Annotated in this window: 99 protein-coding genes, 5 pseudogenes and 2 riboswitches; of the genes and pseudogenes, 50 read left to right on the top strand and 54 right to left on the bottom strand. The window is 60.1% G+C overall.

The window, feature by feature from the left end; genetic code table 11:
• Window positions 1-240 precede the first annotated feature (240 nt).
• On the top strand, window positions 241-879 hold the full coding sequence (gene crp / locus GWQ22_RS01960; RefSeq protein WP_042035044.1) for a cAMP-activated global transcriptional regulator CRP: 639 nt from the start codon (window positions 241-243) through the stop codon (window positions 877-879).
• 122 nt (window positions 880-1,001) lie between these two features.
• On the top strand, window positions 1,002-1,802 hold the full coding sequence (locus tag GWQ22_RS01955; RefSeq protein WP_042035045.1) for a putative RNA methyltransferase: 801 nt from the start codon (window positions 1,002-1,004) through the stop codon (window positions 1,800-1,802).
• 61 nt (window positions 1,803-1,863) lie between these two features.
• Here GWQ22_RS01955 and GWQ22_RS01950 read toward each other — a convergent pair whose 3' ends face one another.
• The 3 genes from GWQ22_RS01950 to GWQ22_RS01940 all read right to left on the bottom strand — a co-directional run bounded on the left by GWQ22_RS01950 (window position 1,864) and on the right by GWQ22_RS01940 (window position 10,341).
• Window positions 1,864-3,780 (bottom strand): glycoside hydrolase family 19 protein, encoded by a 1,917-nt coding sequence (locus GWQ22_RS01950; protein WP_275929318.1) that lies wholly within the window; start codon window positions 3,778-3,780, stop codon window positions 1,864-1,866.
• Between the two features lie 75 nt (window positions 3,781-3,855).
• A complete protein-coding gene (locus tag GWQ22_RS01945) occupies window positions 3,856-6,468 on the bottom strand; it encodes a glycosyl hydrolase family 18 protein (RefSeq protein WP_275929317.1) in 2,613 nt (870 codons plus the stop codon).
• 111 nt (window positions 6,469-6,579) lie between these two features.
• Window positions 6,580-6,667, bottom strand: a riboswitch (cyclic di-GMP riboswitch).
• 173 nt (window positions 6,668-6,840) lie between these two features.
• The gene (locus tag GWQ22_RS01940) at window positions 6,841-10,341 is read right to left on the bottom strand and encodes a PAS domain-containing hybrid sensor histidine kinase/response regulator (protein ID WP_275929316.1); all 3,501 of its coding nucleotides are present in this window, start codon (window positions 10,339-10,341) and stop codon (window positions 6,841-6,843) included.
• A 222-nt stretch (window positions 10,342-10,563) separates the two neighbouring features.
• Between GWQ22_RS01940 and GWQ22_RS01935 the strand changes: the two genes are divergently transcribed.
• Window positions 10,564-11,184: a DUF2975 domain-containing protein gene (locus tag GWQ22_RS01935; RefSeq protein ID WP_275929315.1), complete on the top strand. Its 621-nt coding sequence runs from the start codon at window positions 10,564-10,566 to the stop codon at window positions 11,182-11,184.
• Between the two features lie 7 nt (window positions 11,185-11,191).
• A complete protein-coding gene (locus tag GWQ22_RS01930) occupies window positions 11,192-11,401 on the top strand; it encodes a helix-turn-helix transcriptional regulator (protein ID WP_042035054.1) in 210 nt (69 codons plus the stop codon).
• 137 nt (window positions 11,402-11,538) lie between these two features.
• Here the strand turns inward: GWQ22_RS01930 and GWQ22_RS01925 are convergent, their stop codons facing one another.
• Window positions 11,539-12,684, bottom strand: coding sequence for a 3-phenylpropionate MFS transporter (locus GWQ22_RS01925; protein ID WP_275929314.1), 1,146 nt, complete (start codon window positions 12,682-12,684; stop codon window positions 11,539-11,541).
• Between the two features lie 271 nt (window positions 12,685-12,955).
• A complete protein-coding gene (locus GWQ22_RS01920; protein WP_275929313.1) occupies window positions 12,956-15,049 on the bottom strand; it encodes a TonB-dependent hemoglobin/transferrin/lactoferrin family receptor in 2,094 nt (697 codons plus the stop codon).
• Window positions 15,050-15,237: 188 nt separating this feature from the next.
• Here GWQ22_RS01920 and GWQ22_RS01915 point away from each other — a divergent pair, with 188 nt between their 5' ends.
• The 3 genes from GWQ22_RS01915 to GWQ22_RS01905 are packed head-to-tail and all read left to right on the top strand — an operon-like array spanning window position 15,238 to window position 17,237.
• On the top strand, window positions 15,238-16,221 hold the full coding sequence (locus GWQ22_RS01915) for a ChaN family lipoprotein (protein WP_275929312.1): 984 nt from the start codon (window positions 15,238-15,240) through the stop codon (window positions 16,219-16,221).
• A 20-nt stretch (window positions 16,222-16,241) separates the two neighbouring features.
• Entirely contained in the window at window positions 16,242-16,793 is a 552-nt protein-coding gene (locus GWQ22_RS01910) for a cysteine hydrolase family protein (protein ID WP_042035063.1), read from the top strand.
• A gap of 39 nt (window positions 16,794-16,832) precedes the next feature.
• On the top strand, window positions 16,833-17,237 hold the full coding sequence (locus tag GWQ22_RS01905) for a hypothetical protein (RefSeq protein WP_108535761.1): 405 nt from the start codon (window positions 16,833-16,835) through the stop codon (window positions 17,235-17,237).
• 75 nt (window positions 17,238-17,312) lie between these two features.
• Here GWQ22_RS01905 and hutZ read toward each other — a convergent pair whose 3' ends face one another.
• Together hutZ and hutX are read right to left on the bottom strand one after the other, a co-directional pair.
• Window positions 17,313-17,870 carry a heme utilization protein HutZ gene (hutZ, locus tag GWQ22_RS01900; RefSeq protein ID WP_108535762.1) on the bottom strand — a complete coding sequence of 186 codons (558 nt, stop codon included), beginning with the start codon at window positions 17,868-17,870 and terminating at the stop codon, window positions 17,313-17,315.
• Entirely contained in the window at window positions 17,867-18,379 is a 513-nt protein-coding gene (gene hutX, locus GWQ22_RS01895; RefSeq protein ID WP_275929311.1) for a heme utilization cystosolic carrier protein HutX, read from the bottom strand. The genes hutZ and hutX overlap by 4 nt, the downstream gene beginning before the upstream one ends.
• A 168-nt stretch (window positions 18,380-18,547) precedes the next feature.
• Between hutX and GWQ22_RS01890 the strand changes: the two genes are divergently transcribed.
• Genes GWQ22_RS01890 through GWQ22_RS01880 form a run of 3 tightly spaced genes read left to right on the top strand, consistent with a single transcriptional unit; the run spans window position 18,548 to window position 21,217 of the window.
• Window positions 18,548-19,387, top strand: coding sequence for an ABC transporter substrate-binding protein (locus GWQ22_RS01890; RefSeq protein WP_275929310.1), 840 nt, complete (start codon window positions 18,548-18,550; stop codon window positions 19,385-19,387).
• Window positions 19,384-20,415 (top strand): iron ABC transporter permease, encoded by a 1,032-nt coding sequence (locus GWQ22_RS01885; RefSeq protein WP_275929309.1) that lies wholly within the window; start codon window positions 19,384-19,386, stop codon window positions 20,413-20,415. The genes GWQ22_RS01890 and GWQ22_RS01885 overlap by 4 nt, the downstream gene beginning before the upstream one ends.
• A gap of 13 nt (window positions 20,416-20,428) precedes the next feature.
• A complete protein-coding gene (locus tag GWQ22_RS01880; RefSeq protein WP_275929308.1) occupies window positions 20,429-21,217 on the top strand; it encodes a heme ABC transporter ATP-binding protein in 789 nt (262 codons plus the stop codon).
• A gap of 158 nt (window positions 21,218-21,375) precedes the next feature.
• On the opposite strand, the gene GWQ22_RS01875 is transcribed toward GWQ22_RS01880, so the two are convergent.
• On the bottom strand, window positions 21,376-22,002 hold the full coding sequence (locus GWQ22_RS01875; RefSeq protein WP_275929307.1) for a YitT family protein: 627 nt from the start codon (window positions 22,000-22,002) through the stop codon (window positions 21,376-21,378).
• Between the two features lie 331 nt (window positions 22,003-22,333).
• Between GWQ22_RS01875 and GWQ22_RS01870 the strand changes: the two genes are divergently transcribed.
• Entirely contained in the window at window positions 22,334-23,347 is a 1,014-nt protein-coding gene (locus GWQ22_RS01870; protein WP_275929306.1) for an NAD-dependent epimerase, read from the top strand.
• Between the two features lie 574 nt (window positions 23,348-23,921).
• Entirely contained in the window at window positions 23,922-24,770 is an 849-nt protein-coding gene (locus GWQ22_RS01865) for a lytic transglycosylase domain-containing protein (RefSeq protein ID WP_275929305.1), read from the top strand.
• 59 nt (window positions 24,771-24,829) lie between these two features.
• Here GWQ22_RS01865 and GWQ22_RS01860 read toward each other — a convergent pair.
• A pseudogene (locus GWQ22_RS01860) lies at window positions 24,830-24,978 on the bottom strand (YgjV family protein); the annotation flags it as partial.
• Between the two features lie 358 nt (window positions 24,979-25,336).
• Here GWQ22_RS01860 and ettA point away from each other — a divergent pair.
• The 3 genes from ettA to GWQ22_RS01845 all read left to right on the top strand — a co-directional run bounded on the left by ettA (window position 25,337) and on the right by GWQ22_RS01845 (window position 29,049).
• A complete protein-coding gene (ettA, locus tag GWQ22_RS01855; protein ID WP_275929304.1) occupies window positions 25,337-27,004 on the top strand; it encodes an energy-dependent translational throttle protein EttA in 1,668 nt (555 codons plus the stop codon).
• 92 nt (window positions 27,005-27,096) lie between these two features.
• A complete protein-coding gene (locus GWQ22_RS01850; RefSeq protein ID WP_042035080.1) occupies window positions 27,097-27,432 on the top strand; it encodes a hypothetical protein in 336 nt (111 codons plus the stop codon).
• Window positions 27,433-27,705: 273 nt separating this feature from the next.
• Complete coding sequence (locus GWQ22_RS01845) at window positions 27,706-29,049, top strand: NCS2 family permease (protein WP_275929303.1); 1,344 nt, start codon at window positions 27,706-27,708, stop codon at window positions 29,047-29,049.
• Between the two features lie 68 nt (window positions 29,050-29,117).
• Here GWQ22_RS01845 and djlA read toward each other — a convergent pair whose 3' ends face one another.
• The 3 genes from djlA to GWQ22_RS01830 are packed head-to-tail and all read right to left on the bottom strand — an operon-like array spanning window position 29,118 to window position 31,649.
• The gene (gene djlA / locus GWQ22_RS01840) at window positions 29,118-29,954 is read right to left on the bottom strand and encodes a co-chaperone DjlA (protein WP_275929302.1); all 837 of its coding nucleotides are present in this window, start codon (window positions 29,952-29,954) and stop codon (window positions 29,118-29,120) included.
• Window positions 29,955-29,973: 19 nt separating this feature from the next.
• On the bottom strand, window positions 29,974-30,642 hold the full coding sequence (gene murU, locus GWQ22_RS01835) for an N-acetylmuramate alpha-1-phosphate uridylyltransferase MurU (RefSeq protein WP_275929301.1): 669 nt from the start codon (window positions 30,640-30,642) through the stop codon (window positions 29,974-29,976).
• Window positions 30,639-31,649: a phosphotransferase gene (locus tag GWQ22_RS01830; protein WP_275929300.1), complete on the bottom strand. Its 1,011-nt coding sequence runs from the start codon at window positions 31,647-31,649 to the stop codon at window positions 30,639-30,641. The genes murU and GWQ22_RS01830 overlap by 4 nt, the downstream gene beginning before the upstream one ends.
• 174 nt (window positions 31,650-31,823) lie before the next feature.
• Between GWQ22_RS01830 and lptD the strand changes: the two genes are divergently transcribed.
• From lptD to GWQ22_RS01800, 6 genes are read left to right on the top strand one after another with little or no spacing between them, the layout of a single operon-like run.
• Window positions 31,824-34,283, top strand: coding sequence for an LPS assembly protein LptD (gene lptD, locus GWQ22_RS01825; protein ID WP_275929299.1), 2,460 nt, complete (start codon window positions 31,824-31,826; stop codon window positions 34,281-34,283).
• 29 nt (window positions 34,284-34,312) lie between these two features.
• Window positions 34,313-35,611, top strand: coding sequence for a peptidylprolyl isomerase SurA (surA, locus tag GWQ22_RS01820; protein WP_212514805.1), 1,299 nt, complete (start codon window positions 34,313-34,315; stop codon window positions 35,609-35,611).
• Complete coding sequence (gene pdxA, locus GWQ22_RS01815; protein WP_042035090.1) at window positions 35,611-36,606, top strand: 4-hydroxythreonine-4-phosphate dehydrogenase PdxA; 996 nt, start codon at window positions 35,611-35,613, stop codon at window positions 36,604-36,606. The genes surA and pdxA overlap by 1 nt, the downstream gene beginning before the upstream one ends.
• The gene (gene rsmA, locus GWQ22_RS01810; RefSeq protein WP_042018489.1) at window positions 36,596-37,423 is read left to right on the top strand and encodes a 16S rRNA (adenine(1518)-N(6)/adenine(1519)-N(6))-dimethyltransferase RsmA; all 828 of its coding nucleotides are present in this window, start codon (window positions 36,596-36,598) and stop codon (window positions 37,421-37,423) included. Before pdxA ends, rsmA begins: the two co-directional genes overlap by 11 nt.
• 4 nt (window positions 37,424-37,427) lie before the next feature.
• Window positions 37,428-37,790: a Co2+/Mg2+ efflux protein ApaG gene (apaG, locus tag GWQ22_RS01805; protein ID WP_275929298.1), complete on the top strand. Its 363-nt coding sequence runs from the start codon at window positions 37,428-37,430 to the stop codon at window positions 37,788-37,790.
• A gap of 6 nt (window positions 37,791-37,796) precedes the next feature.
• The gene (locus tag GWQ22_RS01800; protein WP_042035092.1) at window positions 37,797-38,618 is read left to right on the top strand and encodes a symmetrical bis(5'-nucleosyl)-tetraphosphatase; all 822 of its coding nucleotides are present in this window, start codon (window positions 37,797-37,799) and stop codon (window positions 38,616-38,618) included.
• A 126-nt stretch (window positions 38,619-38,744) separates the two neighbouring features.
• On the opposite strand, the gene GWQ22_RS01795 is transcribed toward GWQ22_RS01800, so the two are convergent.
• From GWQ22_RS01795 to GWQ22_RS01785, 3 genes are all read right to left on the bottom strand, one after another.
• Complete coding sequence (locus GWQ22_RS01795; RefSeq protein WP_275929328.1) at window positions 38,745-39,245, bottom strand: 2TM domain-containing protein; 501 nt, start codon at window positions 39,243-39,245, stop codon at window positions 38,745-38,747.
• A 123-nt stretch (window positions 39,246-39,368) separates the two neighbouring features.
• A complete protein-coding gene (locus GWQ22_RS01790; protein ID WP_275929297.1) occupies window positions 39,369-39,815 on the bottom strand; it encodes a VOC family protein in 447 nt (148 codons plus the stop codon).
• A 3-nt stretch (window positions 39,816-39,818) separates the two neighbouring features.
• Window positions 39,819-40,808 carry an MsnO8 family LLM class oxidoreductase gene (locus GWQ22_RS01785; RefSeq protein WP_275929296.1) on the bottom strand — a complete coding sequence of 330 codons (990 nt, stop codon included), beginning with the start codon at window positions 40,806-40,808 and terminating at the stop codon, window positions 39,819-39,821.
• A gap of 293 nt (window positions 40,809-41,101) precedes the next feature.
• Here GWQ22_RS01785 and GWQ22_RS01780 point away from each other — a divergent pair, with 293 nt between their 5' ends.
• The gene (locus GWQ22_RS01780; protein ID WP_275929327.1) at window positions 41,102-44,074 is read left to right on the top strand and encodes an HD domain-containing phosphohydrolase; all 2,973 of its coding nucleotides are present in this window, start codon (window positions 41,102-41,104) and stop codon (window positions 44,072-44,074) included.
• 133 nt (window positions 44,075-44,207) lie between these two features.
• Window positions 44,208-44,552: a hypothetical protein gene (locus GWQ22_RS01775; RefSeq protein WP_042035112.1), complete on the top strand. Its 345-nt coding sequence runs from the start codon at window positions 44,208-44,210 to the stop codon at window positions 44,550-44,552.
• Between the two features lie 59 nt (window positions 44,553-44,611).
• Here the strand turns inward: GWQ22_RS01775 and GWQ22_RS01770 are convergent, their stop codons facing one another.
• The 5 genes from GWQ22_RS01770 to rplU form a co-directional block, all read right to left on the bottom strand.
• Complete coding sequence (locus GWQ22_RS01770; protein ID WP_275929295.1) at window positions 44,612-46,306, bottom strand: AMP-binding protein; 1,695 nt, start codon at window positions 46,304-46,306, stop codon at window positions 44,612-44,614.
• Between the two features lie 173 nt (window positions 46,307-46,479).
• Window positions 46,480-47,850: a YjiH family protein gene (locus tag GWQ22_RS01765; RefSeq protein WP_108537089.1), complete on the bottom strand. Its 1,371-nt coding sequence runs from the start codon at window positions 47,848-47,850 to the stop codon at window positions 46,480-46,482.
• A 400-nt stretch (window positions 47,851-48,250) separates the two neighbouring features.
• Window positions 48,251-49,453, bottom strand: coding sequence for an Obg family GTPase CgtA (gene cgtA / locus GWQ22_RS01760; RefSeq protein WP_275929294.1), 1,203 nt, complete (start codon window positions 49,451-49,453; stop codon window positions 48,251-48,253).
• A 192-nt stretch (window positions 49,454-49,645) separates the two neighbouring features.
• Window positions 49,646-49,903 (bottom strand): 50S ribosomal protein L27, encoded by a 258-nt coding sequence (rpmA, locus tag GWQ22_RS01755; RefSeq protein ID WP_005311678.1) that lies wholly within the window; start codon window positions 49,901-49,903, stop codon window positions 49,646-49,648.
• A gap of 17 nt (window positions 49,904-49,920) precedes the next feature.
• The gene (rplU, locus tag GWQ22_RS01750) at window positions 49,921-50,232 is read right to left on the bottom strand and encodes a 50S ribosomal protein L21 (protein WP_005304210.1); all 312 of its coding nucleotides are present in this window, start codon (window positions 50,230-50,232) and stop codon (window positions 49,921-49,923) included.
• A 242-nt stretch (window positions 50,233-50,474) separates the two neighbouring features.
• Between rplU and ispB the strand changes: the two genes are divergently transcribed.
• Window positions 50,475-51,446: an octaprenyl diphosphate synthase gene (gene ispB, locus GWQ22_RS01745; RefSeq protein WP_042035121.1), complete on the top strand. Its 972-nt coding sequence runs from the start codon at window positions 50,475-50,477 to the stop codon at window positions 51,444-51,446.
• Window positions 51,447-51,535: 89 nt separating this feature from the next.
• Here the strand turns inward: ispB and GWQ22_RS01740 are convergent, their stop codons facing one another.
• The 10 genes from GWQ22_RS01740 to GWQ22_RS01695 form a co-directional block, all read right to left on the bottom strand.
• Window positions 51,536-51,724, bottom strand: a complete 189-nt coding sequence (locus GWQ22_RS01740) for a DUF2065 family protein (RefSeq protein ID WP_042035122.1) — start codon at window positions 51,722-51,724, stop codon at window positions 51,536-51,538.
• Between the two features lie 100 nt (window positions 51,725-51,824).
• Complete coding sequence (hflC, locus tag GWQ22_RS01735; RefSeq protein ID WP_042035123.1) at window positions 51,825-52,709, bottom strand: protease modulator HflC; 885 nt, start codon at window positions 52,707-52,709, stop codon at window positions 51,825-51,827.
• 3 nt (window positions 52,710-52,712) lie between these two features.
• The gene (hflK, locus tag GWQ22_RS01730) at window positions 52,713-53,861 is read right to left on the bottom strand and encodes an FtsH protease activity modulator HflK (protein WP_042035138.1); all 1,149 of its coding nucleotides are present in this window, start codon (window positions 53,859-53,861) and stop codon (window positions 52,713-52,715) included.
• Between the two features lie 92 nt (window positions 53,862-53,953).
• Window positions 53,954-55,240: a ribosome rescue GTPase HflX gene (hflX, locus tag GWQ22_RS01725; RefSeq protein ID WP_275929293.1), complete on the bottom strand. Its 1,287-nt coding sequence runs from the start codon at window positions 55,238-55,240 to the stop codon at window positions 53,954-53,956.
• Between the two features lie 63 nt (window positions 55,241-55,303).
• Window positions 55,304-55,567: an RNA chaperone Hfq gene (gene hfq, locus GWQ22_RS01720; protein WP_005311664.1), complete on the bottom strand. Its 264-nt coding sequence runs from the start codon at window positions 55,565-55,567 to the stop codon at window positions 55,304-55,306.
• A gap of 71 nt (window positions 55,568-55,638) precedes the next feature.
• Window positions 55,639-56,556 carry a tRNA (adenosine(37)-N6)-dimethylallyltransferase MiaA gene (gene miaA / locus GWQ22_RS01715; protein WP_275929326.1) on the bottom strand — a complete coding sequence of 306 codons (918 nt, stop codon included), beginning with the start codon at window positions 56,554-56,556 and terminating at the stop codon, window positions 55,639-55,641.
• Between the two features lie 98 nt (window positions 56,557-56,654).
• Window positions 56,655-58,538 (bottom strand): DNA mismatch repair endonuclease MutL, encoded by a 1,884-nt coding sequence (gene mutL, locus GWQ22_RS01710; protein WP_275929292.1) that lies wholly within the window; start codon window positions 58,536-58,538, stop codon window positions 56,655-56,657.
• Between the two features lie 138 nt (window positions 58,539-58,676).
• Entirely contained in the window at window positions 58,677-60,218 is a 1,542-nt protein-coding gene (locus GWQ22_RS01705) for an N-acetylmuramoyl-L-alanine amidase (RefSeq protein ID WP_275929291.1), read from the bottom strand.
• Window positions 60,209-60,682 (bottom strand): tRNA (adenosine(37)-N6)-threonylcarbamoyltransferase complex ATPase subunit type 1 TsaE, encoded by a 474-nt coding sequence (tsaE, locus tag GWQ22_RS01700; RefSeq protein WP_108536047.1) that lies wholly within the window; start codon window positions 60,680-60,682, stop codon window positions 60,209-60,211. Before tsaE ends, GWQ22_RS01705 begins: the two co-directional genes overlap by 10 nt.
• 8 nt (window positions 60,683-60,690) lie before the next feature.
• Complete coding sequence (locus tag GWQ22_RS01695) at window positions 60,691-62,202, bottom strand: NAD(P)H-hydrate dehydratase (RefSeq protein ID WP_275929290.1); 1,512 nt, start codon at window positions 62,200-62,202, stop codon at window positions 60,691-60,693.
• 113 nt (window positions 62,203-62,315) lie between these two features.
• Here GWQ22_RS01695 and queG point away from each other — a divergent pair, with 113 nt between their 5' ends.
• From queG to GWQ22_RS01655, 8 genes and pseudogenes are all read left to right on the top strand, one after another.
• Window positions 62,316-63,470 carry a tRNA epoxyqueuosine(34) reductase QueG gene (gene queG / locus GWQ22_RS01690; RefSeq protein WP_042035130.1) on the top strand — a complete coding sequence of 385 codons (1,155 nt, stop codon included), beginning with the start codon at window positions 62,316-62,318 and terminating at the stop codon, window positions 63,468-63,470.
• An 83-nt stretch (window positions 63,471-63,553) separates the two neighbouring features.
• Window positions 63,554-64,303: a polyphosphate--glucose phosphotransferase gene (locus tag GWQ22_RS01685; protein ID WP_275929289.1), complete on the top strand. Its 750-nt coding sequence runs from the start codon at window positions 63,554-63,556 to the stop codon at window positions 64,301-64,303.
• 633 nt (window positions 64,304-64,936) lie between these two features.
• Window positions 64,937-65,980 carry a methionine ABC transporter ATP-binding protein MetN gene (gene metN / locus GWQ22_RS01680; RefSeq protein ID WP_275929288.1) on the top strand — a complete coding sequence of 348 codons (1,044 nt, stop codon included), beginning with the start codon at window positions 64,937-64,939 and terminating at the stop codon, window positions 65,978-65,980.
• Between the two features lie 76 nt (window positions 65,981-66,056).
• Window positions 66,057-66,710, top strand: coding sequence for a methionine ABC transporter permease (locus GWQ22_RS01675; protein WP_042035134.1), 654 nt, complete (start codon window positions 66,057-66,059; stop codon window positions 66,708-66,710).
• Between the two features lie 26 nt (window positions 66,711-66,736).
• Window positions 66,737-67,537, top strand: a complete 801-nt coding sequence (metQ, locus tag GWQ22_RS01670; protein ID WP_275929287.1) for a methionine ABC transporter substrate-binding lipoprotein MetQ — start codon at window positions 66,737-66,739, stop codon at window positions 67,535-67,537.
• Window positions 67,538-67,632: 95 nt separating this feature from the next.
• Window positions 67,633-68,133, top strand: coding sequence for a transcription/translation regulatory transformer protein RfaH (gene rfaH, locus GWQ22_RS01665; protein ID WP_275929286.1), 501 nt, complete (start codon window positions 67,633-67,635; stop codon window positions 68,131-68,133).
• Window positions 68,134-68,164: 31 nt separating this feature from the next.
• Window positions 68,165-68,242: pseudogene (locus tag GWQ22_RS01660) on the top strand (transcription/translation regulatory transformer protein RfaH); the annotation flags it as partial.
• Window positions 68,243-68,382: 140 nt separating this feature from the next.
• Window positions 68,383-68,460: pseudogene (locus tag GWQ22_RS01655) on the top strand (transcription/translation regulatory transformer protein RfaH); the annotation flags it as partial.
• 357 nt (window positions 68,461-68,817) lie between these two features.
• On the opposite strand, the gene GWQ22_RS01650 reads toward GWQ22_RS01655, so the two are convergent.
• From GWQ22_RS01650 to arcB, 5 genes are all read right to left on the bottom strand, one after another.
• A complete protein-coding gene (locus tag GWQ22_RS01650; RefSeq protein WP_181364716.1) occupies window positions 68,818-70,029 on the bottom strand; it encodes an EAL domain-containing response regulator in 1,212 nt (403 codons plus the stop codon).
• A complete protein-coding gene (locus tag GWQ22_RS01645; protein ID WP_275929285.1) occupies window positions 70,010-74,302 on the bottom strand; it encodes a transporter substrate-binding domain-containing protein in 4,293 nt (1,430 codons plus the stop codon). Before GWQ22_RS01645 ends, GWQ22_RS01650 begins: the two co-directional genes overlap by 20 nt.
• Before the next feature lie 362 nt (window positions 74,303-74,664).
• Window positions 74,665-74,868: a hypothetical protein gene (locus GWQ22_RS01640; RefSeq protein WP_042039391.1), complete on the bottom strand. Its 204-nt coding sequence runs from the start codon at window positions 74,866-74,868 to the stop codon at window positions 74,665-74,667.
• Window positions 74,869-75,236: 368 nt separating this feature from the next.
• Window positions 75,237-76,592, bottom strand: a complete 1,356-nt coding sequence (gene dgt / locus GWQ22_RS01635) for a dGTPase (RefSeq protein ID WP_275929284.1) — start codon at window positions 76,590-76,592, stop codon at window positions 75,237-75,239.
• A gap of 41 nt (window positions 76,593-76,633) precedes the next feature.
• Window positions 76,634-78,946, bottom strand: a complete 2,313-nt coding sequence (gene arcB, locus GWQ22_RS01630) for an aerobic respiration two-component sensor histidine kinase ArcB (protein ID WP_275929283.1) — start codon at window positions 78,944-78,946, stop codon at window positions 76,634-76,636.
• Between the two features lie 162 nt (window positions 78,947-79,108).
• On the opposite strand from arcB, the gene GWQ22_RS01625 reads away from it, so the two are divergent.
• The gene (locus tag GWQ22_RS01625) at window positions 79,109-79,348 is read left to right on the top strand and encodes a hypothetical protein (protein WP_275929282.1); all 240 of its coding nucleotides are present in this window, start codon (window positions 79,109-79,111) and stop codon (window positions 79,346-79,348) included.
• Window positions 79,349-79,414: 66 nt separating this feature from the next.
• Here the strand turns inward: GWQ22_RS01625 and GWQ22_RS01620 are convergent, their stop codons facing one another.
• The 4 genes from GWQ22_RS01620 to GWQ22_RS01605 form a co-directional block, all read right to left on the bottom strand.
• On the bottom strand, window positions 79,415-80,113 hold the full coding sequence (locus tag GWQ22_RS01620) for a DUF3334 family protein (RefSeq protein ID WP_275929281.1): 699 nt from the start codon (window positions 80,111-80,113) through the stop codon (window positions 79,415-79,417).
• Between the two features lie 98 nt (window positions 80,114-80,211).
• The gene (locus tag GWQ22_RS01615; protein WP_275929280.1) at window positions 80,212-80,649 is read right to left on the bottom strand and encodes an HIT domain-containing protein; all 438 of its coding nucleotides are present in this window, start codon (window positions 80,647-80,649) and stop codon (window positions 80,212-80,214) included.
• Window positions 80,650-80,720: 71 nt separating this feature from the next.
• Window positions 80,721-81,362 carry a DUF2057 domain-containing protein gene (locus tag GWQ22_RS01610; protein ID WP_275929279.1) on the bottom strand — a complete coding sequence of 214 codons (642 nt, stop codon included), beginning with the start codon at window positions 81,360-81,362 and terminating at the stop codon, window positions 80,721-80,723.
• A 71-nt stretch (window positions 81,363-81,433) separates the two neighbouring features.
• Window positions 81,434-82,333, bottom strand: a complete 900-nt coding sequence (locus tag GWQ22_RS01605; RefSeq protein WP_275929278.1) for a LysR family transcriptional regulator — start codon at window positions 82,331-82,333, stop codon at window positions 81,434-81,436.
• Window positions 82,334-82,430: 97 nt separating this feature from the next.
• Between GWQ22_RS01605 and GWQ22_RS01600 the strand changes: the two genes are divergently transcribed.
• Complete coding sequence (locus tag GWQ22_RS01600; RefSeq protein ID WP_042039382.1) at window positions 82,431-83,033, top strand: short chain dehydrogenase; 603 nt, start codon at window positions 82,431-82,433, stop codon at window positions 83,031-83,033.
• Between the two features lie 128 nt (window positions 83,034-83,161).
• Here GWQ22_RS01600 and GWQ22_RS01595 read toward each other — a convergent pair whose 3' ends face one another.
• The 3 genes from GWQ22_RS01595 to dapA all read right to left on the bottom strand — a co-directional run bounded on the left by GWQ22_RS01595 (window position 83,162) and on the right by dapA (window position 86,413).
• Window positions 83,162-84,265: a phosphoribosylaminoimidazolesuccinocarboxamide synthase gene (locus GWQ22_RS01595; protein ID WP_275929277.1), complete on the bottom strand. Its 1,104-nt coding sequence runs from the start codon at window positions 84,263-84,265 to the stop codon at window positions 83,162-83,164.
• Between the two features lie 143 nt (window positions 84,266-84,408).
• Window positions 84,409-85,533, bottom strand: coding sequence for an outer membrane protein assembly factor BamC (gene bamC, locus GWQ22_RS01590; protein ID WP_275929276.1), 1,125 nt, complete (start codon window positions 85,531-85,533; stop codon window positions 84,409-84,411).
• Entirely contained in the window at window positions 85,526-86,413 is an 888-nt protein-coding gene (dapA, locus tag GWQ22_RS01585; RefSeq protein ID WP_275929275.1) for a 4-hydroxy-tetrahydrodipicolinate synthase, read from the bottom strand. The genes bamC and dapA overlap by 8 nt, the downstream gene beginning before the upstream one ends.
• 287 nt (window positions 86,414-86,700) lie before the next feature.
• Between dapA and GWQ22_RS01580 the strand changes: the two genes are divergently transcribed.
• The 4 genes from GWQ22_RS01580 to GWQ22_RS01565 all read left to right on the top strand — a co-directional run bounded on the left by GWQ22_RS01580 (window position 86,701) and on the right by GWQ22_RS01565 (window position 89,704).
• Window positions 86,701-87,234: an ACT domain-containing protein gene (locus GWQ22_RS01580; RefSeq protein ID WP_042039377.1), complete on the top strand. Its 534-nt coding sequence runs from the start codon at window positions 86,701-86,703 to the stop codon at window positions 87,232-87,234.
• Window positions 87,235-87,257: 23 nt separating this feature from the next.
• Entirely contained in the window at window positions 87,258-87,722 is a 465-nt protein-coding gene (bcp, locus tag GWQ22_RS01575; protein ID WP_042039376.1) for a thioredoxin-dependent thiol peroxidase, read from the top strand.
• A 101-nt stretch (window positions 87,723-87,823) separates the two neighbouring features.
• Window positions 87,824-88,786, top strand: coding sequence for an IS1595 family transposase (locus tag GWQ22_RS01570; RefSeq protein ID WP_275929274.1), 963 nt, complete (start codon window positions 87,824-87,826; stop codon window positions 88,784-88,786).
• A 417-nt stretch (window positions 88,787-89,203) separates the two neighbouring features.
• Window positions 89,204-89,704 carry a YfbU family protein gene (locus tag GWQ22_RS01565; protein ID WP_275929273.1) on the top strand — a complete coding sequence of 167 codons (501 nt, stop codon included), beginning with the start codon at window positions 89,204-89,206 and terminating at the stop codon, window positions 89,702-89,704.
• A gap of 60 nt (window positions 89,705-89,764) precedes the next feature.
• On the opposite strand, the gene yfbV is transcribed toward GWQ22_RS01565, so the two are convergent.
• Window positions 89,765-90,205, bottom strand: coding sequence for a terminus macrodomain insulation protein YfbV (gene yfbV, locus GWQ22_RS01560; protein WP_108537486.1), 441 nt, complete (start codon window positions 90,203-90,205; stop codon window positions 89,765-89,767).
• 302 nt (window positions 90,206-90,507) lie between these two features.
• Between yfbV and GWQ22_RS01555 the strand changes: the two genes are divergently transcribed.
• Both GWQ22_RS01555 and pta read left to right on the top strand, forming a co-directional pair.
• A complete protein-coding gene (locus GWQ22_RS01555; RefSeq protein ID WP_212513679.1) occupies window positions 90,508-91,710 on the top strand; it encodes an acetate kinase in 1,203 nt (400 codons plus the stop codon).
• A gap of 70 nt (window positions 91,711-91,780) precedes the next feature.
• Entirely contained in the window at window positions 91,781-93,934 is a 2,154-nt protein-coding gene (gene pta / locus GWQ22_RS01550) for a phosphate acetyltransferase (RefSeq protein WP_275929272.1), read from the top strand.
• A gap of 522 nt (window positions 93,935-94,456) precedes the next feature.
• On the opposite strand, the gene ilvN is transcribed toward pta, so the two are convergent.
• The 6 genes from ilvN to GWQ22_RS01520 all read right to left on the bottom strand — a co-directional run bounded on the left by ilvN (window position 94,457) and on the right by GWQ22_RS01520 (window position 99,698).
• The gene (gene ilvN, locus GWQ22_RS01545) at window positions 94,457-94,951 is read right to left on the bottom strand and encodes an acetolactate synthase small subunit (RefSeq protein WP_042039370.1); all 495 of its coding nucleotides are present in this window, start codon (window positions 94,949-94,951) and stop codon (window positions 94,457-94,459) included.
• 91 nt (window positions 94,952-95,042) lie between these two features.
• On the bottom strand, window positions 95,043-96,761 hold the full coding sequence (locus GWQ22_RS01540; protein ID WP_042039369.1) for an acetolactate synthase 3 large subunit: 1,719 nt from the start codon (window positions 96,759-96,761) through the stop codon (window positions 95,043-95,045).
• A gap of 388 nt (window positions 96,762-97,149) precedes the next feature.
• The gene (locus GWQ22_RS01535; RefSeq protein WP_108537489.1) at window positions 97,150-97,302 is read right to left on the bottom strand and encodes a hypothetical protein; all 153 of its coding nucleotides are present in this window, start codon (window positions 97,300-97,302) and stop codon (window positions 97,150-97,152) included.
• Window positions 97,303-97,338: 36 nt separating this feature from the next.
• On the bottom strand, window positions 97,339-98,448 hold the full coding sequence (locus GWQ22_RS01530; protein WP_275929271.1) for an MJ1255/VC2487 family glycosyltransferase: 1,110 nt from the start codon (window positions 98,446-98,448) through the stop codon (window positions 97,339-97,341).
• Complete coding sequence (locus GWQ22_RS01525) at window positions 98,445-98,948, bottom strand: phosphatase PAP2 family protein (protein WP_275929270.1); 504 nt, start codon at window positions 98,946-98,948, stop codon at window positions 98,445-98,447. Before GWQ22_RS01525 ends, GWQ22_RS01530 begins: the two co-directional genes overlap by 4 nt.
• Before the next feature lie 126 nt (window positions 98,949-99,074).
• Window positions 99,075-99,698 carry a TetR/AcrR family transcriptional regulator gene (locus tag GWQ22_RS01520; RefSeq protein WP_042039364.1) on the bottom strand — a complete coding sequence of 208 codons (624 nt, stop codon included), beginning with the start codon at window positions 99,696-99,698 and terminating at the stop codon, window positions 99,075-99,077.
• Window positions 99,699-100,108: 410 nt separating this feature from the next.
• Between GWQ22_RS01520 and leuA the strand changes: the two genes are divergently transcribed.
• The 5 genes from leuA to GWQ22_RS01495 all read left to right on the top strand — a co-directional run bounded on the left by leuA (window position 100,109) and on the right by GWQ22_RS01495 (window position 105,862).
• On the top strand, window positions 100,109-101,683 hold the full coding sequence (leuA, locus tag GWQ22_RS01515) for a 2-isopropylmalate synthase (RefSeq protein ID WP_212513676.1): 1,575 nt from the start codon (window positions 100,109-100,111) through the stop codon (window positions 101,681-101,683).
• A 2-nt stretch (window positions 101,684-101,685) separates the two neighbouring features.
• Window positions 101,686-102,771, top strand: a complete 1,086-nt coding sequence (gene leuB, locus GWQ22_RS01510; protein WP_275929325.1) for a 3-isopropylmalate dehydrogenase — start codon at window positions 101,686-101,688, stop codon at window positions 102,769-102,771.
• 33 nt (window positions 102,772-102,804) lie between these two features.
• On the top strand, window positions 102,805-104,202 hold the full coding sequence (gene leuC / locus GWQ22_RS01505; RefSeq protein WP_212513675.1) for a 3-isopropylmalate dehydratase large subunit: 1,398 nt from the start codon (window positions 102,805-102,807) through the stop codon (window positions 104,200-104,202).
• Window positions 104,203-104,214: 12 nt separating this feature from the next.
• The gene (gene leuD / locus GWQ22_RS01500; RefSeq protein WP_042039359.1) at window positions 104,215-104,814 is read left to right on the top strand and encodes a 3-isopropylmalate dehydratase small subunit; all 600 of its coding nucleotides are present in this window, start codon (window positions 104,215-104,217) and stop codon (window positions 104,812-104,814) included.
• Between the two features lie 118 nt (window positions 104,815-104,932).
• A complete protein-coding gene (locus GWQ22_RS01495; protein ID WP_212513709.1) occupies window positions 104,933-105,862 on the top strand; it encodes a transglutaminase domain-containing protein in 930 nt (309 codons plus the stop codon).
• A 59-nt stretch (window positions 105,863-105,921) separates the two neighbouring features.
• Here the strand turns inward: GWQ22_RS01495 and GWQ22_RS01490 are convergent, their stop codons facing one another.
• The gene (locus tag GWQ22_RS01490) at window positions 105,922-106,212 is read right to left on the bottom strand and encodes a PilZ domain-containing protein (protein WP_042039357.1); all 291 of its coding nucleotides are present in this window, start codon (window positions 106,210-106,212) and stop codon (window positions 105,922-105,924) included.
• A gap of 92 nt (window positions 106,213-106,304) precedes the next feature.
• Window positions 106,305-106,395: riboswitch (TPP riboswitch) on the top strand.
• Window positions 106,396-106,449: 54 nt separating this feature from the next.
• Between GWQ22_RS01490 and thiB the strand changes: the two genes are divergently transcribed.
• The 5 genes and pseudogenes from thiB to GWQ22_RS01465 all read left to right on the top strand — a co-directional run.
• Window positions 106,450-107,430, top strand: coding sequence for a thiamine ABC transporter substrate binding subunit (gene thiB, locus GWQ22_RS01485; RefSeq protein ID WP_275929324.1), 981 nt, complete (start codon window positions 106,450-106,452; stop codon window positions 107,428-107,430).
• The gene (gene thiP, locus GWQ22_RS01480; RefSeq protein WP_275929269.1) at window positions 107,427-109,046 is read left to right on the top strand and encodes a thiamine/thiamine pyrophosphate ABC transporter permease; all 1,620 of its coding nucleotides are present in this window, start codon (window positions 107,427-107,429) and stop codon (window positions 109,044-109,046) included. The genes thiB and thiP overlap by 4 nt, the downstream gene beginning before the upstream one ends.
• Window positions 109,033-109,734 carry a thiamine ABC transporter ATP-binding protein gene (gene thiQ / locus GWQ22_RS01475; protein ID WP_275929268.1) on the top strand — a complete coding sequence of 234 codons (702 nt, stop codon included), beginning with the start codon at window positions 109,033-109,035 and terminating at the stop codon, window positions 109,732-109,734. Before thiP ends, thiQ begins: the two co-directional genes overlap by 14 nt.
• Window positions 109,735-109,760: 26 nt before the next feature.
• Window positions 109,761-109,895: pseudogene (locus GWQ22_RS01470) on the top strand (thiamine ABC transporter ATP-binding protein); the annotation flags it as partial.
• A gap of 26 nt (window positions 109,896-109,921) precedes the next feature.
• Window positions 109,922-110,050: pseudogene (locus GWQ22_RS01465) on the top strand (thiamine ABC transporter ATP-binding protein); the annotation flags it as partial.
• Between the two features lie 83 nt (window positions 110,051-110,133).
• On the opposite strand, the gene GWQ22_RS01460 reads toward GWQ22_RS01465, so the two are convergent.
• From GWQ22_RS01460 to GWQ22_RS01445, 4 genes are all read right to left on the bottom strand, one after another.
• Window positions 110,134-111,504, bottom strand: a complete 1,371-nt coding sequence (locus GWQ22_RS01460; RefSeq protein ID WP_108537500.1) for a PhoH family protein — start codon at window positions 111,502-111,504, stop codon at window positions 110,134-110,136.
• 210 nt (window positions 111,505-111,714) lie between these two features.
• Window positions 111,715-112,398 (bottom strand): NrdJb, encoded by a 684-nt coding sequence (locus GWQ22_RS01455; protein WP_108537501.1) that lies wholly within the window; start codon window positions 112,396-112,398, stop codon window positions 111,715-111,717.
• Window positions 112,399-112,408: 10 nt separating this feature from the next.
• On the bottom strand, window positions 112,409-114,556 hold the full coding sequence (locus tag GWQ22_RS01450; RefSeq protein WP_275929267.1) for an adenosylcobalamin-dependent ribonucleoside-diphosphate reductase: 2,148 nt from the start codon (window positions 114,554-114,556) through the stop codon (window positions 112,409-112,411).
• A gap of 247 nt (window positions 114,557-114,803) precedes the next feature.
• Window positions 114,804-115,343: transposase (locus tag GWQ22_RS01445; protein ID WP_275929266.1), on the bottom strand; the 540-nt coding region annotated here is incomplete at its 5' end.

Raw genomic sequence — 115,343 nt, 5'->3', positions numbered from 1 at the left:
ATGTCCGCTATTTTCGCGAACTTGCAGGCTAACTAGATCAAAATCAACATCTGATGCCGCCATCTTCCCTAAAATGGGCGAGATAGCGCAATGGGCAACAAGGGGATCTGGCAAAAGCCCTCAAATCCTTGTCAGCACAGACAAAGGCTCTTATCCTACTGCGACTAATACAAGGAATGGCAAGGTTGGCAGCTTGCCCGGACGCACGAGTCCATAAAAAGACACTACAGAGGAATTCTCATGGTCATTGGCAAACCGCAAAGCGATCCCACCCTGGAATGGTTCTTGTCGCACTGCCACATTCATAAGTATCCCGCCAAGAGCACCCTGATCCATGCGGGTGAGAAAGCGGAAACCCTCTACTACATCGTCAAGGGCACTGTGGCCGTCTTGATCAAGGACGATGAAGGCAAGGAGATGATCCTCTCCTATCTAAACCAGGGCGACTTCCTGGGCGAGATGGGCATGTTCGAGGAGAGCGAGACTCCGGAGCGTTCCGCCTGGGTGCGCGCCAAGGGCTCCTGTGAAGTAGCCGAGATCTCCTACAAGAAGTTCCGTCAGCTGATCCAGGTCAATCCGGAAATCCTGATGCGTCTCTCCGCTCAGATGGCGACTCGACTGCAGCACACCAGTCAGAAAGTCGGCAACCTGGCCTTCCTGGACGTCACCGGCCGGATCGCCCAGACCCTGCTCAATCTGGCCAAACAGCCGGACGCCATGACCCACCCGGATGGCATGCAGATCAAGATCACCCGTCAGGAGATAGGCCAGATCGTCGGCTGCTCTCGTGAAACCGTTGGCCGGATCCTCAAGATGCTCGAAGAGCAGGAGCTGATCTCCGCCCACGGCAAGACAATAGTGGTGTTTGGTACCCGCTGACAGGGTTCCCTGACGGCTCAGCACAGGGCCGTTGGATAAAAAAGGCTGCCACGGCAGCCTTTTCTGATCGTCTCCCCTATAATCCTGCACGCCCTTCCCCGGCCTCAACCAAGCGAGTGTGTATGCATCTTCAATGTCCCCTTTGCCGCAGCCCCCTGCATCTTCACGAAGCATCCCGCGGGGTCTATTGCGACAACAAGCACCATTTCGATCCGGCTCCGGAAGGCTATCTGGATCTCATTCCCGGCAAGAAGAATCCCAAGGACAGTGACAGCCGCGCCCTGATGCGCGCCAAGCGCAACTTCCTGGAACAGGGTCACCAGGCGCCGCTGGTGGATGCCATGGCGGCCCTGCTCGCCCCGCTCGGCCCCCGCGAGCTGATCCACCTGGGTTGCGGCGAAGGCTACTACTGCCGCGCCCTGGCCGAACGCCTGCCCGAGTGGCAATTTGGCGGATTCGATCTGGCCAAGAACGCCATCTTCGCCGCCAACAAGGTACAACCGCAGGGCCAGTTCGTCATCGCCGATCCGGCGCGCGCCCCGCTGCAACCGGGCACGGCCCAGGTACTGCTGGTCAACGATCTCAAGATCAAGACAGAGCAGCTGGTCAGCTGGCTGGCACCGGGTGGTTACCTGCTTTACCTGCAACCGGGCCCACGCCACCAGTGGCAGCTGAGGGTCAGCCTCAACCCGGTGAGCATGGAGCACCCGCTGAGCTGGCCCACTCTCGGTGGCCTCACCCCTCTGGGCCAGGAGCGTTGCCAATTCGCCATGACCATGGATCACTCCCTGCGCAGCTTCATCCTGGAAACCAGCCGCCTCGGCTGGCGCGCCAGCGGTGAACAGCGCCACGCCTTTACCCAGCAGGGACCGGACGAGCTCGAACAGGATCTGCTGCTGAGCCTGTGGCAAAAGCCGCTCTGATGGCGCGTCCTCCCATGAAAAAAGGCCCTGACGGGCCTTTTTTATTGAACGAATACAGTCGTCACAGCTTGATCCAGGCATCCCCCCAGGCCGTGCCCTTGCCCGGCTCATAGGCCCAGGCCGCGCCCGCACACCAGCCGCTGTAGGGGTGAGGCTTGCACTGGAAGTTGCCCCCCAGATTGCTCACCTTGTCCCCCGCCTTGTAGACCGTACCTGCTTTGTAAGGAGGGCTGCCATCCGGCGGCGTAGTGCCGCCACTGCCCTTGATCAGGATCTCATGGGTCACACTGCGACTGAGCCCCTTCTCGTCGGTTACCTTGAGCACGAAACCGTAGCGGGTATCGCTGACCGGCGTAGCTGGCAGGGTGGTACTCAGGGTGGGCTGGGTCAGATCCGACGCAGTGGCGCCAGCGGGCAGGGTCCAGGCGTAGTCGAGCGGCTTGCCTTCCGGATCGCTCGACCCCTGGCCGGACAGCAGCACGGTCGCACCGCCCAACGCCTCGCTCGGGCCGCTGATGTTGGCTACCGGCGGCAGGTTGCTGCCACCGCCGTTGTCCTCGATCACCACCTCGGGGAAGAAGTGCTGCACGCACTGGCTGTAGTCCCGCGCCTTGAAGGCGCTGAAACGGGTCTGGTAACCCACCAGCTTGCAGGCATAGCTCTTGCCGCCATTGGGGTTGCCCGGCACATAGCTCCAGTCATTCTCCCAATAGATAGGCAAGGCGCCCGCACCTGCCTCGTCAAAGTACTTCATGTTCTTGCAACCAAGCACCTCGTCTGCCGGCACTGGCACTCCCAGATACTGGGCCTGGGCCTGATAGTAGGTGATGCGGTTCTGGGACTGGGCATGCTCGGCCGCGCCGCCGCACTCCACCCCGCCGTTGATGATCTGGGTCGTGACCCCGAAGCCCGGCACCAGCCCGTTCTGCCGGTCGTGGGCATTGGGCTGCCAGGTGCCGTCGATCACGTGCAGCATGGAGGGCTTGGGCGGCTGTGGATAGACGAAGAAGAAGACGGCGCTGGCGAGGTTAAGCCAGGTGTCCGCCACTCTCTCCGGGTTATCCAGCAGGGTGCGCACTGTGCCGAACATGGCCTCGGAGAAGGGGCCGTAGTTGTAGTTGTACGACAGCTGCTTGGCGCCACGGCCGAAATAGCTCTTGAACTCGCCGTTCTCGAACTTGCCGCACGGCCACTGCTGGCCTTGCCACACATCCGGCCGGCACTCGGCGTTGTAGCCGCCGCGCATCTGCTCGGTCCAACCCATCTCCCGCACCCAGACCAGCCCCTGGCGCCACTCGGGCTCGGGTCGCCAGCTCTCGTGCCCGCCGGTTTCCTGGGCGAAGTGGGCAAACATGGTGGCCAGCGACTTGCGGCAGATGGCCTCGGCATTGCGTCCGTCGCTGTAGTCGCCGCAAAAAGCCGGGAACTTGGCCACCGCCTGCAGGAAGCCGCGGTAGGTGTATTCCGGGGCCCGCAGCGGGAACAGGAAGTTAAACTGCGACTCGCTGATCACCCCCTCGACCCGCTTGACGTTGGCGGGGTTGAGCGGCAGGCCGGGGGCCACCGCCTCGACCACGGCATTGTCACGGGTTGCGATGGAGGCCTTGACTGCCGCCATGGCCGGGAAGTCGGTGAGAGCCTGCTCCCTGGCATCCAGCTCATTCTGGCTCAGGTAGACGGGGGCGCCTTCGGTCGCACCGCTCCCCCCCTCCACTGGCGGTGTGATGCCCCCGCCGCCATCGGACGGGGTCGCCTCGCCATCACCCAGCAGGGCCCACGGAGAGTCCCATTCATTGGCGACCTGCAGCGCCGGGCTCTGGCCCGGATTGGCATACCACTTGGCTTCGTAGATCTTGCCGTTGAAACTGACCTGGCTGCCGCCACTGTAACCCTGATTGATGTTGTAGGCGTCAGCCGCCCAGAGGTGTCCGCTCAGCATCAGGCTGGCAAACAGAAGTGTCGTGCGATTTCTGTTCATTATTGTTGTTCTCCGGTTTTCTTCGAAAAGGGACGGGGCCAGACCAGCCCCGCCATCATGTCTGGGGCTGCCCCCTTACGGGCAGCTGGCGACTCCGATATCAAGCCAGACGCCGGACTTGCCAGGCTCATTGCCCTGATTCCACCATTTGGCCTGCCAGCGGCGACCACCGTGATTGACCAGATCGCCGCCGTTATAGGCCGCTGCGATATCCCAGCCCAGCTCGACCTTGCTCTCGAGCTGCCACTGATCGGCCCCAGGGGTGGGCTCATTGCCTCGGCTCCAATACTTGGCGCGCCATACCAGCTGGTTGTGGCTCACCTTCTCGCCACCGCTGTAGGAGGTCGTGGCCTTCCAGGCAGGCCAGTTGGCGGCATCGGGATCGGTGGCATTGCAGTCGCCGCCACCGCTGCCCGGGGTCACGGTGAGGCGGGTCTTGGCCTGGGCATCCAGCGCGCCGTCGGTCACGGTGACCGTGAGGTCATAACCGGCCTCCACGGTCACGTTGGGGCCTGTCACCACCAGGGTCTTGCTGTTCTGACCGCTGGTGGTCAACCCGGCCGGGACGATCCACTGATAGCTCAGGGTGTCGCCGTTGGGATCGCTGGCGTTGGCGGTGATGGTCACCTGCTTGCCAGCCTCTACCGAGACCTTGTCCTGCACCGTCACCACAGGCGGCAGGTTGGGTTGCGGCGCCTTGTTGGTCACTACCAGCTGATCCTTGGCACTGAGGTTGTGATCGTCGGTCACCGTCAGTTCGAACACCAGATTCACGTCCTGGCTGACCGCGTCGACGCTCACCTTGGCCTTGGCCTGGTTGGCATCGCTCAGGGTCGCCTTGGGACCGGAGATCTGGGTCCAGTTGTAGTTCAGCACGGCCCCTTCCGGATCGCGGGAAGCAGAACCATCCAGCACCAGCTCGGCCGGGCCCGTCACGGCGATATCATTGCCTGCACTGGCCACCGGCGGCTTGTTGACCGGCGGTGTTGTGCCTTCCCCGTTGCCCAGCCCCTCGTGCATGGCATTGAGAATGTCGCCATTGTCGGCATCGATTTCCCAAGCGAACATGCCGCCAAGCTGGTTGGCCAGCACATATTGCCCCTTGGCCTTGACTGAACGCTCGTCATCGAAGGTGATGAGCTCGCCGGTGGAGGCCTTGAACACATAGGGCGCCTCGGCTACCTCGTCGTAGCTGTACTGCCAGTCCCCGGCCATCTTGCCCTTGGCGATGCCGCGATAATCGATGACCCCCTTCTCCCAGATCCCTTCCGCCTCGCTGCCCGCAATCGGGCCGGTGGCGGTGCCGGTGAAGGGGTTGTTGCCCTGATAGCCGCTGACACCGGTCCAGCCACGGCCATACATGGCCGCGCCTACCACGACTTTGCCCGGATCCACCCCCTGGGCCAGCAGCGCCTTCACCCCCTTGTCGGTGGTGTACTTGGTGTTGGGATCCCAGCTCGCCTCATAGAGCGCGGTCTGGTGGCCCAGCCCTGTGTTGGTCCAGGCACCGTTGAAGTCGTAGCTCATCAGGAAGAGATGATTCATGTATTGCTGGGCGGCGCGATAGTCCACCTTGGCAATCTTGTCACCGCCGGCGCTGATGGCGGAGGTGAGCTCGTAGGTGCGGCCCGTCTCTGCGCTCAGCTCATCGAGCATGGCGCGCAGCTCCTTCATCAGCAGCACATAAGTCTCGCCATCAGAGGCGCTGCCCAGTTTGGGGTTGGCCCCCAGCCCCCCCGGGAACTCCCAGTCGATATCCACCCCGTCGAAGAATTTCCAGGTCTGCAAATACTCCTTCACCGAAGCGACGAAGGTGTCGCGTTTGGTCTTGTCACCGAAGAAGAAGAAGGGGTCGGAGAGGGTCCACCCGCCGATGGAGGGGAGAATTTTCAGGTCAGGATAGGCCTTCTTGAGCGCCATCAGGTTGCCGAAGTTGCCCTTGTAGGGCTCATCATAGGCGGTGAGATTGCCCTGTCCCATCTGGATAGCGGCCCAGGGATCGTGGATGGAGACCTTGAAATCCTCGCGCCCGGCACAGGAGCGTTGCAGCGCCTCGAAACTGCCCGCGATCTCTTTCAGGCTGTCGTTGATGCCATTGCCGCCGCAGATGGGAGTAAAGCCGTAGAGTATGTGAGTCAGGTTCTGGGCCGGAACCTTGTCCACGGTGAACTTGCGACCATAGACACCCCACTCCACGTAGTAGGCCCCCACCACCTTGCCGGACTTGTTGGCGTAAGGCTTGTTGTTCTCCTGCAGCGGAGCCTTGAGCGGCACCAGGTGGCTGCCGTCGGTGTCCGCCACCAGGATCGCTTTTTTGTCGGAGAGAGTGCAACCGTCGGCGTTACAGAGCGCCACCTGCATCTGGTAGCGGCCCCCCTTGGTCACCTTGAAATTGGCGGTGCCGGCGGCGGATGCGGCACCGGACCACACCTCCTTGCCATCGAGTAACACCTTGGCCGTCTGGCCAACGTCACCGGACCAGAGGTTCCAGCTCACGCTGACCTGGGCGCCATCCTTGTGGACAGTCACCAGCTTGTTGTAGGAGGTGGCGGCTTGATCCACTTCGACGATGGCGAACTTGGTTTCGCCCCAGCCTATGGTGGGTTTGCCGGGTGCGGCTGCGAACGCGGAGGAGGCACACAAGCCCCCGACCAACAATGCCAGTAATGAGGGTTTTGGACTTAACATAGTTGAATATCCTTATTTCGTTCTTGGAATAAACAACGAAAAAGGCAACGCCAACCTGACAGGTCACGTAGACAACATCGCACCATGGCTTGGCCCATGGGCGAAACAACCTGTGGTGGCCCCGCTATCTTAGGTACTGCTGACCCTTAGACCGGAAGCTTTGCGTCCCGAACTTTCGTCCGGTTTGCCTTTGGCACAACTTGATTTGCGACAAAAAATAATCGCCAGTTGACTATAAGAAGTTAAATAAGGAAGGGCAAACCAATGACCGGTTATTAATAGACCACATTTGATCGATAAAGAGCCTCAAAAGAGAAGAAACAGCGCCTCATTGAGCAAAAAAGCACCGGCCTTACCCCCTCAAGGTCGTGATTAAAAATAAGACGAATTACTTGTTTCGTGATCATTATCAAGTTTGGCCGGCCGCAATATGCTGTTCATCAGCGCCCGCAACTTGAGCGGTTTGACCGGTTTACTGATGTAGCCGTAACCGTGTTCACGGATCTGTGCCTGCAACCCGCTCTTGCGATCCGCGCTGATGATGATGCCGCCGATGTCGTTGCCATGGGCGAGCCGCAGCATGTGCAACGCCTGCAAGCCTGTCTTGCCGTCATCCAGGTGGTAATCGGACAACACCAGCTGCGGCAGGAAGCCACCGGCGATGAGATCCTCAGCCTGAACCAGGCTCTGGGCGCAGACCACCTCGCAGCCCCAGCGCCCCAGCAGGGAGTGCATGGCGATGAGGATATCGCTCTCGTTGTCGATACAGAGCACCCGGCCCCCCTCCAGCTGGCTGTCCCGCAGGGCGGGGGCCGCCACCTGCGTCGTTGCGACAGGACGGGTCGCCAGGTTGAGGGTGATGGCAAACACGGAGCCCCTACCCGGCCAGCTGCGCAGGGTCAGGTTGTGGCCCAGCACCAGGGCGATACCGCGGGCGATGGCGAGCCCCAGCCCCAATCCCTGCTCCTTGGCGGTGCGGGAGTGATCGAGACGGGAGAACTCGTCGAAAATGGCCTCCTGCTTGTCGGCCGGAATGCCGGGGCCGTTATCCCACACCTCGATGCGCACCTTGTCCCCCATCCGGCGGCAACCGAGCAACACACGGCCGCCCGGGTTGTAGCGAAACGCATTGGTGAGGAAGTTTTGCAGCACCCGGCGCAGCAGGCGCACATCGCTGTACACGGCCAGCTTGCTCTCCACCACCGAGAACTGTATGCCCCCCGCCTGGGCCAGCACCCCGAACTCCGCCTTGAGGTTGGCAAGCACGTCGTGCAAGGCGAAATCCAGCTTCCTGGCCTTGAACTTGCCTGCTTCGAGGCGCGAGATATCGAGCAGATCCGTGATGAGATCCTCGGTCGCCCCCAGCGCATCGTCGATGTGACGGGCGATGCGGGCCGTCTCATCCCGGGGCGGCAACATCTCCAGCAAGGAAGAGGTGAACAGCCTGGCGGCGTTGAGCGGCTGGGTCAGATCGTGGCTCACCGCCGCCAGGAAGCGGCTTTTGGAGTGGTTGGCCCGCTCCACCTGCTGGTTCACCAGCAGCAGCTGACGGTTGAGTTCGGAGAGCTCGTGAGTGCGTTCAGCCACGCGCGCCTCCAGGTGTTCGTTGGCTTCGCGCAGCACCCGCTCGGCGTCGCGAAACGGAGTAATGTCGGTAAAGGTCATGACGAAACCGCCAGCTGGCATGGGGTTGCCCTGCATCTCGATCACCCGGCCATCGGGTCGCTCCCGCGCCGAGATGTGGGGGCTGCCACGCAGCATGAAGGCGACCCGCCGTGCCACATGGGCCTCGATATCTCCCGGGCCGCACAGCCCCTGCTCGGCGTTGTAACGGATTATCTCCTCGATGGAACGCCCTGCCTGAATAAGCCCCGGCGGATAGTGAAACAGATCTATGTAGCGCCGGTTCCAGGCCACCAGCTTGAGCTCTCTGTCCACGACCGAGATCCCCTGCCCCATGTGTTCTATGGCCCCCTGCAGCAGGCCTCGGTTGAAGCGAAACACATCTGAGGCCTCGTCCACTATGGTGGCTATCTCCTCCAGCTGCATGTTACGCCCCTGCAGGGCAGAGGCCAGCACCAGCCGGGCGGACGAGGTGCCGAACACCCCCGCCAGCAGCCGCTCCGTGTGAGCAATGAGTTCGGCCGACGCCTGCATCTGGGGCGCCAGTGTGCCGCCCCGCTCGCCGGCGAAGCGACCGAAGGCCCGCTTGACCCGGCTCGAGCCGACGAAGCGGGCCGCCAGCATCTCCAGCTCCTTGACCGAGACCCGCGCCTGATAGAGGGCCGTGGTATCGCGGCTCGGCTTGCCGACGAAGTTGGCCGCCTGCAACCGCTCACTCACCGCCGCCCGCGACAACAGGGAGCCCATCACATAGCCGAGCAGGTTGAGCAAGAGGCTCAGAAAGATGCACCAGGCCCCCAGGCTCAGATCGCGGAAGGCAGGCCAGTCCGGCGGCGCCAACAGGGCTTCCAGCGGCGAGCCGGCCAGCAGGCCGCTCTCCGCCAGCAGGGTCGCAAACCAGAGGCTGACCCCGAGGGCGAGGCCAAGATAGACCCCCTTGCGATTGCCGTGCCGCCAGTAAAGGCCAAGCAGCAGGGCCGGTGCGAACTGGGCCACGGCGCCGAACGACAGATAGCCGATGCGCGACAGGCTGGTGAGATCCCCAAGCCAGAGGTAGAGCCCCCAGGCCGCCAGCAGGATCAGCAGGATGGCACCCCGGCGCACCTGCAGCAGCAGGCGCACCAGCCGCTCGTCCCGCCCCTGCTGCCAGAAGCGGCGCAGCAGCACAGGCAGCACCAGATCGTTGCTGACCATGATGGCCAGGGCTATGGTAGAGACGATCACCATACCGGTGGCCGCCGAGGTGCCGCCGAGAAACGCCAGCATCGCCATGCCGTCGAAACCGAGTGACATAGGCAGGCTTATCACATAGGTATCCGAGGCCATGTCGGCCCCCACCCACTGTTTTCCCGCCAGTGCCAGCGGCCAGACGAAGAGCCCCATCACGAACAGATAGAGCGGGAACAGCCAGCGCGCCCAATGCAGATCCTGGCCTTGGTTGTTCTCCACCACAGTCACATGGAACTGGCGCGGCAGGCAGATGACGGCGCACATGGCGACCAGGGTGTAGATGGTGAGCTCCAGCAAACCACCCGGCGTCACCGCCACCACGGCATCGAGAAAGTCGCTGGCCACCAGGGTGCGGGCCTGGCTCGGCTTGCTCAGGATCAGCCATAGCGCGAAGCCCCCCACAGTCACGAAGGCAAGCAACTTGACGACAGATTCGAAGGCGATGGCCACCACCATGCCTCTGTGGTGCTCGGTGGCATCCAGGTTGCGGGTGCCAAACAGTATGCTGAACAGCGCCAGCAACAGGGCCACGCCGAGGGCCAGTCCGGCAGTATTGCCAGTGGGGCCGGCAGACACTGAGTTGGCCATCAAGAGATCCAGCCCGGCCACTATGGCCTTCAGTTGCAAGACCAGATACGGGAGTATGCCCATGATGGCGATCAGCGCTATGACCATGGCGAGACGCTGGGACTTGCCATAGCGGGCGGCGATGAAGTCGGCGATGGAGGTGATGTGCTCACGCTTGGCCACCAGGATAAGGCGGGCCAGCAGTCGCCAGCCAAACAGGAACACCAGCATGGGGCCCAAGTAGATGGGCACCGGCGACCAGGGAGATTCGCTGGCCTGACCGACGGTACCGAAGAAGGTCCAGGAGGTGCAGTAGACGGCCAGCGACAGGCTGTAGAGCAGGGGTTGCCCCTTGAGGCGACGGCGCTTGCTCTTGTCAGCCACATAGGCGATCAGAAATAGCAGCCCCAGATAAGCGAGTGACAACCCGATCAGCAGCCATCCCTGGTGCATCGATAACCCCTTGTCCATGTTGAATATTTAAGCGCGGCAGCTGCCAGTCTAGAGAGGTGCCCGAAAAATGTCATCTCCTTCTTGCCAGTCAACCCTTATCGTTTTTCAATAAAAAACCCTTGACGAAATATCGAATAACGATAAACACTGGCGTCAGGTTATCGATAAACAGCAAGCAAATGCCGTATTGTGCGGCCCATGGCGTCTATCACGAGGTATAGGATGAAATACAACAAGCTCGAACGCATGAGCAGCCTGATCGAATGGATCCTGCTGTTCGCCCTGCTGGCCACCCCGATCATGACGGTGCTGGGTACTTGGTCCCATCTGCTTGGCGGCAGCGACTACCTGCAGGATCAGCTGATCAATGCGCTGGCTATGGAAGGTGACAAGGTGCTCAATGGCGTGCCACTGACCATGGGGGAGGCTACCGCCACCCAACAGGCTGCACCCGCCACATCGGTTAGCGACTATCCGCTTGGGCTTGGCACTCGCCTGCTGGCCACCCTGGTCATGCTGCTGCCGGATCTGGTGTTCATGCTGATGCTGTGGCAGTTGCGTCAGCTGTTTCGTAGCTACCGCCATGGCCTGTTGTTCACCTTCGAGCAGATCCGCCGTTACCGGCAGATAGGCCTGCTCCTGTGCACTGCATTCATGGTCGATCTGATCCACACCTCCTTGCTGGATGCAGCCCTTACCATAAGCGGCCCCAAAGTACTCGGCACAATCTCTCTCAGTACATCCGATTTCCGGGCACTGCTGGCGGGATTTATCGTACTGGCGCTGGCGCTGGTGATGAACGAAGCCAAGCAACTGGCCGATGAACAACAACTGACAGTGTGAGGATCCCATGCCCATCATAATCCGGCTCGACGCCCTGCTGGCCGAGCGCAAAATGACAGCCCGTGAGCTGGCCCAGCGGGTCGACATCACAGAGGCCAACCTCTCCATTCTCAAAAACGGTCATGCCAAGGCGGTCCGCTTCTCCACCCTGGAAGCCATCTGCCGCGAGCTGGGCTGCCAGCCGGGCGACCTGCTGGGCTATGAGCAAGCGCGCTAACCCGCAGGAACCCCGTCATGACCCTTGATCCCGTCATCCAGAGTCTGTTGCTGCTCCCCTTGTGGGGAGCGGCCGCCGAAGGCGCCCCGGGCCCAAGCGACCAGCTCATGGCCAGACCCGCCCCCTGCTGGTTCGCGTCACCCCGGAAGGGACGCAGCCTCGTCAGGGTGCAACCGCAGGAAGAAGACAGGCACCACCACCAGCACCATGATGAAGAAGATGCCGCCGCCCAGCGGCTCGAACAGCAGGCCGCACAGCATCATCAGGGCGGCGACCGTCATCCCGAGGCCCAGCGCGGCGTAGAGCGCCTGGGTAGGGATCAGCTGCTCGGCCGGCAGCTGGCGGGTCATGAAGCGCACGGCGCCGAGATGGCTGACGCAGAAGGTGACCGAGTGGAGCAGCTGGCCCGCCACCAGCACCAGGATCTCGGTGGAGGCGCCGAGCAGGATCCAGCGCACCACGCAGCCCAGCGCCCCCACCAGAAACAGGGTCTGGGCGCCAAACCGGTTGAGAAAGCGCTTGTCGGCGGCGAACATGCCGATCTCCGCCACCACCCCCAGCGCCCACAAATAGCCTATGGTGGTACCGCTGTAACCCGCCGCCTTCCAGTGCATGGCGCTGAAACCGTAGTACGCGGCATGACTGCCCTGTAGCAGGGCCGAGATCAGCAGGAAGCGGCGCACCGGGGGGGACTTCAGGGTATCGAGCAGGGTGGCTTTCGCCCGCTCCCCCTGGATGTCCCGGGGCGCCGGATGCAGCGGCAGCCAGCTGAGCAACAACATCAGCACCAGCCCTGCCACCATGGTATGCAGCACCCAGTCGCTGCCAAAATTCCCCACCAGGGCCCCCACCAGGGTCGACGCCACTATGAAGGCCAAGGAGCCGAACAGCCGCACCTTGCCGTAGTCGAGGTGCACCTGCACCACCATGCGGGTGGCGAGAGCCTCCCCCACCGGCATCAGAGTCGGATAGATGAAGTTCGCCACCAGGGTCAGCCCCACCAGCCACCAGAGGCCGTGACTGAGATAAAAGCCGAGAAAGGCCAGCAGGCTCAGCAGGCAGAGCAGGCGGGTAACGGGCAGCAGGTGCCCGGCCCCCTTGATTTGCCCCATCACCAACAGGTTGCCGGCAAAGCGGATCGCCATCCCGGCGCCCAGCAGCAGACCTATCATCTCGGCGCTCACTCCTATGCCCTCCAGCCAGAGCGACCAGAACGGCAGGTAGGCGCCATAGACGAAGTAAAAGGCGCCAAAGAACAGGGCTAACCAGGAGAAGGCGGGCATAGATCCTCGACAACGAAAAGAAGGGGCACAAATGATAACCGATTTTAGGACCATGATCCTGCGAGCCAAGCGCAAGCCGAAATGCAAAACAACAATAAAATTGAACGATTACCGTAAGGATGGTGTCTATTGAGTAACACCACTTCCTGGTTAGTGTTGCAATCCTTCCACCCGCTTCTGGCGGGTTTCTTTTTGGCGGCAACAAGCCGCTTTCCGCCCATGGAAAAGGGGCCTGACGGCCCCTTGGTCAATGTCCTGCTGTACTGCGGTATCAGAATATGTATTTGACCCGTGCGCTCAGGTTGCGGCCCGGCTCAGTCTGGTTGCTGTTGTTGGTCGTGGCACTCAGCCCCGTGATGCTCTCGTAGCTGACGTACTCCTTGTCAAACAGGTTGAAGACACCCACGTTGAGCTGCAGATCCTGCATCGGCTTGAACTGGGCATAAAGATCCACCACGCCCCAACCTGCGCTCTTGATGTTGTCGTTCCCCCTGGCATCCTTGCCCACCTTGTCCATGTCGTCGGCAAAGCGCAGCGCCGTGTTGATGTTCCAGTTGGGCTGTTCCAGCCGCACACCCAGGCTGCCGTTGAGCGGGCTCAGGCTATTGATGTAGTTGCCGTTGCCATCCTTGCCTTCGATGTAGCCCAGGTTGCCCCAGACGTTGACCAGATCATTTAGCCAGTAATCCGCCTTGGCCTCGCCCCCTTTGGTGGTCGCTTTGTCCAGGTTCTGGTACTGATACACCTTAGTGCGACCCTCGGTGCCGATCTGGGCCAGCTCTATGAAGTCATCGAACTTGTTATAGAAGGTCGCCACTTCGTAGCTAAAGCCACCGGCACTGCCGCGTATACCCAGATCGATGCCGTTACTGCTCTCGGACTTGAGATCCGGGTTCGGCTCGATGCGATACCCGTATGCCTGATGATTAAGGGTGGAGAAGGCATTGTCATACATGGGCGCCTTGAAACCGTGGCTGTACTGGGCGAACAGGTTGGCAGCCTCGTGCGCCTTGAACACCAGCCCCAGCTTGGGCGAGAACTCCCCTTCGGAGAACTGCTTGATCTTCTCGCCCGTGTAGGCGGGATCCTCATCAGGCGTCATCTGGTAGTAGTCGTAACGGGCGCCCGGGGTCAGCACCCAGTGCTCGCCAAACTTGATCTCGTCGAAGGCCCACAGGGCGCTGTGCTCGCTGGTGGTAGGGGGGAAGCTCAGCTCGCTGTAGCCGATGAAATCCCCCGGCACGGTCGGCGCCTTGAAGCGGGTCCGCTCGTTGTCGGTGTGCTCATACTCCAGACCCCAGGCCAGACGCTGGCTGGCCAGCGCTTTGCTGAACTTGACCTGGGCGCCCAGGCTCTTCTGCTCGAAACCGTTGCTCTCCAGCGAGTTCTTGGTCACATAAGGGTTGGTCGGCTTGACCGGGTACTTGGAGGAGGCGTACTGATCCAGGGTCTGCTTAGTACGGGCGTAGTAGAGCTTGCTGTCGATGCGATCGACCCAGGGCGCGTTCAGGGTGATGCCGTGATCCAGCACCAGGGAGAGGTTGTCCGTGTCCTTGTCGGTGATCGGCTGATTGAAGACGGAGGCAACCTTGGTGAGATCAACGGCATCCGGATCCTGCCCTTCGCTGAAGTAGTCGACGGTCAGCTTGAGGAACTGATCTTCGCTCAAGTGCCACTGGCTCTTGAACAGCACGGCCTGACTGACGATGTCAAACTCACTCTTGTCACTGTCGTAGTTCTGGGTCACACCACCGTCACGCCAGGTGTAACGCAGCAGGTTCTCGAACTCACCGCTACGCAGGGCACCGGTGAAACCGGCCATGTTCTGGTGGCTGCTGGAGGCATAGCCGGTGGTGGCGTCCAGATAGCTGTCGCGCCCCTTCAAGAAGTCGCCTGCGTCCTTGGTGGTGATGACGATGACGCCCCCCAGCGCATCGGATCCATAAGCCGCAGAGGCGGGTCCCTTGGCCACCTCAATCTGCTTGATCATGTCGGTGTCGAAATAGCTCTGACCCACCCCGCCGTTCTTGTAGGCATCGTTCTGGCGTACGCCGTCACGCACTATCTTGACCCGGTTCTCACCCATGCCGCGGATGATGAAGGTCTGAGCATCGCCGGCGCCGCCAAGGACAGTGACGCCCGGCTCGTAACGGAACAGGTCGGCGACGTTGCTCACCACCTGCTCTTCAATCTGTTCAGCCGTGATCACCGAGATGGGGCCGGAGACATCCTCCAGTCGTTGCTCCATCCGTGAGCCACTGACGACCATGACTTCATCTGCTTGCTTGTTCGTCGCGAAGACCGGGGAAGCGAGACCGGCCGCCACAGCAAGGGCAACCAGCGATAGGGTGTTGTTATGGGCCACTGCGAATCCTTATTGAGAACTGTTATCAAACAGCAGGCATATTACTCAGCTCGCAACAAATATCAACAGTAAAGGGAATCATTCTCATTTTCTTTTGTCGTGATTAGGTTCTACACTATTCCCCTCTGTTTTCCGACTCGCCATGCTGCCATTGTTATGACTCTGGCCCTGCTTCGTTGTGAGATACCATGACTCGATTACTGTCCCTGCTCACCCTTCCCCTGCTACTGGCCGCCTGCACGACAGTGCCCGATGACGATGCCGGCACCCTCTACCACTATCGGCTCAGCGCGAGCCAGCCCGATACCAACCAAGGTGAACTGACGCTGACCCAGGCGGTGGAGCGGGTGGCGGACGCCGACATAGTGCTGGTGGGCGAGCTGCACACCCACTCGGCCGTGCACCTGCTGCAGGCCCGCCTGTTGGCGGGGTTGGCGAATACCTCCCGGGCCGACGGCCGCGGTCTGGCGCTCTCCATGGAGCAGTTCAGCCGCGCCGATCAGCCGGTGCTGGACGCCTACCTCGCCGGACGCATAGGTGAAGCCGCCCTCATTCGCGATGGCAACGCCTGGCCCAACTACCAGAGCGACTATCGTCCGCTGGTGGAGTTCGCCAGACAGCAGCACCTGCCCGTCATTGCCGCCAACGCCCCCAAACCGCTGGTGAGCTGTGTCGGCCAGGAAGGGCCCGCCTGGCTGGACAAGCTCCCCGCCCATCGCCGCAGCCAGCTCGCCCGCGAACTCACGCTGACCGACGATCCTTACCGCCAGAAATTCATGGCCTCGCTCCACCATGGTGATGCCGACGACAATGCCCGCCGCTTCGCCGCTCAGACCAGCTGGGACGACACCATGGCCGAGAGCATGGCGGACTACCTGCGCAGCCACCCGGGCCAGCGCATCATGCACATCGCCGGCAACTTCCACGTCGAGGGGGGGCTGGGGCTAGCCAGCCGCATCGCCAGCCGCAACCCGGCGCTCAAAGTGGCGCTGGTCGTGCCAGAGACAGAAGCGCAGCGCGATGCGCACGCCACCTCCGGGCGGACCGCCGACATCCGGGTACGGATCAGCCCCCTGCCAGAACGCTGGCTAAATGCCGATGAAATGAAGCAAGATATGATCGCACTGCATCAATCCCGAAGCCGTGACTGCAGCCAGTGGCTGCAACCCTGAAAATTGCCTAAGGATTTCATATGGATGTGTTACTGGTCATCGACATGCAACAGGGGTTGTTTACTGACCCCCGCCATCAGGACGCGCAGGTCATCGCCAACATTAATCGCTTGGCAGACAGCGTGCGGGCCAACCAGGGGCGTGTCATCTATGTGCAACATGACGCACCGGGTTCTGAACTGGAACCCGGCAGTGCAGGCTGGCAGCTTCACGCCGATCTCACCCCGGGCCGCGGCGACAGCCGGGTACGCAAGACCGCCTGCGACAGCTTCCTCGATACCGAGCTCGGCTTCCTGCTGGCAGAGCAGGCGGTGGACAGGCTGCTGATCAGCGGCTGTGCCACCGATTTTTGCGTCGACACCACGCTGCGCAGCGCCGCAGCCCATGGGTTCGACGTGTTTGCGGTGACGGATGCCCACACCACGGCGGATCGCCCTCACCTGAGCGCGGAGAAGATCATCGAACACCACCACTGGATGTGGCAGCATCTGAGCCTGCCAAAAGGCAGAGTCGTGACCCTGCTCAGCACGGATCAGCTGCTTGAGGCCATCCAGCCCGAGCTGGCGTGTTAATCTGCCTCTCTTGAAGTGATCACCTGATTGGAGTCTTGTGTGCGTCTACTGTCTGCCGTTGCATTCATGCTGTTGTTACCGGTAATCACTGCCTGCTCCGGTTTGCCGGGGCTACAGCCGGATGGCCCGGCCCCCCTGTTTCGAACTCATATCAACGAAGAGGGGAGCAAGCGCTTCACCTTCGAAGCTGCGCCGCTCGACACCCTGCCCACCCGGCTGCAAGAGAACGACGGCAGTCGTATCAGCCGCAGCAAGAGTCTGCTGGAACGGCGTGATGCCCTACAGGATGCACAGTTGACCCAGACCCTGGCCGAGCAGAAGTATTGCCGCGATGGCTATATCGTTCTCAGCCAAACCTCCTGGAAGATCCGGGGCGAATGCAACGAGACGGCCAATCAGGCCGATCGGGATGCCTTCCCCAACAAGGCCTCCTGGCAGGACTAGCTTGCGCTCAGGCGTGACACGCAATAAAAAACGGGCAGCCCAAGCTGCCCGTTTTTTTATGCGATATGGCCGCCATCAGACTGGCGCATCGGCCGGGCTGGTCAGCTCAACACCGTTGTCGACCCGCTTGTGCCCTTCCACCAGATGGACGAAGTCCACCAGCTCGTCACCTGAGACGCGAAACGCCTGACCGAAGCCCTTGACGAACAGCCCCTGCTCGGGCTTGAGCCGGAACAGCACGAAATCCTTGAGGTTGGAGAGCCCCTTGACGATGTCGCCGAAGCGCCCTTCCAATGCAGCAATCGCCTGGCCCCAGCGCACGTCGTCGCGAGTCACCACTTCGGCCAGCGCATCGAAGGTAAGCCGCTTGCGGGCAAACAGCTCGCGGGCACCGGTCTCATCCTCGATCAGCATCAGCGACACCTTGGGCACCTGTTGCAGGTTGCGGGCGTGGCGGGCAATCTCGGAGATGAGCACATAATAGCCATCCTCCTGCAGCACGAAGGGGGCATAGCTGGCATTGGGGTTGCCTTCACTGTCCACCGTTGCCAACTGCAGGGTGCGGCAACCGTCGCGAAACTCGCGGATCTCCGGTTGCAGGCGATTCTGCAGACGCTCCTGACGTTCACTCATGCTTTCACTTCCTCTTGATACTGGTGGCGCAAGGCCATGAAGCGTTCCACCTGGGCGGGCAGCAGCTTGCGCTGCTCGTCACGTCCCATATAGACCTTGAAAATACAGCGGCCGCTGTGACCGAAAAACTGGAAGGAGTGCCCCTCCTTGCCCATGAACAGCTTGCTGACCAGCGCCATGCCAGCCACGTTGTCGAGCTTGAGGTGGCCATGCATCTCGCCGTCACGCCCCATCAGGTTGTAATAGCCACGCGCACTCTTGCCCTTGGGAAACGGCGCCTTCACCTCGAAGATGGAACCATCGGATTCGACGATGGTGGTCACCTGACCCCAATCTGCCAGATCTGCCAGCAGGGCTTCAGCCCGCTCGCCAGGCACCAGGGTCACCAGCTCGGCCGGCAGGTGGCGTACCACCTCCCACTCGCTGACCGCCAGCTGGCTGGCAATGGTGGAAGGATGGGCGCAGGGGTCTTGCGCCAGCAGCTCATGAATGCGTTGTGCAATGCTCATAGGTTCTCCCTTGGGATGCGCGCTGCATCCCTCTCCTGTCATGGCGAATACTCTAATAAAGCACCCGATCCAATGCAATTGATAATTGCTTTCATTCTCAGTGCTTTTTTTTCACCGGCTTGATATTCTCGGCGGCAACCCAACTTCATTCACCCTTCGGAGGTTAGCATGGGCCGTTGTTTTGCCCTCGTACTCAGCCTGATCGGCTGTTCAGCACTGTCCCTGTCAGCTGCCGCGCAGGAACGTATCGTCAGCATAGGCCCGGCCACCACAGAGCTCATTCTGGCTCTGGGCGGTGCACCCAGCCTGATCGCCACCGACATCAGCAGCACGGAACCGAAAAATCTGCCCAGGGTCGGTTATCACCGCGCCCTCGCCGCCGAGGGGATCCTCAGCCTGGCGCCGACCCGGCTGATCGGCAGCGACGAGATGGGGCCTGCCCCGGTGCTGGAGCAGCTGCGCCGCGCCGGGGTCGAGGTCAACATGCTGCCGACGGCACCGACCCTCGCCAACCTCAACCAGCGCATCGACACCCTGGCCGGCCTGCTCAACGATCCGGCCGCTGGCACGCGATTAAAAGCCGAGATCCAGGCCCAGACCACGCAGCTGGCGACGCAGGCGAAGCAGACCAAGCCGCTCAAGGTCGCCTTCCTGCTGCTGCACAAGGGGCAGCCCACCAGCATAGCCGGTGGCAATACCACCGCCAGTGCCCTGCTCACCCTGGCGGGCGGCATCAATCCGGTGGCCCAGTTGAGCGACTACAAGCCTGTCTCTGCCGAATCCCTGATCGAGCTGCAACCAGATCTGGTACTGGTAAGCGGTCGCGACTGGCAGCAGTATCAGGATCCACAGACCGTGCTGAGTCAGGTACCCGCGCTCGAAGCGACCCCGGCGGGTAAAAACCGCGCCATCCACGCCATCGACGGCCATGCCTTGCAAGGAGGCCTCAGCCTCACCTCGCTGCAGCAGGCGAACCAGATCGCCAAGTGGATTAAGCTGGCTTCATGAGACGCCTGCCACTGCCCTGGCTGGTCGCGCTCACCGGCGGCGCGTTGGCGCTGCTGCTGGTCGGGTCGCTGGCGACCGGCCCCATGACCCTCTCCCTCGGCGAGAGCCTGCGTGCTCTGTTCGCCGGGCAGGAGAGCGGCATTGAAGCCCACAAGCTGCTGATAGTGCAGGAGATCCGCCTGCCACGTACCCTGCTCTGCATCGCCGTGGGGGGCATACTCGGCCTCTGTGGCGCTGTCATGCAGGGGCTGTTTCGTAATCCGCTGGCCGACCCCGGCATCATAGGCGTCTCCGGCGGGGCGGCCCTCGGCGCTGCACTGGCCATAGTGCTGCTGGCCCCTCTCGGCCAGCAGTGGCAGAGCCTGCTCGGCATAGGCTTGCTGCCTCTGCTCGCCTTCCTTGGCGGCGCGCTCACCACCACGCTGGTATATCTGCTGGGCACCCGGGAAGGGGGCACCTCAGTCACCGTCATGCTGCTGGCGGGGGTGGCCATCACGGCACTGTCCGGCGCCGTGATAGGCCTGCTCACCTACCTGGCCGACGACCAGATGCTGCGCAACCTGAGTCTGTGGCAGATGGGCACTCTAGCGGCGGGCAAACCGGTGGACGTAGCGCTGGCACTGGCCACCCTGGTCACCTTGCTACTGTTGTTCATGCGCGATGCAAATCCCCTCAACGCCCTGTTGCTGGGTGAAGGGGAGGCCCGTCATCTGGGGGTCAATGTGCAATCCCTCAAGCGGCGCCTGATCCTGCTCACCGCCGCTGGGGTTGGCGTGGCCGTCGCCGTGGCGGGCATCATCGGCTTCGTCGGTCTGGTGGTGCCCCATCTGGTGCGGCTGCTGGCCGGCCCCAACCATGTCAGGTTGCTGCCGCTCTCTGCCCTGCTCGGCGCCGCCCTGCTGCTGGGCGCCGACATGCTGGCCCGCACCCTGCTGGCACCGGCAGAGCTGCCGGTGGGCATCATCACAGCCCTGCTGGGCGCCCCCTTCTTCATCTGGCTGCTGCTCAAGGGCCGCCGGACGCTTTAACCGGAGGTCTATCTTGCCTGCATCAACGCCCCTGCTGCGCTGTCACCAGCTCAGCCTCACCCGCGCTGGCCGCCCCATCCTGGACAGGCTCGACCTCAGCCTGCAGGCCGGCACGCTCACCGCCCTGCTGGGCCCGAACGGCGCAGGCAAGAGCTCTCTGCTCAAGTGCCTGACCGGCGAGCTGGAACACGAGGGGGAGATAAGCCTGTTTGGCCGGGAGCGGCAAGCCTGGCCGGGCATAGCGCTAGCCCACCGCGTCGGCGTGCTGCCGCAGAGCTCGTCCCTCAACTTTCCATTTCTGTGCGAAGAGGTGGTGGCCATGGGGCGCCTGCCCCACAGCGAACCCGCCAGCCGGCGCGACGAGATTGTGCGGGCCGCCATGACCCATGCCGGCGTTGAGCACCTGGCCGGCCGCCTCTATCCCAGCCTCTCCGGGGGGGAGCGGCAGCGGGTGCAGTTCGCCCGGGTACTGGCCCAGATCTGGCAGGCACCGGACGAGCCCCAGCAGCCGCGCCTGCTGCTGCTGGACGAACCCACCTCTGCGCTCGACCTCAAGTACCAGCACCAACTGCTCACCATGGCCCGCGCCCTGGCCGCGCGCAACACCGCCGTGCTGGTGGTGCTGCACGATCTCAACCTGGCGGCGCGTTACGCCGACCGGCTGGTGATGCTGGAGCAGGGCAGGCTGATGGCCGACGGCAGCCCGGCCGAGGTGCTGACCCCGGCCCTGATCGATCGCCTGTATGACTACCCGGCCCAGGTGATCCACCATCCAGAAACCGGTCTGCCCATGGTGGTGTGACGCAAGGCTCATCTCCCTCCCGGTAGCACGACTACCCGGTTCGGGTACTCCACCATCCAGAAACCGGTCTACCCATGGTGGTGTGAGAGGGGTCGGGATCCCGGATAGCAAAAGAGCGCCATCAGGCGCTCTTTTTGATTGTGAGATGAAGTGATACATCAAGCTATCTGATAGCGGCCCGGCTTGTGATTAAGTGTCAACACCAAGTTACAGATGATGGCCGCCACCACCGAGAGCGCCAGGATCCAGGGCTGCACCACGAAGCTGGAGGCAATGACTATGGTGCAATCCAGTCCCATTTGCAGCTTACCGGCGCGGATGCCGAAGCGGTCCTGAATAAACAGCGCCAGTATGTTGAAGCCACCCAGACTGGATTTGTGGCGGAACATGATGAGCAGCCCCATGCCGATCAGGGTGCCGCCGATCAGGGCCGCATAGACGGGTTCTATCTTGCCTATCTGCAACACGGCGTTGAGGTGATCCGTCATGAAGGAGACGGCCGCCACAGAAACGAAGGTGTTGAGGGTGAAGCGCGGCCCCATCCTGAGCCAGGCCAGGGCGTAAAACGGCAGGTTCATGCCGAAGAACAGCAGGCCGAAGCTCAGCCCCGTTACCTGTTGCAGCAGCAGCGCCAGCCCGGCGGTACCGCCGGTGAGCAGGCCAACCTGATGAAACAGGAAGATACCGAGGGAAACGAAACCGGCAGCGGTCAGCAGGGCGAGTACATCTTCATAGAGGGGATGCGCAGAACGGGCTGAGCGCGCAGAGCCTGGGGTGTTGTCCATAACCTGTATCCAATAGCGAAGTGAAAAGAGTGTCTTGTGCCCGCCAGGGCGGACGCGAGCCCTGTCCGCAGGGCTTCGTTATGGGGTCCAGTCTATTTTTTGCGACCAGGATCACAATAGTCACGGGGAACGCCCCATGTTGGTGCCTGTCATTCTCCATTGACAGCCAGTGCACCAAGATGCAGCATGCCGCGCCTGACGAGCCAGCCCTCGTCCACTATGGCACCGCCTCATGTGGCGCCGGGGCCCGCGCGCTGGTACAAAGCGCCCAGCCCTTTTTCAGCCCCCACTCAGGACCACAGGCCCCCATGATCAGCACAGGACAACACGTATGAAGTATCTGGTGACAGGCGCCGCCGGTTTTATCGGCTTTCACGTCGCCAGGCGGCTGTGCGAGGCGGGCCATCAGGTGGTGGGGCTCGACAACCTCAACGACTACTACGAGGTGAGCCTGAAACGGGCCAGACTGGCCCGGCTGGTCCCCTTTTCCCATTTTCGCTTCGAACAGCGGGAGCTGGCAGATCGGGACAGCATGGCTGCCTTGTTTGCCGAGAGCGGGTTCGAGCGGGTGATCCACCTGGGGGCCCAGGCGGGGGTGCGCCATTCGCTGGAGAACCCGTTTGCCTACGCCGACAGCAACCTCACCGGCATGCTGACCGTGCTGGAGGGGTGTCGCCAGCACGGCATAAACCATCTGATCTACGCCTCCTCCAGCTCCGTCTATGGCCTGAGCGACCAGATGCCCTTCTCCACCGAGCAGCCGGCGGATCACCCCGTCTCCCTCTATGCCGCCACCAAGAAGAGCGGCGAGCTGATGGCCCACGCCTACTCGGCGCTCTACGGCCTGCCCACCACCGGGCTGCGCTTTTTCACCGTCTACGGTCCCTGGGGTCGCCCCGACATGGCCATCGCCAAGTTCACCCGCGCCATCATGGCTGGCGAGCCTATCGATGTGTACAACCAGGGCTTGCTCAGCCGCGACTTTACCTACATAGACGACATAGTGGACGGCATACTCGCCGTCGCCGAACGGCCACCGCGCGCCAATCCGCACTGGCACGCCAGCCAGGACAGTCAGGCCGAAAGTACCGCCCCCTACCGCATCCTCAACATAGGCAACGGCCAGCCGGTGCGGCTGCTCGACTTCATCGAGGCACTGGAGCAGGCGCTGAACAAGCCTGCCATCAAGCGGATGCTGCCGATGCAGGCCGGTGACATGCACGTCACCTGGGCCGACAGCGCCCCCCTCCACACCCTCACGGGCACCCGCCCCGCCACCCCGCTCAGGCAGGGTGTCGCCGAGTTTGTGCGCTGGTATCTGGCCTACCACCAGATTGCCGAGTGAACCCGCTCAGGACCTGCCGGAGCGGGCCCTGACCTATCCATACACCATCACCAACATGGTCCCCCCCAAGCACGTCCCATTAGGAGGGGAAGGTGTGAGCAGGCTGGCGGTTTACCGTCCCCCGGCTGGGGTAGACAGACCACAGCTGACAACAGAGCCATCCCCTGCTCTCGACCTGAGTGGTGAGTAAACTCAGTCTGATGTACCGCCAACTGCCGGGGAAGATGAGCAGACCTATCATCTCGACATCTCGCCGCAACGACACTGACAACCTATGCCACCCTGAACGTTACTCGGTCACTGCCGCCCGCAAGTGATAATGGCGGGGTCAATGGAGCCTATCGGGCTGCTGCTAACCACGTAAGCCGTATCTGCACCTCTCTTTTTCTCCCCATAACGATTGGATGGCACAGCCACAGATCCCGCCGTATCCGCATTCGTACCTGCATTTCACACAGGTTCCATACCGTTTTGATCTCTGGAGGAGTGGATCCATAACAACAGGATCCACTGGATTAATGGCGGAGCGGACCATGTTCCCCTATATCTTCTGTACCCCAACAGGAGAGAATCCATGTCGAGCCTCAGCGAAAACAGGCTGTTTTTGCTGCTTTTTTTATCGCTGTTGCTGGCCGGTACCGTGCAGGCAACGGCACAAAGCAGGGATTTCAGACAGGCGCCCAAGGCGCTCAGCGCACTGAAAAAAGGCCAGGTGGCACAGAGTCAGGGCAACCTGACCCAAGCCATCCACTTCTACTGCGCCGCCGCCACGACGGGTAACCCGGAAGGTTACTTCCGCATCGGTCGCCTGCTCGCCACAGGCCCGGGCTCGGTGCGCAACCCCAGGATGGCCAACGCCTACCTCGCCATGGCGATGCGCCTTGGCAACCAGCAGGCCACTCGCTACTACAACGCCCGTATTGGCAATGCCGTCATGGGGGATCATTGTGGCGTCGGGGTCGGCGGGGGCGGCAGCTACTTCGCCGAGATCCCCAATACCCCTTTCAACCTGGAGGCCTATCTGGCCCGCCAGTCCCCAGCCAAGCAGAAGCTGGTTATCATGCTGCGCAGCGCCGCCAAGCATCACCACATCGACGAGCGGCTGGTGCTGGCCATCGCCATCGCCGAATCCAATCTCGACAGCCGCGCCGTATCTCCCAAGAACGCCCAGGGACTGATGCAGCTCATACCTGAGACCCAGCAACGCTTCGGCGTTACCCGCCCCTTCGATCCCGAGCAGAACATCAAGGGTGGAGTGGCCTACCTCAAGTGGCTGCACACCCACTTTGACGGCAACTGGACCCTGATGTCGGCGGCCTACAACGCCGGCGAGAAATCGGTGGAACAATACGGGGGCATCCCCCCTTATCAGGAGACCCAGCAATATGTGCGGCGGGTCCTCTACTTTGCGGGCCACAAGTAGCCCTGAGCGGGCAATCAGGGTATCGCCGACAGGAATGCGGCTACCTCACCTTGCAACGGTCAAGGAAATGGCGACCATGTCCAGCATTGTTCAAAGCCATAGTGGCGGTAGTAACCCACCAGATTGCTGACCAGCAACAGCCCCTCCATCAGCGCGGCGACCAGTGAGCCCACCCGCACAGCTTGTTGACCAGCCAGCAGATCCCGACCGCCGCTCAACGTCAGCCGTGGCAAGCACAGGCAAAGGGCTTCGCCCATCGCGGCAGCCAAGTCCATTGCGCAGAGAAAGGCAGCCAGTGGGGGTGCCTGAGGGGATGGGATCATGACGGCTCCGGGACAAAACAGGCTCCCACATCATGGCAAGCTTGCACGGCTGATGCAGCAAGACGTGACCGCGGCGGCAAAGGGGAGTGCCAACCGGGCGCCGCCTTTGCCCACCCCTGTCCATTGGTTTACAATCGACGGGTTTTTTGGAACCGGGTTGACGGCGTGTCGACCTGGCCCCACCACGACATCAGTCTGTTAGTGCCAAGACATTAACCTGCTGAAAAGGAAGAGAATTAGCCAATGGCTCAATTTATTTACACCATGAACAGGGTCGGCAAGGTAGTGCCGCCCAAGCGTCATATCCTCAAGAACATCTCCTTGAGCTTCTTCCCGGGCGCCAAGATAGGCGTACTGGGCCTGAACGGTGCCGGTAAATCCACCCTGCTGCGCATCATGGCGGGCATCGACACCGAGATCGAAGGGGAAGCCCGCCCGCAACCCGGCATCAAGATTGGCTACCTGCCCCAGGAGCCGAAGCTGGATCCGGAGCAGACAGTGCGCGAAGCGGTCGAAGAGGCCGTTGGCGAGGTGAAGCGCGCCATGGCCCGTCTCGACGAGGTCTATGCCGCTTACGCCGATCCGGATGCAGATTTTGACAAGCTGGCCCGCGAACAGGGCGAGCTGGAAGCCATCATCCAGGCCCAGGGTGGCCACAACATGGAAAACCAGCTGGAGCGCGCGGCCGATGCCCTGCGCCTGCCAGCCTGGGACGCCAAGATCCAGCACCTCTCCGGTGGTGAGCGCCGCCGTGTGGCGCTGTGCCGTCTGCTGCTGGAAAAGCCGGACATGCTGCTGCTGGACGAACCGACCAACCACCTGGATGCGGAATCCGTGGCCTGGCTGGAGCGCTTCCTGCACGACTACGAAGGCACAGTGGTGGCCATCACCCACGACCGTTACTTCCTCGACAACGTGGCAGGCTGGATCCTGGAGCTGGACCGCGGCGAGGGTATCCCGTGGGAAGGCAACTACTCCTCCTGGCTGGAGCAAAAGGACGCCCGTCTGGCGCAGGAAGCCAGTTCCGAAGCGGCTCGTCGCAAGTCCATCGAGAAAGAGCTGGAGTGGGTGCGTCAGAACCCGAAAGGCCGTCAGGCCAAGTCCAAGGCCCGTATGGCTCGCTTCGAAGAGCTCAACACCAACGACTACCAGAAGCGCAACGAGACCAACGAGCTGTTCATTCCGCCCGGACCGCGCCTCGGCGACAAGGTGCTGGAAGTGGCCAACCTGCGCAAATCCTACGGTGATCGGGTGTTGATCGACGATCTGTCGTTTGCCATTCCGAAAGGTGCCATCGTCGGTATCATCGGCCCGAACGGGGCCGGTAAGTCGACCCTGTTCCGCATGATGTCGGGTCAGGAGCAACCGGATTCTGGCACCATCACCCTAGGTGAAACCGTGGTGCTGGCCTCTGTCGATCAGTTCCGCGACAGCATGGACGACAAGAAGACGGTGTTCGAAGAGGTCGCCGACGGTCAGGATATCCTGCGCATCGGCAACTACGAGTTCCCGAGCCGCGCCTATATCGGCCGCTTCAACTTCAAGGGGTCCGATCAGCAGAAGCGGGTTGGCGAACTCTCCGGCGGTGAGCGTGGTCGTCTGCATCTGGCCAAGCTGCTGCAGACCGGCGGCAACGTGCTGCTGCTGGATGAACCGACCAACGATCTGGACATCGAAACCCTGCGCGCCCTCGAGAACGCCCTGCTGGAGTTCCCGGGTTGTGCCATGGTCATCTCCCACGATCGCTGGTTCCTCGACCGTATTGCCACCCACATTCTGGACTACCAGGACGAGGGCAATATTGCGTTCTTCGAAGGTAACTTTACCGAATACGAAGAGTGGAAGAAGAAGACCTACGGCGCCGAGGCGATCCAGCCACACCGGGCCAAATACAAGCGCATCACCAAATAAGGGTGGCGGCGTCACAAGGGGAGCTCAGGCTCCCCTTTCGATTGCCTTTGACTTACAATCGAAGGCGTATGCCTTTGCATGGATGTAGCAAGATGACGACCCAGCCCCCCATAGAGAAGAAACTCACCATCCAGATCCGGGTCGAGCCCGGCTGCCTCGGGCCAGATGGCAAGGAACACATCGAGACCTTCTGTGTCGCCGCTGCCAAGATTTTCTCTGTCATCGATCCTGAACTGGTGAGCTGGGTGCTGATCCCGCGCTACGACAAGCAGTTGCCGGAACAGGAGTTCTTCATCGAGGGACGCAAGCTGACCGAGGAGCAGGCCAGCCTGTTTCTGCGCCGTCTCGGGCGAGAGCTCGGCGAGGTGCTGGACAGACTCGACTCGGTGCTGGCCCAGCTGGTGGAGCGCTACTTCAAGACCCTCTAAGCCGTATTCTCAATGGGTTCACCATAAAGGTTCTCTGGCGAGAACCTTTTTAATTGCTCAAATAGCAAACGTTTGAATTTTTGCGCTATTCATTGATCCGCTTCGCAGATCCGGGGTTTGTAAACGCCGCCGCCTGTGTGAAAATGTGCCCGCTGTCACGGTATCAGGACGAGTCTGGTCACTTAGTCACCAGAAAAATAGCCCCCTTGCCCACGCATGGATGGGGTGCCGACTCTCCTGCTGCTTATTTCACGTCACCTATTGGAATCCAACATGAACCAACAACACCAAGCTGCCAACCAGGCCGCCGGGCAAGGATTGCTTGAGCGCCTGTTTGCCCTGCAAGGCCATGGCACCAATGCCCGCACCGAAGTGATCGCCGGCATCACCACCTTTCTGACCATGGTCTATATCGTGTTCGTCAACCCGCAGATCCTCTCCGCTGCGGGCATGGACACCCAGGCCGTGTTCGTCACTACCTGCCTCATTGCCGGTATCGGCAGCATACTGATGGGCCTGTTGGCCAACCTGCCCATCGCCCTGGCCCCCGCCATGGGGCTGAATGCGTTCTTCGCCTTCGTGGTGGTGGCTGGCATGGGTTACTCCTGGCAAGTCGGCATGGGCACCATCTTCTGGGGCGCGCTGGGCCTGCTGATCCTGACCCTGCTGCGGGTGCGCTACTGGCTGATCGCCAATATCCCGCTCACCCTGCGGGTAGGCATCACCGCCGGTATCGGTCTGCTCATCGCCCTGCTCGGTCTGCACAACGCCGGGATCGTGGTGGCCAGCCCGGCCACCATGGTGACGGTGGGCAACCTCACCTCCCTGCCCTGCCTGCTGGGGCTGCTTGGCTTTTTTATCATCTGTATCTTCTCAGCCCGCGGTGTTCACTCCGCCGTCCTGATCGCCATCGTGGTCACCACGGGTCTGGGCTGGCTGTTTGGCGATGTCACCTTCAAAGGGTTCGTCTCCATGCCCCCCAGCATAGCGCCGGTGTTCGGCCAGCTGGATCTGATGGGATCACTCGACATCAGCCTGGCAGGGATCATCTTCTCCTTCATGCTGGTCAACCTGTTCGACTCTTCCGGCACCCTGATTGGCGTCACCAACCGCGCCAAGCTGGCGGACGACAAGGGCCACTTCCCGCGCATGAAGCAGGCACTGCTGGTCGATAGCGTCAGCTCGGTCGGCGGCGCCTTCATGGGTACCTCCTCGGTCACCGCCTTTATCGAGAGCAGCTCAGGCGTTGCGGTCGGCGGCCGCACCGGTCTGACCGCCATCGTGGTCGGCCTGCTGTTCCTGCTGGCGATCTTCTTCTCTCCCGTCGCCGCCATGGTGCCAGCCTATGCCGCCGCTGGCGCCCTCATCTACGTGGGTGTGCTGATGTGCTCCGAGCTGACCCGGGTGAAGTGGGAATATCTGACCGAAGCGGTACCGGCCTTCATGACCGCGGTGATGATGCCGTTCAGCTTCTCCATCACAGAGGGGATCGCCGTGGGCTTCATCTCCTACTGCGTGATGAAGGCGGGCACCGGCCGCTGGCGCGAGATCAACCCCTGCGTGCTGGTGGTTGCCCTGCTGTTCGTGCTCAAGTTCGTCTGGGTCGACAGCCACTAAGCCAGGCTATCGCACACAAAAATGCCCGTCATCGACGGGCATTTTTTATGGCTGGCAGAGGACGGCACTCAACGGATACCGCGAGCCTCGCGGATCCACTCCCAGGCCTGCTGTATCTCCTGGGTCTTCTCCTTCGCCATCTCCATCATCTCCGGTGGCAGCCCCTTGGCGGCCAGCTTGTCCGGGTGATGCTTGCTCATCTCCTTGCGGTAGGCGCGCTTGATGTCCTGATCGCTGTCGCTCTCGCTCACCCCGAGCAACTGGTAGGCATCCTTGAGGCGATCCGCTGACGGCGCTTCCTGCCGGTACTGCTGCCCGCCGTGCCCACCGTCCTGATAGTGCCCACCGTGCGCCCGGTTGAAGAAGTTCATCTGCGCCTCGGCCATGGCCAGGATACGGGCCAGCTCGATGCGGCTGAAACCCAGCTCATCGGCGATGGTGTGCAGGATGGCGCGCTCGTTGTCTTCGACCTTGCCATCGGCAAAGGCGGCCTGCAGTTGCACCTCCAGGAAGAAGCGCAGTATGTCGCGCTGCCCCAGACTGGCACGGCGAAATTCAGCCAGGGTTTCCCGCAGCGGGAACTCGGTCTCCTTGCCCAGCCGGAACGACTCCTGGGCGCGGGCCCGCTGATCCCCCACCAGCCGCATCCGATCCATCAGGTTGGAGGCAACCCGGATCTCCTGCTCCGTGACTTGACCGCTCGCCTTGGCGATATGGCCCATGACGGCGAAGGTGGCGTGAAAGAAGACCGCCTGCTGTTGCTGACTGGGGCCACGCTGGAACGCCCCCCGAATACCCATGCCCCGATCGAAACGGTGGCCGATCCAGAGGCCAAGCAGGGCACCAAAGATGTTGCCGAGCAGAAAACCGAAGAAGGCGCCAAGCACCTTACCCCAAATACGCATGGTTCAAGACCTCGTGATGTTAATGAGTGCGGGCCAGCAGCTGTTCGTCCAGCTCGCGCAGCCGCTCAACTGTGCCTATGTCGCGCCATTCGCCAGCCAGCATGGCACCACCGACCCGGCCTTGCGCCATCCAGTCGCGTAGCAGGGGGGCCAGCTTGCGCGCACCCGGCGGCAAATCGGCAAAGGCGGCGGGGTCATAGAGCCCGACACCGCTGAAAGTAAGGGCCGGCGCATCCTGTACCCGACCCGCGTGCAGAGAAAAATCCCCGACGGGATGCTGGGGTGGATTGGGCGCCAGCCATAGATGGGCCAGATCCTCCCCCAGTGGCTGGGTCACCAGGGAGCGATAGTCCAGACTGAGCCAGGTATCGCCGTTGATCACCAGAAAAGGCGCCGGGCCAAGCAGCGGCAGCGCCTGCACTATGCCACCGGCGGTTTCCAGCGCACTCTCCTCGGCCGACCAGTGGATACTCACCCCGAACGCACTGCCGTCACCGAGCGCTTCCACCAGTTTGTGGCCGAGCCAGGCGTGATTGATGACCAGTTCGGTCACCCCGACTGCCGCGAGTTTCTCGATATGGTGCACGATGAGCGGCTTGCCCCCCACCGCCAGCAGCGGCTTGGGCAGGCTGTCGGTGAGCGGGCGCATGCGCTCGCCACGGCCGGCGGCCAGGATCATCGCCTTCATGGTTTCATCCCCGCACGGGTTATCCCCGGCAGCACCACCTGCTCCAGCCACTGGCCAAAACGGGCCAGCACAGGATACGTGGCGCCATGCTGGTGGCACACGTCCACCACATAGCCCAGGGTGCGGGGAATGTCCTTGAGGTAGCCGGATTTGCCATCGCGATGGTAGAGACGGGTGAAGAGGCCCGCCGCCTTCAGGTGGCGCTGCATGCCGGTCAGGTCAACATGACGACGGAAACTGGCATAGTCGAGCCCGCCAAGCAGCCCCGCCTGCTGCAGGGTATCGAAGCCCTGTCGCATGCCCTGCTCGATCACCGCATCAGGCCAGCGCACGTAACAATCTTTCAGCAGCGAGACCAGGTCATAACTCAGGGGGCCGATGACCATGTCCTGAAAGTCGATGATGGCAAGCTGGCTGCCATCTGGCGTGTCACCCCCACACACCATCAGGTTGCGGCTGTGAAAATCACGGTGCATCACCCCCTGCGGCTGGGCCAGGTTGTTGGCGGTGAGGCAGGCAAAGGTGTCATCCAGTAGCCGTTGCTCGGCTTCGCTGAGCTGAAATTGCAGGTGATGGCCCAGCAACCACTCGGGGAATATGCTGTTTTCACGGGCCATGAAGGCGGCGTCGAAGGGATCCATCACCAGATCCACTGACCCCAGCCGGGGCAGCAGCGCTATGGCCTTGTCATACCAGGCCAACACATTGTGCGCATCCAGACAGCCGATAAGCTGGGTATCCCCCAGATCTGTCACAGCCAGCAGGCCCTGCTCATAATCCACAGCCCTGACCTCGGGCGCCAGCAACCCCATTGTCTGCAGGGCGGCAGCATTACGGACAAACTCATGATTTTTTTCAGTTTTTGGATTGGCATCCACCCACACCAGGCCAGCGCCACGGTGGTAACGGCGAAAACTGGCGTCACCGGAAATCAGGGTCAACTGAAGGTGGGCATCACCGGAGATCCGGCGCGCCCATTGCAATAGCAGGGAATCGCGATCGTACATAAGTCGGGGACCAAATTGGAAAGCAGCACTTGGCTGTTAGCCCTGGCCGCAATAATGCTTTATCATTGCCGGCTAACATAAAGCAATGACATGCAATGTCAACTCGATGAATCCTGTCGTAAAATGCATGTCTTGAATCAGCCGTAGCTACCACGGATTGCGCGAGTCTTTCACATGACAAAATGGACACTGGGGTACTCATTTCACATCGCCCTGACCATCAGCCTTGTTCCAGCCCTGACCCCGGCCAGAGTACAGGCAGCACCGATGACGCCGCCTCCCGCCACCGGGATCCTGGACGGGCTCTGCTATGACTATGTACCCAAGGTAGAAAAACTGGCCCCCGGGCAGGATGCCAACGCCCAACTGGTCGAAGTGGATGCCAATCGGCTCGAGGCTAAACAGGGCGGCACCGCCATCTATCAGGGGGATGTCAAGCTCCGCCAGGGGGTGCGCAAATTTGACTCGGATTATGCCGAGCTCGATCAGAAGAGCCGGGATGTCATCGCCATCGGCAACATCTATTACAACGATGGCCAGATCACAGTCACCAGTGACAAGACCCTGAAATCCAACCTGGATACCAAGAATTCCGAGCTGGAAGAGGGCAAGTATCAGGTCCATGGCTCACCGGTACGCGGCTCCGCCGAGCGGGTCACCATGACCAACAACAACCAGAACATCACTCTGGAAGGTGCCCAGTACACCACCTGCCCACCGGGCCAGGAAGTATGGACCCTGAAAGCGGGCAGCATCGACATAGACCAGACAGAGGTGTTCGGGGAAGCCTGGAACGCCAGCCTCTGGCTCTATGACTATCCGGTGTTCTACTTCCCGTATATCAACTTCCCCATCAAGGATGAGCGTAAAACCGGTCTGCTCTACCCGGGTTTTACCCAAAGTTCCAAGAACGGCATGGACATCACCCAACCGTTTTACTGGAACATAGCGCCCAACTACGATGCCACCATCACCTCCCGTTTCATGGACAGACGGGGCCTGATGGCGCAGGTCGAGTTCCGCTACATGCCGGATCCGGCCCATGTGGGCAGCCTCTATTTCGAGAATCTGGCAGACGACAAACAATATGATGAAACACCCAGCCTGAATCAAAAGCTGTCTGACGGGCATCGCTATCTGCTCAATGCACGTCACACCTCTATGTTTGCCGATAATGCCATGCGAGCAACGATCGACTACACCAAGGTCCGGGATCGGGATTACAACTACTTCAACGACTTCTCCCCCAAGGTGGGTACCTGGGTCGAGAACCAGTTGCAGCAATCCCTGATGGCTGGCTACTTCCAGCCCAGCTGGAACATCAACACCGAGGTGCGGACCTACCAGATCCTGCTGGCCAGTGCCCAGCAGCCCCACGAGCTGATGCCACGTATCGATCACAACTACTACCATCAGGGCAGCTGGTATGATCTGGCCTGGAATAACGAAGTGACCCGGTTTGGTTACAACAACACCCAGTCCTCCGCGCAAAACCTGGGGGAGGCCTATACCGGCACCCGGGTCTACACGGCCCCGACCCTGACCATACCGCTGATCAACGAGGCGGGCTACTACCTCGACAGCCAGTACAGGTTGATGTACACCCGTTACGATCAGGAAGTGCCTGACAACATGAGCCAGGCCTTCCGTGACAGATTTGATCCCAGTTCCAAAGGCGCTAACACAGGAACAGGCAGACAAGAAAACGTCACGCTGGACGAAGGCATCATCAGTCGGACCCTGCCCTCCTTCCGCCTCAAGGGCGGCATGACCTTCGAGCGCAACCAGAGCTGGTTTGGCGGCGATGCCAACCAGACCCTGGAGCCTGAGTTCCAGTACCTCTATGTGCCCTACAAAAATCAGGACAACATAGGTGTCTACGACTCCACCACCATGCGTCAGGACTACTACAGCCTGTTCAGCGACCGCCGCTACGCCGGTCTGGATCGCATCAGCGACTCAAATCGCGTGTCGGTCGGTGTCACCAACCGGATATACGATGATGCGGGCGATGAACGAATTCGGCTGGCCGTTGCCCAAGCTTTCGATTTTGTTGCGCCCAGGGTCAAGCTCTACTCCAGCGAATCCCTGACCACCAACACCCGCTCCCCGCTCTCGCTCGAGGGGGATGCCAAGATCAACGAACAGTGGTTTGCCCATGCCGGTGCGCAATATGATATGGACCAGAGCCAGATCAGCTCCGCCAACAGCGCCATCGAGTATCGCCATGAGAAGCTGATCAGCCAGCTGAACCATCGCTTTGTGCGCGATGCCAACATTGTCCCAAACACGAATAATGAGATCACCGACCTCAACCAGATCGGTTTGTTGTTGACCACTCCGCTCAATGAGCAGTGGCGCCTTTACGGTGGCTACTACAAAGAGCTCAATCAGAACGTGAAATCTGATCGCAAGGTGGGTCTGAAATATGACTCCTGCTGCTGGAGCATCAACTTCAATCTGGAGTGGGTCAATACGCCAGATAACGTGAGCAATACTTCGACAGCCGAACGCAGCTTCGGCATTCAGTTTGAAATGAAAGGATTGGGTAGCGTGGGTACCGGTAGCAAGGGCACCTCCCTGGACACCGAAGCACTGCCTTACATTCGTCCGTTTAACCTGCGAGACCAGTAACGGTCTGGCAAACGCCTTGAGAGATGGATATGAAGAAGACGTTGATTTCCCTGCTGACTGCAGGCCTGTTCGGAGCCATGAGCCAGGGTGCCTTCGCCGCCCCCGAGCTGCTGGACAAGGTGCTTGCCGTGGTCAACAAGGACGTGGTTCTGGCCAGCCAGCAGGAAGCCCTGGTACAGAAAGTGAAGAGCTCGGCCCAGGAGAGCGGTCAATCCCTGCCTGACGATGCCACCCTGCGCAAGCAGGCACTGGATCGCCTGATCCAGGAGAGCCTGCAGCTGCAACTGGCGGATCGTCAGGGCCTCAAGATCAGCGACACCCAGCTGGAACAAGCCATCCAGAGCATAGCCGCCGACAACCAGATGACGGTAGAGCAGCTGCGTGCCCAGCTGGCCCGCGAAGGGCTGACCTATGCCCAGTACCGGGAAGAGGTGCGCCGCGAGATACTGATGAACGAGGTGCGCCGCAACCAGGTGCGCCGCCGCATCAACATCTCGGAGCAGGAGGTCAAGCAGGTGGTGGACATCCTCGCCAAGCAGGGCCAGCAGCAACAGCAGTACCATGTCGGCCATATCCAGATTGCCCTGCCGGACAACCCGAGCGCCGAGCAGCTCAACGCCGCCAAGAGCAAGATTGAACGCATCCTGGCCGCCCTCAAGCAGGGGGCTGACTTCCGCAAGCTGGCCATTGCCGAGAGCAATGGTCCCAAGGCGCTGGAAGGGGGTGACTGGGGCTGGATGAGCCCGCAAGAGATGCCGACCCTGATGGCCGAAGCGGTACAGGGTGCCAAGAAGGATGACATAGTAGGTCCGCTGCGCTCAGGCGCCGGTCTGCACATCATCAAGGTATTCGATACCAAGGGTCAGCAGCAGGTCTTACAGACCGAAGTGCGCGCCCGCCACATCCTGATCAAGCCCTCCATCATCTTGAGCGAAGAGAAGGCCAAGGGCATGCTGGACGGCATACTGCACGACATCAAGAGCGGCAAGGCCAGCTTCGCCAGTCTGGCGGAGAAGCACTCTGAAGATCCGGGCTCTGCGGTGCAGGGCGGCGAGCTGGGCTGGTCTGATCCCAATGTCTACGTGCCGGAATTCCGCGACATGGTCAACCGCCTCCAACCGGGTGAGCTGAGCGCCCCCTTCCGCACCACCCACGGCTGGCACATAGTCCAGCTGGAAGAGCGTCGCAGCCAGGATGCCACCAACAAGGCCCAGGAACAGCGCGCCTATCAGCTGATCTACAACCGTCGCTTCACCGAAGAGTCCCAAGCCTGGCTGGACGAGCTGCGTGACGAGGCCTACATCCAGATCGAAGGCGCCAGCAGCTGATGAGCTGTCGTCGTCTCGCCGTCACGCCGGGTGAACCGGCCGGGATAGGCCCGGACTTGGTGCTGCAGATAGCCCAGCAGGATTGGCCCCACCAGCTGGTGGTGATTGCCGATCCTGCCCTGATGCTCGAACGGGCCGCCCTGCTGGGGCTGCCCATCGAACTGAATCCCTATGATGCCAACACCCCTGCCCAGCCGCAGCGAGCAGGTACCCTGACCCTCTGTCCTGTGGCCCTGGGTGCCCCCGTGGCAGCGGGTGAACTCGATGAGGGCAACGGCGCCTATGTGCTGGCGACCCTGCAGCGCGCCTGTGACGGCAACCTCAGCGGCGAGTTTTCCGCCGTGGTGACCGGCCCGGTACACAAGGGGATCATCAACCAGGCGGGAGTCTCGTTCAGTGGTCACACCGAATTCTTCGCCCAGCAGTCTGACACCGCCGATGTGGTGATGCTGCTGGCGACGGAAGGCTTGCGGGTGGCGCTGGCAACCACTCATATCCCGCTGGCCTACGTGGCGATGGCGATCACCGAAGATCGGCTCGGCAAGGTGATCCGCATCCTGGATGCGGATCTCAAAACCAAGTTTGGCATCGCCAACCCCCGAATTTACGTCTGCGGCCTCAATCCCCACGCCGGGGAAGGGGGCCATCTCGGCCGTGAAGAGATTGACGTGATCGAACCCGCCCTGGCCGGCTTGCGCCAGGAGGGGATCGATCTGGTCGGCCCTCTGCCAGCCGATACCCTGTTCCAGGACAAATACCTCAAGGATGCGGATGCGGTACTCGCCATGTACCACGACCAGGGACTGCCCGTGCTCAAATACAAGGGCTTTGGCAGTTCGGTCAATATCACCCTTGGACTTCCTTTCATCCGCACTTCGGTGGATCACGGCACTGCGCTGGATCTCGCAGGCAAGGGCCTGGCGGATCCTGGCAGTCTGATCACCGCGATTAACCACGCCATCAAGATGGTAGAGAAAAAAAGATATGAGCAGTAAGGTGCAGAGCAACAAGGTGCACATGGGCCACACGGCCCGTAAGCGTTTCGGTCAGAACTTCTTGCACGACCGCTATGTGATCGATCAGATAGTGGCCGCCATCAACCCGCAACCGGGGCAGAACCTGGTGGAGATAGGTCCGGGTCTGGCCGCGCTGACCGAACCGGTCGCCTCCCAGATGGACAAGATGACCGTGGTCGAGCTTGACCGGGATCTGGCCGCGCGCCTGCGTGAGCATCCGACCCTCAAGGACAAGCTGACCGTGATCGAGGCCGACGCCATGCGCTTCGACTTCGGCACCCTGATGGGTGAAGGCAAGGGGCCGCTGCGCATCTTCGGCAACCTGCCCTATAACATCTCCACGCCGCTGATCTTCCACCTGTGCGAGTTCGCCGACCGGGTAGAAGACATGCACTTCATGCTGCAAAAAGAAGTGGTATTGCGGATGTGTGCCGGTCCTGGCAGCAAAGCCTATGGCCGCCTGAGCGTCATGGTTCAGTACTACTGTCAGGTTGTGCCAGTGCTGGAAGTGGGCCCGGGCGCCTTCAAACCCGCCCCCAAGGTCGACTCTGCCGTAGTGCGCCTGATGCCGCACAAAAACCCGACCATAGTCGCCAAAGACATTCGTTGCCTGAGCCGCGTCTGTACCGAGGGCTTTGGCCAGCGTCGCAAGACCATCCGCAACAGCTTCTCCAACTTCATTACCGACGCCCAGCTGACCGAGCTTGGGATCGATGGCAACCTGCGCCCGGAGAATCTCTCCCTGGAGCAGTTCGTCATGATCGCCAACTGGCTGGCGGATCAGCAACAGGCCTGATCCCGTGGCACACCCGCACATAGTGATCCGCCCATACCCCAGTTATGTGGCGGATACCCAAGACCCTTACCAGTTCCACTATCTGATCGAAATTGAGAACCTGGGGCCCGGCCCGGCGCAGCTACTGCACCGGCGCTGGCTCATCACGGATGCCAATGGCAAGATGCTGGAAGTCGAAGGCCCAGGCGTCGTCGGGGAGCAGCCCCTGATTGCGGAAGGGGAGACCTTTCGCTATCAGAGCGGCGTGCCGCTCGGCACCCCCGTTGGGGTGATGGAAGGGAGCTATACCCTGCAAGATGCGTCAGGGCAACCGTTCGAGGCGCCCATAGCGCCTTTTACCCTGGCCGTCCCCCACATTATTAACTGAGGTTTCATGGCGAACTGTTTTGTTGGCGATATCCAAGGCTGCCACGACGACTTGCGCCGTCTGCTGGATCTCGCAAAGTTCGATCCCGGCAACGACGTGCTCTGGCTCTGCGGCGACCTGGTCGCCCGCGGCCCGGATTCCCTCAACACACTGCGCTTCGTCAAGTCGCTGGGAAGCCGCGCCGTCACCGTGCTCGGCAACCACGACCTTCACCTGCTGGCGGTGGCCGATGGTGTCGCGCCGCTCAAGAAGAAAGACAAGCTGCAAACCCTGATGGAAGCCCCGGATCGGGACGAGCTGCTGACGTGGTTGCGCCATCGCCCCCTGCTGGCGGAGTCTCCCGACCTGCCCATCATGATGGTGCATGCCGGCATCTCTCCGGCGTGGGACGCCCGCACCGCCCGCAACTGCGCCCGCGAAGTGGAGAGCTTGCTGCGCGGCGACCAGTACCAGTGGCTGTTGCACAACATGTATGGTGATCAGCCCGATGGCTGGACAGACGATCTGGTGGGGATAGAGCGCTATCGCTACATCATCAACACCTTCACCCGCATGCGCTTCTGCTATTTCGACGGCCGGCTCGAGTTCAAGTGCAAGAAGGGTCCTAGAGAGTCCACACCCGGCCTGCGCCCCTGGTTCGAGCAACGTGAACACCACGTGGATGACCCTATCCTGGTGTTCGGCCACTGGGCGGCCCTGATGGGCAACACCGGCAAGCAGGATATCAAGGCGCTCGATACCGGCTGCGTCTGGGGCAACAGTCTCACCCTGTGGCGCTACGAAGATGATGCCCTGATCGCCACCCCCTGCCCGGTTCACGCCAGCTAGGGCGGCGCTGCAATCAGGTGGTATGCACGGCTCTGATTATGAAGACCTGCACCAGAAACAAAGCCCGGCAACCTGCCGGGCTTTCTGTTTTTTGTGCCCTGTTCTCTGTTTTATGGGAGGAGTACGTTACAGCTTGCGCCCCAGTCGCCTCTCGATCTGGCTTCGCTCCCACTCAGGGCCAAATAGCTTGAAGGGTTGGTACACACTGATACCATGGGATGCCAATCCTAACCCCCACCCCAGCGCAGCCCACCAGACCCAGATATACTCCGGATTGCTCAGGTAGTTAATAACGAACAACCCGCACATCACCAAAAAATAGCTAACAGCATGGTAATAGAAACCCTTGAGCGCCTCCACATACTTCATAGCGGCCTGCTCTTCCATCGATACTTGCAATACATTTTTTTCCATCGTGCCACTCCCTCGCATCTCGCGCTCCTGTTGCTCTGACCCATCCAGTTGAGCCACATCGAGTTCAAAGACGGAGGCCAGGGCCTTGAGGGATTCCAATCCGGGTTGCTGCCCCTGCTCGATCCGCTGAATAGTGCGGACACTCAAACCAGTCAACGTCGCCAACTGATCCTGGGACCAACCCCGTTGCAATCTCAACTTCCTGACGATCATCTCGAACTCCTTGTGGTAATTGACAGGGCCAGCATAGGGCTTGCGCCGCGAAAGGTGACACGACAGATGGCCGACATCCACCTGACAATCCTTTAAAATCATTAGGTTAAATTGTGATCCTGGTCAGTCAGCCGGTCGTTCCCCCAGATATTGAACAAACCGTAACAAATAACCATCGGGATCCTGCAGCAAAAATTCGCGCTGCCCAGCCAGCATATCTCCCACCGGATACCAGGCTTCAGTGGGCTGCCGAAAAAGCGTAATGCCGGCGCGCTGCAATCGGTGGAGTAGCGGCTGGATGTCGGTCAGCTCCATCTGCAAATTGATCCCCCGGCCGAAGGGTGCCTCCAGCTCCCCGACCTGCCAAGCCTCTGGATGAACCAGTTCAAGCATCAGCTGTACCTGTTGCTGCTCCAGATAAGCAAAAGGAGGGTCATCGCGCCGATAGCGGACTGAGAAGCCCAACAAGCCGCGATAGAACGCCAGAGAGCGAGCCAGATCGGTGACCGACAGCTCCGGCACCATGGGGTTCCAATACACCTCATCCACCTCGACATTCGCACCCGTCATGGCTTACAGGCTCTGCATCAACTCGGCGGCGATCTCGAAGGAGCGCAGCCGTGCCTGATGCTCGACGATGGGGCCGTTGAACATCAGCTCATCGGCCCGGGTCTCTGCCAGTAGCGCCTTGAGGCCATGGCACACCTGATCCGGATCCCCCACCAGAGAACGAGCAAGCGTCTGCTCCATCGCCATCAGCTCACGGGGCGACCACTCGTCACCAAGTTCGACGACCGGCGCGGGCAGTTTGCCCGCATCACCGCGATGGAGACGCAAGAACTGCTGCTGCACGGTAGTGAACTGGAAGCGGGCCTCCCGCTCGCTGTCGGCAGCAATCATATTGATGCAGACCACGGCATAGGGCTTGGGCCAGCGCACCGAGGGACGGTACTGGCTGCGGTAGATCTCCAGCGCCTGCAACAGCAAGGCGGGGGCAAAATGGGAGGCAAAGCCGAATGGCAAGCCCATCGCAGCAGCCAGCTGGGCACTGTAAAGGCTGGAGCCCAGCAGCCAGATGGGCAGGTGAAGCCCCTGACCCGGCACCGCCTGCACCGCGCCGATCTCGTCGCCAAAGTAGCTCATTAGCTCGCGCACATCGGCCGGGAAATCATCCACCTCGCCGCTACGCAGGCGCCGCAGCGCCCGCATGGTGCGCTGATCGGTACCGGGCGCCCGGCCAAGGCCCAGATCGATGCGGTCAGGATAGAGCGAAGCCAGGGTGCCAAACTGCTCGGCAATGACCAGCGGCGCATGGTTCGGCAGCATGATGCCGCCAGCGCCGATCCGCATGGTGTGGGTGGCACCTGCCAGGTGGCCGATCAGCACAGAGGTGGCGGCGCTGGCAATGCCCGGCATGTTGTGGTGCTCGGCCAGCCAATAACGCTGGTAGCCCCAGCGCTCGGCATGTTGCGCCAACTCGCGCGAGCGGTGAAATGACTCGGCGGGCAGGGATCCTTCGGGGACGGGCACCAGATCGAGTACGGAATAGGGGATGGCAGACATGGGTCACTCCATTGATTCACAGACCAGTAACAAGTGGGGCAATGTAGCACGGGATACCTGAATGAATCACGCATCGGGATGGCGCCAGGCCAGCCCTGGCAGAACGTCAAGTGACACAGTTACCCTCCCCGGTCACAGACGCTGGCATGCTGTCGCTCGTCGTCTGGTTGTAAGCTCCGCCCATCACCTTCTTACAGGGGGTTGTCATGCCCAAGCTGTGCCATATCCTGGTGACCACCTAGGGCAGCCCCGCAGGGGCCGTCACATCTGAGGCCATATCCTGATGCCACTCAATCAGTTATTGTGTTTTTTGTCATCCTGTTGGCACACTGCTGGTTGATCATCTCTGCAATCGCCAATGTGACAAGGATGCGTCCATGACAAGTGCCAGGCCAGGTCGTAAACCCTTCTATGTGCATATCGCCACCCTTTTCATCCTGCTGTTTACCCTGCTGGGCAGCGCCCTCATAGCGCTGCAGTTTCAGCAAGGGGCGCGACAGGGGTTGGAGCATGAGCGGCAGAACTTTCTGCAATACCGGGAGCAGCTGGCCCTTGCACTCCAGCTGAACGAGCGACCGGCCCGCATGTCCCTCAGCCTGCTGCGTAGCGGCCAGCTGGCGGCCATGACCAGCCTGGATGCTCGCCTGGACTACCTGCCGCAACTGGCGGAAGTGCTGGCCAACAGCCCCAGCTATGGCGCCGTCTACGCCGGCTATGAGGATGGCGACTTTTTCCTGGTGCGCAAACTGACCGAACGGGCCAGAGCCCCGCTGGACAAGGTGCCCGCCGCCAGCACCCTGCTGGTGCAGAGCCTGCATCAGGGCAAGGGGGAGTTTCTCTACTTCGATCAGCAGCTAACCCTGCTCGAGCGCCGGGCCATGCCCCTGTACCAGTTTGATCCCCGCAGCCGCGACTGGTACAAACAGGCACGCGGGCACGCGGGGATCGCCACGACCAATCCCTATCTCTTCTTCACCACCAAGGAGCCGGGCATGACACTGGCGGCGGAGAGCAATGACAAACGGGCGGTGATCGGGCTGGATGCCAGCGTCGAGGGACTGTCGGCCATGATCGGCAAGCTGCGCTTGCCAGCGCAGAGCAAGGTGATCCTGTTCGACGAATACGCCACCCTGCTGGCCGCCGATCCCAAGCTGCTCCCCAGCTTCGAGCAGCTGAGCCAACTGCCCATGCTGTCGGCGCTGTCCCAACCTGTGCTGACCCGGCTGCAACAGCAGATCACCCGCCAGCCCGCTCTGCTGAGCAGCCCGGTGGAGTTGACCCTGACCGCCGCCGATGACAGCGACTGGCTGGTCAACCTCGCCCCCCTCGGCGAGGGTTCTCCCTTCCATATCGCCCTGCTGGTGTCGGCCGATCTGCTCTACCAGCAGGCCCGTGACGAGGCACTGGTCAATCTCGGCTGGACGGTGGCTGGCTTGCTATTGCTGCTGCCGGTGATCTGGCTGGTCTCCCGCCGCACCGCCGCACCGCTGCTGGCACTGACCCAGGAGGCGGAGCGGATCCAGCACTTCGACTTTGGCGAGAGTCGGGCGCCTGAGTCGGCGATCCGCGAGATCGACGATCTGGCCCGTACCATGTCCGGCATGCGGCTGACCCTGGGCAACTTCATGAACATGGGGCGGGCACTGGCGGCCGAGCACCGCTTCGACTCCCTGCTCAGCCGCATACTGCACGAGACCATAGCCGCGGTGCAGGCCCAGGGGGGTTGCCTCTACCTGGAGCAGGAGAAGAGCATGGTGGCCGTCCAGGCGAGCTGGCGACAGCAAGCCCTGCCCGCCGGGCAAGTCCCCTGGCAGGAGGCGCTGTTCGGCAAACTGGCCCAGACCGAGCGGCTCACCCTGCCTATCGACGAGCATGGCTGGCAGCAGCATCTGGCGAGCTGGGGCCCCTTCCCCGGCCCCTGCCAGCTGGTGGCCGAGCCCCTGCGCAACCAGAGACAGGAGCTGATCGGCTGCCTGCTGCTGATCCTGCCCGACTGCGCTGCCCGCGAGTTGGCCTCGCGCATCAGTCTGATCGAGGCACTGGCGGGCACCTCGGCCTCCGCCATCGAGAACCAGCGACTGCTGGAGGAGCAGAAACAGCTGCTGGACTCCTTCATCGAGCTGATGGCCGGCGCGATCGATGCCAAGAGCCCCTACACAGGGGGTCACTGCCAGCGCGTACCCGAGCTGACCCGGATGCTGACCGAGGCGGCCTGTGCCCAGCAGCAGGGCCCGTTCGCCGATTTCCGGCTCAATGAGGAGGAGTGGGAGGCCATCCATATCGCGAGCTGGCTGCACGACTGTGGCAAGGTCACCACGCCGGAATTCGTGGTCGACAAGGCTACCAAGCTGGAGACCCTCTACGACCGGATCCACGAGATCCGCACCCGCTTCGAGGTGCTCAAGCGCGACGCCTATATCGAGGCGCTGGCGACCCGCCTGTCGGAATCCGGGCGACACGCCGCCCGCGAGGTGGTGGCCCCGCTCTGGAGCACCCTGGACGAGGAGTTTGCCTTCGTCGCCGAGTGCAACCTCGGGGGGGAGTGGATGGCACCGGAGAAACTGGCCAGACTGGATGCCATCGCCAGCCGCACCTGGCTGCGCACCCTGGATGACAGACTCGGCATCAGCCGGGAGGAACTCAAGCTGCGCCAGAGCGAGCACGCCACGCAGCTGCCCTGCGCCGAACCGCTGCTGGCCGACAAGGCGGCCCACCTCATTCCCCGCCCCGCCCACGACAGCCTGGATGAGCACAATTCCTGGGGCTTCAAGGTCAAGGTGCCCACCCATCTCTACAACCGGGGGGAGCGTTACAACCTGGCCATAGGCCGTGGCACCCTCACCGAGGAGGAGCGCTACAAGATCAACGAACACATCATCCAGACCATCCGCATGCTGGAACGGCTCCCCTTCCCGCGCCATCTGCGCAGCGTGCCCGAGATCGCCGGCGGTCACCATGAGCGCATGGACGGCAAGGGCTACCCGCGCCAGCTGCTGGGGCAGCAGATGAGCATTCCGGCCCGCATCATGGCCATCGCCGACATCTTCGAGGCGCTGACCGCCAGCGATCGCCCCTACAAGTCGGGTAAAACAGTGGCCCAGTCTCTTGCCATCATGCAGAGCATGGTGCGCGAGCAGCACATAGATCCGGCCCTGTTTGCCCTGTTCGTCGGCAGCGGTATCTGGCGCGACTATGCCGAGCGTTTCCTGGCGCCAGAGCAGCTGGACGAGGTGGATAGCGACGCCCTGCTGGCTGCGCTGACCTAGGGCGGGGTCATATTTTCTTACATTTGTGCACTGGTCTGAGAGCGCCGGCTTGGTTATAACGGTGCCCCGATAGCGAAGGGGGAGCAAAAGAATCCCCCTCACTCTTTGTCACACCACACTGTTCAGGTTATCTATGTCAAAACATCTCATCGTGCTGGGCGCACTGGCGCTGTCCGGCTGCGCCCTGTTGTCGCCGCCCACCGTCACCCCGGTGCACCTGGCCGATGCCAGCCAGCACGGCTTCTATATCGAGTGCAGCAGCATGGCAGCCTGTTTCCAGCAGGCCAACCAGACCTGCCCCCAGGGCTACCAGGAGACGGATCGCCGTCAGCAGACGCTCTACTCCACCCAGTACACGACGGGCAGCTATGACGAGAAAAAGAAGCTCTACAAGGCAGGCAAGCCTTATCGCGTCGCCAATACGGTCCATTCGCTGACCATTCAGTGCCCAAAGGACTTGAGCATCACGCCGCGCTAGCAAGCAGCAAGCAACGAAAAAGGGCCCGCGGGCCCTTTTTCCAGAGCGGCAAAACCGTCTCAGCGCGTCGCCTCGGCATGCTGGCGGACCAGTTCGCGGCTCATGGCCTCCCGCATCTTGAACTTCTGCAGCTTGCCGGTCACCGTCATGGGGTACTCCTCCACAAAACGGATGTATCTGGGAACCTTGAAGTAAGCGATGCGGGCCGAGAGAAAATGCTTGATCTCCTCCTCACTAACCACTTGATCCGGCCTGAGCTTGACCCAGGCGCACACCTCCTCACCGTAACGCTCGCTGTCGACACCGAACACGGCCGCATCCTGCACCGCTGGATGAGCGTAGAGTCGCTCCTCGATCTCTCGCGGATAGATGTTCTCGCCACCACGGATGATCAGCTCCTTGCTGCGCCCGACGATCTGCACATAACCCTCTTCATCCATGATGCCGATATCCCCCGAGTGCAGCCAGCCCTCCTCGTCGATGGTCTCCGCCGTCTTGGCAGGATCCTGCCAGTAACCCTTCATCACCCCGTTGCTACGACAACAGATCTCCCCCCGCTCGCCGATGGGCACCAATGTGCCACTCGGATCAACCAGCTTGATCTCGGTGTGATCGAGGGCGCGGCCGACCGTGGTAACACGCTTGTGCAGTGGCGCATCGATGGCGGTCATGTGGTTGATGGGACTGCACTCTGTCTGGCCGTAGGCAATCGTCACCTCGGTCATGTGCATCAGGGTCTGCACCTTGCGCATCAAGGGCTCAGGGCAGATGGCCCCGGCCATGATGCCAGTGCGCAGGGAGGAGAGATCAAACTCGGCAAAGCCGGGCAGCTCCAGCTCGGCGATAAACATGGTCGGCACGCCGTGCATGGCGGTGCAACGCTCCTCGCTCACCATCTGCAGAGTTGCCACAGGGTCGAACGCTTCCGAGGGAAACAGGGCGCAGGCCCCCACGCTGATGCAGACCAGGTTGCCGAGTACCATGCCGAAACAGTGATAGAGCGGCACCGGTATGCAGAGCTTGTCCTGCTCGCTGAACGCCATGCCACGCGCCACCTGGCGGCCGTTGTTGAGGATGTTGCTGTGGCTCAGGATCGCACCCTTGGGGTTGCCCGTGGTGCCCGAGGTGAACTGGATGTTGATGGCATCGTCCGGCTTGAGGCTCGCCGCCACCCGGGTAAGCCGGTCCGGATCCTGCTCGTCCCCCAGCGCCAGCACGGTACCGAAGTTGAGCATGCCGGCGGTGGCCTCCTCCCCGAGCCGGATCACCATCGCCAGGCTTGGCAGGCGGGCGCTGACCAGCTGCCCGGGCGGCGAGCTGGCCAGTTCCGGGGCCAGCTCATTGATCATGGCGAGGTAATCGCTGCCCTTGAAGGCACTGGCACAGATGAGGGCACGGCACCCCACGTTGTTGATGGCAAACTCCAGCTCGTAGCTGCGGTAGGCAGGATTGATACAGACCATGATGGCGCCGATGCGGGCGGTGGCGAACTGCACCAGACACCACTCTATGTTGTTTGGTGACCAGATGCCGACCCTGTCGCCCGGCTGGATGCCGAGCCCCAGCAAGCCCAGCGCCAACCTGTCTATCTGGGTGAGGTATTCGCGGTAGTTCCAGCGGATCTGCTGATGACGCACCACAACAGCAGGCCTTTCGGGAAAGCGTTCCGCTATCTCTTGCAGGTACTCGCCTATGGTCTGATGAAGCAGGGGCTGATCGCAGGGACCGGTCCGGTAGCTGAGCAGTGAGGTCATGGGGTGACTCCTGGCCACGTTCGATTTGAATTGCCTACTGCTCGGCTGGCACGCTGTTTTCAGCTTGTTACATTAATGTAATTACCCACCATTAAAAAGACTCACTTTGGTCTAATGCCGACCACAAAAAACGGCCAACCCAGGTTGACCGTTTTGAATCCAGAGCAAGGGCCCTAGAACAACAGATGTGCTACACCGGCGATGACCGGCAAAGTGACCAGGGTGCGCAGCAGGAAAATGACAAACAGCTCCCACAGCTTGACCGGGATCTTGCTGCCCAGCAGCAGGGCACCCACTTCCGACATATAAATGAGCTGGGTGACCGACATGGCGGCGATCACGAATCGTGTGATGTCGCTCTCTATGGTCGATGCCAGCACGGCCGGGATGAACATGTCGGCGAAGCCCACCATGATGGTCTTGGAGGCCGCCTCGGCTTCCGGTAGCTGCAGCAGTTCCAGCAAGGGCACAAAGGGCGCCCCCAGCCAGTTGAAGATAGAGGTGTGCTCGGCCAGCATCAGGGCACAAGTCCCTATGGCCATCACCACCGGCAACACACCAAACACCATGTCGAGTGCATTCTTCACACCTTCTCGCGCCACCGCGCCCATGTCCGTCATGCTCTCGGCCTTGGTCAACGCCCGCTCATAGCCGTAGCTCAGCACGCTGTGCTGATGAGGCACGGACTCCTGCTGGCGGCACAGGGGGGCGCCATCGGCATAGACATCCTTCTTCCAGGAGAGCGGTGGCAGGCGCGGCACCACGATGGCAGCCACCACTCCAGCCAGGCAGACGGTCAGGTAGAAGGGCACGAACATGTGCTCCAGCCTCACCTGGGAGATCACCACCAGACAGAAGGTGATGGACACTGCCGAGAAGGTGGTACCTATGACGGCAGCCTCACGCTGGGTGTAGAACTTGCCTTCGTACTGCTTGCTGGTCAGCAGAATGCCGACGCTGCCATCCCCCAGCCAGGATGCGAAGCAATCCACGGCGGAACGGCCCGGCAGGCGAAACACGGGGCGCATGATGCGAGTCATCATGGTGCCGACGAACTCCAACAGACCGAAATCCAGCAGCAGGGGCAACAGCAGGCCGGCGAAAATGAACACCGAGAACAGCACAGGCAACAGATCGTGCAGCACCAGACCACCGGTGGCATCAGAGCGCAGCACCTCGGGCCCGAACTCGAAGAAGGTCAGCAGCACGAACACACCGCCCAGCACCCGCACGCAGGCCCAGAAGGGAGGCACATTGAACAGGCTGTTGAGGAAAGGGCGTTGCACCAGGATGGCCGGCTTGAACAACCAGGCAATCAGCGTCATCAACATGGTGGTGGTGATGATGGCACTGACCATGGCCACCAGATAATCGGCAAATACCGTCTGCACCAGTTTCGCCAGCACGGCGACGGGTATGGTGACATTACCGTCATAGATGACGGGGGTCATGAACAGCAGGATCCCGATGAGTGACGGGATCAGGAACATCAGCACGTTGCGGCGGGTATTGAGCGCAGGTGCTTGCAGAGTCTTTTCCAGCATGGTTTACAGCCTTAATGTTACTTTTCCTTAGCCAGGCGAACCTGCATATTCATGCTTTCACCCAGCAAAACGGGCGCAAGAATACTCCAATAAAATGCACAAACAAGCCTTTAACGGATCATTTCAAGCATAAATATTTTTACAGGTAAACCTTCCATAAGAATGACCTCAAACAGACATGCATATCAATTCACTACAAATAGTTAGCACATTGTTTCAATTAGGTTACATTCAGGTGTGCAGTATAATCAGTTGCAGTTGGCAGGCAATAAGTGACATGAGAAATATATCTACATGGTGATCAAGCCAGTCTGGATGGACCCCATAAAAAAACCGAAGTCTGTTACCAGACTCCGGTTTTTCTCACCAATGGGCGAAGACGCCAGGCAGGACCGAGTGATCAGTCACGAACATAGATGACTTCAACGCCATCCTCGTCGTCATCATCCCAGTCATCATCATCGAGGGTCGCATCGAAGGCCAGGGAAGCCGCTGCAGCCTCCGCTTCGGCCTGGGCCAGCTGGTTCTTGTGGTAATCGTCCCACTTGAACTCCACCTTCTCGATGGCATCCTTGGCATCTTCTACCAGCGTGCGCGGCATGGTATCCAGCAGATCAAGGATGTCATAGCACACCTTCTTGGTGCCTTCCTTGCTGATGGCCGTGATCTGGTAGACAGGGCCTTCGTAGGCCAGCGCAGCCTTAACGCGCTCCATCACCTCGACCGCTTCCTCTTCCAGGATCAGATCCATCTTGTTGAACACCAGCCAGCGCGGCTTGCCCGCCAGCTCGGGGCTGTATTTTTCCAGCTCCTTGACAATCGTCACGGCATTCACGGCCGGATCCGAGCCATCTACCGGGCAGATATCCACCAGGTGGAGCAGTACACGGCAACGCTCCAGGTGCTTGAGGAAGCGGATCCCCAGACCGGCGCCTTCGGCGGCACCCTCGATCAGACCCGGAATGTCGGCGATCACGAAGGAGCGGGAGTTCTCGCCACGCACTACGCCCAGGTTCGGCACGAGTGTGGTGAAGGGGTAGTCAGCCACTTTGGGTCGGGCGGCAGACACTGCGCGGATAAAGGTAGACTTGCCTGCGTTGGGCAGACCCAGCATGCCGACGTCGGCCAGCAGCAACAGTTCCAGCTTCAGGGTACGTACTTCACCCGGCGTACCGCTGCTCTTCTGGCGCGGCGCCCGGTTGACGGAGCTCTTGAAGCGGGTGTTGCCCAGACCGTGGAACCCCCCCTTGGCAACCATCAACTTCTGACCATGGCTGGTCAAGTCGCCCAGTCGCTCACCGGTATCTTCATCACTGGCGCGGGTTCCGACAGGAACGCGCAGCACCTTGTCTTTGCCACGATGACCAGTACAGTTGGCACTGCGACCATTCTCACCGCGCTCGGCCGCATGGAAGCGCTCGAAACGGTAATCGATCAGGGTGTTCAGGTTTTCGTCGGCAATCAGATAGACATCGCCGCCATCGCCACCGTCTCCGCCATCCGGGCCGCCGTTGGGAACGTACAACTCCCGACGAAAACTGACACAACCGTTACCACCGTCACCGGCATCGACTCGAATCTGGACTTCATCAACAAACTTCATAGGTAACCGTCACCTTAATTCGAAAAACCGATACGCAATTATAGTGGTACAGGCCCCTGCGGGCGATACGCATCTTAGCGATGAATGCCTCGCGCAACACCAGGCACATCTGCGTTCCGTTTTTTCGTAAACTGCGTCAGAAAAACAAAAGCCCCGCCTGTTGGCGGGGCTTCGGATCCTTGCGGTCCGTAATTACTCAGCAACTATGCTAACGTACTTACGATTCAGCGGACCTTTAACTTCGAACAGGATCTTGCCAGTCGCTTTCGCGTACAGGGTGTGATCGGTGCCCAGACCAACGTTGGTGCCAGCGTGGAACTTGGTACCACGTTGACGAACGATGATGCTGCCTGCCAGAACTGTTTCGCCGCCGAAACGCTTAACGCCAAGGCGTTTAGCTTCAGAATCGCGACCGTTGCGGGATGAACCGCCAGCTTTTTTGTGTGCCATCTATCGGACTCCTCTAATTAAGCGCTGATGCCAGTGATTTTGACTTCAGTGAACCACTGACGGTGGCCCGCTTGCTTACGATGGTGCTTACGACGACGGAACTTGACGATAGTCACTTTCTCGCCACGGCCGTGAGCCACAACTTCAGCTACAACCTTGCCACCTTCAACGAAAGGAGCACCTACTTTAAAAGTGTCGCCTGCAGCAACCATCAGAACTTCGTTGAAGTCGATAGTAGCGCCAGTCTCAACGTTCAGCTTTTCCAGACGAACGATTTGACCTTCGGCCACACGGTGTTGTTTTCCGCCGCTTTGGAATACCGCGTACATTTGATTAACTCCGTAAAGGCGTGTCTTTTGCTCAAGGCCAGACACGCGCAAAAACCTATAACAATGGGCCGGCATTCTACGCAAATCGATTTGCTCAGGCAAGGCCAATTTAGCAAAAAGTTTATTTTGTGCGCATATCTGCCGCCGTGGATAAACGCTTAACTGTAACCCATTGTGAAATCGTGTAGAATCCCCGCCATTACTAAAACCGCAGTTATTGCTGCCGTCACGTTACGAGACTTATGGACCAACAGACTATCCGTGCGCTCTGTGCCGCCGACATGACGGCGGTGAATGAACTGATCCTGGCGAGACTTCAATCCGATGTCAGCCTGATCAACCAGCTGGGTTTCTATATTGTCAGTGCAGGCGGGAAACGGATGCGCCCCATGCTGACAGTGATGGCCGCCCGCGCACTGGGATACGAAGGTCAGGATCATCTCAAACTCGCCGCCATCATAGAATTCATCCACACCTCTACCCTGCTGCACGACGACGTGGTCGACGAATCCGACCTGCGCCGCGGCCGGGAAACCGCCAACGCCCTGTTTGGCAATGCCGCCAGCGTCCTGGTCGGTGACTACCTCTATAGTCGCTCCTTTCAGATGATGAGCGAACTCTCCAATCTGAAGGTGATGGAGATACTGTCGGATGCCACCAACACCATAGCCGAGGGCGAAGTGTTGCAATTGATGAACTGCAACGATCCGGACACCACGGAACAGAGCTACATGACGGTCATCTACTGCAAGACTGCCAAGCTGTTCGAGGCCGCCACCCGCCTCGCTGCCGTGCTGACCCATCAGCCCGAACCCATCGAGCAGGCCATGACCAACTATGGCAAGTATCTGGGTACCGCCTTCCAAATCATCGATGACGTGATGGACTACTGCTCCCAGAGCGATGAGATGGGCAAGAACGTTGGTGACGATCTGGCTGAAGGCAAGCCCACCCTGCCACTGCTGCGGGCCATGGAAGTTGGCTCGCCCGAAGAGCGTCAGCTGGTGCGCGATGCCATAGCGCACCGCAACGGCATGGAACATCTCGACCAGATCCTGGCCATTCTCGACCGTACAGGTGCGCTGGAGTACTCCCGCATGCGTGCCCGGCAAGAGGCCGACAAGGCCATCGCAGCGCTCGCCGTCCTGCCGGACTCCCAGCACAAGCAGGCGCTGGAAACCCTGGCCCAGATGGCGGTACAGCGTAGCGCCTGAGTCAACGACTCCTGCTGGATGAACAAGAGGCCCGTGGGCCTCTTTTTTATGGTCTGCGCTTTAGTTAGAGGCTGATCCAGCCTGATGGCTCAATGGCTCAACATCCAGATAATAACGGCGCCCGCTACCACCAGCGAGCCACCGATACGGCGCAGGTGTTCAGGTGACTGATCACTGAGCAGCCGCAGCATCTGCTGCCAGGCCCTCGGCATCAGCAGGGGGCCAAGCCCTTCAAACAGCAATAGCAGCCCCAGTCCCATCAACATGGATGTCAGCATCCCAGCTCCTTGCACAAAAAGCCGCCCTATCGGCGGGGGGCTGGCGCCATAAAGCAAAAGGGCCTGAATCATCAGGCCCTTTGGTCTTATTGCTTGTCTCTTACTGCTCGGTGCCGTTAGGCGACCTGAAGTAGCGGAAGAACTCGCTATCTGGCTTGAGCACCATCAGCTCGTTGCCACCGGCAAAGCTCTTGCGATAGGCCTCCATGCTACGCACGAAGCTGAAAAACTCGGGGTCTTTCTGGTAGCTGTCGGCATAGATCTTGGCGGCTTCCGCATCCCCTTCACCACGCAACTGACGCGCATTGCGCTCCGCGTCAGCGATCATGACGGTCACCTTGCGGTTGATGTTGGCACGCAGGATTTCGGCCTGCTCACGACCCTGTGAACGATGCTCACGGGCTACCGCAGTCCGCTCGGCACGCATCCGCTGAAAGATGGAGTTGGAGACTTCGACCGGCAGGTTGATCTGCTTGATCCGCACATCAACCACCTTGATGCCGAGCTCGGAGGAGCGCGCCATCCTCATCAGTGCATCTTCCATCACGGTACTGCGCTCACCAGAAACAATGTCCCTGATGGTGCGGTTACCTATCTCGGAGCGCAGACCGTTGTTTATCTTGCGCTTGAGCAGGTCTTCAGCCTGCATCTTATTGCCACCACCTGTTGCCAGGTAGAACCGGGAAAAGTCCTCAATCCTCCACTTCACATAGGAGTCGATGATGAGGTCTTTCTTCTCCGAGGTGACGAAGCGATCAGCCTGGCTGTCGATGGTCTGAATACGAGCATCCATCTTGCGAACCTGATCGATGAAGGGCACCTTGAAGTGCAGTCCTGGCTCAAAAAGCCGCGCTTCACCGGATTCAACCCGCTTCACCTTGCCAAACTGCACAACTATCCCTTTCTGCCCTTCATCAATCACAAAGATGGAGGAGAAGCCGATCATAGCGGCCACAGCGATGACACCAATAGCTATTTTTTTCATCTATTAGTTTCTCCCTGAGCTGAAACGATCGCCACTACGCAGCGGGATCGGTGTAGAGTTGGCCCCTTCGTTGGACGGAGGAATCGATTCAACCTCCGGAGTACCAGCCGGAAGAGCCGGTTGTACGGCATTTGCTTTGCCAGAGAGCTTGTCGAGCGGCAGATAGATCATGCTGTTGTTGCCAGCCGGCATGTCGACCACCACCTTGTTAGCTTGCTGATAGAGCTCTTCCATGGTTTCCAGATAGATACGCTTACGGGTCAGCTCAGGAGCCGCCTGATACGTGGGCAGCAGCGCGCTGAAACGAGCAACCTCACCCTGAGCCCTCAACACGACCTGGGACTTGTAAGCTTTCGCTTCCTGCTCCAGACGCTTGACTGAACCACGCGCCTTCGGCTCGACTTCACGAGCATAGGCTTCTGCTTCACGAATGAAGCGCTGTTCATCTTCCTGAGCGGAAATGGCGTCATCAAACGCATCTTTCACCTCTTCCGGCGGACGAGCCGGCAAGAAGTTGACGTCGACGATTTGCAGACCCATTTGGTACGGCTCTATGATGTCATCGATCACCTGCCAGGTCTCCTGACGGACTCTTTCCCGACCAGTGGTCAGTACATCATCCATCCGGGTATGACCCACCACATAGCGCAGAGCGCTATCGGTAGCCTGGCTCAGACTCTCCTCGGCATTGGTGACGCTGAACAGGAACTGTTCCGGATTGACAACACGAAACTGCACGTCCATCTCGACCCGCACCACGTTTTCATCCTGAGTCAGCATAAAGCCGGAAGCAGGCAGAGAACGCACAGACTCCACATCCACCGGTATGACCCGATCGATAAAAGTCGGCTTCCAGCGCAAGCCCGGCTCTACGTTGTGAGAGTAAGCACCAAACCGCAGAATCACCCCTCGCTCAGCTTCACGAATGGTATAAAAGCCGCTGAGGACCCACACCACCACAGCGATCACCAAGACGATAGAGAGACCGAAACGTCCGATTTCACCACCTGACTTGCCACCCCCCAGCAAACCGCCAAAACGGCGGCTCACCTTGCGCAGCATCTCGTCCAGATCAGGGGGTCCCTGATTCTTGCCGTTGTTCCCCCAAGGGTCACGGTCTTTGCCGTTGTTTCCAGGCTCATTCCAAGCCATCAGCATCTCCATTAATACAAGCGGATGGATATCATCTCTATCTGGTCATCAATCGTTGATGAAGCGGGTAAGCATTCATCTTCATCCGCGACTCAATGCCTGATAAAGCGTTGTAAATTCTCACCTTCCTGTTTCACGAGGCGGTTCCAATCGGCTAATTTCAGCCGAACTTGCAACACAAAATCCCCCTCCTCGCTGAAACCTTCCTGCTCAATGCCTTTAAGGCGATAGAGCGCACTTCGCAATCTGGCGGCCGAAGGAGGCAACTGCAGGGTATGATGCACCATGGAACCGGCCAGCAACTCGGTCAGAGCCGTAAACAGGGATTCACAGCCTTCCCCGGTCTGGGCCGACAACCAGAGACGCACAGGACGTCCCTCATCATCCCGTTCCAGACCTACCCGATGATCCACCAGCTTGTCGATCTTGTTGCAGATCATCAGCTGGGGTCTGTCATCGGCTTCAATCTCGGCCAACACCTGCTGCACGGAGTCGATATTCTCCTGCATCTGCTCATCGGCACAATCCACCACATGCAGCAGCAGATCCGCTTCACGGGTCTCCTGCAGGGTCGCCTTGAAGGCCGCAACCAGATCATGGGGCAAGTGTCGAATAAATCCAACTGTATCAGCCAAAATCACATCACCCACATCCAGGATCACCAATTTACGCAGGGTGGGATCCAGAGTTGCGAACAATTGGTCGGCAGCATACACGCTGGCAGCTGTAAGTTGGTTGAACAAAGTGGACTTTCCGGCGTTGGTGTAACCCACCAGCGATACGGTCGATACTTCGTTTCTGTTGCGGGCACGGCGGCCCTGTTCCCGCTGCTTGGCCACTTTGTCGAGCCGGCGCAAAATCGCCTTGATGCGCTCACGCAACAGACGACGGTCAGTTTCAAGCTGGGTTTCGCCCGGGCCGCGCAGACCGATCCCGCCCTTCTGACGCTCAAGGTGAGTCCAGCCTCGCACCAGGCGAGTAGAAAGATGGCGTAGCTGGGCCAGTTCGACCTGCAACTTGCCTTCGTGGGTACGGGCGCGCTGGGCAAAGATATCCAGAATCAGGCCGGTTCTGTCAACGACCCGACACTGGAACAGGCGTTCCAGGTTGCGCTCCTGGGCAGGAGTCAGGGCATGGTTGAAGATCACCACGTCTGCGCCCAGCATTTGCACCTGGGACGCGATCTCTTCAGCCTTGCCGCTGCCGACAAAAAATTTGGCGCTGGGTGCACTGCGGTTGGTGGTGACTACCCCCAACGCATTGACCCCAGCCGAGCTCACCAACAGTTTGAGCTCTTCCAGATCCTCCCGCTCACCCTCATCGCTGAAGTTGACATGTACCAGAACGGCCTGTTCGCCTGCTTCATAACGGTCAAACAAGCGCTTGCTCCTTGACAGGAATCATGATGAATCTGGGTTGGCGAGTCATCTCGCCCTGGGATATCACGCCTCGGCTTCACCCTGTTCTTCGCCAGCTGCGCCAGGGACATGCTGGTGATGGTTGACGGCACGTGCTGGCACCACGGTGGAAATGGCGTGTTTGTAGACCATCTGGCTCACGGTGTTCTTCAGCAAAATGACAAACTGGTCAAACGATTCGATCTGACCCTGCAGTTTGATGCCGTTCACCAAATAGATAGAAACAGGAATCCGCTCACGGCGCAGCGCATTCAAAAACGGGTCTTGGAGAGATTGCCCCTTAGCCATCTTCTTTTTCCTTATAGTTTGTTGTTTTTAAACACAGGATATCAATATAACAACCTGATTATACAGGAGTGTCAAGCCACACCGGCACGGGCCACGACCCTTGCCAGATTGCCAGACTCTCCAGATTCCAACCAGGTGATTTCAGGCCAACCGCGCAACCAGGTCATTTGACGCTTGGCCAACTGGCGGGTGGCAACAATTCCGCGATAGCGCATCTCATCATACTCCACTTCCCCTGCCAGGTAGTCCCACATTTGGCGGTAGCCAACGCAGCGAATAGCGGGCAGATCAGGGGTGAGATCGCCGCGCTCATAGAGCGCCCTGACCTCTTGCTCGAACCCGCTTTGCAACATCTTGTCAAAGCGCTGTTCGATACGCTGGTGTAACAGGGCGCGATCGCTCGGAGCGATGGCAAACTGATGCACCCGATAGGGCAGCCCCGCCCCCTGCACTTGCGTAAGTTCAGTGAGCGTCTTGCCACTGATACGATACACCTCCAGTGCCCGGCTCAGACGCTGCGGGTCATTGGGATGAATGCGCGCCCCGGCGACCGGGTCTATGCGCACCAGCTCCTCGTGCAGCGCCTGCCAGCCGAGGCGGGCCGCCTCTTCCTCAATCCCGGCACGAATGACAGGGTCGGCGGATGGTAGCGGCGAGAGCCCCTCCAACAACGCCTTGAAATAGAGCATTGTCCCCCCCACCAGCAGCGGAATGCGGCCACGGGCCACTATGTCGTCCATCTCCCGCAGGGCATCGCGGCAAAAATCTACCGCAGAATAGCTCAAGGCAGGATCGAGCATGTCGATCAGCTTATGGGGCGCCAGGGCCAGCTCGTGGGCGGTCGGCTTGGCGGTACCTATGTCCATGCCGCGATAGATGAGCGCAGAGTCCACGCTGATGATGTCGCAGGGCAGGGCCTGACACAGATTGATGGCGAGATCCGTCTTGCCGGAGGCCGTCGGCCCCATCAGAAAAATTGCAGTCGGCAAGTCAGCCACGTGAAAAACTCCCCTTGCATGGTCACCACCAGAGCGGGCACACCTGCAAAAAACATATCTATTGGTCAAAGAGGCGGCCATCCCGCCCCTCAGTTGCCATCGGCAAACTCGGCCAGCACGCTTGCCAACGACACAGGGCGCACCATGCGCGTGTCTGCCAGTTGGTCACTGAAATCGGTCACAAGTTCCATCAGCAAACGACTGGCAGTTGAAAAATCATATACTTTTTCGCGAGTTATCCCCTGCTCTACCAACCATTGGCATAATACTTCAGCCAGCTGGCTAGCATCACTGTCAGATCCGCTCTCGATAATTTGCAATAATTCGGGTAATAACCGCACCAGATCGGTTTGACGCAGCAAGGCTGGCACCCGAGTCAGGATCATGGTGTCGCGCCCCCCGTTTTTCAACTCCAGTCCCATGCGGGTGAGCAAACGCTCCTGCTCTTCAACCAGCGCTATCAAGTTCTTGGGCAACTTGAAGGAGACCGGCAGTAGCAGCGGTTGCGCCGCCAGTCCCTGCCCCCAGGCCTCCAGCAGCCAGTTGCGCAGCAGCAGGCGCTCGGCCCGCACCAGCGAGAGCAGTGCCAGTTGACCATCTCGCGCCAGCAGCAGATAAGCCTGCTCCACCAGGATGAGCGCCCGCCAGACTCCGGGCGCGGCCTGAACGGCTGCGTTGGAGGTCGCCACCGGGGTAACGGGTACGACAGACGCGGACCCCGCATCAGATAGGGTGGTGAGCAGCGCCCCCATGCCACGCATCGCATCCCGGCTGGGCGGCTCGGGCGGCTGATAATGGCTGGCGCGAGCCACTCCCCCTTCTCGCACTTCATTCGTCGCAGCCGGAGTCCGATAATTGTGCTCGGCGCCGTACCACTCGGGACGAGGCGCCTGGCCCGGGTATTCAATCTGCCCGCTGACCGGCAGCTCGACCAGGGTCTCGGCCAGCAGTTCGCCCTGTTCGGCTCTGGCGGCCGCCTCCCGGTGCAGGGCTGTGAACAGCGCCTGGAAGATGAAGTCGTGGATGAGGCGTGCCTGATGGAAACGCACCTCGTGCTTGGCCGGATGGACGTTCACATCCACCTGATGGGGATCCAGCTCGATATAGAGCACATAGGCGGCGAAGCGATCGGCAGGCAGCAGCTCGTCATAGGCCTGGCGGATGGCGTGATTGATGAGCTTGTCGCGCATCATGCGGCCGTTCACATAGGTGTATTGCAGGTCGTTCTGCGGTCTGGCCCCCTCAGGGGTCGCCAGCCAGCCCCGCAGGCGCACGTCGCTGTGCTCGCTTTCCACCGCCAGCGCGTGGTGCATGAAGGGGGTGCCACAGACAGCGGCCAGGCGGCGCTCCTGCTCAGGTACCGTATTGGCAGCCTTGTACTGGCGCATCACCTTGCCGTTGTGGCGCAGGATCAGGGTGACATCGAAACGGGAGAGCGCGATGCGACGCACCAGCTCGTCGATATGGGCAAACTCGGTCTTTTCGCTGCGCATGAATTTGCGCCGCGCGGGCGTATTGAAGAAGAGATCCACCACTTCCACTGTGGTCCCCACCGGGTGGGCCGCGGGCTTGACGGTGACCTGCATCTCACGCCCTTCCGCCTGGGCTTGCCAGGCCTCGGACTGATCCAGGGTGCGGGAGGTGAAGGTGAGACGAGAAACCGAGCTGATGGAGGCGAGCGCCTCGCCGCGAAACCCCAGGCTGCAGATCCCTTCCAGATCATCCAGGGTCGCCACCTTGGAGGTGGCGTGACGCGACAACGCCAGCACCAGCTCGTCTTTGGCGACGCCGCAGCCGTTGTCACGGATGCGGATCAGCTTGGCACCGCCCTTGTCGATGTCAATCTCGACCCGGTCGGCACCCGCGTCCAGGCTGTTTTCCACCAGCTCCTTCACGACCGAAGAGGGCCGCTCCACCACCTCTCCTGCGGCAATCTGGTTGGCCAGGATCGGCGGTAAAATACGGATCGGCATGGCTTACTCCTGACCTTTGGTCTTGCGGGTTCCAGACACTGTCACCGCTGAGCAGGACCGATCCACCCTCTCTCCGGCAGCAATCTGGTTGGCCAGGAAAGGCGATAAAACAGGGATCGGTATGGCTGCTCCCAGTTGCTATTTTTGGGGGATATAGAGCACCTGCCCTATCTGGATATCCCGTGATTTGAGTTTGTTGATCTCCACCAGCCGCGCCTGGCTCACCCCGAACTTCTCGGCGAGGCGAGAGAGGCTCTGGCCACGGGTGACCACGTGGCGGATCATCTTGGCCTTGTCGTTGCTCTGCACGCTGCTGACCGGCATGCTCGGCTCCTTGGCTGCCACCACATACGGCTTGATCACACCGGCGCCGGACGAGCTGCTGACGCTGCTGACCGGGGCGCCGCCATCACGGCTGCGGTTTGGTTCTGTGGCCGGCATCCGGTTGGTCATCACGGGCTGCGACTGCACCTGCGCGGGTTTGCTCACCGCCACAGGTCTGCTGACCGCAGCTGGCTTGCTGGCCTGCCCCTTACCGGTCAGCATGGCCCCCTTGGTCGGGTGGGCACGGTAGTAGTTGCGGATGCCCTCGAAGATGGCGCGAGCCAGCTGATCCTGATAAGCGGGGGTAGCCAGCAGCTGCTCCTCCGCATGGTTGGAGATAAAGCCTGTCTCCACCAGTACTGAGGGGATGTCCGGTGCTTTGAGCACTGCCAGACTGGCGTGCTCCGGCGCCTTCTTGTGCAACCTGGCCACCTTGCCCATGGAACGCAGGATCTGGCGGCTGACGTCGTACCCCTCGGCACGGGACTTGTCCATGGAGAGATCGAGGAAGGTCTGTGCCAGATAGGGGTTTGGATCGGACTCAGCCAATACCTTGCCCACCCCGCCCAGCAGTTCACCCTGTTTCTCCTGCTTCTCCAGCCAGCTGCCCATCTCGCGATTGGCACGATTGGTCGACAGCACCCAGACCGAGGCTCCCCGCGGGGTGGCGTTGTGGAAACTGTCAGCGTGCACCGACACCAGCAAGTCGGCCTTGGCCTTGCGGGCTATCTCGGAGCGCTTGTTCAGATCGACGAAATAGTCGCCACGACGGGTCAGCACGGCGCGCATGCCGGGTTCCCTGTCGATGAGTGCAGCCAACTTCTGGGAAACCGCCAGGGTGACCCGCTTCTCATAAGTGCGGCGTGGACCGATGGAACCCGGATCTTCTCCGCCATGGCCCGGATCGATGGCGATCACCACGCCTCTGCCCTTGCCGGCCACTGGCGTAGCCTGCACGGCGACGGAGGCTTTCTCTTCATAAGGCAGGTCGATCACCAGCCGATGACCATAGGGGCCCGCCGGCGCCAGCGGAAAGACCACAGGCTTGATGGTGGAGCTCAAGTCCAACACCAGTCGCAGGCCGCCCTTCTCCAGCGGTGAACTCTCGCGGATCTTGCGCACCAGCTCGCTCTTGTTCTCGATGCGGGCCAGATTGGTGACGTTGTTCGCCCCTTTGAGGTCGATCACCAGCCGATCCGGGCCGGTCAGAGTGAAGTAGTTGTAATTGGGGGCGCTGCTCATGTCGAGTACCACCCGGGTGTTATCCGGCGATGGCCACACCCGCACACTCTTGAGCTGATTCGCCCAGGAGGGTAAGGCCATCAGAGAGAGGACAATAACAAGGATCACGCGCACGTAGATGACAACCGTTCCAGAATGGCTTCGCCAATCGCAGTGCGAGCCTCTATCAGAGCCTCACGCTGCTCGTTTACATAAGTCAGGGTAATGTCCAGATCCGAAACCGGCAGCCAGCCTTCACCCTTTTCTGGCCACTCCACCAGACAGAGGGTATTGGCGGCAAAGTAGTCCCGAATGCCCATGAACTCCAGCTCTTCCGGATCGGCCAGGCGGTAGAGATCGAAGTGGTAAACCTGCCACTCGGCCAGTTCATAGGGCTCGACCAGAGTGTAAGTCGGGCTCTTGACCTTGCCCTGATGGCCCAGCCCCTGCACCCAGCCACGGGTCAGGGTGGTTTTTCCGGCCCCGAGGGAGCCGTGCAAGAACACCGTGGTCGCCTGCTGGCAGGCGTGTGCCAGACGGCCACCCAGTGCCACTGTTGCTGCCTCGTCCGGCAGTGTCATCATCAACTGTTTAGCCATGTTCTTCTTTAACTTGTTATGGTGTCGGGATTAACCAGTCGACGGATAAAAGGCAGCAGATCTGATGCCAGCATGCCCCGTTCTCCGTCTGCGGCGGCCAGATCGGCCGCTTCCCCGTGGATCACTGCGCCCAGCCGGGTTGCCTCGACGGCAGACCAGCCCTGGGCCAAAAGGGCGGCGATTATACCAGATAACAGATCGCCCATGCCGCCACTGGCCATGCCGGGATTGCCCTCGTCACAGAGCGCTATCCCCTTGCCATCACAGATGAGCGTGCCCGCCCCCTTGAGCAGTACGACACCGCCAAAAACGTGCTGCAAACGCCGCACGGCGGCAAAACGATCTGCTGCAATCTCGGCAATCGAGCAGCCCAGCAGGCGGGCCGCCTCACCCGGGTGAGGCGTAAGCACCCAATTATCCTGATGACGGGGACATTGCGCCAGCCAATTCAATCCATCGGCGTCCAATACCAGCTGTGTCTCCCCATTGACCAAGGACTCAAAATGGCGGCGGCCCCATTCATCCTGACCCAGTCCCGGCCCCACCAGTCGCACCGAGGCCCAGCGCTCATCTGCATCAGCCTGCGTATCCATCAACTCGGCTTGATGGAGACTGACGGGGCCATGACTCGGGTGCTGACATACCCGTACCAGACCGGCCCCCGCCCGCAGGCAGGCAAGACCCGCCAGCACGATGGCGCCCTGCATGCCCACATTGCCCCCCACCAGCAGCACCTTGCCGTGAGACCCCTTGTGGGCAGAGCGCTGGCGCGGCGTCAGCAGGTGTTTGAGGCCGGGATAATCGATCCGTTCGGCGGTCGCTTCCAGGCCAGCCTCCGGCGTCACGCCGAGGGGATCGCAATCGAGCCGGCCGACACCATCTACCCCCTCGCCGGTGAGCATGCCCTGCTTGATGCCGATGAAGGTGAGGGTGCGGCTGGCACGGACCAATGCCCCCATGGCACGGCCCGTATCGGCATTGAGGCCGGAGGGCAGATCCACCGCCAACACGGGTGCCGGCAAGCCATTGATTGTTGCGACGATCTTTGTCAAAGGCAAGGAGAGGGGGGCATGAACACCCGTGCCGAGCAGTGCGTCTATCACCAGATCTGGCGGCGGCAGTGAATCAAGCTCGCTCGCGCCGGCCATCAGCACAGTTCCCCCCAGTGCCAGCCACTCATCCGCGGCCCGTCTGGCATCCCCTTTCAGCTCGGCGGGGTCCCTCGCGGCGATAACCTGAGGCTCGAGACCGATCTGCCTGGCGAGACGGGCCAGCACATAGCCGCCCCCCCCGTTGTTGCCGGGGCCGACAAAGATCCACCAGTTGCGGCTCTGCGGCCAATGGTGGGTGGCATAGGTGCGCAGCGCCGCACCGGCACGCTCCATCAGGGCATAAAGTGCCTGCCCTTCACGCTCGGCCCAGCGCAGCTCCAGCGCGCGGATCTGTTCAGTCCGCCACAGTGATCGTGGTAAACTGCGCACCTCTTTACCGCTGATAGTATCCCTGATGACCTTTACCATGACGGCTCCTGACTTTCATCCATTGACCCTGGCTGACACGCTCCGGGCATCCGGTGCGGCAGATTTTCACTGCCGGTTGACTCGGGACATCAAGCCTTTGGACCAGATACAGCATGAGCACGCCTGATTTGCAGCAGTTGGCCCACGATATCAAGCTATGGGCGAGCGAGCTAGGATTTGACCAGATCGGCATCACGGACACGGATCTCAGCCTCGAAGAGCCCAGGTTGCAGGCTTGGCTGGATGCCGGCCATCACGGCAGCATGGACTACATGGCCCGCCACGGCATGATGCGAGCCAGGCCCCACGAACTGCTGCCGGGCACCCTGCGGGTGCTCTCGGTACGGATGAACTACCTGCCTTTCGAGGCCGGTTTTGCCGCCACCCTGCGCGACCCGACCCTCGGCTACATCAGCCGCTACGCCCTCGGCCGCGACTACCACAAGGTGCTGCGCAACCGCCTCAAGCAGCTGGGGGAGCGGATCGAGCAGCGCTGCCAGGCGCTGTTTCACACCGACCAGGACACCATGGGAGAGTGGCGCCCCTTCGTCGACTCGGCCCCCATACTGGAGCGGCCACTGGCCGCCAAGGCGGGACTAGGCTGGATTGGCAAGCATTCACTGTTGCTCAACGAGTCGGCGGGTTCCTTCTTCTTTCTGGGGGAGCTGCTGATCAGCCTGCCGCTCCCCCTGGATGCCCCGGTGGAAAAAGAGCTGTGCGGCAAGTGCGTGGCCTGTATCAATATCTGCCCGACCGGCGCCATCGTCGCCCCCTATGTGGTGGATGGGCGCCGCTGCATCTCCTACCTCACCATAGAGAACGACGGCCCCATCCCGGAAGAGTTCAGGCCGCTGATGGGCAATCGCATCTATGGTTGTGACGATTGCCAGCTCATCTGCCCCTGGAATCGCTATGCGAACGTAAGCCCGGAACCCGACTTCAAAGCGCGCCCCAACCTGCACCGCCCCCCCCTGCTAGAGCTGTGGCGCTGGAGCGAGAGCGAGTTTCTCAAGCACACTGAGGGGAGCCCGATCCGGCGTATCGGCTATCAGCGCTGGCGCCGCAACCTGGCGGTGGCACTCGGCAACGGCCCGGCCATCCCCGACGTGATAGCAGCGTTGCAACTCGCGCTGGACGAGGCTGAGCCCATGGTGGCCGAACACATAACGTGGGCGCTGGCAACCCTGGCCCGGCGCCAGCAGGATGACAGCAAAAAAACCCGTTTGCTGATCCGTTGCATCGAAAAAGGTTTACCAGATCACGCATAAGCGGTCTGCACCTTGCCGGATACACGTCATTTTTTCATGCTCTGTCGACGGTAAAGCGTCGGCACTATAAAAGGAACAATCTGATGCAGATGTTGGGAGTGGATATCGGTGGCTCAGGGATCAAGGGATGCCTGGTCGATACCGAAACGGGCGAGCTGATTGGCGAGCGCCATCGTCTGGTGACGCCGCAACCGGCCACCCCGGCCGCCGTGGCACATACCCTCAAGGCACTGGTAGAGCATTTCCAATGGAAGGGCCCGGTGGGCTGCGGCTTTCCCGCCACCATCCACAACGGCATCGCCAAGAGTGCGGCCAACATCGACAAGCGCTGGGTTGAGACCGATGCCGCTCACCTGTTTGCCGATGTGACCGGCCTGCCCTGCCATGTGCTCAACGATGCCGATGCGGCTGGCATGGCCGAGATGCGCTTCGGTACCGGCAAGGATCGCAAGGGCGTCATCATACTCGTCACAATCGGCACCGGCATAGGCACAGCCGTGTTCGTCAATGGCCAGCTGCTGCCCAACACCGAGCTGGGCCACCTGATGCTGGAGGGCAAGGTGGCCGAGCACTACTGCTCCGATGCGGTGCGCAAGCGCGAGGATCTCTCCTGGGGACGCTGGGGCAAACGCTTCAACAAATACCTGGCCAGGCTGGAGTTTCTGTTCTCCCCCGACCTCTTCATTCTGGGGGGCGGCAGCTCCTCCAAGCTCGATAAGTTCATCGACAAGATTGAGACCCGGGCCCCCCTGGTAGCGGCCGCCAACCTCAATCAGGCCGGTATCATAGGCGCCGCCCTCCATGCGGCCGAACGCACCGCCGAACAGCAGTAAGGCGGCATCCCCACCTTGGGTCGATCATAGAAAAGGCCCGGCAGATGCTGGGCCTCTCTCATTACACCTGTGTAGCTAGAGGTCGTCGAGCCAATGCCTCCGTGCACCAGCCGGGTCAGGCGGGTCTGCTCGTGCGATGACAGCGCACTCGTCTCTTGCGTCGGACACTCGCGGGCCAGGTGGCCCAGCTCGCCGATGAGTTTCTCCTCCTGACGACACACCTGCTGCACTATGTCCTGAGTCTGGGCATGGCAGGCACCGACCAAGAAAGCAGCGATAAGAACAAAGTGGAATGATTTGTGCCGATCCGGTCGCGATGGCAGCATGACCATACAAATCTGAATCGAGACTAATAAAGAAGGATATAAGAACACATTTACCATGTGATATTCGGCAATATGGCTACACTGCCAAATACAATATTGATGTGAACCAGATCACCGTTCGCGTTAGTCGGCAGACGGGAATCCTTAGCACTTTTTTAGACGTCTAAACGTCTAAATCAGCATTGACACAGCCATCCAGACATCTTAGCATCATCCTCCATGATGACAGAGTAACCCAGTGGAACCTCTGCCCAATTCACCCGCCTGTAGCGCCCTGTGCTTTAAGGCTGTTAGCACGGAAGAATCCATGATTAAGTTGAACGGTCTCAACAAAGTCTACGGTAAAGGCAGTGATGCCGTGCACGCCCTGCGTGACGTGAGCCTGCATGTGCCACAAGGCAAAATTTTCGGGGTGATCGGCGCCTCAGGGGCTGGCAAGAGCACCCTCATTCGTTGTGTCAACCTGCTGGAGCGCCCGACAGAGGGCCAGGTCATCGTCGATGGCCAGGACTTGGTCGCCCTGCCGGAGCGGGAGCTGACCCTGGCCCGCCGCCAGATCGGCATGATTTTTCAGCACTTCAACCTGCTCTCCTCCCGTACCGTGTTCGCCAATATCGCGTTCCCGCTGGAACTGGCAGGCTGGAGCAAGGCCCAAATCCGGGCCCGGGTCGATGAATTGCTGGCCCTGGTCGGGCTGGAAGCCCGCGCTCATGCCTATCCGTCCGAGCTGTCAGGCGGCCAGAAACAGCGCGTCGCCATCGCCCGCGCCCTGGCACCGGCCCCCAAGGTATTACTGTGTGACGAGGCCACTTCGGCCCTGGATCCGCAGACTACCCGTTCGATCCTGAGCCTGCTCAAGGAGATCAACGTCAAACTGGGGCTCACCATCTTGCTCATCACCCATGAGATGGACGTGGTGAAGGGGATCTGTGATGACGTAGCCATCATCAGCGACGGCAGTCTGATCGAGCAGGGCGAGGTCGCCTGGTTCTTCAGCAATGCCAAGACCCAGCTGGCACGGGACTTTATCCACTCCACCATACATCTGGAGGTGCCGCAGGAGTATCAGGACAGGCTAAGTGCAGAGCGGGTGGCCAACAGTTATCCGCTGGTGAAGCTCGGCTTTACCGGTAGCACAGTCGATACACCACTGATTTCCGAGGCGAGCCGTCGCTTCAACATCGATATCAGCATACTGAGCGCCGATATCGAGTACGCCGGGGGCGTCAAGTTCGGCTTCCTGCTGGCAGAATTGTTCGGGGATGAGGCCCAGTGCAAGGCGACCCAGCAGTTCCTGATCGACAACCATATTCAGCTGGAGGTAATGGGTTATGTCCGCAGCAATGACTGATCTACTCATCACTGCCCTCAAGGGATGCCAGACGCAGTCCCTGATCACAATCGCATTCAGCTGGAGGTAATGGGTTATGTCCGAAGCAATGATTAATCTGCTGGTCACAGCACTCGGCGATACCCTGCTGATGGTGTTTGCCTCCGCCCTGTTTGGCTGCCTGCTCGGCCTGCCGCTGGGTGTTGCACTGCACGTGACCAAGGCGGGCCAGATCCTGGCCAACCCGGTCCTGAACAAGTTGCTCGGCATCCTGGTCAACATTGGCCGCTCAGTGCCCTTCATCATTCTGCTGGTCGCCATCATTCCGCTAACCCGGCTGATCGTCGGCACCAGCATAGGCACCATAGCCGCCATCGTGCCGCTGACCATAGGTGCCGTGCCCTTCATCGCCCGTCTGGTGGAAGGCGCCCTGATGGAGGTGCCGGACGGCTTGCTGGAAGCGGCCAAGGCCATGGGTGCCAAACCCTTGCAAATCATTACCAAGGTGCTGCTGCCCGAGGCCCTGCCCGGCATCGTCAACAGCGTCACTATTACCCTGGTCACGCTGGTGAACTACTCCGCCATGGCCGGTGCCATCGGCGGCGGTGGTCTGGGTGATGTGGGTATTCGCTACGGCTATCAGCGCTTTGACCCCACCGTCATGCTGGCAACCGTCGTCATTCTGGTTTTACTGGTTCAACTCATCCAGAGCGCAGGTGAGCGCCTGGTCAACACATGTGATCATCGTTAATCGTCGATTGCTGACAGGAGGTTTTTATGAAATTTGGCATTAAATCCGTTGCGGCTGCCCTGCTGGCTGGCCTGGTTCTGGCCGGTTGTGGTCAGAAAGAAGAGAACAAGACCCTGAAAGTGGGTGCCATCGCCGGGGCGGAATCCCAGCTGGTGGAAGCCGCGGCCAAGGTCGCCAAGGACAAGTTCGGTCTGGATATCGAAGTAGTTACTTTCTCCGACTTCGCCACCCCGAACGTGGCCCTGAACGATGGCAGCATCGATCTGAACGCCTTCCAGCACAAACCGTATCTGGATAGCCAAGTCAAGGATCGCGGCTTTGATCTGGTGCCGGTCGGCAACACCTTCGTCTACCCCATCGCCGGCTACTCCAAGAAGATCAAGACCCTGGCCGATCTGAAAGAGGGTGCGCAGATCGCCGTGCCGAACGATCCGACCAACCTGGGTCGTTCCCTGATCCTGTTGCAAAAGCAGGGCCTGCTGACCCTGAAAGAGGGCACAGGCCTGGAAGCGACCGTGCTCGACATCGCCAGCAACCCGAAGAAGCTGAAGATTGTTGAACTGGAAGCAGCCCAGCTTCCCCGTTCCCTGGAAGACGTGGATCTGGCCATCATCAACACTGTCTACGCCTCCCAGATCGACCTGCTGCCAAGCCGTGACGGCTTGTTCGTGGAAGACAAGGACTCCCCCTACGTCAACCTGCTCGTTTCTCGTGGCAACAACAAGGATGACGCCAAGGTGAAGGAGTTCGTCCAGGCCTTCCAGAGCGATGAAGTGTACAAAACTGCTAACGAACTGTTCAAAGGTGGCATCGTCAAAGGTTGGTAATCACTCACTCTGCAAAAAAGGCCACGCCAAGCGTGGCCTTTTTTATTGTCGCGGTTATCATAACCGGGAGCACGGCAACACGAACATAACAGAACATGAAAAAATGGTATCTGGCCTACTGCAAGCCAAAGGAAGAGGCCCGCGCCCGCGCCCATCTTGAGGCCCAGGGGATTGCATCCTATTACCCCATGGTCGAAATCGAGAAGCTGCGGCGGGGCAAGCGTGTCTCGGTGCGGGAACCCATGTTTCCCAACTATCTGTTCATCTATGTAGATCTGGAAGAGGTCACCCCTGTCACCCTGAAATCGACCCGTGGCATCAGCCGCATCATCCACTTTGGCAAAGAGTGGACCTCCATCAGCAGCCAGCTGGTCTATCAGTTGATGAGCCGCGATGACAGCGACGAGGCGAGAGCCAGCTACGCAAACCTGCCGACCCAGGGCGACAAGGTGTTGATCGAATCTGGTCCATTGGCCGGGTTCGAGGCCATCTATCTGGAACCGGATGGGGAGAAACGCGCCATCCTGCTGGTCAGTCTGCTGAACCAGGAGACATCCAGCAGTTTCGACAATCAGGCATTCCGCCGTCTGGACTAACCTTCATCTGGCGTCCATGGCGAGCAACGCCTCACTCCTGCTGGTCAGTCTGCTGAACCAGGAGACATCCAGCAGTTTCGACAATCAGGCATTCCGCCGTCTGGACTAGCCCTCATCTGGCGTCCATGGCGAGCAACGCCTCACTCCTGCTGGTCTGTCTGCTGAACCAGGAGACATCCAGCAGTTTCGACAATCAGGCCTTCCGCCGTCTGGACTAACCTTCATCTGGCGTCCATGGCGAGCAACGCCTCACTCCTGCTGGTCAGTCTGCTGAACCAGGAGACCAGCAGCAGTTTCGACAATCAGGCTTTACGCCGTCTGGACTGATAAGCAAACGGGCCCATAGGCCCGTCTCAGTTTATCTGTTTCCTCCTCACTATCCGGCCATCAGGCATCCAGCTCGAAGCGGCTGATGACAGACGTCAGCCGTCCGGTATCCTGCGCCAGTCGGGCCACTATCTCCTCCCCCTGCCGACTGCGCTGGCTGGCTCGCCTCATCCCGCTGCAGGGCCGGTAGCGCCAGTTCCAGTAGATTCGTTTCGGCCTGCCCGATCCGGCCGAGCTGGTGATAGACCAAGGCCGAGGAGAGGAACACCAACAGGTTGATAAAACAGAAGCTAAGCAACAACTTGCTTGAAATTTTCATGAACGTCCTTGTTCAACTACCGGCATGCACCCCGACACTCAGTCTCCGATCAGACCCGGTAACCGTTCGCGCCAGGAGTCATGCCATCCCATCAATTCATCACGCGGCATGGGTCGGGCGGAGAAGAAGCCCTGACACACATCGCACCCCAACTTGGCCAGCAGTCGCCAGGTCAGCTCATCCTCAACCCCCTCGGCGACAGACTTGAGCCCCAGTTTGCGGGCCAGCTCGATACTTGACTCTATTATGGCCAAACGTGAGGGATCCTCATAGCAGCGATCAACGAAGGAGCGATCCAGCTTGAGCTCGGTGAAAGGCAGCAGAGCCAGCTGCTGCATGGAGGAGTAGCCGGTCCCGAAGTCATCGATGGAAAGCCCAAAGCCATGCATGCGCAGACGAGTCAGCACCTCCAGCGACTTGCCCAGATCCTTCACGAACGAGCTCTCCGTCACCTCCAGGGTGATGAGCTCGGGGTTGATGCTCCAGCGCTGACACTGGTTGATCAGGGTGTTACAGAGATCCCCTTCGATGAGGGAGGTGGTGGAGAGGTTCATCGACAGGTTGAGGGAAAGACCGGTCCGCTCCCACAGGTGGCCATCGCGCAGGGACTTGCTGATGATCACCTCGGTCAGTTGGTCGATGAGACCATTGTGCTCAGCCAGCGGAATGAAGCGAGCCGGCGAGATGAGGCCGTAGTCCGGATGTTGCCAGCGGGCGAGCGCCTCCATGCCGACCCACTGCCCCGAGCCAAAGCTCACCTTGGGCTGATACCAAGGCAGCAACTGATCCTGCTCCAGCGCCCGACTCAGCACATCCAGGGTCAGGCTGTGGCCGTCCTCCTCCTGGGCCCGCTCCTGTTGTGGCCGCCAGGCGCCAATCAGCTGGCTGATCTGCTGCTGGCTGGAGGGCTTCTCGATGCGCCCCAGCACCTGCAGACCATAGGCAGCGCTCATCCGCAGCACGGCTTCGACCACGTCATCTTCCAGCGCGCTGGAGAGGATAATGCCGCCACGAAAACCGCCGAGGGAGAGACGGCGCAGCAACGCCATGCCATCCATGCCGGGCATGCGCAGATCGCAAAACAGGATGTCGACCTGATGACGCTGACACATGGCCAGCGCCTCCAATCCGTCCTGGGCCTCCAGCAAGGAGGAATAACCGAGCCCACGGATCTGGTGCATCAGTGCCTTGCGCTGGAACGCGTGGTCTTCCACCACCATGATCACCAACTCATGCTGTGTTTTGTTCATCGAGCCATAGTCCAATTTCGCGTGTAATAGAATTCATCAGCGCCAGTACTGTCTGGCTCAACTCGGTGAGTTCTTCCAGTTGCTTCAGACGGGCCGCCGCTTCGAGTCGGGCAGCTTCCTCTGCCAATGCCAACTGTCCTACCATGCGGGCAGCGCCCTTGATGCGGTGCGCCGTCTCCACCAGGGCATGGGTATCTTGGCAAGCCACCGCCTGCATCATGTCATCGCCATCCTGTCGGTTGGAATCCAGGTACTCTTGCGCCATGCTGCGGGCCACCTCATCATCCCCGAACAACGAGATCCAGCGCTCTCCCTGCTGCCTGGCCGGTTCAGTAGACTGTGGCGCCGCCTCGTCCGCCGCCTCGTCCGCCGGCACGACCGCCGGCAACCAGCGGGCCAGCATCTGGCGCAGGGTATTCAGGGTGTAGGGCTTGAACAGCATGTCGTTCATGCCGGCCTGCTGCATCTGCAGTCCGGCCCCTTCCGACGTATCGGCAGTGACACCTATGATGGGAGCCTGTTCCCCCTGTGCCCGCAGGGTCCGGGTCAAGGTGTAGCCATCCATCACCGGCATGTGACAGTCGGTCAGCAGCAGGGAAAAGTCCTGCCCCTGCCAGGTACGCAGCGCTTTCTCGCCATCGTCCACCACCTCGGCGTCCACCCCGAGAATGCCAAGCTGGCGCGCCAACAGGGCGCGATTGATGGGATGATCGTCGGCCACCAGCACCCGCCCCTGCAATTGAGCCGCATGGGCCTGCACCGGATTGATCGCTTTTTCCCCCAGCAACTGGTGGCAGGTCTCCAGCAACAGATCCGGGTAAAGCGGGGATTGACCCAAGCGCCACCAGGCATCCGAGTCCATACGGCCGCGCAGCGCTTCCAGCGGGGAGAGCACTATCCCCTTGAGGGCGGATTGCTGCAAACGTGTCGACCACTCGCTGCCCAGCGCCTGCTCGAGCCAGCCCTCCTCCGCTAATAACAAACCACTCACCGGTTGCTGCCACTGTTGGGGGTCTAGACGATTCAATCTGGCCCCCAGCCGCTGCATGGCAGACTGCAGGGCCGCATCCTCGCCAAACAGCCACCACTGCTGACCTGCCAGCGGCGGCGCATCCCATTGGCACTCCGTCAACGGGAAACCGAAGGTCAGCCGGGTTCCCTGACCCGGTTTGCTCTCAAGAGCCAAGCTGCCCCCCATTTTCTGGGCCAGCTGATGACAGATGGCCAGTCCCAGCCCGGTGCCTCCGAAGCGTCGGGTTATGTCGGACTCCACCTGCTCGAACGGGGTAAACAAGCGATCCTGCTTCTCTTCCGCAATGCCAATACCGGTATCGCTGACGGCGATAAACAGTTGTTCAGCGTGATAGCTGACCTGGATCCGAATCTCTCCCAGCTCGGTGAACTTGACCGCATTGTTGAGCAGATTAGAGAGCACCTGCCCAACTCGCATGGCATCGATACGGGCCTGATCCGGCACCTCGCGCGCCCACTCCAGCGCCACCTTCAACCCCTTGCCATGAGCCAGTGTGGCATGACCACGGATCACGTCGCAGATCACGGAGGAGAGGCGACAATCCTGATAATGCAGTTGCAACTGGCCCGCCTCTATCTTGGAAAAGTCGAGCACATCGTTGACAAGATAGAGCAGGTTGTTAGTGGAGGTGATGACGTTGCGCAGCATGTAGCGCTGATCCTCGTTCAGCTCGCTCATCTGCAACAATTCCAACATGCCGTGCATGCCGGAGATGGGAGTCCTGAGCTCGTGGCTCATGGTGGCGAGGAAACGGCTGCGCACCTGCATCGCCTGCTCCGCATAGGCACGTGCCTCTCTCAGATCGTTCTCCTGGCGCTTGAGTGCAGTGATGTCCTGGATCACCCCGTTGAGGATCAGATTTCCCTCATCCTGCGGCACGAAACTGCCGCGCACCTGCAAATAGCGATCCCCTTCGGGACGCTCGACCCTGACCTCCAGATCGAGCCGCGCCAGCGTCTCGGCATGATTGGCCAACTTGCTGACAAAATCCTGCAGCGCCTCTTCGGTAAAGCCGAACACCTCGCCGCCCGACTCGGCCGACAGCATATCTTGCTGACTGGCGCCCAGGATCTCGCTCGCCCCCTGGGAAGCATAGAGGAAGCGGCCCTTGCCAGGCCCCTGCCACAGATATTGATAAACGATGCCCGGCATGCTGTCGGTGATCTGAGTGAGCCGGGTCTCCGCCTGGCGGGCCCGCGCCTCGGCCTCCTTGATGCGAGTCACGTCGGTCAGCACAGTCAGTACGCCCAGCATGTCACCATTCGGGGAGCGATAGGGGCGCTTGGTATAGATGACGTGGAACATGGCGCCATCCTGGCGGCGGCTGTACCCCGCCCCTTCCAGCTGCTCACCGCTCTGCCACACCTCCAACTCCTCCCTGAGCACCCGCTCCTGCTCCTGGGGCGGCATGTCGTCGAGATCGTCGTAATCATCACCGACCTTGGCCCCGATGAAGGCATCCCGGTAGGCCTGGTTGCTGAGGGTGATACACTGCTCACTATTTCGCAGCGCCACCATGTTGGGCAGGGAGTTGAGCAGGGTCTGCACGAAGGTCAGCTGCTCGTTCAACTTGTCCTCGGCCAGCTGGCGCTGGACGATTTGGCGGCGCAGCGTGCGGTTCCAGCCGATGAACAGCAAGGCACTGAGCAGGAAGGCGCCGATCCCGAAAAAGGACCAGCGCATCACGGTCGCCGGATTGATGCCGGTCTGGATGGTGAGGGAGAACCACTTCTGCTCCAGCCTCGACAGCTCGTCAGGACGGATGGAGAGCAACACCTTGGTCAGGATCTGCTGCAGCATAGGATCTTGCTGATGCGTCGCCATGGCGATGGGCACTCGCAACTCGTTGCCGGAGAAGACCACCTGATAGCGGTTATTGAATCCTTTTTGTAGCGCCAGTTGCAGCCTCTGCATGCTCATCAGCACATAATCGACCTCGTGTCGACCGAGCAGGGGCAACAGCCTGGTGTCATTGCTGACCGTCACCGGATAAGCTCCCAACGCCTTGAGCAGCGACTTCTCGATCGTACCTGCGACGATTCCCACCCTTCTCCCTTTGAGCTGATTGAGATCCTCAAGCTCAACCTCACCATGCCTGGCCACAAGCAGCCTGTGGATGAAAGCGTATTCGGGGGTAAACAGAGAAAATTGGCGGCGTTCGGGGGTCGGCGTCATGGCCGGGATGAGATCCAGCTTGCCCGCCTTGAACAGCGCCTGAGTCTCGGCCCAGCTGCTGGTCGGCACCAGGGTGAACTGGAGGCCGGAGCGCATGCTGAGCAGCTTGAGCAGATCAGCGAGGAATCCCTTGAACTGGCCGCTGCCGTCTATCTCACTCACCGCTGGCCAGTCGGGGGCGACGCCGAATCTCAGGGTCGGGTGCTGCGCCAACCACTCCAGCTCGCTCTGGTTGAAAATAATCTGGCGAGGGCCATTGGCCAGTTCGTAGTCGACTATGCCGCCGGTCTCCAGAATGCGGCGCCGTTCATTGAGGGGAATATCGTTGAGTGCCAGCTCCAGCAGTCCCTGCAGGCCCTGATTGCTGGGGCCCACCGCGATGGCCACCGAGGTATCCGTCACCCAGTCCGGGGTGATCACCTTCAGATTCGCCTGCTGTTGCAGACGCTGCAAGCGAACAAGAGCAGGCAGATCCGCCAGATAGGCATCCGCCAGGCCCCTCTTCACCATGAAGACAGCCTCTTCGCTGCTGTCCGCTTCCGCCAGGTGCGCCATACCCAGCTCAGCCAGCGTCTCACAGGAGCTGAAACCATGTTCACACACCCAGCGCAGTTGACGGGCAGCTGGCAAGGTCAGCTGGTCATTCCCCTTCGCCAGCAGAATGCCACGGGGCATCCCCACAAGATCCGAAGTAAAGAGCATTTGTTGCTGCCGCGACTGGCTGGGGGTCACGCCGAGCAGCATGTCGACCTCGCCATCGAGCAAGGCCTGCTGGGCTCCGGCATAGTAGGGGTAGGTCTTGTAGCGCAGGGTCAGCCCCAGTCGGCTCGCAATCAGAGAGGCGAAATCATCCAGCGGGCCGCTGTAACCACCCCGGCTATTGGCATAGACATAAGGGGGCCAGGCCACCGAGGGCATGCCGACCACCAGATCGCTGCGTGTGGCGAGCCACAGGCGCTCGGACAGCCCCATTCGATCCTTGTCCAGACCGGTTTCTGCCGCGGCGGCAAGGCTCCAACAGGCAAGCCAGCACAACAGGAAGGCGCGATAGCAAAGACGCAACATGGACAACTCCTGAACAGATCGGAGAGCGATGATAAAGATTTTGGCAGAATGTGCGAATGAAAATTCGGAACCAAACTCAAGCGGATACGAAAAATGGCAGACCTAAGCCGAAGGCGAGTGAGCAAAGCATTTTTTTGACTAAATATTCAAATTTTTAATAAAAAAACAGCGCTATGGTGAAGGCGTCAATTGGCGCTGAAACCCTTGCTCTGGCTGGCATCTAATAAAAAAAGGGAGGCATCATGCCTCCCTCACTCTTTGGCCCTTATACCTCGCGGGCTGAGACTCAAATTATCTTAACTGATTGGCATTAAGGTCTAATCCTGCCATCTTCTTGCAAGAGGGGGCCTGGCCCCTTCCTGTCAGGTTATTCGATTCCCAAGCCGGAAGCCGGTTTGATACTCCTGCTCACGGACGTGGGCGATCTGCACATTCTGCCCTTCCAGACCTATGTCTTTCAGCAAGGCTGGCGAGAGGTGCAGGTAAGAGGTGCGGCGTTCCAGCCGGGTGATCCGTTTCTGAACCAGGGATTCGACGGTGCGCAGCAGGGTCAGTTCGATAGACATGATATTCTCCAGTTGAACGTGCGGTTCTCCCGGAGAGAGGCAATCACCCTGCGGGACAACCGCGGGTGATGAAAAAGCAGGTGTTACCTGTTTCCTCCACGCGGTAGAAAAAGAGCACGAGTCTTCGCGCTGCCAATGCAGCGATCGAACGCAACGTTGAACATGGAATGTTGCATGATCGTCTCCTTACCGTGTGAAAGTTGAACAAGTTGCCACAGTCTAAAAAAAGACCGAATTTTATACAAGAACCTCCCCCCCCATATGGGGAGTGAGCCATCTATCAATATCCAGACGAGACACAGCTATCTCGCCCATCAGCCGCACACATCAGGCCCCGGACTGCACGCCCAGGATTTGCCTCGCGCGTGTCAGATCCCGGACAAGAGGCGGAACTCTTCCAGCGCATAGGTATCCGTCATGCCACTCACATAGTCGAGCAGCAGCCGCACCCGGTAATACCACTCCTGTTCGGCACCCTTGTCGAAACGGGGATCCCGGCTGGCCACCGCTAGCCGGTATGCCTTGAGATGACGGGCCGACAGGCGGTGAAACAGGCGGCGGGCGAAGAACAGCTCGCTGCCCCCCAGCCCGGCCAGCAGGCGTTCGAACTGGCTGGCGGGCAGTGCCAGCAGACAGGCATAGGTAGAGAGCACGCCACGCAGGGCGGCATAGCCTTCCAGCTCCAACGCCTCGACCTCGGGCCGCATGAATACCTGCTCGCGGGCCACCTGCTTGAGGGTGTCGAGCACCATAGCCGCCGGCACCTGACCGTGCAGCAATGCCTGGGGATAGGCACCGCTCAGGATGAGCTCATGCTCGCTCACATAGGTGTGGGCGGCCAGCGCGATCAGATCCCGGGTAAGATGCTGGCGAAAATGGGGGAAGAAACCTCTGTCAGAGGCGGTGGCATCCGCCAGCAAGCCCGCCATGTAGGCCCCCTCATCGGCCAGACGCAGCGCCTGTTGCAATTCGCTCAGGCTGAGAATGCGCCTGTCCACCGCATCTTCGAGATCGGCGATGCAGTAGGAGATGTCGTCGGCCGCCTCCATGATATAGACCAGCGGGTGGCGGCAACCGGGCGCCAGTCCCAGGCTCTGGCTCAGGGAACGGTAGAGGGGTTGTTCACTGAAGAAGATACCGCGCTTGCTGGCCCAACCATGATGTTGGCCGTCGTGCAGGGGTTGCTGCGGATACTTGCACAGGGCGGCCAGCTGCCCCAGGGTCAGATTCAGCTCGTGCAGACTGTGCACCAGCCGCAGGCTCTGGGCATTGCCATCAAACACCAGCAGATCCTGGCGCAATGCGGCCCATTGCGGGCTGGGCGCGGCCCCAAGCGCGGCGGCAAACAGCGTATCCAGCGCCTGCGCCAGCCACTGACTCATCACCTGCTCGCCAAAGTGACCGAACGGCGGGTTACCGACGTCGTGCAGCAGGCAGGACATCTCCACCAGATTGATGAAGGCCCCCTGACACACCGACCCCGCGGGCAGTGCCGCCAGAATGCGACGGCTGATTTGGCGGCCCGTCTCCTGCACCTCCAGCGAATGGGTGAGACGGCTGCGCACCGAGGCCTTCACATCCAGCGGGAAGACCTGGGTCTTCTGCTGCAACCGGCGCACCGGCGCGGCCTGCACTATGCGGGCGCGATCCAGCTCGGTCGCCTCCAGCAGATCTTCCTCACCCCAGGGGTGGCTGCGCAGTGACGGGATCAAACGCTGATACATGTTGTTTATCTCCTTGGGTGCGTAAAGAGGCGGCACGCGCCTCAGGAGAGCAGCCAGCGCTTCAATCTGGCGATATCGCCCGGACACTCGCGACGCAGCGACTCTATCCAGTCCTCCACGTTCTCCCACCAGGCGGGATGATCCGGGCTCTGGATCAGCTGGGCCAGTTGCTGCAGCCGGCGCAGACCGATGGAACCGGCCGCCCCCTTGATCTTGTGCGCCTCCTCCACCACCCCGGTTTGATCCTTGGCGATCATATTGGAATCGAGCACCGCCATGTAGTCGGGCATCATCTTCTCGAACAGATCGACGCTGGAGAGCAGCACCGGCTTGCCCACCGTATCGGCGTAATCGGTGAGGAAGGGCAGATCCAGCAACTCATCCTGGCTACCCACATCGGCCTGCTCGTCCGCCTCATCGTCGGCCAGATCGGCAAACAGGTGGCCAATCACCTCCCGCACCGCTCTGGAGCCCAGGGGCTTGTTGATCACATCCTGCATGCCGTGATCCCGATAGTACTGGCGATCGCCGGTGGCGTTGGCGGTGAGCGCCACCATGGGCGGCAGACTGTCGCTGTAGCGCTCAAGCAGTTGGGCCGCCACGTCAAAGCCGGTCATGTCTGGCAACTGGATATCCAGCAGGATCAGGTCAAAGTCATCGGGATTGGCCATGGCCAGCGCCTGGGCACCGTCCCGCGCCACCTGTACATGATGACCCAGCTTGTTGAGCAGGGCGCAAGCGACCGTCACGTTCAGCTCCACATCCTCCACCAGCAGGATATCGAGGGAGGGCATCTCGGGCTCGGCTTTGGCGGCCTGAGGCTCGACACAGTCCACTTCCAGCTCGGCGGTAAAGCAGGAGCCCTCACCCGGGTCGCTGTCCACGTAGAGCTGACCGCCCATGGCCTGCACCAGCTGACGGGAAACGGCCAGACCGATTCCGGTGCCGGTGGCGTGCTTCTTGCCCTGCACCTGATAGTACATGGCGAAGATCTTCTCCTGCTGGGCGCGAGGAATGCCGACGCCGGTGTCCTCCACTTCGAAGTGCAAGGCCAGCTTGCCCGGCTCATCGGCCGCGTGGGAGAGGCAACGTACCGTCACCCCGCCCTCATCGGTAAACTTGACCGCGTTGCCCACCAGGTTCCACAACACCTGACGCAGCCGGGTGCCATCGGTCATCACGAATTGCGGCATGTCACCATCCCGGTCGAAATGCAGATAGAGCCCCTTCTGCTCCGCCTGAATACGCGACAGCGTCTCCAGCTCGTCGAGGAAGGCGGGCAGGTCGATGGGGGTTGGTGCTATCTCCAACCGGCGCCGGTCGAGTTTGTCCAGATCTATGATGTCATTGAAGATGTTGCCGAGCGTCACCGCGCTCAGGTGAATGGTCTTGAGCTGCTGATGCTGCTTGGGATCGAGGGGGGTATCCATCAACATGCGACTGAGCCCCACTATGCCGTTGAGCGGGGTACGCAGCTCGTGGCTGATAGTGGAAATAAAGGTGGTCTTGTCGCGACTCGCCTTCTCCAGCTTGTCCTGATACTGCTTGCGCTCGGTGATATCACGGCCAAAACCGAGCAGACCGAGCCGCTTGCCGAAGCGATCGAAGAAGGGCACCTTGCGCAGCTCGAAGTAGGCCTTGCGACCATCCGGATACTCTAGCCACTGCTCATAGGTGAGCGGCTCGTTGCTGGCAAAGACCTGCTTGTCGGTCTCCACCACCTTGCTGGCGATGTCCTGCTTGTAGACATCGAACGGTGTCAGCCCGATGAGCTCGGCCTCCACCTTGCCGGTGAGCTCCTCCATGGCACGGTTGCAGCCGGAGAACTGCTCGTCTTCGTTGCGGTAGTAGACCAGATCCGGGGAGCAGTCGATAAAGGAGCGCAGCAGGGCGGTGCGCTCACCCAGATGCAGTTGGGCCTTCTCGCGCTGGAACACCTCGTTTTCCAGATCCTCGATCGCCTGCTGACGCAGGGTCTCGGCCCGGTTGGTCTCGGCGATCTGGGCATTGAGGCGGCTGATGTTCTCCTGCAGCTGGCTGTTGAGCCCCAGATCCCGCTCGCGCATGTCTTGCAGCTTGCTCACCATGCGAGTCAGGCGCTGACGGGAATCCTCCAGCTGATCAACCACTATGGAGAGAAAATAGACGGCCCAGGGTGTCACCAGCAGACCGAAGAAGACAGAGCGCACCAGGTCGACAATGTCCACTGTGCCGCGCAGAAACAGGGTCACGCCCATCTGGATGGAAACAGCCAGCACTATGATGCCCGTCGCCAGGAACATGCTGAAGCGCACCAGTCCCAGCTTGGTCATCAGGTCGACGTAGTATTGCGCCCAGGATTTGATTTGTTTCATCTTATTGTTTTCTCCCCATATTCGCCGAACAGAATACCAGCACGGCGCGCCGAACTCTTGTGCCGTTGCACGATTAATTATCGATTAATCTATGCCCCCGCATGCAGGGGGAAACTCGGTCAGCCAGGGTCAAGTCTGCGGCGCCAGCATGCTGGCCGCTTAATGCAACGAGATGATCTTGCAGGAGTCTTATCGATACGTACTCTCACCCGGCTGAGTCTTGGCCCGCTGGCAGTCAATGCCGCCCACGCCGCTCCGGGCGACATTCCGAAGCAGCCCGGCAGGTCCGGTTTCCTGCCCTGCGGCTACAAGTCCAACCTCCATGCAGGAGAGGGCAGCAAGAGCCACATTCATGATCTCGGCGCCGCCGACAGCGAGAGCTGTCCGCCCTACAACGGCTAAGCCCTCCCCCAGCAGCAACAAGGCCACCTCATGGGTGGCCTTGGCATGCTCAGCGCTGGGCTGACGTCAGATACCGAGCGAGTCGAGCAAGTCATCATGATCGTTGGCGACCGGCACAGCCAACGGAGCCGGCTTGGCTGCCGCCAGCTTGGTCTGGGCGATCAGGGCATCCGGATCCAGCTCCTCCTCATCCATGCCATCGTTGTGAATGCGGATGAACTCTGTCCGGTCCATCGCCAGCTCCAGATAGAAGATGTTGTTGCGGGAGGTGAAGAAGGTAACCCGGCGCGCTTCCGGATTGTCGAGGTTGGTGTCGACACTCAGCATCACCTGCTTGTTCAGCGCCAGCATTTTCGGCTGGTTCTGGGTAATGTGAGTCTGCAGATCCCGGCCCACCTTGACGGTAAAGCTGCCGACTATCTGGTTCATCAGCTCACCCATGACGTTACTCACCTCGTCCGAGGTGTGGGAAATGGCGAGATCTTCCTTGGAGAGCCCCATGCTGAGCATGTAGCTCTCATAGAGCTCCATGGCCGCAGAGGCGGAGAAGTTGATCACTACCAGGCCGGAGAAGCCGCCATCAAACAGCACGAAACAGCCGATATCCGGCTTGAGGCAGGTCTTGCTGATCCGCTGCACCATGCCGGAGAAACGCACCTGACTCATGGTCGCCGCACTCAATACGTCCGTAACCGAATGACACAGACTCAGCAGCACATCCTCTGTGGTCAATACGGTATCGTTGTCGGCTCTTGTCACTATCATGGGACCTTCCTGAACATCGAAAATGGGCTTATCTATACCATAACTCTAACAGATAGCGCGGCTTGGGCTTCGAAATAGCGAGCCGCCTCTCACTTGACTCAATTGTCAGCAACAAGCGGGGTGAAGCCAGCCAGATGAGTGAGCTTGAGGCGCCAACTGGCGGCCTGTTGCGCCAAAACTTGTGGCTCGTAAGGCACGACCGGATGAGCACCCCAGATGGGGCCGGGCCATGCCCGATCCGTGGTAAAGCGGGCAACATGATGCAGATGCAGCTGCGGCACCAGATTGCCGAGCGCCGCCACATTGATTTTGTCCGGCCGCAACGCCTGCTCCATCAGGGAGGCCACGGCGCAGGACTCCTGCATCAACTGTTGCTGCTGCGCGGGCGCCAGATGGTGAATTTCCCGCAAGTTGGCGACCCGTGGCACCAGGATGAGCCAGGGATACTGGCTGTCTTTGGCAAGCAGGACACGACAAAGCGGCAGATCCCCGAGCACCTGGGTATCCGCCTGCAGGCGAGTATGCAATTCAAACATGAAGACCTCGTTGGATAAGGTGGGCGCAATGCACGAAAAGAGCACCCACGTTACTGCAACGGGCCACAAACTTAAAGTCGCGGCACGGCCCAACCGATGAAGCGCTTGCGAAGCTCGGGGTCGGCCGTGAGGAACAGCTGCTGCAACTGCCCTTCCAGCTCGCTGGCAGCCACAACGGGTTGCACCCCACTGGCAAGCGTGGCCGCTGGCTGCGCAGCCACAGTAGCCGTCGTCAGCACCGCCTTGCCAGCGCCACGATTGTACTCATCGAGCCGGGCACGCCAGTCCATACCGATCAGCATGCCGCTGGTCACCAGCGCATCCTGCTGAGTATCGAGCGCCTGACCATTGGCCTGCAGCGTCACAACTGGCCCCTTGGCATAGGCCACCATCGCCTGCTCACCGGCTGGCTGTTGGGCCACCAGCGTCAAGCGCTGATTGCTGGCCTGGTAGCGCACCACCTGTGGCTCGGACCGCACCTGCAGATCGTTTTCGCTGCTATTGCGACTCGGGATCACCCCCTCATAGCGCACCAGCAGTTGCTGCTCTCCGTCCGCCAGGGTAGCGTGCTGCTCGTCCTGCAAGGTGCCACTGCTCACCGCCAGGATCTGGAAATCCGTTGGCACCACCACCTCGACCTCGGCCTGCGCCGTACTCATGCCCGTCGCCGCGCACAGCAGCGTCAACCCAATCCAACTCTGAGAACCTTTCATGTTTGCTCATCTTCCTGATCGCTGTGATGGGCGCAGGGTAACAACCGAAGATGACAGAAAAATAACGCCGCTCAGAGCAGATAGTGGGGCCGCTCGGCAAACCACTGGGCCAGCACCTGCTTGAACAGCCGGATCTTGCGCGGTACCCGCCGCTGCTGGGCATGCAGCACATGGAGCTGATGCAGGCCGCTCTGCCACTCGTCGAGCACGGCCACCAGCTCGCCACTCGCCAGCCAGGGCTCCACCAGCATCAGCGGGCACTTGGCATAGCCCATACCGGCGCGCGCCAGTTGCAACACGGTACTGTAGTGGTTGGCCCGCACCTTGCCCAGCACCAGAATGTGGGCCTCTTCCCCCTCACGGATGAAGTGCCACTGCTCCCAGGCCGGATTGTGCCCCTGCAACAGGCAGCTGCGCCCGCTCAGCTCATAGGGAGTGGCCGGACGCCCCTCTCGCGCCACCAGTGCGGGACTCGCCACCACCACATCCTTGAGCCGCCCCAGCGGCAGGGCCACCAGATTGTCCGGTACCTCGTTCATGGCCCGCAGGGCGATGTCGTTCTCCCCCTGACTCATGTCGACCATCTGGTTGGTGAAGTTGAGTTCCACCTCAACCCCCGGGCAGAGCGCGGCAAAGCTGGTGAGCAGCTCACTCACCATACGATCACCGGTGCTGACCGGGCAGGTAAAGCGCAGGCGGCCGCCATCCTCTTCGGTCAGCGCCTGAATATCCTGCTCCGCCTGCCGTGCCAGCGCGAAGATCTCCCCCGCCTGCTGATAGAGGGTCTTGCCCGCCTCGGTCAGGCTGAGGCGGCGGGTGGTGCGCTGCAGCAGTTGCGCATTGAGGGAGGACTCCAGCGCACTGACGTGGCGGCTCAGCATTCCCTTGCTGACCCCCAACGTATCGGCAGCGGCCGAGAAACTGCCTCGCAGCACCACTTCGTAAAAGCTGGCCAGATGGGCGATATCCATCATTAGCTCCAATATGGAAACAATGGGTTTATTTTACGCGCTTTTTCGCATTTTTTGTTGCGCTAGAATCAACACATCCCAACCAGGAGTGATGCAGATGAACATTGTGATTGTGGGTGCCTCCGGCACCGTCGGCTCCGCGGTCAGTGAACTGCTTGCCAAAGATCATCAGGTGATCCGGGTCGGCCACAGCCGTGGCGATGCCAGGGTCGACATGCGCGATCCCGCCTCCATCAAGGCGCTGTTTGCCCAAGTGGGCCCGTTCGATGCGCTGGTGGTGGCCAGCGGCAGCGTCGCTTTCAACGGCCTGACCGAAATGACCGACGAGCAGTGGCAGGTGGGGCTCCAGAGCAAGCTGATGGGGCAGATCAACCTGACCCGCGCCGCCATTCCCTATCTGAATGACAAAGGCTCCATCACCCTGATCAGCGGCATCCTGAGCGAGGAGCCAATCAACTGGGGAGTGAGCGCCAGCACCGTCAACGGTGCCATCGATCACTTTGTAAAAGCGGCCGCCTGCGAGCTGCCCCGCGGCCTTCGCATCAACGCGGTGAGCCCCACCGTGCTGGAGGAGTCGATGGACAAATACGCCGACTTCTTCCCGGGCTTCGTGCCGGTGCCCGCCGCCAAGGTGGCGCAGGCTTACAAGAGGTCGGTGATGGGCATCCAGACCGGTCAGGTGTTCAGGGTCAACGGCTGATAGCCGCCCCCTTGCCGCCAGACCAGCAATAAAAACGGGCCCCGCAGCGGGGCCCGTCTGTTTCTCTGCCTCTCTCCTTCGTCATCAGCAAACGTTTGTTTATTGGCGACAAAAAAAGAGAGCAACCCTTAGTCGATCAGACCGTACTGTTCGCGCAATACCTCGATGATCTCCTGCTTGGGATTGGCAGAGCGCACCAGCTGGTGGCCGATGATCTTCTCGGCGATCCCGACGTAGGTGTTGGAGATATCCATCATCACTTCGGTGGGCAGCTTGTTATCACGAGCCAGGGCGAAACGTTCCGGCATGCGGTTCTTGTTGAGCAGGATGTCCGGATCCGGGAAGTGATTGAGCAGCCACTGACGGAAACCCTCTTTGGACTTCTCGACAATCTGACCATCGCGCAGGGCCGCGCCGTCCCAGATACGGGAGCTGTCGGGGGTACCCACTTCGTCCATGTAGATCAGCTTCTCGTTGCCCGCCGCATCGTGGACGTAGCCAAACTCGAACTTGGTATCGACGAAGATCTGATCCAGCCCGGCCAGCGCGTCACTGATGACGTTGAAGCCCTCTTTGAGCAGCACTTCGTAACGGTCGATGTCGGCCGGTTTGCTGAAGTTGAAGCCTTGGCAGTGGCGCTCCATATCGGCACGGGAGACGTTGACGTCATCGGCTTCCGGCACGCCATCCAGCCCTGTCAGCACGCCCTTGGTGGAGGGGGTGATGAGGATCTCCGGCAGCTTCTGATCTTTTTTGAGCCCTTCTGGCAGGGTGATGCCGCAGAACTCCCGCTCGCCATCCTTGTAGGCACGCCACATGGAGCCGGTGATGTACTGGCGGGCAATCGCCTCGATCATCACCGGGCGGGCTTTTTGCACGATCCAGACGAAGGGGTGCGGAATATCCAGAATGTGGCTATCGGCCAGTCCCTTCTCCTTGAACAGCTTGAACCAGTGGCTGGAGATGGCGTTGAGCGCCGCCCCTTTGCCCGGTACGCCGTTCAGCCCATCCACACCTTGCCAGATGCAATCGAAGGCAGAGATGCGATCGCTGATCACCATGAGGGCGAGGGGCGCATCGGCTGGCACATCGTAGCCTTTCTCTTTTATGAGCCGGGCACTGTCTTCGGGGGTCAACCAGTAGACGCTGCGCACTTTGCCGGAATGGACAGGTTTATCGGTACGGATCGGCAAATCGTCATTCACCGCCAATACTTGATCTGCAAGACTCATGGCTAATAACACTTCCTGTTTGTGGGAGGAATAAAACAAGAGCACCAGGCCCTTGTTTCTGGGGGGTTAACATATCAAGCGCATCAGACCCTGTATTTACAGGGGGAGCAACCTAACAAAACAGGGGCACTAGGCCCCTGTTTCTATTTTGTTTTTGCTGCTTGGTCAGCCAAGCCCTTGGCGAATGCCTCGGACAGACTGATGTACATCTGGGAGATGACACCGGACGACACAGGCTTCTTGTCCTTGTCGAACAGGGTGATGGAGGTCTTGCCCCCAGCCATCTCGCCAAGCTGGAAGCGATACTTGTTTTCTTCCAGTTTGAACGGCTCGCTGCCCTTGGCCTTCCAGAAGTCGCTGCCCGGCTCGTCGTACTCAACGTCGATCCAGCCCAGAGACTGCTGGGTATCCTTGATGGTGAAGCCATAGCCAGGCAACACCTGGTTGAGGCGGCGCCATACCTGATCAAAGGAACCCTCGACAATCCAGGCACTCAGCTCGTTGTTGTCCAGCCCCAGCTCCAGCCCCATGCCATCATTGGACTTGTGCTGTTCGCGGGACCTGAGCTGCTTGTCGTAAAAGAGAGAGAACTGGTTCAGGGCGCGAGTGGCGTAGCGCTGGGCATCAGCCGGCGTCAGCACTGTGCTGGTCTCGCCGCCGATGGTCTCTTCGTGCTCCAACACCCGCACCGACATGGTGACGGCGTGACGCTGGGCATCGTTGCGCAGGGTGAACTGGTAACGCTGACGGATGTTGAAGTCGTCATCCTCTTCACTCCAGCCATCGAGTGCCTTGGTGTTGTCAAACCAGCCGCTCTGCAATACCCCGGCCTGCTTATCCAGCTTCTCGGTGGTCACCTTGTACTGGGCCAGGAAGTTCATCAGGAAGGCCCAAGTATCGTGCTCCACGCTCTGGGAGGTACTCAGGGCATAGAAGGCCACGGTGGGCTCGCTGGCATTGGGCACCACCTGGCTGCCCGGCACCACGGTCAGCAGCTGGGCGGGTGGGCGCACGTCAATCTTGGCGCCAACGGCACCTTCACGACTGCTCTCGGGCAGCGCCGGGATGTCGAAGCTGCTGTTAAAGGCGGGGGTACTCAACCCGGCAGGCACCAGGAACGCGCGCCCTTCAAGGCGGGCATCCTCGTACTCGAAACCACGGTTGGCCATCTTGCGCTCTTGGGGTGAGCTACAGGCTGCCAGCACGGCAACGGTCGCCACACTCAGCACCAGGCGCACTGCATTTCCCTTTCCATTTGCTTTAAACACTCGCCATCAACTCCGCAGTGGTCAGTGCTCGCGTCATCGCTTGTTCGCCCTCGGGGGTGAGGTCGGTGAGCGGCAGACGCAAGGTCGCCGTCGCCATCAATCCCAGTCGGGCACAGGCCCACTTCACCGGGATGGGACTCGGTTCGCAGAACAGAGTCTGATGCAACGGCATCAATCGATTGTTGATGTCATGGGCCAGACCGGCATCACCGGCCAGCGCTGCACGACACATGTCGGCCATCTGGACCGCTGCAATATTGGTGGTGACCGAAATGACTCCATCGCCACCTTGCAGCATAAAATCACATCCACTGGCATCATCGCCACTATAAAGCGCGAATTCCGCTCCGCACAGCTCACGCAGCAGCGGAGTACGACTCAAATCCCCGGTGGCCTCTTTCAGACCTATGATACCGGGCACCCTGGCCAGTCGGGCTACCGTCTCCGGTTTGAGGTCGCAACAGGTGCGACCGGGCACATTATAAAGAATTTGGGGCAGACCACTAGCCTCGGCGATCGCACAATAGTGACGATAGAGACCTTCTTGCGTGGGTTTGTTGTAATAAGGGGTAACCGAGAGACCCGCCACCACGCCAGTTTCGGCGAATCGTTTGGCCAAGTCGATGGCATGAGCGGTATTGTTGGAACCGCAACCGGCGATGACGGGAATGCGTCCGGCGGCCAGTTCCACGGTTTTTTCCACGACGGCGATGTGCTCCTGCTCGCTCAGGGTGACCGATTCCCCCGTAGTGCCAACCGCAACGATGGCGGTGGTGCCTGCGCCGACATGATAATCGACCAAGGCGGCCAGACTGGTCCAATCGACTTCGCCTGAAGCCAGCATGGGGGTAACGAGGGCAACGATACTACCGCGTAACATGGATTTTTCTCCCGATTTTCAGGGGCGTTATGGTAAAGCTGCCCCCTTGGAAAAACAAGGGAGGCAGGGGGCAAGCCGTGATACCATTCTGCACAAAAAGCGGTGCACGAGCGCGACGGTCGGCGCCAGTCTCAAGTCCTCTCGACTAAAGACAAGGCTCGCGGCCACGGCATTCTCAACAAAGTTGCCATGTACAAGCGCAGGGAATGGCCGAAGGCCAGTCGCCCAGTCAGGGTGGCGCCCACTGCGTTCACATTCGCAACCAGCTAATGGACGAGAGAAGATTTATGACTCACTACCTGGTCGTAACGGCCATAGGCACGGACAGGCCTGGCATCGTCAATGAGGTCACGCGCCACGTCAGTGGCTGCGGTTGCAACATTGTCGACAGCCGTCTTGGCATCTTCGGTAATGAATTCACCTTCATCATGCTGCTGTCCGGGGACTGGAACAGCCTGATGCAACTCGAGATAAGCCTGCCCCTGCGCAGTCAGGAGTGGGATCTCATCACCATGATGAAACGCACCGAGCGCCACCACTCACTGCAATACGACATCAGCGCCAACGCCGAGATCCTGATCCGCGACCAGCCCGGCATCGTAAGCCAGTGCACCCAGTTCTTCAGCGACCACGGCTGGGACATTCAGGCTATGCAGACCATTACCCTTGAACAGGAGCCCTTCAATCTGCTCAAGGCGAGCTTCCAGCTCAATCTGGCCAAGCAGGGAGAGACTGCCGGTTCGGAAACGGCCTTCGCCGGATTCTGTCGCGAACTGGGCGCAGAATCGTTCGAATTCATCGTCAACAACAAACACGCCTGACGGCGTTTACCCGAGGAGACCGCATGCAACCACTACAAGCTGGTACCCAGGCCCCCGATTTTTCCCTGTCCGATCAGGACGGCAACCCGGTTCGTCTTGCCGACCTGCGCGGCAAGAAGGTACTCATCTATTTCTATCCCAAGGCGATGACTCCGGGCTGCACCACTCAGGCCTGTGGTCTGCGCGACGTCAATAGCGAGCTGGCCGCCCTCAACGTGGTGGTGCTCGGCATCAGCCCGGATCCGGCCAAGCGCCTGAAGAAATTCGAGGAGCGCGACAGCCTTAATTTCCGCCTGCTGGCCGACGAAGATCACGCGGTGGCCGATGCCTTTGGCGTCTGGGGTCCGAAGAAGTTCATGGGCAAGGAGTATGACGGCATTCACCGTCTGAGCTTCCTCATCGATGAAGAGGGTAAGGTCGCCCACCGCTTCGACAAGTTCAAGACCAGCGACCACCATCAGGTGGTGCTCGACCTCATCAAGGGCTGACCCCGCCCGGCATGAAAAACGCCCCCATACAAAAGGCTCTGTCCCAATTACGTGTTGAAAGGCTAATCTTGAAGTAGGCCATCACCTTGAGGTCTACCATCATGGATACCCCAGCCTTTCAACACCTGTTGTCCCTTTTTCCCCAGTTAACCCTGCGCCAGCGCCGTGTTGCTCAGCAGGAGCTCACTGCACCCCACACCATTACCTCGCTCAATACTCAGTTACCGGCATGCAGTGGCTGCCCACATTGTCAGGCTGATGTCACCCAGCTGGCACCCTGGGGATGGAGTCGGGGACTGCGCCGCTACCGTTGCAAACTGTGTCTGCGCACCAGCACCGTTTTGACTAAAACTCCTCTGGCCCGGTTGCGCAAAGCCCAGTGCTGGGAAGACTACGCGCAAGCCCTCATCGAAGGACTGACTGTCCGCCAAACCGCGCGGCGCTGTGGGGTCAGCAAAAACACCGCGTTCCTCTGGCGTCACCGCTTCTTGCGCGCGATGGCAACCCATCAGGCCACCCGGGAAGAGGGCATCGTTGAGGTTGATGAGACCTTCTTCCTTGAATCGTTCAAGGGGCAGCGGGGACTGCCGCGTCCGGCACGTCATCGCGGTGGTAAAGGTCGAACTCGTGGAACCGGGCCAGATTACATCCCGGTGATGGTGGTACAAGACCGTGCAGGCCACCATGCGGATTTCCAGTTGGAGAAAATAGATGCCGAGACGGTCATCGCGGTGTTGAAGCCGTTGGTGTCACCGGATGCGGTGCTGTGTAGCGATGGAGCGGGTGTGTATGCCTGTTTCAGCAAAGAACAGGGTGTAACCCATCAGGTGGTGCGCAATCGTCAAGGCGAACGGGTGGTCGGTGCGTATCACATCCAGCACGTAAACGGGTATCACCATCGGTTGAAAGAGTGGATGGAGCGGTTCCATGGCGTGGCAACGCACTACCTGAAGAACTACCTGGGTTGGCGCAGGATGCTGGAGCGTTATGGAAAAGGCGTAAATATCAAAGCATGTTTGCATGAGGCGCTGGGGCGCCCCATGCAACACGTAATTGGGACATAGCCATACAAAAAGGGCCTGCAACTGCAGGCCCTTTGCTTGTCTCGCTCGCCAGTCTCACTGTGTGATGATGGCATCAACCAACCCCCCCCTGTGGTGGCGCCATCTCGGCCCCCCTTTCGTTGCCCCGTCGGCCAGAGCCTGTGGTCACAGCGACGAAGTCATCGTTGTGTTGGTCGTGCATGCACCTGTTTCGGGCGCTTGGGTGGCAGGTCATTTGGTACAAGCCAAATGACACCTCTCTTGTTGCCAGCTCAGGCTGAAATACAAGTGCGTAGCCGTTACATTTAATTAACCAGTCACAGACCCGTTTTGATTTCCCAACCCCGCTTTCTCGCCAACCTCCCATGCCAGATCAAAAAATTCATCTGAGATATGGGTTAACGTGACCCCAGTTTCATTTTCCAGTGAGAAAAGCCCATGAACATGAGCCACACCGAACGCCTGCTCCTGAGCAACCAGTACGAAATCTTGGCCAAACTCCATCCGGAAAAGGCAGCGTCTTACCAGCGTGCCAGCACCATCATAGCGCGCGGCTACTGCCTGCAGATCCTCGAACTGGAGAAGAGCTTTGGTCATCTGGATCTGGCCACCTGTCAGGAGGTGATCGACACCCTGGAGCTGCACCATGCACTGGCCATCTCCTGGGGCAACCTGGATGGCGCAGATCAAGGTGAAATCAATGCCAGCCGGCTGGAGTTCAATGGCTACAGCCGCAGTCAGGAGCGGGAGCTGGCCGACTACGTCTGCTTCCTGCTGGAAGTGGACAAGCGCTTCCCCGAACTCAAGTGCCCGTGTGACGAGCTTTCCAGCGACATCGCCATGCGTGACAAGTACCAGCGGATGCTGACCGTATGGCGCCAGTGCCCTCGTCAATACAAGCTCTCCATCCAGGAGATCCGCAAGGTATTGGCAGCCTGATCGCCATAGCTGGAAAAGGCGCCTCTGGGCGCCTTTGTCTGATTGGAAAACTGTGCTCGTCTATTCGTAGAGAAAAGATTTGTCCAGCTGCTTGAAGGCGGCATTGAGAGTATCAGCCAGCTCTTCGTAACGGGGCTGGGCCACCAGTTGGCGATGCCCGCCCTGCTCGTTCATCTTGCCGTTGATCTCGCGATACCAGCTGGCAAGGGAAGGAGGCAGACGGGTATCAGCTCGCTGACCGAGCCAGTAGTAGCCTTGCAACGGCAGGCTGAGCAGAAACAGCACAGAGGCCATGACCGAAGGCCAGTAGTGCAGCTCACCAAGCTGGAACTGCAGCATGACGCTGAACACCGCCAGCGCCGGGATGATCTTGAGGGCGAATTCGGTGGCCTTGATCACCCGGTTCTCGGGAAACATGGAATTAAGCTCGGGACGGCGGGGCCAAAGGGTCATATAATGACGGCCTTGCTGTAACTTAGTTCCAAAAATGTTCATGCTCATGCTACCTCCGAGCTCTTTTCGAACGTATTAACGGCAAAACCTCGACTATATTTGATGTGCAATAACAAAGGTTGAGGATGACTTTGTTATTTTTCAACAATCGGGTTATCCTTTGTACGCCCATTTTTTGCGCCAACTGCCTGCCGTTGAGCGGTCAGGGGCGTCTGGATTTCGGGTCTTGTATCACTATACAAGGGGCAAGCAATAGATTGCCAACCCTCATAAGGATAAGTTGAAAGTTTTTGGACGCAGCGCGTCCAGCGCATCCTCCTACACAACCCAATCTGCGATAGGATTTATTCATGAGTAAGCTGGTTCTTGTACTTAACTGTGGCAGCTCGTCCCTGAAGTTTGCTGTCATTGACGCAACCACCGGTGATGATCTGTTGTCCGGCCTGGCCGAGTGTTTCAACCTCGACGACGCCCGCATCAAGTGGAAACTGAATGGCGAAAAAGGCAGTGCCGATCTGGGCGCAGGTGCCGCTCACCAGGAAGCGCTGGACTACATCGTCAACAAGATCCTGCCGCTCAATCCGGAACTGTCCAAAAATCTGATCGCCATCGGTCACCGTGTTGTTCACGGTGGTGAGCGTTTCACCTCCTCCGTCGTGATTTCTGATGACGTGATCGCCGGCATTGAAGCCGCCGTGCCGTACGCACCGCTGCACAACCCGGCTCACCTGATCGGTATCCGTGAATCCCGCCGTATCTTCCCGGCCCTGGCCGACAAGAACGTGGCCGTGTTCGACACCGCATTCCACCAGACCATGCCGGAAGAAGCCTTCCTGTACGCCCTGCCGTACAAGCTCTACAAAGAGAACGGCATCCGTCGCTACGGCGCTCACGGCACCAGCCACTACTACATCAGCTTGGAAGCGGCCAAGCAGCTGAACAAACCGGTTTCCGATCTGAACATCATCAACTGCCACCTGGGCAACGGCGGTTCCGTCTGTGCCATCAAGAACGGCAAATCTGTTGATACCTCCATGGGTCTGACCCCGCTGGAAGGTCTGGTGATGGGGACCCGCTCCGGCGATCTGGACCCGGCCATCATCTTCTTCCTGCATGACAAACTGGGTATGAGCGTGGCGGATATCAACACCATGCTGACCAAAGAGTCCGGCCTGCAGGGTCTGACCGAAGTCACTTCTGACTGCCGTTTCGTTGAAGACAACTACGACAGCAAAGAAGAAGCCAAGCGTGCCATGGACGTTTACTGCTATCGCCTGGCCAAGTATATCGGCGCCTACGCCGCCGCCATGGACGGTCGTCTGGATGCCGTGGTCTTCACCGGTGGTATCGGTGAAAACTCCGCCCCGATCCGTGAAATCACTCTGAACAAGCTGGGTCTGCTGGGCTTTGACGTCGATCACGACGCCAACCTGGCTGCACGCTTCGGCAAGGGTGGCGAGATCACCAAGGCTGGTTCCACCAAGGCCCTGGTAATCCCGACCAACGAGGAGTGGGTCATTGCCCACGATGCGCTGGAACTGGTCGGCGCATAATTTCGCTGTAGAGCAAGGCCGCCCCAGGGCGGCCTTTTCCTGATCCCAAAAAATGAACAAGGGGTATTAAGTGGCACGCACTATTATGCTTATCCCGGTCGGCACTGGTGTCGGCGTAACTTCCGTGAGTCTTGGCGTTGTCCGCGCCATGGAACGTCACGGTGTCAATGTCAGCTTCTTCAAACCGGTCGCTCAGCCACGTCCGGATGAAACCGGTACCGAGCGCTCCACCGCCGTGATCCGCGCCGCTGCCAACATCAACCCGCCCGAGCCGTTCGCCCTCTCCTACGCCGAGAACATGATCACCTCCAGCAATACCGACATCCTGCTGGAAGAGATAGTGGCCCGCTTTGAAGAGCACGTGAAAGCGAGCGGTGCCGAGGTGCTGGTCATCGAAGGCATGGTCCCGGCCGACAAGCAGCCGTTTGCCAACAAGCTGAACTACGACGTCGCCAAGGCGCTGGATGCCGACATGGTGTTCGTGACCCATCCGGGCAATGACTCCAGCCAGAAGCTGAAAGAGCGCATCGAGCTGGCCTGCTCCAACTTCGGTGGTGTCAGCAATCCCCGCATCGTGGGCTGCGTCATCAACAAGGTTGGTGCACCGGTTGACGAGCACGGCGTGACCCGCCCTGACCTGACCGAGATGTTCGAGGCGCACCACCACGCGTCTGAAGCGGCTCATAATCTGGAAGTGCTGCAGGTGTTCGGCAAGAGCCCGCTGCGCATCCTGGGTTGCATCCCCTGGAATACCCAGCTGATCGCCCCCCGTGCCAAGGATCTCGCCAAACACCTGGCTGCCAAGATCCTGCACAAGGGTGAGCTGGACAGCCGTCGCCTGCAAACCGTGACCTTCTGTGCCCGTTCCATCCACAACATGGTTGAGCACTTCCGTCCGGGCAGCCTGCTGGTGACCTCCGGCGACCGTTCCGACGTCATCGTCTCCGCCTGCCTCTCCGCCATGAACGGCGTCAAGCTGGGCGCGCTGCTGCTGACCGGCAACTATCATCCGGAACCGCAAGTGCTGGCCCTGTGCCAACAGGCCATGGCCACCGGCCTGCCGATCATGATCACCGGCACCAACACCTGGCAGACCGCCGTCAGCCTGCAAAACTTCAACGTCGACATTCCGGAAGATGACCGCGAGCGTATCGAACTGGTGCAAGACTATGTGGCTGGCCACATCGACAAGCACTGGATCGAGTCGCTGACTGTCAGCTCTACCCGTTCCCGTCGTCTGAGCCCGCCGGCATTCCGTTATCAGCTGACCGAGCTGGCCCGTCAGGCCAACAAGCGCGTCGTGCTGCCGGAAGGTGAAGAGCCTCGTACTATCAAGGCTGCCGCCATCTGTGCCGAGCGTGGCATCGCCCGTCCGGTGCTGCTGGGCAACCCGGAAGAGATCCGTCGCGTCGCCGAACAGCAGGGCGTGGTGCTGACCGACCGTGTCGAGATCATAGATCCGCTGGAAGTGCGTGAGCGCTACGTGCCGCGTCTGGTCGAGCTGCGCAAGAACAAGGGCATGACTGAAGTGGTTGCCCGCGAACAGCTGGAAGACAACGTGGTGCTGGGCACCATGATGCTGGAGCGTGGCGAAGTAGACGGCCTGGTATCGGGCGCGGTACACACCACCGCCAACACCATCCGTCCGCCGATGCAGATCATCAAGACAGCCCCGGGCTCTTCCCTGATCTCCTCCATCTTCTTCATGCTGCTGCCTGATCAAGTGCTGGTGTACGGCGACTGTGCGATCAACCCGGATCCCACTGCCGAGCAGCTGGCCGAGATCGCCATCCAGTCCGCCGACTCCGCCGCTGCCTTCGGCATCGAGCCGCGTGTCGCCATGATCTCCTATTCTACCGGTACCTCTGGCGCCGGTGCCGATGTAGAGAAAGTGCGTGAAGCGACCGAGCTGGCCAAGGCCAAGCGCCCCGACCTCATCATCGACGGCCCGCTGCAGTACGACGCGGCCATCATGGAGAACGTGGCCAAGTCCAAGGCACCGAACTCACCGGTTGCAGGTAAAGCCACCGTGTTCGTGTTCCCGGACCTGAACACCGGTAATACCACCTACAAGGCGGTACAGCGCTCCGCTGATCTGGTCTCCATCGGCCCCATGCTGCAAGGCATGCGCAAGCCGGTCAACGACCTGTCCCGTGGCGCCCTGGTTGACGACATCGTCTACACCATCGCCCTGACCGGTATCCAGGCAGCTCAGGCCGAGTAATCGACTTTCAGCCTGCCCAGTGAAAAACCCGCCGAGAGGCGGGTTTTTTTATGGTCGGCGGGCAATATGTTGATCTGCAAGATCACATCAGGATCCTGACCGGATCCCCATCCTCATCACCAGCGCCGGCCAGGCAAGGGGGAGAAGATAAGCAAACACTCACACCCGCCAGAGCCGATTGCACAATTGCCCCCCAGCAGAGATCAGATCAAAATACCCCTTTAAGATCAGCTAACTAACACTAGACACACCGCTAATCTACAGAGTTTTCCACAGCTTTTGTGGATAGTTTACTGATCATTTGAAAGAAAATGACAGACTCGCACTTCCCCCTGGCTCGCCTTGCGCCGGTGAAAAGGGCTCCGCAGCGCCCCTCTGAACAATCGTCCCATCGGCGTCACAATCAGGGGAGCAGTGCCTTGTCCACTTGGGAGAGATCACGCACCGTCTACCTTGACCTTGAGGAATAACAAAGGGGCTCCGAAGAGCCCCTTTTCGACAACCGTCTCATCCGCGTAACAATCAGGCGCGCAGTGCCTTGTCCGCCCGGGAAATGCCGCAGACCCCGGAGCGCACCACCTCGATGATCTCGTTAGTCTGCGCTGCGGTCTTGATAAAGGCATCCAGCTTCTCACTAGTACCCACCAGCTGTACCGTGTACTGTTCCGGGGTCACATCGACGATCTGGCCACGGAAGATGTCCGCCAGCCGTTTCAGCTCGTCGCGAGCCCCACCGCTGGCGCGCGCCTTGATCAACGCAATCTCCCGCTCGATATGCTCCCCTTCGCTCAAATCGCACACCTTGAGCACGTCCACCAGCTTGTGCAATTGCTTCTGGATCTGCTCCAGCACCCGCTCGTCACCCATGGTGACTATGGTCATGCGCGACAGGGTGGGATCCTCGGTAGGCGCCACCGTCAAGGTCTCTATGTTGTAGCCGCGCTGGGAAAAGAGACCTACCACGCGACTCAGGGCGCCGGATTCGTTCTCCAGCAGTACTGAAATGATATGCCTCATCAGGTTCTCTCCGTCTTGCTCAGCCACATCTCGTCATTGATGGAACCAAACTTGAGCTCCATGAGTACGACCGAAATAATGTGTCCCATTGTCAGGTCCTCTCCGTCTTGCTCAGCCACATCTCGTCCATGGCACCAAACTTGATCTGCATCGGGTAGACATGCTCATCCGGATCGACCGAAATATCCATGAACACCAGCCGATCCTTCATGGCGAAGGCCCTCTCCATGGCACTCTCCAGCTCGGCCGGATCGCTCACTGCGATGCCGACGTGGCCATAGGCCTCCGCCAGCTTGACGAAGTCGGGCAGGGATTCCATGTAGGAGTGACTGTGACGGCCGCCGTAGAACATCTTCTGCCACTGCTTGACCATGCCAAGGGCACGGTTGTTGATGGAGATGATCTTGATGGGCACACCGTACTGCAAACAGGTGGAGAGCTCCTGGATGTTCATCTGCACCGAGCCGTCACCGGTGACGCAGCAGACCACTGCATCCGGGTTGGCAAACTGGGCGCCCATGGCGGCCGGAATGCCAAAGCCCATGGTGCCGAGGCCACCCGAATTAATCCATTGGCGCGGCTTGGCAAAGGGGTAGTAAAGCGCGGCAAACATCTGATGCTGACCCACGTCTGAGGCGACGAACGCCTCCCCCTTGGTCACCTTGTAAAGCGCCTCTATGACTTGCTGCGGCTTGATCAGGGTGGGGTGGGTCTCATAGGCCAGGCAGTTGCGAGAACGCCACTGGGCGATCTGGCTCCACCAGTCCGCCAGCGCCTGCTTGTCGTTGTCAAAGCCACACTCGCGGATCACGTCCAACAGCTGCTCCAGCACGGTTTCCACCGAGCCGACGATGGGTACATGGGCCTGCACCGTCTTGGAGATGGAGGTGGGATCTATGTCGATGTGCACTATGGTGGCGTTGGGACAGAACTTGGCCACGTTGTTGGTCACCCGATCATCGAAGCGTGCACCCACGGCGAAGATGAGATCCGCGTTGTGCATGGTCTTGTTCGCTTCGAAAGTGCCATGCATCCCCAGCATGCCGATGCACTGCGGATGGGTGCCGGAGAAGACACCCAGCCCCATCAGAGTGGTCGTCACCGGCAGGTTTAACAACTCGGCCAGCTTGGTTACCAGATGTTCCGCATTGGCATTGATGGCACCACCGCCCACGTACATGACGGGGCGCTGCGCCTCCACCAGCAACTTGGCGGCCCGCTTGATCTGGCCCTTGTGTCCGGCCTTGGTCGGATTGTAGGAGCGCAGGGATACCGACTCGGGATACTGGTAGGGGAACTTCTCTTTCGGATTCTGCACATCTTTGGGCAGATCCACCACCACCGGCCCCGGGCGGCCGCTGGCAGCTATGTAGTAAGCCTTCTTGATGGCCTCGGGAATATCGCTGGCTTTCTTGCACAGGAAGCTGTGCTTCACCACAGGACGGGAGATGCCGATCATGTCGGTCTCCTGGAATGCATCCTCCCCGATCATGCTGGTCGGCACCTGGCCGGACAGGATCACCAGAGGGATGGAGTCCATGTAGGCGGTCGCGATCCCCGTGATACAGTTGGTGGCGCCGGGACCCGAGGTCACCAGCACTGTGCCCACCTTGCCTGTGGAGCGGGCGTAGCCGTCCGCCATGTGCACCGCGGCTTGCTCGTGCCGCACCAGGACATGTTCCATCTTGCCGTTTTCAAAGAGAGCGTCATAGATGTCGAGCACTGAGCCACCAGGGTAGCCGAAAACATGCTCAACTCCCTGATCTTCCAGCGCTCTAACCACCATCTGGGCGCCTGATAACATCTCCATGATAAAGCCCTCCAGGCTTTGCTCCGTTAAGCGAAAGCTATCGACAGTCCGCTGCTTCCCGGCAGCGCCGGCCCGTGTCTTGTTGTTGTCTGAATACGGGCCAGGCGAGTTCGGTGCCGTCGATAGTAGAAAAATAGGTTTTTTCCATCATTCACCCCAAAAGCGGGTGAAAAACCAACTTAACCCGCTTATGAACGCTTGTCCACGGCTTTGTCTGACCATAACAGTCATAAATTTCAAACAGCTATTAACATTCAGTGACTTAATAAGACGTGTGGGAACAATGCGGGGAAGATCCGAGACTGGCTAGCGGATCATGCTGTCACCATGAGGGAAACGAGAAAAAATAGCCCGCCTCTGGGGGCGGGCCGTCAAGCAGAACATAGACTTACTGTTCGTCTTCCGGCTCCGCCAGCCAGATCTGCTGATCAGGATCCGTCTCTTCGCAGACCGAGATGCTGACCCCCATGTCCAGCAATTCGTGCAGGGTCAGATTGTCTGCCAGGTTCATGGTGTCGCCGTTTTCATTGGTAAAGCGCATTGTGTCCATCCTCTCCTTGGTGGGATCACTTTCAGTCTAGTCAAAGGCGCTCACTTGCGATAACCAACCGCGATTGAACGGACATCCACCTTCCAGCTCACTCAACCGGTCACACACCTCTTCCGGAAACAGGGTGCGAGCCCACAGTCGGCGTGACAGCTGGACCACGCTCTCCTTTGCCCCAGCCGCAAGCCAGCACGCCAGTTCGCCGGCCACATCGGGATAAAAGATCGGGCCCGGGGCCGAGGCATCCAGCCAGGCCCGCACCGCATTGGCATCGAGCGTATCCATCAACCGGGCCAGCCCCATCAGCTCCAGTGTCTTGCCGTTGGTCAGCTGTTCGAATTGCCCCCCCAGCGGCTTGACCAACAGCTTTTTGCCAAGCGTCAGCGCCTCCGAGGAGAGCTCGAAGCCGCCGTTGGTGATGACACCACGACAACCCGCCAGTAGCTGCTTGAAGCTTTCCCGCGCCTGCGGCTCGAAACGTATGTTGCGCCACTGACTGGCGCTGCGAATGGCCGGGTGAAAGCAGACGAAGCGCTGCTGGTTAAAACGCGACAACAGGGCCGCTATCGCCTCAGTCTGCTCAAACGGCAGATAGACCAGGATCTGCTGATTGTCGGGGGCCTGGGCGATGGGATCTATGATGGGCGGCAGCAGCGGCTGGCCGAAGTGAAACCAGTGCAGTCCGAGGGACTGGCGGACCGGCGCGAAGTAACGCATCAGCTGGCGGTTGAAGCCGCTCTCGCCCCAACGCGGGATAGGCCAGTCGAAACTGGCCTGATGGCTGATGGTGAGGCTGGGTTTGTCCCAGCGACGGGCAGCATGGGCACTGAGCGGCTCGAAGTCGCTGATCACCAGATCGTAATTGCGGCAATCTAGGGCCCGCATGTCCCGCCAGAAGCGCAGGGGCAAGAGCCCCTTGAGGGTCCGCCAGCCCGAGATGGCACCTTCCTGACTGACAAAAGTGATGCCAGCGAAGGTACGATAATCGCCAAACTCGGCCATCTCAAAATAGCCGTCGGCGGGGCGACCGCTGAACAGGTAGTCGACCTCAAGCCCACGGGCGCGCAGCGCCCGCGCCAGGGTGCGACTGCGGCTGATATGGCCGTTGCCGGTGCCTTGCACGCCAAACAGTATCCTCATGGATGGCTCCAGCTGAGCGCCAGCACGGCGCAACCGCCACCCAGCAGGGCCCCCGCCACCAGATCACTCAAGTAGTGCACCCCTAGCAGCAGCCGTGACGCCCCCACCAACGCAGCCCAGCCAAACAACAGGGGCGCCCAGAGCGGAAAGCCGGTGGCCAGTATGGTGGCCATCAGGAAAGCAGCTGCGGTATGGCCAGAGGGCAAACTGTAACGATCCGAGGGGGTGATGAAAACCGGCAGGCCTCTCGGGCGCTGGCGTTTCAGCACGTTCTTGAGCAGCAGATAGAGCGGCAGTTCGATGGCGAAGGCAAGCAGGGTCCCCCTCACCAGCTCACGCTCTGTCTCCCCCTGCCACCAGAGCAGCGCAGCCAACACGGCGTAGAGCGGGCCATCACCGGTGCGGGAGATGAGTCGGCTGATCCTGGCCTGCGGCCGGTTGTAAGCGTGGAGCAGGCAGATGCGGCACACCTGCAGGTCCCATTGCTGGATCTTGTTCATCACCCCTCCTTCCCTGAAGTCCCTATGCAGGCTAGGGCGGAGAGGTGACACTTGGTTGACGGTCAGATAACAGATTGATGAAAAAAGGGCCGAATGACCCTTTTTTACGGCAAGCATGGAAAATGATCAGTTCAGGGCGCCGCGCATGCCATTCTCCATCAGCCGGCAGTTGTGATCCGCCAGACGGGCCATGAAGTGTTCATCCACGGTCAGGCCAAACACCTGTTCGTAAAGATCTTTCATCACGAACGGCTGCCACATCATGCTAAGGAAGGAGATCTTCAGCATCTCGGGATCCAGGTTGTCACCCAGTTCACCGTTGCTCTTCATGGACTCCAGCAAGGCATCAAACTGGGGCAGTTGGCGCTCCAGCAGACGATTCAGCACAAAATCCCGCCCCGGGCTCTTCTCGGTCGATAATGCGCTGGAGATGGCGGAGGTCAGTTCGCTGTTGGGGGTCATCACCTGATAGTAGGTGTTGAGCAGATCATTGAGGCTACGATTACTGGTCTCATCATGCCAGGCTTGGTCCAGCGGCTCGGCGACATCGCCCAGCACCGCTTTGTAAAGCCCCTCTTTACTGCCGAAGTAGTAGTGGATCATTGCCAGATTGGAGCCAGCCAGCTCGGCGATCTCGCGGGTAGTGACCTTGCTGTAGGGTGTATTGAGAAAACGCTCACGAGCAGCGGAAAGCAACTTGTCACGAATGTCAGAACGCCCGACCGGACGACCAGGTCTACGTTTTTCCATTGAATACCTCAGATAATTCAGCAAAAACTGATAAGTCGATCTGATTGCGCAGATGATCTAGTACAGCAGGAATGACCAGATAATCGGGCAAGGGCCGAATATGGGACAAGTAAATTTGCACTCCTTTACAATCCGATTAAATAAACCAGCGGATTGAACCTGTGAGTCCGGGTTGACACAGCATAAAAATCTCGATATTGGTAGGAGCGTTATCGACTGGAAGGATTGAGTCATCATGCCTATTGCCGCTTCGCTACTACTACTACTCTCCCTAATCGCGACCAGTCGCGCGGGATCCTTGTAGCCGGGCTCAGGCACAGCCGGAATTTACAAAAACCCGTGCACCCTGCACGGGTTTTTTTATGCCGCCGCAGGGTGCACATTACCGAACTGAGGAAGAGGGAAGTCACATGTCAGATAGGGTCATCATATTCGACACCACTTTGCGTGATGGTGAGCAGGCCCTGGCGGCCAGTTTGACAGTCAAGGAGAAGCTGCAGATAGCCCAGGCGCTGGAGCGGCTCGGTGTCGACATCATGGAGGTGGGATTCCCGGTCTCCTCTCCCGGCGATTTTCAATCGGTGCAGACCATAGCCCGCCACATCAAGAACAGCCGGGTCTGCGCCCTGGCCCGCGCCCTGCCCAAGGATATCGACGCCGCCGGCGAAGCCCTGCGGGTCGCGGAGGCCTTTCGCATCCACACCTTCATCTCCACCTCCTCCATCCATGTGGAGAGCAAGCTCAAAAAGAGCTTCGAGGATGTGTTGGAGATGGGCATCAGCGCCATCAAGCATGCCCGCCGCTACACCGACGATGTGGAGTTCTCCTGCGAAGATGCAGGGCGCACCCCGATTGATAATCTCTGCCGCATGGTCGAGGCCGCCATCAAGGCGGGCGCCCGCACCATCAATATCCCGGATACAGTGGGCTACACGGTACCGACCGAGTTCTCCGGCATCATCCAAACCCTGTTCAACAGGGTGCCTAACATTGATCAGGCCATTATCTCGGTGCACTGCCACGACGACTTGGGCCTCTCGGTAGCCAACTCCATCGGCGCCGTGCAGATGGGGGCCCGCCAGATCGAGTGCACCATCAACGGCATAGGTGAGCGGGCCGGCAACTGCTCGCTGGAAGAGGTGGCGATGATCCTGAAAACCCGCGCCGACCTGCTCGGGGTGCACACCAACATCCGCCACAGTGAAATTCATCGCACCAGCGCCCTGGTAAGCCAGCTGTGCAACATGCCGGTGCAGCCCAACAAGGCCATCGTCGGCGCCAACGCCTTCTCCCACAGCTCCGGCATCCACCAGGATGGAGTGCTCAAGGCGAAAAACACCTATGAAATCATTACCCCCGAGAGCATTGGCCTGACCCAAAACAACCTCAACATGACCTCCCGCTCCGGTCGCCACGTCATCAAGCACCGGATGGAGTCCATGGGCTACGCCGAGAGCAGTTACGATCTCGACGACCTCTACGGCAAGTTCCTGACCCTGGCCGACAAGAAGGGGCAGGTGTTCGACTACGACCTGGAAGCGCTGGCCTTCTTCAGTCAGATCCACGAAGAGCCCGAGCATTTCAAGCTGCAGTATCTGGGCGTGCAGAGCGGCAGCTCGGTGCTGGCCACCGCCTCGGTGAAATTGGAAGTGGGTCAGGAGACCATCAGCGAAGCGGCCACCGGCAATGGCCCTGTGGATGCTGTCTACCAGTGCATCAATCGCATCACCGGCTATGAGATCCGCATCGACAAGTACGAACTCAAGGGCAAGGGCGAAGGCAAAAATGCCCTCGGCCAGGTCGACATAGTGGCCGAATACAAGGGCCGAAAATTCCACGGTATGGGCCTGGCCACCGACATCATAGAATCCTCGGCCCAGGCGTTGATCCACGTGATCAACAGCATCTGGCGCGCCGATCAGGTGGCCGAACAGATGGAACGCAACGTCACAAAAACAGACAAGATCAATACGGAGAGTGTGTGAGTATGAGCAGTTATCGGATCGCAGTATTGCCGGGTGACGGCATTGGCCCGGAAGTGATGGTCGAAGCCGTCAAGGTGCTGGAAAAGGTGCAGGCCAAGTTCGGCTTCGCCTTCGAATATGATCGCCACGATGTAGGCGGCATCGCCATCGACAACCACGGCACCCCGCTGCCACAAAGCACCATCAAGGGCTGTAAAGCGGCTGATGCGGTGCTGTTCGGCTCGGTCGGCGGCCCCAAGTGGGAGCACCTGCCGCCGAACGATCAGCCTGAGCGTGGCGCCCTCTTGCCCCTGCGTGCCCACTTCAAGCTGTTCTGCAACCTGCGTCCGGCCCGCATCTATACCGGTCTGGAGCAGTTCTCCCCCCTGCGGGCCGACATCTCCAATCGTGGCTTTGACATCGCCTGCGTGCGCGAGCTGACCGGCGGCATCTACTTCGGCCAGCCCAAGGGGCGAGAGGGCGAAGGGGCAAACGAGAAGGCGTTCGACACCGAGGTGTACCACCGCTTCGAAATTGAGCGCATCGCCAAGATTGCCTTTGAGTCGGCTCGTGTGCGCCGTGGCAAGGTCACCTCCATCGACAAGGCCAACGTGCTCGCCTCCTCCATTCTGTGGCGCGAAGTGGTGACTGACGTCGCCAAGTCCTACCCGGATGTGGCGCTGAACCACATGTACATCGACAACGCCACCATGCAGCTCATCAAGGATCCGTCCCAGTTCGATGTGCTGCTCTGCTCCAACCTGTTTGGCGACATCCTCTCTGACGAGTGCGCCATGATCACCGGCTCCATGGGGCTGCTCCCCTCCGCCAGCCTCAACGAATCGGGTTTCGGCCTGTTCGAACCGGCCGGTGGTTCGGCCCCCGATATCGCAGGCAAAGGGATCGCCAACCCCATCGCCCAGATCCTCTCTGCCGCCCTGATGCTGCGTTACAGCCTGGGCCAGGAGGCTGCCGCACAAGCCATCGAACAAGCCGTGGCCCAGACCCTGGCAGAGGGTTACTTCACCGCAGACCTGCACCAGGCCAGCGCCCGCTATCCGGTACAGAGCACCTCCGAGATGGGCAGTCAGATCGCCGCCCGGATCTGAGCCGCATAACAGATAACAAGGAAGAGAGAAGCAATGGCCAAGACCCTCTATCAGAAAGTATTCGACGCCCATGTGGTGCGTGAAGTGGCAGGCGAAACGCCGCTCATCTATATCGACCGCCACCTGGTGCATGAAGTGACCAGCCCGCAGGCATTCGATGGCCTGCGCGCCATGAACCGCCAGCTGCGTCGCCCGGATCTGACCTGGGCCACCATGGATCACAACGTCTCCACCACCACCAAGGACATCGCCGCCTCCGGCGAGATGGCCCGCATCCAGATGGAGACGCTCGCCGACAACTGCAAAGAGTTCGGGGTTCGCCTCTACGATCTCAACCACAAATACCAAGGGATAGTCCATGTGATGGGCCCCGAGCTCGGCATCACCCTGCCCGGCACCACCATCGTCTGCGGTGACTCCCACACTGCTACCCACGGCGCCTTCGGCTCGCTGGCGTTCGGCATCGGCACCTCCGAGGTGGAACACGTGATGGCGACCCAGACCCTGAAACAGGGCCGCGCCAAGACAATGCGCATTTCGGTCAACGGCAAGCTGAGCGATGGCATCAGCGCCAAGGACGTGGTGCTGGCCATCATAGGCAAGGTTGGCCATGCCGGTGGTACCGGCTACGTGGTGGAATTCGCTGGCGAGGCCATTGCGGGCCTCTCCATGGAAGGGCGGATGACGGTGTGCAACATGGCCATCGAGCTGGGTGCCAAGGCGGGCATGATAGCCCCTGACCAGACCACCATCGACTACATCCGTGGCAAGGAGTTCGCCCCCAAGGGGGAATCACTGGAGCAGGCCATCGCCTACTGGCAGACCCTCCAGAGCGACGACGGCGCCCACTTCGATGCCGAAGTGGTGCTCGACGCCGCCGACATAGCGCCGCAGGTGACCTGGGGCACCAACCCGGGACAGGTGATCGCCGTCAATGAACCCATACCTGCACCGGAATCCTTCGCCGATCCGATGGAGCAGCAGTCCGCCCGCAAGGCGCTAGCCTACATGGACTTGCAGCCGGGCCAGAAGCTCACCGATGTCGCCATCGACAAGGTATTCATCGGGTCCTGCACCAACAGTCGCATCGAGGATCTGCGCGCCGCCGCCGCCATCGCCCGTGGCCGTAAAGTGGCCACCGGGGTACAGGCACTGGTGGTGCCAGGCTCCGAGCAGGTCAAGGCCCAGGCCGAGGCCGAGGGACTGGACAAGATCTTCATAGACGCAGGCTTTGAGTGGCGCCTGCCCGGCTGCTCCATGTGCCTGGCCATGAACAACGACCGGCTGCAACCCGGGGAGCGCTGCGCCTCCACCAGCAACCGCAACTTCGAAGGGCGCCAGGGCCGCGCCGGCCGCACCCATCTGGTAAGCCCGGCCATGGCTGCCGCCGCCGCCATCACAGGTCATTTCGCCGACATACGCGCACTGTAAGAGGGAGTTAACATGACAGGTTTCAAGCAACACAAGGGGATCGTCGTCCCCCTCGACAGCGCCAACGTCGACACCGATGCCATCATTCCCAAGCAGTTTTTGCAGAAGGTGAACCGCATCGGCTTTGGCAAGCACCTGTTTAACGACTGGCGCTTCCTCGACGATGCCGGCGAGCAACCTAATCCCGAGTTCGTACTCAACCAGCCACGCTATACCGGTGCCAGTATCCTGCTGGCGCGGGAGAACTTCGGCTGTGGTTCCAGCCGCGAGCACGCCCCCTGGGCACTGGCGGATTACGGCTTCAAGACCCTGATAGCCCCGAGCTTTGCCGACATCTTCTACGGTAACGCCATCAACAACGGTCTGGTGCCGGTGCGCCTGAAAGAGGAAGAGGTAGAGGCGCTGTTCCAGCTCGTCGCAGCCAACCCCGGCCTGCAGATCGAGGTGGATCTGGAGGCCAATCTGGTGCGTGCCGGTGAGCTCAGCTTCGGCTTCGAGATCGACGAGTTTCGCCGCTACTGCCTGCTCAACGGGCTGGACGCCATCGGCCTGACCCTGCAGCACGAGGCTGCCATCAGCGCCTTTGAGGCCAAACAGCCCAGCTGGATTTGACCCGCCAGCGGCAATAAAACAAGTAGAATCAACAGGGAGCTTCGGCTCCCTGTTTTACTGTCTGCCACGCTTCCCACTCAGGGTCACCGAAACCGAGCCCGCACCACAGGAAAGGATGATGAAGAGACCGACGGCAATCCCTCTGCTTTGTGCCCTGCTGCTGGCCCTGCCTGCGGGCGCCAGTCAAACCAGCTTCAACAACAGTCTCGGTCAGATCAACGTCGGCTGGCAGGATAGCGAAGGCAAGCCCCAACAGCTTACTTACCGGCTCGAACAGGGCAAACTGCCGCCGCTTATCGCCTATCGCCCCGCCAGGATGCAGGAGGAAGTGTTGCAGGTGTTGTTGCGGGAGGTGCGCAAAAACTATCCCGAGGTACAGTTCACCCTCACCCGCCCCACGCTTGAGCTGCATCTGAAAAGTCGCAATCAGGACAAGGCTCGCGAGGCCATGGCCTGGCTGGAGTCACAACGGAGCAAGGAAGAACAGGCGTGGCTGACCAAGTACTATTTCCAGTACTTCACTCCCCCTGACGGGCAACTGGCGGTCAAGCAAGATCATGTGCGCATTGCACTGGAGAGCCGCAGCGGGCTGGCACCGTTGGCAGAGCAGTTGCAACAACAAGGAGCAACCGAAGTCGAAACACGCCAGAAAACCGTGGCCCATATGCTCACCTTTATTCAGAGCATTCCCTACCAGCAGTTGGATAACCAGAGCGGACGGCAAGGCAAAGGATTTCTGTCCCCCCGCCAGGTGTTGGAGCAAAATAGAGGGGACTGTGACAGCAAGGTAACCCTGATGGCGGCCATGCTGGCCCAGCTTTTTCCGGAACTGAAACAGGCCATGGTGTTCGTACCCGGCCATGCCCTGCTGGCCGTTGATCTGTCCGCCAAGCCGGGGGATGTGACCCTCAACTGGCAGGGTCAGAACTACCTGCTGCTCGAGCCCACAGGCCCCGCCACCTTGCCTGCTGGCCAAATCGCATCGACCAGCAAAACGCTGGTCGATAGCAAACAGTTAAGTGTGCAACCGGTTCAGGCCAACAAGTGAACCTGTAGCACTCAGGCTCGCACTGTTAACAATGGCGGCCGATTGATTGGATCGCCGGTTTAAGTCACGGGTAGAAACTCTATCGCCAACAGCAAACCTGCCTCTTCCTCCAGTACCCGAATGATACGGGCCTGCGCTTCGAAAGGGGGCAGCAGGTTGTTGTGCGTGGCCAGGCTGACCCGGATCGGCAGATTGATGTCGAGCTGGTGTTCAGATACCGCGATCCCCATGCCGTTGGCACTAAGATCCCGACAGATCCCCTCCAGCACCTGCTGTTGCTGAACGACGGTGACGGGGGCGTTGATTATCATGCGCTGGAAGGCGCGTCTTTCCTTGGTACTGGTGATCACACGAACATCCTCTGTTGTGCTGACGCTATCTCGATGGCCCGCAGGAACAATTGTGCTGGCCTCCCCCCAAGAACGTTAATACAATGCGGTTCGTTTCTCAAACGGGGTGCGGTTTACCGCTGAGATTATACCCGTGTACCTGATCCAGATAATGCTGGCGGAGGAATTTGAGGCATGGCGCTCATTTTTTGCGCCCTCATCCGCTGGCACCTCATCATTAACAGGGAGTGCCACTTGATGAAAACCCTGCTGCTGGTTGCCACCAGCCTGCTCAGTACCCAGGCCTTCGCGGCCGACACCCTCACCGTTTATACCTACAGCTCCTTCACCGCCGATTGGGGACCCGGTCCCAAGATCAAGCAGGCGTTCGAGAAAGAGTGCGGTTGCAACCTCAACCTTGTGGCGCTGGAAGACGGCGTCGCCATCCTCAACCGGCTGCGGCTGGAAGGCAAACACAGCAAGGCCGATCTGGTGCTGGGGCTGGATGATGCTCTCATCAGCGAAGCCAAGCAGAGTGGTCTGTTCGCCCCGCATACCACCAGACTGGATGGTATCAAGGTGCCGGGCGGCTGGCAGGATGACACCTTCGTTCCCTATGACTACGGCTACTTCGCCTTCGTCTACAACCAAGACAAACTCAAAACGCCTCCCAAGAGCCTGAAAGAGCTGATAGAACGCCCGGATCTCAAGGTGATCTACCAGGATCCACGCACCTCTACCCCAGGGCAGGGGCTGATGCTGTGGATGAAGTCGGTCTACGGGGATGAGGCGCCGGCAGCCTGGGCGGAACTTGCCAAGAAAACGGTCACCGTCACCAAGGGCTGGTCAGAAGCCTATGGCATGTTTCTCGATGGGGAAGCGGACATGGTGCTCTCCTACACCACCTCCCCTGCTTACCACCTGATTGCCGAGAACAAGCCCCAGTATCAGGCTGCCGCCTTCGAGGAGGGTCACTACCGTCAGGTGGAAGTGGCCGCCAAGCTGAACAGCGCGACACAGGGCAAGCTCGCCGACCAGTTCCTGCAATTCATGATAAGCCCCGCCTTCCAGAATGAGATCGCCACTGGCAACTGGATGTATCCGGTAACAGATACACCGCTGCCCAAGGGCTTTGAACAGATGATCACAGTGACCAAGCCGCTGGCCTTCAGCGCAGATGAGGTGGCCGCCAATCGCAAACACTGGATCCGCGAGTGGTTGCAAGCCGTCACCCAGTGAGCCGTCATCTGAAACCACAAGCTCGTCCCCTCTGGTGGCTGCCGGGTAGCGCAGCCACCCTGTTGATCCTGCTGTTATCCCTGGGGCCGCTAGTCGCCCTGCTATGGCAGGCCGGTTCGCTGGCCCCCCGCACCCTGCTGGCAGACCCTTACCTGCGCCATGTGCTGGGCTTCAGCCTGGGGCAGGCGCTGCTCTCCACCCTACTGAGCCTGGGGCTCGCCATTCCGGTGGCAAGAGCGCTGGCGCGGCGCCGTTTCATTGGTCGCCCCCTGCTGCTCAAGCTGTTTGGCCTCTCGCTGGTGCTGCCAGTCATCATCGCCATCTTCGGCATAGTGGCGGTTCACGGCAAACAGGGCTGGCTGTCGCAGCTGCTGCGCGGCCTGGGGCTGGATCCCGGCAACTACCTGTACGGCCTGTTTGGCATACTGTTGGCCCACGTCTTCTTCAACATGCCACTGGCGGCGCGCCTCATGCTGCAGAGCATAGAGAGCATACCGGAATCGAGCTGGCGTCTCGCCAGTCAGCTGGGCATGCGCTCCGCCCACATCTTCCGGCTGCTGGAGTGGCCTATCATTCGTGGCATCCTGCCGGGGCTTGCCAGCCTCATCTTCATGCTCTGCTTCACCAGCTTCACCACTGTGCTAGCGCTGGGGGGCGGGCCCAGATCCACCACCTTGGAGGTGGCCGTCTATCAGGCGCTGCGCTTTGATTTCAACCTCGCCACCGCGGGCGGACTGGCGCTGGTGCAGCTGTTCCTGACCGCTACCCTGCTCCTGCTACAACACAAGCTGCAGACCACGCCGGCCAGCCGGATCAGCAACCATCGCCCCTGCCTGCGACCGGATCGTCACCAGCCGGGTACCAGGCTGATAGACAGTGCTGCCCTCATCCTGGGACTCGCCGTCTTCCTGCCACCGCTATTGGCAATCCTGGTGGCCGGTTTCAATCCCGGCCTGCTGACGGCGCTGGCCTCGACACAGCTGTGGCAGGCCAGCGGTCAGTCGCTGTTGATCGCACTGGCGGCGGGCACCCTTGCCACCCTGCTCGGCAGCGGCCTGCTGCTCACCAGCCGTCACCTCAAGGTTCGCACCCACCAGCGGCGGGCCGCCGCCCTGTGGGAAGCCAGCGGCTCCATGATCCTGATGATACCGGCAGTCGTGCTCTCCACCGGCCTCTTCATCATGTTCATGCCTTTTACCGATGTCTTTGCCCTCGGCCCCTGGCTGGTGGTGCTGGTCAACGCCCTGATGGCACTGCCCTATGTGCTGCGCACCCTCTCAGCCCCCATGCAGCTGGTGGTGCACCAGTACGATAGACTGGCCGACAGCCTGGGAGTGCGCGGTCTGCATCGCCTGCGACTGGTGGAGTGGCCCCTGCTGCGCCGCCCGCTAGCACTGGCCATGGCGCTGTCGATGATCCTCTCGCTCGGAGATCTCGGTGCCATCGCCATGTTTGGTAGCCAGAAGCTCACCACCCTGCCCTGGCTGCTCTATCAGCAACTCGGCAGTTACCGGCTGACCGAGGCGGCCGCCACCGCCCTGCTGCTGCTTACGCTCTGTTTTTCCCTGTTCTGGCTGGTAGAACGCGGGCTTGGAGGAAAAAATGCTGAACATTGATACGCTTGCCACCAGCTACCCCGATTGGCGAGTCAGCTTCAGCGCGACCCTGCCCAAGGGAGAGATCACCGCGCTGATAGGGCCAAGCGGGGCGGGCAAGTCGACCCTGCTCGGCATGATCGCCGGATTCGTGCCGGTGGAGTCCGGCACCCTCAGCTTCGATGGCAAAGATCTGCTGCCGTTGGGACCTGCCGAGCGGCCGGTCACCACCCTGTTTCAGGATCACAACCTGTTCCTGCACCTCTCGGTGTTCGACAACATCGCTATCGGTCTGCACCCTGGCCTGCGTTTGAGCCCTGCTCAGCGGGCGCAGGTAAAACAGGCCGCAGAGCGGGTCAGCCTTGGCGGCATGCTGGCACGCCTGCCGGAGCAGCTCTCCGGCGGCCAGCAACAACGGGTCGGGCTGGCCCGTGCCCTGGTGCGAGGCAAGCCCTTGCTGCTACTGGATGAGCCCTTCTCGGCCCTCGATCCCGCCCTGCGCCGGGAGATGCTGGCGGAGGTAGCCAGACTCGCCTGCGAGCAGAGCATTACCGTGTTGATGGTCTCCCACAATCCAGAGGATGCTCAGCTCATCGCCGATCAGGTGCTGTTCGTCGATGAGGGGCGCATCGCCCTGCAAGGCAAACCCGACATCCTGCAAAACAGCGATCATCCCGGGTTGTTGCGCTACCTTGGTCGTGCTGGCTAACAAGCTGATGGTCTCCCCCTATCATGCCGGAGAATACCCAGCTCATCGCCGATCTGGTGCTGTTCGTCGATGAGGGGCGCATCGCCCTGCAAGGCAAACCCGACATCCTGCAAAACAGCGAGCATCCCGGGTTGTTGCGCTACCTTGGTCGCGCTGGCTAACAAGCGGATGGTCTCCCCCTATCATGCCGGAGAATACCCAGCTCATCGCCGATCAGGTGCTGTTTGTGGACAAGGGGCGCATCGCCCTGCAAGGCAAACCCGACATCCTGCAAAACAGCAATCACCCCGGCCTGCTGCGCACCCTTGGGCAATGACCCTGGGGCGCTGAGCCGGCAACGGGATCAAAAAGGGGAAGCCACTTGGCTTCCCCTTTTTCATAGGAAGATAGTCAGGTAAATCAGAGGTTTTCCTCGGCGAAGGAGGCGAGCTTGCTGCGCACCACCCCGTTCAGGAAAATGTTGGTACTGCCATCGAAATCCTTGAAACGCTCGACTATGTAGGTCAGACCCGAGGTCACCGGACTCAGGTAGTTGGAGTCGATCTGTGCCAAGTTGCCGGAGCAGACAATCTTGGTCCCCTCACCGCAACGGGTGATGATGGTCTTGATCTGGGATGCGGTCAGGTTCTGGCACTCATCCAGCAACACGAAGGTGTTCTGGATGCTGCGCCCACGCATGAAGTTGACCGATTTGAACTGGATATTGGCCTTTTCCATGATGTAGCTCAGCGAGCCGCTCATGTTCTCGTCCTGCTTGTGCAGCACCTCCAGGGTATCTGTCACCGCCGCCAGCCAGGGCATCATCTTCTCTTCTTCGGTGCCAGGCAGGAAGCCGATGCTCTCTGCAATTTCCGGGGTATTCCGGGTGACGATCACCTTCTCGTAAATCCCCTTCTCAATGACCAGCTCCAGCGCGGCCGCCATGGCCAGCAGGGTCTTGCCGCAACCGGCCGGACCGGTCAGGATCACCAGATCGATGTGTGGATCGAGCAAGGCATCCAGCGCCATCCCCTGATAGACGTTCTTGGGGTGTACACCCCAGGCCTTACGGGACATCAGCCGCTCACGGCCCAGATCCTTGATACGGATCTTGTGGCCATCATTGCTCAAGACTCTGGCGGCGAAGAAGTTCTCCTCGTCGAGCAGGTACTGGTTGACGTGTACCCCCTCCAGCAGGTTGGCATCGATCACATGGACGGTATCACGGCCATGGGTCTCGCTGTCACACTCGCCGACCCGCTCCCAGAAGCTGCCGGGTACCACCTGAAAGCCTTTGGCCAGCAGACGGATATCATCGATCAGCTGGTCGCTGCGATAATCCTCGACATGCGCCAACCCGGCACCCTTGGCCTTGAGGCGCATGTTGATGTCCTTGGTGACCAGCACCACCTGACGCTTCAACTCGTGCTTTTGCAGATAGAGGGCTGCGTTGATGATGCGGTTATCGGCCTCTTTATCGGTGAACACCTCGGCATCCTGAGGCAGATGGTGGTCACTGAAGATACAGACATTGCCACTCGCCTCACCCGCCAGCGGTACGCCTTGGGTGATCTGCTCGGGCGTTGCATCGCGGAACACATCTTCCAGCGCACGAATAGCCACCCGGGCGTCGCGGCTGACATCCTTGTAGCGATCCTTAATGTTGTCGAGCTCTTCCAGCACCGTCATGGGGATGAGCACATCGTGCTCTTTGAAGGAGTAGATGGCGAGGGGTTCGTGAAGCAGAACGTTGGTATCCAGGATAAACAGCTTTCGGTCCGTGTTGTCCATAAGCATCCTCCTTGGCACTGAAGGTGCCACGTGTGTGAATCTCAGATGTCATTGAAACCACACGAGCGTGACAGATTTATTACCCCCAACGCTACGCCCGATTTTACTATCACGCAACAAATCGCTTGAGTAGCAAGATCGTTCGAACAAAAAAGCAGCAATAAAAAAACCGGCACTGTGGCCGGTCTTGTCAAAGTTAACAATAGCTTGTCAGCCGCACTTGGAATCACCGCAGTTGAGACAGGTCATACAGCCATCCTTTTGCACCAGTGCCTTGGTGCGGCACTTGTAGCAGAGCGCTGCACTGGCCGGGAAACCACTGCCGGCCTGCTGTTCTTCTGCCTGTTGCTGAACCTGCAGTTCAGCCTGTTTCTCGGCCAGAAATGCCTGCTGATGCTCATCCAGTCCCGGCAATTTGATCATGCCGATCTCGGTGAGATGGGTCTCGATCACGTTGCCAATTTCGGCGATAAGGGAGGGAACATACTTGCCCTTGTTCCAATAGCCACCCTTGGGATCGAACACGGATCTCAGCTCCTCCACCAGGAAGGTGACATCCCCCCCTTTGCGGAACACGGCAGAGATGATGCGGGTCAGCGCAACTATCCACTGGTAGTGTTCCAGACTCTTGGAGTTAATGAAGATCTCGAACGGGCGGCGGGTCTCATGCACCGTGCCCTCATTGAGAATGATGTCGTTGATAGTGATGAACAGCGAGTGCTCGGATACATGCTCCGGCGTCTTCAGCTTGTAGGTGGTGCCCATCAGCCGCTCCGGGCGTAGCACGGTTTCATGCATGTGCACTACGTCATCCTGCGGGGACAGGTCTTCTTGCGGCTCATCCCGGGTTTTCACCTTGTAGGCGACGATTTTCTTGTCGATCTTCTTGGCCATAATGTCGTTCTCAGAATTTACCGTAATAGCCTTCTTTCAAGGCGTCGTAGAGGTTGGCGGCAGTGTGCAGCTCACCATCGTATTCGATCTCTTCGTTCCCCTTGACGGAGACGACGGAGCCATCTTCCAGGGTGAACTCGTACTGAGTGTTCTCCAGATCCTTCTCCTTCACCAGCACGCCCTGGAAGGCCTCAGGATTGAAGCGGAAAGTGGTGCAGCCCTTGAGCCCCGAATCCGAGGCATACATGTAGATGTCCTTGAACTGCTCGAACGGGAAATCGGTCGGCACGTTGGCGGTCTTGGAGATGGATGAGTCAATCCAGCGCTGAGCCGCCGCCTGAATGTCCACGTGCTGGGCCGGCGTGATGTCGTCAGCGGTGATGAAGTACTCCGGCAGACGGCTGGCGTCATCATCCGTGTAAGGCATGGCCGCCGGGTTCACCAGCTCGCGGTAGGCAAGCAGCTCGAAGGAGTAGACGTCCACGCTCTCCTTGCTCTTCTTGCCCGGCTTGATGACGTTGCGGCTGTAGTGATGGGCAAAGCTCGGTTCGATACCGTTGCTGGCATTGTTGGCCAGCGACAGCGAGATAGTGCCGGTCGGCGCGATGCTGCTGTGATGAGTAAAGCGGCCACCGGCTTCGGCCAACTCGGCGACCAGCGCAGGATCCACTTCTGCGACCTGCTGCATATAGCGGCTGTAGCGCGCGTGCAGCACCTTGCCCTTCACCTTGTCGCCAACCTTGAGGCCATCGGCCACCATTTCCGGACGCAGCCGCAACATCTTGCCGGTCACCTCGAACTCCTGCTGCATGATGGGGGCCGGGCCCTTCTCCTTGGCCAGACGCAGCGACTCCTGCCAACCAGTCATCGCCAGCTCCTGAGATACTTGCTCGGTAAACGCCACGGATGCCGCAGAACCGTACTTGATCTGCAGCATAGTGAGGGTCGAACCAAGACCAAGGAAGCCCATGCCATGACGGCGCTTGGCTGTGATCTCCTCGCGCTGCTTGGGCAATGGCAGCTGGTTGATCTCCACCACGTTGTCGAGCATGCGGGTGAAGATAGCCACCACCTTGCGAAACGCCTGCCAATCGAAAGCCGCTTTTTCAGTAAAAGGGTCGCGCACAAACTTGGTCAGATTGACCGAGCCGAGCAGGCAGGCACCGTAGGGTGGCAACGGCTGCTCGCCACAGGGATTGGTGGCGCGGATCTCTTCACAGAACCAGTTGTTGTTCATCTGGTTGACCTTGTCGATCAAAATGAAACCGGGCTCTGCATAGTCGTAAGTGGAGGTCATGATGACATTCCACAGCTTGCGGGCAGGCAGGGTCTTGTAGACCTTGCAGGCGACCTGCCCCAGCTCGTTGAAAACAACCCCTTCCTTGTTGGGCCAGTCAGCCCAGAGCGCCTGAGCGGGATCGTCCAGCGCAATGCCATCCTGCGCCACCTCTTTGGCTGTGTAGGGAAAGATCAGCTGCCAGGGGGCATTCTCCTTCACCGCCTTGACGAAATCTTCGGTGATGAGCAGGGAGAGGTTGAACTGGCGCAGACGACCATCTTCCCGCTTGGCCTGGATGAACTCGATCACATCGGGATGACGGATATCCATGGTGCCCATCTGTGCGCCACGGCGACCACCGGCTGACGAGACGGTGAAACACATTTTGTCGTAGATATCCATGAAGGAGAGCGGGCCGGACGTGTAAGCACCTGCACCGGAGACAAAAGCGCCGCGCGGGCGCAGGGTCGAGAAGTCATAGCCGATACCGCAACCGGCTTTCAGGGTCAGGCCAGCCTCATGCACCTTGCCGAGGATATCGTCCATCGAATCTTCAATGGTACCGGAGACAGTGCAGTTGATGGTTGAAGTGGCAGGCTTGTGCTCAAAAGCCCCCGCATTGGAGGTGATACGGCCAGCCGGAATGGCCCCATTGCGCAGCGCCCACAGGAACGGCTCAAACCAGGCCTCCGGTTCCAGCTCCTGCTCTGCCAACGCACGGGCTACCCGCTGGTAAGTCTCATCAATAGAGCTGTCGATGGGAGTGCCATCCTTGCTCTTGAGGCGATACTTGCTATCCCAGATCTCGAGGGACGTTTCCTGCAGGGGGATAAGGCGGGAGCCAAGCTCACTCTCCAGCACCGGGTTCGATTTAGCCATTTTCAATCAACCTTATGTGAATGCATCAACATCATGACAACAGCACAAAACACAACAAATAGTGCCATGTAAAATAAATAACACAATATATAGTACACCTAATGCCATGAGGGCGCCGATTCTAACCTAAAAAAATGCCCCGGCCAGCAGATTTCTGGGCCAGGGCACTTAACCGATTAATTTTCTGAGAAATTTAACACTCAGAGATAGATCAGGAGCTATTGTCAAATCTGGTGTATGGCGTCGGTCAGGCGGCACTCCTGTCTGACTCCTCCAGCACCTTTACTCCGTCCTTGAATTTCACGTTGTTCGCTACCAACGTCAGCAGCGCAAATCCCTTGAGTCGCTTCCACTTCTTCTGGGCCACTTCAAGCAGCTTGTAAACCATCGCCAGCGTGGTCTCCCGAGACCCGCAGTTCCGCGCTCTCTTGCTTCGTAGCCTGACCGTCGAAAACGTCGACTCTATCGGGTTCGTCGTCCGGATATGCACCCAGTGCTCCGCCGGAAAATCATAGAACGCCAGCAGCTCCTCCCGGTCTTTCGTCAGCTTCTCCATCGCCTTCGGGTACTTCGCTTCAAACCGCACCAAGATCCGTTCAAACGCCGTGTGCGCTTCATCCCTTGTCTCGGCCATCCAGATTTCATGCAGCGCATCCTTGACCTTGGGATGCACTGATTTGGGCAACGCTGCCAGTACGTTCGCAGTCTTGTGCACCCAGCATCGTTGATGGACCGTGTCCGGGTAGCACTTGGCCAGCGCTCGCCAAAAACCCAGGGCGCCATCACC

It is taken from the genome of Aeromonas sp. 1HA1, assembly GCF_029237385.1.
Classification (GTDB): Bacteria; Pseudomonadota; Gammaproteobacteria; order Enterobacterales; family Aeromonadaceae; genus Aeromonas; species Aeromonas popoffii.
This window is presented reverse-complemented; position numbering and strand designations above follow the sequence as displayed.

Bases quoted from the DNA above. Each gene is read 5' to 3' on its own strand.
- GWQ22_RS01925 (WP_275929314.1), bottom strand. From the start codon at position 12,684: ATGCCCGCCTTCTCCTGGTTAGCCCTGTTCTTTGGCGCCTTTTACTTC.
- GWQ22_RS01565 (WP_275929273.1), top strand. From the start codon at position 89,204: ATGAACATGAGCCACACCGAACGCCTGCTCCTGAGCAACCAGTACGAA.
- hutX (WP_275929311.1), bottom strand. From the start codon at position 18,379: ATGAGCATTGCACAACGCATTCATGAGCTGCTGGCGCAAGACCCCTGC.
- surA (WP_212514805.1), top strand. From the start codon at position 34,313: ATGAAGAAGACGTTGATTTCCCTGCTGACTGCAGGCCTGTTCGGAGCC.
- pdxA (WP_042035090.1), top strand. From the start codon at position 35,611: ATGAGCTGTCGTCGTCTCGCCGTCACGCCGGGTGAACCGGCCGGGATA.
- metN (WP_275929288.1), top strand. From the start codon at position 64,937: ATGATTAAGTTGAACGGTCTCAACAAAGTCTACGGTAAAGGCAGTGAT.
- GWQ22_RS01765 (WP_108537089.1), bottom strand. From the start codon at position 47,850: ATGCTGGAAAAGACTCTGCAAGCACCTGCGCTCAATACCCGCCGCAAC.
- GWQ22_RS01595 (WP_275929277.1), bottom strand. From the start codon at position 84,265: ATGAGTCTTGCAGATCAAGTATTGGCGGTGAATGACGATTTGCCGATC.
- bcp (WP_042039376.1), top strand. From the start codon at position 87,258: ATGCAACCACTACAAGCTGGTACCCAGGCCCCCGATTTTTCCCTGTCC.
- rsmA (WP_042018489.1), top strand. From the start codon at position 36,596: ATGAGCAGTAAGGTGCAGAGCAACAAGGTGCACATGGGCCACACGGCC.
- crp (WP_042035044.1), top strand. From the start codon at position 241: ATGGTCATTGGCAAACCGCAAAGCGATCCCACCCTGGAATGGTTCTTG.
- arcB (WP_275929283.1), bottom strand. From the start codon at position 78,946: ATGAAACAAATCAAATCCTGGGCGCAATACTACGTCGACCTGATGACC.
- GWQ22_RS01770 (WP_275929295.1), bottom strand. From the start codon at position 46,306: ATGACCTCACTGCTCAGCTACCGGACCGGTCCCTGCGATCAGCCCCTG.
- GWQ22_RS01935 (WP_275929315.1), top strand. From the start codon at position 10,564: ATGAAATACAACAAGCTCGAACGCATGAGCAGCCTGATCGAATGGATC.
- murU (WP_275929301.1), bottom strand. From the start codon at position 30,642: ATGAAGGCGATGATCCTGGCCGCCGGCCGTGGCGAGCGCATGCGCCCG.
- GWQ22_RS01740 (WP_042035122.1), bottom strand. From the start codon at position 51,724: ATGCTGACATCCATGTTGATGGGACTGGGGCTGCTATTGCTGTTTGAA.
- GWQ22_RS01610 (WP_275929279.1), bottom strand. From the start codon at position 81,362: ATGAAAGGTTCTCAGAGTTGGATTGGGTTGACGCTGCTGTGCGCGGCG.
- queG (WP_042035130.1), top strand. From the start codon at position 62,316: ATGAGCACGCCTGATTTGCAGCAGTTGGCCCACGATATCAAGCTATGG.
- thiQ (WP_275929268.1), top strand. From the start codon at position 109,033: ATGCTGAACATTGATACGCTTGCCACCAGCTACCCCGATTGGCGAGTC.
- GWQ22_RS01885 (WP_275929309.1), top strand. From the start codon at position 19,384: ATGAGACGCCTGCCACTGCCCTGGCTGGTCGCGCTCACCGGCGGCGCG.
- rplU (WP_005304210.1), bottom strand. From the start codon at position 50,232: ATGTACGCGGTATTCCAAAGCGGCGGAAAACAACACCGTGTGGCCGAA.
- GWQ22_RS01555 (WP_212513679.1), top strand. From the start codon at position 90,508: ATGAGTAAGCTGGTTCTTGTACTTAACTGTGGCAGCTCGTCCCTGAAG.
- GWQ22_RS01455 (WP_108537501.1), bottom strand. From the start codon at position 112,398: ATGGCCAAGAAGATCGACAAGAAAATCGTCGCCTACAAGGTGAAAACC.
- GWQ22_RS01930 (WP_042035054.1), top strand. From the start codon at position 11,192: ATGCCCATCATAATCCGGCTCGACGCCCTGCTGGCCGAGCGCAAAATG.
- leuB (WP_275929325.1), top strand. From the start codon at position 101,686: ATGAGCAGTTATCGGATCGCAGTATTGCCGGGTGACGGCATTGGCCCG.
- rpmA (WP_005311678.1), bottom strand. From the start codon at position 49,903: ATGGCACACAAAAAAGCTGGCGGTTCATCCCGCAACGGTCGCGATTCT.
- GWQ22_RS01600 (WP_042039382.1), top strand. From the start codon at position 82,431: ATGAACATTGTGATTGTGGGTGCCTCCGGCACCGTCGGCTCCGCGGTC.
- GWQ22_RS01525 (WP_275929270.1), bottom strand. From the start codon at position 98,948: ATGAACAAGATCCAGCAATGGGACCTGCAGGTGTGCCGCATCTGCCTG.
- ispB (WP_042035121.1), top strand. From the start codon at position 50,475: ATGGACCAACAGACTATCCGTGCGCTCTGTGCCGCCGACATGACGGCG.
- GWQ22_RS01915 (WP_275929312.1), top strand. From the start codon at position 15,238: ATGACTCGATTACTGTCCCTGCTCACCCTTCCCCTGCTACTGGCCGCC.
- GWQ22_RS01685 (WP_275929289.1), top strand. From the start codon at position 63,554: ATGCAGATGTTGGGAGTGGATATCGGTGGCTCAGGGATCAAGGGATGC.
- GWQ22_RS01875 (WP_275929307.1), bottom strand. From the start codon at position 22,002: ATGGACAACACCCCAGGCTCTGCGCGCTCAGCCCGTTCTGCGCATCCC.
- GWQ22_RS01615 (WP_275929280.1), bottom strand. From the start codon at position 80,649: ATGTTTGAATTGCATACTCGCCTGCAGGCGGATACCCAGGTGCTCGGG.
- djlA (WP_275929302.1), bottom strand. From the start codon at position 29,954: ATGCGTATTTGGGGTAAGGTGCTTGGCGCCTTCTTCGGTTTTCTGCTC.
- ilvN (WP_042039370.1), bottom strand. From the start codon at position 94,951: ATGAGGCATATCATTTCAGTACTGCTGGAGAACGAATCCGGCGCCCTG.
- dapA (WP_275929275.1), bottom strand. From the start codon at position 86,413: ATGTTACGCGGTAGTATCGTTGCCCTCGTTACCCCCATGCTGGCTTCA.
- GWQ22_RS01945 (WP_275929317.1), bottom strand. From the start codon at position 6,468: ATGTTAAGTCCAAAACCCTCATTACTGGCATTGTTGGTCGGGGGCTTG.
- mutL (WP_275929292.1), bottom strand. From the start codon at position 58,538: ATGCCGATCCGTATTTTACCGCCGATCCTGGCCAACCAGATTGCCGCA.
- GWQ22_RS01950 (WP_275929318.1), bottom strand. From the start codon at position 3,780: ATGAACAGAAATCGCACGACACTTCTGTTTGCCAGCCTGATGCTGAGC.
- leuA (WP_212513676.1), top strand. From the start codon at position 100,109: ATGTCAGATAGGGTCATCATATTCGACACCACTTTGCGTGATGGTGAG.
- GWQ22_RS01530 (WP_275929271.1), bottom strand. From the start codon at position 98,448: ATGAGGATACTGTTTGGCGTGCAAGGCACCGGCAACGGCCATATCAGC.
- GWQ22_RS01495 (WP_212513709.1), top strand. From the start codon at position 104,933: ATGAAGAGACCGACGGCAATCCCTCTGCTTTGTGCCCTGCTGCTGGCC.
- GWQ22_RS01535 (WP_108537489.1), bottom strand. From the start codon at position 97,302: ATGCGCTTTACCAATGAAAACGGCGACACCATGAACCTGGCAGACAAT.
- GWQ22_RS01865 (WP_275929305.1), top strand. From the start codon at position 23,922: ATGTCGAGCCTCAGCGAAAACAGGCTGTTTTTGCTGCTTTTTTTATCG.
- GWQ22_RS01650 (WP_181364716.1), bottom strand. From the start codon at position 70,029: ATGAACAAAACACAGCATGAGTTGGTGATCATGGTGGTGGAAGACCAC.
- GWQ22_RS01450 (WP_275929267.1), bottom strand. From the start codon at position 114,556: ATGGCTAAATCGAACCCGGTGCTGGAGAGTGAGCTTGGCTCCCGCCTT.
- GWQ22_RS01620 (WP_275929281.1), bottom strand. From the start codon at position 80,113: ATGATAGTGACAAGAGCCGACAACGATACCGTATTGACCACAGAGGAT.
- leuD (WP_042039359.1), top strand. From the start codon at position 104,215: ATGACAGGTTTCAAGCAACACAAGGGGATCGTCGTCCCCCTCGACAGC.
- leuC (WP_212513675.1), top strand. From the start codon at position 102,805: ATGGCCAAGACCCTCTATCAGAAAGTATTCGACGCCCATGTGGTGCGT.
- cgtA (WP_275929294.1), bottom strand. From the start codon at position 49,453: ATGAAGTTTGTTGATGAAGTCCAGATTCGAGTCGATGCCGGTGACGGT.
- GWQ22_RS01640 (WP_042039391.1), bottom strand. From the start codon at position 74,868: ATGTCTATCGAACTGACCCTGCTGCGCACCGTCGAATCCCTGGTTCAG.
- hutZ (WP_108535762.1), bottom strand. From the start codon at position 17,870: ATGAGTGAACGTCAGGAGCGTCTGCAGAATCGCCTGCAACCGGAGATC.
- hflC (WP_042035123.1), bottom strand. From the start codon at position 52,709: ATGAAAAAAATAGCTATTGGTGTCATCGCTGTGGCCGCTATGATCGGC.
- GWQ22_RS01870 (WP_275929306.1), top strand. From the start codon at position 22,334: ATGAAGTATCTGGTGACAGGCGCCGCCGGTTTTATCGGCTTTCACGTC.
- GWQ22_RS01890 (WP_275929310.1), top strand. From the start codon at position 18,548: ATGGGCCGTTGTTTTGCCCTCGTACTCAGCCTGATCGGCTGTTCAGCA.
- GWQ22_RS01785 (WP_275929296.1), bottom strand. From the start codon at position 40,808: ATGTCTGCCATCCCCTATTCCGTACTCGATCTGGTGCCCGTCCCCGAA.
- rfaH (WP_275929286.1), top strand. From the start codon at position 67,633: ATGAAAAAATGGTATCTGGCCTACTGCAAGCCAAAGGAAGAGGCCCGC.
- GWQ22_RS01790 (WP_275929297.1), bottom strand. From the start codon at position 39,815: ATGACGGGTGCGAATGTCGAGGTGGATGAGGTGTATTGGAACCCCATG.
- GWQ22_RS01460 (WP_108537500.1), bottom strand. From the start codon at position 111,504: ATGGACAACACGGACCGAAAGCTGTTTATCCTGGATACCAACGTTCTG.
- GWQ22_RS01675 (WP_042035134.1), top strand. From the start codon at position 66,057: ATGTCCGAAGCAATGATTAATCTGCTGGTCACAGCACTCGGCGATACC.
- hfq (WP_005311664.1), bottom strand. From the start codon at position 55,567: ATGGCTAAGGGGCAATCTCTCCAAGACCCGTTTTTGAATGCGCTGCGC.
- yfbV (WP_108537486.1), bottom strand. From the start codon at position 90,205: ATGAGCATGAACATTTTTGGAACTAAGTTACAGCAAGGCCGTCATTAT.
- tsaE (WP_108536047.1), bottom strand. From the start codon at position 60,682: ATGGCTAAACAGTTGATGATGACACTGCCGGACGAGGCAGCAACAGTG.
- ettA (WP_275929304.1), top strand. From the start codon at position 25,337: ATGGCTCAATTTATTTACACCATGAACAGGGTCGGCAAGGTAGTGCCG.
- GWQ22_RS01695 (WP_275929290.1), bottom strand. From the start codon at position 62,202: ATGGTAAAGGTCATCAGGGATACTATCAGCGGTAAAGAGGTGCGCAGT.
- GWQ22_RS01625 (WP_275929282.1), top strand. From the start codon at position 79,109: ATGCAACGAGATGATCTTGCAGGAGTCTTATCGATACGTACTCTCACC.
- GWQ22_RS01795 (WP_275929328.1), bottom strand. From the start codon at position 39,245: ATGATCGTCAGGAAGTTGAGATTGCAACGGGGTTGGTCCCAGGATCAG.
- GWQ22_RS01910 (WP_042035063.1), top strand. From the start codon at position 16,242: ATGGATGTGTTACTGGTCATCGACATGCAACAGGGGTTGTTTACTGAC.
- hflK (WP_042035138.1), bottom strand. From the start codon at position 53,861: ATGGCTTGGAATGAGCCTGGAAACAACGGCAAAGACCGTGACCCTTGG.
- GWQ22_RS01605 (WP_275929278.1), bottom strand. From the start codon at position 82,333: ATGGATATCGCCCATCTGGCCAGCTTTTACGAAGTGGTGCTGCGAGGC.
- thiB (WP_275929324.1), top strand. From the start codon at position 106,450: ATGAAAACCCTGCTGCTGGTTGCCACCAGCCTGCTCAGTACCCAGGCC.
- GWQ22_RS01580 (WP_042039377.1), top strand. From the start codon at position 86,701: ATGACTCACTACCTGGTCGTAACGGCCATAGGCACGGACAGGCCTGGC.
- GWQ22_RS01645 (WP_275929285.1), bottom strand. From the start codon at position 74,302: ATGTTGCGTCTTTGCTATCGCGCCTTCCTGTTGTGCTGGCTTGCCTGT.
- GWQ22_RS01955 (WP_042035045.1), top strand. From the start codon at position 1,002: ATGCATCTTCAATGTCCCCTTTGCCGCAGCCCCCTGCATCTTCACGAA.
- GWQ22_RS01520 (WP_042039364.1), bottom strand. From the start codon at position 99,698: ATGGAAAAACGTAGACCTGGTCGTCCGGTCGGGCGTTCTGACATTCGT.
- GWQ22_RS01830 (WP_275929300.1), bottom strand. From the start codon at position 31,649: ATGTACGATCGCGATTCCCTGCTATTGCAATGGGCGCGCCGGATCTCC.
- GWQ22_RS01775 (WP_042035112.1), top strand. From the start codon at position 44,208: ATGTCAAAACATCTCATCGTGCTGGGCGCACTGGCGCTGTCCGGCTGC.
- GWQ22_RS01850 (WP_042035080.1), top strand. From the start codon at position 27,097: ATGACGACCCAGCCCCCCATAGAGAAGAAACTCACCATCCAGATCCGG.
- GWQ22_RS01940 (WP_275929316.1), bottom strand. From the start codon at position 10,341: ATGCACCAGGGATGGCTGCTGATCGGGTTGTCACTCGCTTATCTGGGG.
- GWQ22_RS01570 (WP_275929274.1), top strand. From the start codon at position 87,824: ATGGATACCCCAGCCTTTCAACACCTGTTGTCCCTTTTTCCCCAGTTA.
- lptD (WP_275929299.1), top strand. From the start codon at position 31,824: ATGACAAAATGGACACTGGGGTACTCATTTCACATCGCCCTGACCATC.
- GWQ22_RS01540 (WP_042039369.1), bottom strand. From the start codon at position 96,761: ATGGAGATGTTATCAGGCGCCCAGATGGTGGTTAGAGCGCTGGAAGAT.
- GWQ22_RS01800 (WP_042035092.1), top strand. From the start codon at position 37,797: ATGGCGAACTGTTTTGTTGGCGATATCCAAGGCTGCCACGACGACTTG.
- dgt (WP_275929284.1), bottom strand. From the start codon at position 76,592: ATGTATCAGCGTTTGATCCCGTCACTGCGCAGCCACCCCTGGGGTGAG.
- GWQ22_RS01845 (WP_275929303.1), top strand. From the start codon at position 27,706: ATGAACCAACAACACCAAGCTGCCAACCAGGCCGCCGGGCAAGGATTG.
- metQ (WP_275929287.1), top strand. From the start codon at position 66,737: ATGAAATTTGGCATTAAATCCGTTGCGGCTGCCCTGCTGGCTGGCCTG.